General features: G+C 39.9%; 94 protein-coding genes (1 of these 94 running past the window's edge). 41 read left to right on the top strand and 53 right to left on the bottom strand.

Features of this window, described 5'->3' with window-relative positions; all coding sequences use genetic code 11:
- The 5 genes from BVC88_RS09235 to BVC88_RS09215 all read right to left on the bottom strand — a co-directional run.
- Positions 1 to 237: the 5' end (the start) of a glycoside hydrolase family 3 protein gene (locus BVC88_RS09235; protein ID WP_075350395.1), read on the bottom strand. It extends 1272 nt beyond the left edge of the window; the window shows 237 of its 1509 coding nt (coding positions 1-237); the start codon lies at positions 235 to 237; its stop codon lies off the left edge, out of view.
- A gap of 147 nt (positions 238 to 384) precedes the next feature.
- Positions 385 to 1668 carry an MFS transporter gene (locus tag BVC88_RS09230; protein WP_075350394.1) on the bottom strand — a complete coding sequence of 428 codons (1284 nt, stop codon included), beginning with the start codon at positions 1666 to 1668 and terminating at the stop codon, positions 385 to 387.
- On the bottom strand, positions 1665 to 2144 hold the full coding sequence (locus BVC88_RS09225; RefSeq protein ID WP_075350393.1) for a GNAT family N-acetyltransferase: 480 nt from the start codon (positions 2142 to 2144) through the stop codon (positions 1665 to 1667). The genes BVC88_RS09230 and BVC88_RS09225 overlap by 4 nt, the downstream gene beginning before the upstream one ends.
- A 10-nt stretch (positions 2145 to 2154) precedes the next feature.
- Entirely contained in the window at positions 2155 to 3786 is a 1632-nt protein-coding gene (locus tag BVC88_RS09220) for a glycoside hydrolase family 10 protein (RefSeq protein WP_245803622.1), read from the bottom strand.
- Positions 3787 to 3803: 17 nt separating this feature from the next.
- On the bottom strand, positions 3804 to 4487 hold the full coding sequence (locus BVC88_RS09215) for an N-acetylmuramoyl-L-alanine amidase (protein ID WP_075350391.1): 684 nt from the start codon (positions 4485 to 4487) through the stop codon (positions 3804 to 3806).
- A 186-nt stretch (positions 4488 to 4673) separates the two neighbouring features.
- Between BVC88_RS09215 and BVC88_RS09210 the strand changes: the two genes are divergently transcribed.
- Entirely contained in the window at positions 4674 to 5423 is a 750-nt protein-coding gene (locus BVC88_RS09210) for a DeoR/GlpR family DNA-binding transcription regulator (protein ID WP_075350390.1), read from the top strand.
- 163 nt (positions 5424 to 5586) lie between these two features.
- Here BVC88_RS09210 and BVC88_RS09205 read toward each other — a convergent pair whose 3' ends face one another.
- The 6 genes from BVC88_RS09205 to BVC88_RS09180 form a co-directional block, all read right to left on the bottom strand.
- Positions 5587 to 7689 (bottom strand): acylase, encoded by a 2103-nt coding sequence (locus tag BVC88_RS09205; RefSeq protein WP_075350639.1) that lies wholly within the window; start codon positions 7687 to 7689, stop codon positions 5587 to 5589.
- A 289-nt stretch (positions 7690 to 7978) separates the two neighbouring features.
- Complete coding sequence (locus BVC88_RS09200) at positions 7979 to 8341, bottom strand: heavy-metal-associated domain-containing protein (protein WP_075350389.1); 363 nt, start codon at positions 8339 to 8341, stop codon at positions 7979 to 7981.
- Positions 8342 to 8495: 154 nt separating this feature from the next.
- Positions 8496 to 10706, bottom strand: coding sequence for a TonB-dependent receptor plug domain-containing protein (locus BVC88_RS09195; RefSeq protein WP_075350388.1), 2211 nt, complete (start codon positions 10704 to 10706; stop codon positions 8496 to 8498).
- Between the two features lie 67 nt (positions 10707 to 10773).
- Positions 10774 to 11154, bottom strand: a complete 381-nt coding sequence (locus BVC88_RS09190) for an HYC_CC_PP family protein (RefSeq protein ID WP_139316551.1) — start codon at positions 11152 to 11154, stop codon at positions 10774 to 10776.
- A gap of 171 nt (positions 11155 to 11325) precedes the next feature.
- Positions 11326 to 12996: a bifunctional metallophosphatase/5'-nucleotidase gene (locus BVC88_RS09185; protein ID WP_075350386.1), complete on the bottom strand. Its 1671-nt coding sequence runs from the start codon at positions 12994 to 12996 to the stop codon at positions 11326 to 11328.
- A 220-nt stretch (positions 12997 to 13216) separates the two neighbouring features.
- Positions 13217 to 14200: a c-type cytochrome gene (locus tag BVC88_RS09180; RefSeq protein ID WP_075350385.1), complete on the bottom strand. Its 984-nt coding sequence runs from the start codon at positions 14198 to 14200 to the stop codon at positions 13217 to 13219.
- A 195-nt stretch (positions 14201 to 14395) separates the two neighbouring features.
- Here BVC88_RS09180 and BVC88_RS09175 point away from each other — a divergent pair, with 195 nt between their 5' ends.
- The 6 genes from BVC88_RS09175 to BVC88_RS09150 all read left to right on the top strand — a co-directional run bounded on the left by BVC88_RS09175 (position 14396) and on the right by BVC88_RS09150 (position 23169).
- Positions 14396 to 15820 (top strand): amidohydrolase, encoded by a 1425-nt coding sequence (locus tag BVC88_RS09175; protein WP_075350384.1) that lies wholly within the window; start codon positions 14396 to 14398, stop codon positions 15818 to 15820.
- 5 nt (positions 15821 to 15825) lie between these two features.
- On the top strand, positions 15826 to 18174 hold the full coding sequence (locus BVC88_RS09170) for a patatin-like phospholipase family protein (RefSeq protein WP_075350383.1): 2349 nt from the start codon (positions 15826 to 15828) through the stop codon (positions 18172 to 18174).
- Positions 18175 to 18293: 119 nt separating this feature from the next.
- On the top strand, positions 18294 to 18830 hold the full coding sequence (locus BVC88_RS09165; RefSeq protein ID WP_075350382.1) for a gluconate 2-dehydrogenase subunit 3 family protein: 537 nt from the start codon (positions 18294 to 18296) through the stop codon (positions 18828 to 18830).
- Between the two features lie 4 nt (positions 18831 to 18834).
- Positions 18835 to 20532 (top strand): GMC oxidoreductase, encoded by a 1698-nt coding sequence (locus BVC88_RS09160; protein WP_075350381.1) that lies wholly within the window; start codon positions 18835 to 18837, stop codon positions 20530 to 20532.
- 145 nt (positions 20533 to 20677) lie between these two features.
- On the top strand, positions 20678 to 21544 hold the full coding sequence (locus BVC88_RS09155) for a sugar phosphate isomerase/epimerase family protein (protein WP_075350380.1): 867 nt from the start codon (positions 20678 to 20680) through the stop codon (positions 21542 to 21544).
- A gap of 362 nt (positions 21545 to 21906) precedes the next feature.
- Positions 21907 to 23169, top strand: coding sequence for an alpha/beta fold hydrolase (locus tag BVC88_RS09150; protein ID WP_075350379.1), 1263 nt, complete (start codon positions 21907 to 21909; stop codon positions 23167 to 23169).
- Positions 23170 to 23216: 47 nt separating this feature from the next.
- On the opposite strand, the gene BVC88_RS09145 is transcribed toward BVC88_RS09150, so the two are convergent.
- From BVC88_RS09145 to BVC88_RS09130, 4 genes are all read right to left on the bottom strand, one after another.
- Positions 23217 to 25382, bottom strand: coding sequence for an alpha-galactosidase (locus tag BVC88_RS09145; protein ID WP_075350378.1), 2166 nt, complete (start codon positions 25380 to 25382; stop codon positions 23217 to 23219).
- Between the two features lie 344 nt (positions 25383 to 25726).
- Entirely contained in the window at positions 25727 to 27037 is a 1311-nt protein-coding gene (locus BVC88_RS09140; RefSeq protein ID WP_075350377.1) for an ATP-binding protein, read from the bottom strand.
- A gap of 262 nt (positions 27038 to 27299) precedes the next feature.
- On the bottom strand, positions 27300 to 27980 hold the full coding sequence (locus BVC88_RS09135) for a response regulator transcription factor (RefSeq protein WP_075350376.1): 681 nt from the start codon (positions 27978 to 27980) through the stop codon (positions 27300 to 27302).
- Positions 27977 to 29545 (bottom strand): sensor histidine kinase, encoded by a 1569-nt coding sequence (locus BVC88_RS09130; protein WP_083639060.1) that lies wholly within the window; start codon positions 29543 to 29545, stop codon positions 27977 to 27979. Before BVC88_RS09130 ends, BVC88_RS09135 begins: the two co-directional genes overlap by 4 nt.
- A 112-nt stretch (positions 29546 to 29657) precedes the next feature.
- Here BVC88_RS09130 and BVC88_RS09125 point away from each other — a divergent pair, with 112 nt between their 5' ends.
- Positions 29658 to 30494, top strand: a complete 837-nt coding sequence (locus BVC88_RS09125; protein WP_075350375.1) for a GLPGLI family protein — start codon at positions 29658 to 29660, stop codon at positions 30492 to 30494.
- A 363-nt stretch (positions 30495 to 30857) separates the two neighbouring features.
- Entirely contained in the window at positions 30858 to 33539 is a 2682-nt protein-coding gene (locus BVC88_RS09120) for a carboxypeptidase-like regulatory domain-containing protein (protein ID WP_075350374.1), read from the top strand.
- Between the two features lie 150 nt (positions 33540 to 33689).
- On the opposite strand, the gene BVC88_RS09115 is transcribed toward BVC88_RS09120, so the two are convergent.
- Positions 33690 to 34193 carry a hypothetical protein gene (locus BVC88_RS09115; protein WP_075350373.1) on the bottom strand — a complete coding sequence of 168 codons (504 nt, stop codon included), beginning with the start codon at positions 34191 to 34193 and terminating at the stop codon, positions 33690 to 33692.
- Between the two features lie 607 nt (positions 34194 to 34800).
- Between BVC88_RS09115 and BVC88_RS09110 the strand changes: the two genes are divergently transcribed.
- Positions 34801 to 36168 carry a hypothetical protein gene (locus tag BVC88_RS09110; RefSeq protein WP_217694753.1) on the top strand — a complete coding sequence of 456 codons (1368 nt, stop codon included), beginning with the start codon at positions 34801 to 34803 and terminating at the stop codon, positions 36166 to 36168.
- Between the two features lie 429 nt (positions 36169 to 36597).
- On the opposite strand, the gene BVC88_RS09105 is transcribed toward BVC88_RS09110, so the two are convergent.
- From BVC88_RS09105 to BVC88_RS09085, 5 genes are all read right to left on the bottom strand, one after another.
- On the bottom strand, positions 36598 to 37419 hold the full coding sequence (locus BVC88_RS09105; protein ID WP_075350371.1) for a DUF3658 domain-containing protein: 822 nt from the start codon (positions 37417 to 37419) through the stop codon (positions 36598 to 36600).
- Between the two features lie 127 nt (positions 37420 to 37546).
- The gene (locus tag BVC88_RS09100) at positions 37547 to 38131 is read right to left on the bottom strand and encodes a YceI family protein (RefSeq protein ID WP_075350370.1); all 585 of its coding nucleotides are present in this window, start codon (positions 38129 to 38131) and stop codon (positions 37547 to 37549) included.
- 199 nt (positions 38132 to 38330) lie between these two features.
- On the bottom strand, positions 38331 to 39752 hold the full coding sequence (locus BVC88_RS09095; RefSeq protein WP_075350369.1) for a DUF1501 domain-containing protein: 1422 nt from the start codon (positions 39750 to 39752) through the stop codon (positions 38331 to 38333).
- A 3-nt stretch (positions 39753 to 39755) separates the two neighbouring features.
- On the bottom strand, positions 39756 to 42188 hold the full coding sequence (locus BVC88_RS09090; protein WP_317044970.1) for a DUF1549 domain-containing protein: 2433 nt from the start codon (positions 42186 to 42188) through the stop codon (positions 39756 to 39758).
- Between the two features lie 414 nt (positions 42189 to 42602).
- Positions 42603 to 43061, bottom strand: coding sequence for a GlcG/HbpS family heme-binding protein (locus BVC88_RS09085; protein ID WP_075350368.1), 459 nt, complete (start codon positions 43059 to 43061; stop codon positions 42603 to 42605).
- 118 nt (positions 43062 to 43179) lie between these two features.
- On the opposite strand from BVC88_RS09085, the gene BVC88_RS09080 reads away from it, so the two are divergent.
- The 3 genes from BVC88_RS09080 to BVC88_RS09070 all read left to right on the top strand — a co-directional run bounded on the left by BVC88_RS09080 (position 43180) and on the right by BVC88_RS09070 (position 45555).
- Positions 43180 to 44280 (top strand): Gfo/Idh/MocA family protein, encoded by a 1101-nt coding sequence (locus BVC88_RS09080; protein ID WP_075350367.1) that lies wholly within the window; start codon positions 43180 to 43182, stop codon positions 44278 to 44280.
- A 211-nt stretch (positions 44281 to 44491) separates the two neighbouring features.
- A complete protein-coding gene (locus BVC88_RS21310) occupies positions 44492 to 44719 on the top strand; it encodes a hypothetical protein (protein WP_175574398.1) in 228 nt (75 codons plus the stop codon).
- Positions 44720 to 45222: 503 nt separating this feature from the next.
- Complete coding sequence (locus tag BVC88_RS09070; RefSeq protein ID WP_075350365.1) at positions 45223 to 45555, top strand: cytochrome c oxidase assembly factor Coa1 family protein; 333 nt, start codon at positions 45223 to 45225, stop codon at positions 45553 to 45555.
- Between the two features lie 117 nt (positions 45556 to 45672).
- On the opposite strand, the gene BVC88_RS09065 is transcribed toward BVC88_RS09070, so the two are convergent.
- Genes BVC88_RS09065 through BVC88_RS09055 form a run of 3 tightly spaced genes read right to left on the bottom strand, consistent with a single transcriptional unit; the run spans position 45673 to position 48611 of the window.
- Entirely contained in the window at positions 45673 to 46851 is a 1179-nt protein-coding gene (locus BVC88_RS09065) for an aspartyl protease family protein (RefSeq protein ID WP_083639059.1), read from the bottom strand.
- On the bottom strand, positions 46848 to 47948 hold the full coding sequence (locus BVC88_RS09060) for a Gfo/Idh/MocA family protein (protein WP_075350363.1): 1101 nt from the start codon (positions 47946 to 47948) through the stop codon (positions 46848 to 46850). Before BVC88_RS09060 ends, BVC88_RS09065 begins: the two co-directional genes overlap by 4 nt.
- A 6-nt stretch (positions 47949 to 47954) precedes the next feature.
- Positions 47955 to 48611: a DinB family protein gene (locus tag BVC88_RS09055; protein WP_075350362.1), complete on the bottom strand. Its 657-nt coding sequence runs from the start codon at positions 48609 to 48611 to the stop codon at positions 47955 to 47957.
- Between the two features lie 174 nt (positions 48612 to 48785).
- Here BVC88_RS09055 and BVC88_RS09050 point away from each other — a divergent pair, with 174 nt between their 5' ends.
- The 5 genes from BVC88_RS09050 to BVC88_RS09030 all read left to right on the top strand — a co-directional run bounded on the left by BVC88_RS09050 (position 48786) and on the right by BVC88_RS09030 (position 54157).
- Entirely contained in the window at positions 48786 to 49073 is a 288-nt protein-coding gene (locus BVC88_RS09050) for a hypothetical protein (RefSeq protein WP_075350361.1), read from the top strand.
- Between the two features lie 102 nt (positions 49074 to 49175).
- Positions 49176 to 50021 carry a glycosyltransferase family 2 protein gene (locus tag BVC88_RS09045; protein WP_075350360.1) on the top strand — a complete coding sequence of 282 codons (846 nt, stop codon included), beginning with the start codon at positions 49176 to 49178 and terminating at the stop codon, positions 50019 to 50021.
- Between the two features lie 110 nt (positions 50022 to 50131).
- A complete protein-coding gene (locus BVC88_RS09040) occupies positions 50132 to 51022 on the top strand; it encodes an amidohydrolase family protein (protein ID WP_075350359.1) in 891 nt (296 codons plus the stop codon).
- Between the two features lie 37 nt (positions 51023 to 51059).
- Positions 51060 to 52175 (top strand): ATP-grasp domain-containing protein, encoded by a 1116-nt coding sequence (locus BVC88_RS09035; protein ID WP_075350358.1) that lies wholly within the window; start codon positions 51060 to 51062, stop codon positions 52173 to 52175.
- Positions 52176 to 52522: 347 nt separating this feature from the next.
- Positions 52523 to 54157: a M28 family metallopeptidase gene (locus tag BVC88_RS09030; RefSeq protein WP_075350357.1), complete on the top strand. Its 1635-nt coding sequence runs from the start codon at positions 52523 to 52525 to the stop codon at positions 54155 to 54157.
- A 141-nt stretch (positions 54158 to 54298) separates the two neighbouring features.
- Here the strand turns inward: BVC88_RS09030 and BVC88_RS09025 are convergent, their stop codons facing one another.
- The 7 genes from BVC88_RS09025 to BVC88_RS08995 all read right to left on the bottom strand — a co-directional run bounded on the left by BVC88_RS09025 (position 54299) and on the right by BVC88_RS08995 (position 61888).
- The gene (locus BVC88_RS09025) at positions 54299 to 54982 is read right to left on the bottom strand and encodes a TlpA family protein disulfide reductase (RefSeq protein WP_075350356.1); all 684 of its coding nucleotides are present in this window, start codon (positions 54980 to 54982) and stop codon (positions 54299 to 54301) included.
- Positions 54983 to 55058: 76 nt separating this feature from the next.
- A complete protein-coding gene (locus BVC88_RS09020) occupies positions 55059 to 56492 on the bottom strand; it encodes an ADP-ribosylglycohydrolase family protein (RefSeq protein WP_075350355.1) in 1434 nt (477 codons plus the stop codon).
- Between the two features lie 206 nt (positions 56493 to 56698).
- Complete coding sequence (locus BVC88_RS09015) at positions 56699 to 57535, bottom strand: prohibitin family protein (RefSeq protein WP_075350354.1); 837 nt, start codon at positions 57533 to 57535, stop codon at positions 56699 to 56701.
- Positions 57536 to 57660: 125 nt separating this feature from the next.
- Complete coding sequence (gene ggt / locus BVC88_RS09010) at positions 57661 to 59358, bottom strand: gamma-glutamyltransferase (protein ID WP_075350353.1); 1698 nt, start codon at positions 59356 to 59358, stop codon at positions 57661 to 57663.
- A 94-nt stretch (positions 59359 to 59452) separates the two neighbouring features.
- Complete coding sequence (locus BVC88_RS09005; protein ID WP_075350352.1) at positions 59453 to 59839, bottom strand: hypothetical protein; 387 nt, start codon at positions 59837 to 59839, stop codon at positions 59453 to 59455.
- The gene (locus BVC88_RS09000) at positions 59836 to 60333 is read right to left on the bottom strand and encodes a helix-hairpin-helix domain-containing protein (protein ID WP_075350351.1); all 498 of its coding nucleotides are present in this window, start codon (positions 60331 to 60333) and stop codon (positions 59836 to 59838) included. The genes BVC88_RS09005 and BVC88_RS09000 overlap by 4 nt, the downstream gene beginning before the upstream one ends.
- A gap of 85 nt (positions 60334 to 60418) precedes the next feature.
- Positions 60419 to 61888 (bottom strand): Gfo/Idh/MocA family protein, encoded by a 1470-nt coding sequence (locus tag BVC88_RS08995; protein WP_075350350.1) that lies wholly within the window; start codon positions 61886 to 61888, stop codon positions 60419 to 60421.
- A gap of 267 nt (positions 61889 to 62155) precedes the next feature.
- Here BVC88_RS08995 and BVC88_RS08990 point away from each other — a divergent pair, with 267 nt between their 5' ends.
- From BVC88_RS08990 to BVC88_RS08965, 6 genes are all read left to right on the top strand, one after another.
- Entirely contained in the window at positions 62156 to 62656 is a 501-nt protein-coding gene (locus tag BVC88_RS08990; RefSeq protein ID WP_075350349.1) for a nicotinate-nucleotide adenylyltransferase, read from the top strand.
- A gap of 208 nt (positions 62657 to 62864) precedes the next feature.
- Positions 62865 to 63989, top strand: a complete 1125-nt coding sequence (locus tag BVC88_RS08985) for a Re/Si-specific NAD(P)(+) transhydrogenase subunit alpha (protein ID WP_075350348.1) — start codon at positions 62865 to 62867, stop codon at positions 63987 to 63989.
- An 11-nt stretch (positions 63990 to 64000) separates the two neighbouring features.
- Positions 64001 to 64288: an NAD(P) transhydrogenase subunit alpha gene (locus BVC88_RS08980; RefSeq protein ID WP_075350347.1), complete on the top strand. Its 288-nt coding sequence runs from the start codon at positions 64001 to 64003 to the stop codon at positions 64286 to 64288.
- The gene (locus BVC88_RS08975) at positions 64285 to 65670 is read left to right on the top strand and encodes an NAD(P)(+) transhydrogenase (Re/Si-specific) subunit beta (RefSeq protein ID WP_075350346.1); all 1386 of its coding nucleotides are present in this window, start codon (positions 64285 to 64287) and stop codon (positions 65668 to 65670) included. The genes BVC88_RS08980 and BVC88_RS08975 overlap by 4 nt, the downstream gene beginning before the upstream one ends.
- Before the next feature lie 426 nt (positions 65671 to 66096).
- Positions 66097 to 68427 carry a S8 family serine peptidase gene (locus BVC88_RS08970; protein WP_075350345.1) on the top strand — a complete coding sequence of 777 codons (2331 nt, stop codon included), beginning with the start codon at positions 66097 to 66099 and terminating at the stop codon, positions 68425 to 68427.
- Positions 68428 to 68452: 25 nt separating this feature from the next.
- Positions 68453 to 68932, top strand: a complete 480-nt coding sequence (locus BVC88_RS08965) for a hypothetical protein (protein ID WP_075350344.1) — start codon at positions 68453 to 68455, stop codon at positions 68930 to 68932.
- A gap of 391 nt (positions 68933 to 69323) precedes the next feature.
- Here the strand turns inward: BVC88_RS08965 and BVC88_RS08960 are convergent, their stop codons facing one another.
- The gene (locus BVC88_RS08960) at positions 69324 to 70385 is read right to left on the bottom strand and encodes a hypothetical protein (RefSeq protein ID WP_075350343.1); all 1062 of its coding nucleotides are present in this window, start codon (positions 70383 to 70385) and stop codon (positions 69324 to 69326) included.
- Positions 70378 to 71010, bottom strand: a complete 633-nt coding sequence (locus tag BVC88_RS08955; protein WP_075350342.1) for an ABC transporter ATP-binding protein — start codon at positions 71008 to 71010, stop codon at positions 70378 to 70380. Before BVC88_RS08955 ends, BVC88_RS08960 begins: the two co-directional genes overlap by 8 nt.
- A gap of 843 nt (positions 71011 to 71853) precedes the next feature.
- Here BVC88_RS08955 and BVC88_RS08950 point away from each other — a divergent pair.
- From BVC88_RS08950 to BVC88_RS08940, 3 genes are read left to right on the top strand one after another with little or no spacing between them, the layout of a single operon-like run.
- On the top strand, positions 71854 to 72969 hold the full coding sequence (locus BVC88_RS08950; RefSeq protein ID WP_075350341.1) for a DUF6973 domain-containing protein: 1116 nt from the start codon (positions 71854 to 71856) through the stop codon (positions 72967 to 72969).
- A gap of 16 nt (positions 72970 to 72985) precedes the next feature.
- Positions 72986 to 73309: a hypothetical protein gene (locus BVC88_RS08945; RefSeq protein ID WP_075350340.1), complete on the top strand. Its 324-nt coding sequence runs from the start codon at positions 72986 to 72988 to the stop codon at positions 73307 to 73309.
- Between the two features lie 50 nt (positions 73310 to 73359).
- Positions 73360 to 73701 carry a hypothetical protein gene (locus BVC88_RS08940; protein ID WP_139316550.1) on the top strand — a complete coding sequence of 114 codons (342 nt, stop codon included), beginning with the start codon at positions 73360 to 73362 and terminating at the stop codon, positions 73699 to 73701.
- 277 nt (positions 73702 to 73978) lie between these two features.
- Here BVC88_RS08940 and BVC88_RS08935 read toward each other — a convergent pair whose 3' ends face one another.
- The 5 genes from BVC88_RS08935 to BVC88_RS08915 all read right to left on the bottom strand — a co-directional run bounded on the left by BVC88_RS08935 (position 73979) and on the right by BVC88_RS08915 (position 80316).
- Positions 73979 to 75463, bottom strand: coding sequence for a sodium:solute symporter (locus tag BVC88_RS08935; protein WP_075350338.1), 1485 nt, complete (start codon positions 75461 to 75463; stop codon positions 73979 to 73981).
- A gap of 27 nt (positions 75464 to 75490) precedes the next feature.
- Positions 75491 to 76423: a dihydrodipicolinate synthase family protein gene (locus BVC88_RS08930; RefSeq protein WP_075350337.1), complete on the bottom strand. Its 933-nt coding sequence runs from the start codon at positions 76421 to 76423 to the stop codon at positions 75491 to 75493.
- Between the two features lie 11 nt (positions 76424 to 76434).
- Complete coding sequence (locus BVC88_RS08925; RefSeq protein ID WP_075350336.1) at positions 76435 to 77439, bottom strand: sialidase family protein; 1005 nt, start codon at positions 77437 to 77439, stop codon at positions 76435 to 76437.
- 65 nt (positions 77440 to 77504) lie between these two features.
- Positions 77505 to 78692, bottom strand: coding sequence for a glucuronyl esterase domain-containing protein (locus BVC88_RS08920; protein WP_075350335.1), 1188 nt, complete (start codon positions 78690 to 78692; stop codon positions 77505 to 77507).
- Between the two features lie 184 nt (positions 78693 to 78876).
- Positions 78877 to 80316, bottom strand: coding sequence for a PhoPQ-activated pathogenicity-related family protein (locus BVC88_RS08915; protein ID WP_083639058.1), 1440 nt, complete (start codon positions 80314 to 80316; stop codon positions 78877 to 78879).
- A gap of 170 nt (positions 80317 to 80486) precedes the next feature.
- Between BVC88_RS08915 and BVC88_RS08910 the strand changes: the two genes are divergently transcribed.
- Positions 80487 to 81518, top strand: a complete 1032-nt coding sequence (locus BVC88_RS08910) for an LLM class flavin-dependent oxidoreductase (protein ID WP_075350334.1) — start codon at positions 80487 to 80489, stop codon at positions 81516 to 81518.
- Positions 81519 to 81622: 104 nt separating this feature from the next.
- Here BVC88_RS08910 and BVC88_RS08905 read toward each other — a convergent pair whose 3' ends face one another.
- From BVC88_RS08905 to BVC88_RS08885, 5 genes are all read right to left on the bottom strand, one after another.
- Complete coding sequence (locus tag BVC88_RS08905; protein WP_075350635.1) at positions 81623 to 82048, bottom strand: hypothetical protein; 426 nt, start codon at positions 82046 to 82048, stop codon at positions 81623 to 81625.
- An 84-nt stretch (positions 82049 to 82132) separates the two neighbouring features.
- On the bottom strand, positions 82133 to 83914 hold the full coding sequence (locus BVC88_RS08900; RefSeq protein ID WP_075350333.1) for a BamA/TamA family outer membrane protein: 1782 nt from the start codon (positions 83912 to 83914) through the stop codon (positions 82133 to 82135).
- A gap of 112 nt (positions 83915 to 84026) precedes the next feature.
- A complete protein-coding gene (locus BVC88_RS08895; RefSeq protein WP_075350332.1) occupies positions 84027 to 85187 on the bottom strand; it encodes a sialidase family protein in 1161 nt (386 codons plus the stop codon).
- 216 nt (positions 85188 to 85403) lie between these two features.
- Positions 85404 to 85598 carry a hypothetical protein gene (locus tag BVC88_RS08890; RefSeq protein WP_075350331.1) on the bottom strand — a complete coding sequence of 65 codons (195 nt, stop codon included), beginning with the start codon at positions 85596 to 85598 and terminating at the stop codon, positions 85404 to 85406.
- Positions 85599 to 85743: 145 nt separating this feature from the next.
- Positions 85744 to 87207, bottom strand: coding sequence for a sulfatase-like hydrolase/transferase (locus tag BVC88_RS08885; RefSeq protein ID WP_075350330.1), 1464 nt, complete (start codon positions 87205 to 87207; stop codon positions 85744 to 85746).
- A 175-nt stretch (positions 87208 to 87382) separates the two neighbouring features.
- On the opposite strand from BVC88_RS08885, the gene BVC88_RS08880 reads away from it, so the two are divergent.
- The gene (locus BVC88_RS08880; protein ID WP_075350329.1) at positions 87383 to 89809 is read left to right on the top strand and encodes a TonB-dependent receptor; all 2427 of its coding nucleotides are present in this window, start codon (positions 87383 to 87385) and stop codon (positions 89807 to 89809) included.
- A 70-nt stretch (positions 89810 to 89879) separates the two neighbouring features.
- On the opposite strand, the gene BVC88_RS08875 is transcribed toward BVC88_RS08880, so the two are convergent.
- The 5 genes from BVC88_RS08875 to BVC88_RS08855 form a co-directional block, all read right to left on the bottom strand.
- Positions 89880 to 90074 (bottom strand): helix-turn-helix transcriptional regulator, encoded by a 195-nt coding sequence (locus BVC88_RS08875; RefSeq protein ID WP_075350328.1) that lies wholly within the window; start codon positions 90072 to 90074, stop codon positions 89880 to 89882.
- On the bottom strand, positions 90071 to 90472 hold the full coding sequence (locus tag BVC88_RS08870; RefSeq protein WP_075350327.1) for a hypothetical protein: 402 nt from the start codon (positions 90470 to 90472) through the stop codon (positions 90071 to 90073). Before BVC88_RS08870 ends, BVC88_RS08875 begins: the two co-directional genes overlap by 4 nt.
- Positions 90473 to 90587: 115 nt before the next feature.
- A complete protein-coding gene (locus BVC88_RS08865; RefSeq protein ID WP_075350326.1) occupies positions 90588 to 91433 on the bottom strand; it encodes an N-acetylmuramoyl-L-alanine amidase-like domain-containing protein in 846 nt (281 codons plus the stop codon).
- 85 nt (positions 91434 to 91518) lie between these two features.
- Positions 91519 to 93228 (bottom strand): DMP19 family protein, encoded by a 1710-nt coding sequence (locus tag BVC88_RS08860; protein ID WP_075350325.1) that lies wholly within the window; start codon positions 93226 to 93228, stop codon positions 91519 to 91521.
- A 213-nt stretch (positions 93229 to 93441) separates the two neighbouring features.
- On the bottom strand, positions 93442 to 94020 hold the full coding sequence (locus BVC88_RS08855; RefSeq protein WP_083639056.1) for a hypothetical protein: 579 nt from the start codon (positions 94018 to 94020) through the stop codon (positions 93442 to 93444).
- A 454-nt stretch (positions 94021 to 94474) separates the two neighbouring features.
- Between BVC88_RS08855 and BVC88_RS08850 the strand changes: the two genes are divergently transcribed.
- The gene (locus tag BVC88_RS08850) at positions 94475 to 96226 is read left to right on the top strand and encodes an adenosylcobalamin-dependent ribonucleoside-diphosphate reductase (protein ID WP_075350324.1); all 1752 of its coding nucleotides are present in this window, start codon (positions 94475 to 94477) and stop codon (positions 96224 to 96226) included.
- A 45-nt stretch (positions 96227 to 96271) separates the two neighbouring features.
- On the opposite strand, the gene BVC88_RS08845 is transcribed toward BVC88_RS08850, so the two are convergent.
- Positions 96272 to 96697 carry a hypothetical protein gene (locus BVC88_RS08845; protein ID WP_075350323.1) on the bottom strand — a complete coding sequence of 142 codons (426 nt, stop codon included), beginning with the start codon at positions 96695 to 96697 and terminating at the stop codon, positions 96272 to 96274.
- Between the two features lie 64 nt (positions 96698 to 96761).
- Positions 96762 to 97427 carry a dienelactone hydrolase family protein gene (locus BVC88_RS08840; RefSeq protein WP_075350322.1) on the bottom strand — a complete coding sequence of 222 codons (666 nt, stop codon included), beginning with the start codon at positions 97425 to 97427 and terminating at the stop codon, positions 96762 to 96764.
- A 495-nt stretch (positions 97428 to 97922) separates the two neighbouring features.
- On the opposite strand from BVC88_RS08840, the gene BVC88_RS08835 reads away from it, so the two are divergent.
- The 9 genes from BVC88_RS08835 to BVC88_RS08790 all read left to right on the top strand — a co-directional run bounded on the left by BVC88_RS08835 (position 97923) and on the right by BVC88_RS08790 (position 111757).
- On the top strand, positions 97923 to 98798 hold the full coding sequence (locus BVC88_RS08835; protein WP_075350321.1) for a universal stress protein: 876 nt from the start codon (positions 97923 to 97925) through the stop codon (positions 98796 to 98798).
- A 413-nt stretch (positions 98799 to 99211) separates the two neighbouring features.
- Positions 99212 to 99424 carry a hypothetical protein gene (locus BVC88_RS08825; protein ID WP_075350319.1) on the top strand — a complete coding sequence of 71 codons (213 nt, stop codon included), beginning with the start codon at positions 99212 to 99214 and terminating at the stop codon, positions 99422 to 99424.
- 166 nt (positions 99425 to 99590) lie between these two features.
- Positions 99591 to 100409, top strand: a complete 819-nt coding sequence (locus BVC88_RS08820) for a ZIP family metal transporter (RefSeq protein ID WP_089153069.1) — start codon at positions 99591 to 99593, stop codon at positions 100407 to 100409.
- A gap of 423 nt (positions 100410 to 100832) precedes the next feature.
- Positions 100833 to 101864 (top strand): WD40/YVTN/BNR-like repeat-containing protein, encoded by a 1032-nt coding sequence (locus BVC88_RS08815; RefSeq protein WP_075350318.1) that lies wholly within the window; start codon positions 100833 to 100835, stop codon positions 101862 to 101864.
- Positions 101865 to 102049: 185 nt separating this feature from the next.
- Complete coding sequence (gene hsdR / locus BVC88_RS08810) at positions 102050 to 105283, top strand: type I restriction-modification system endonuclease (protein ID WP_075350317.1); 3234 nt, start codon at positions 102050 to 102052, stop codon at positions 105281 to 105283.
- A 6-nt stretch (positions 105284 to 105289) separates the two neighbouring features.
- Entirely contained in the window at positions 105290 to 106753 is a 1464-nt protein-coding gene (locus BVC88_RS08805; RefSeq protein WP_075350316.1) for a class I SAM-dependent DNA methyltransferase, read from the top strand.
- A complete protein-coding gene (locus tag BVC88_RS08800) occupies positions 106750 to 108270 on the top strand; it encodes a restriction endonuclease subunit S (protein WP_075350315.1) in 1521 nt (506 codons plus the stop codon). The genes BVC88_RS08805 and BVC88_RS08800 overlap by 4 nt, the downstream gene beginning before the upstream one ends.
- A gap of 44 nt (positions 108271 to 108314) precedes the next feature.
- Entirely contained in the window at positions 108315 to 109589 is a 1275-nt protein-coding gene (locus tag BVC88_RS08795; RefSeq protein WP_075350314.1) for a hypothetical protein, read from the top strand.
- Complete coding sequence (locus BVC88_RS08790) at positions 109586 to 111757, top strand: hypothetical protein (RefSeq protein ID WP_075350313.1); 2172 nt, start codon at positions 109586 to 109588, stop codon at positions 111755 to 111757. Before BVC88_RS08795 ends, BVC88_RS08790 begins: the two co-directional genes overlap by 4 nt.
- 64 nt (positions 111758 to 111821) lie before the next feature.
- On the opposite strand, the gene BVC88_RS08785 is transcribed toward BVC88_RS08790, so the two are convergent.
- Genes BVC88_RS08785 through BVC88_RS08775 form a run of 3 tightly spaced genes read right to left on the bottom strand, consistent with a single transcriptional unit; the run spans position 111822 to position 113410 of the window.
- Positions 111822 to 112358, bottom strand: a complete 537-nt coding sequence (locus tag BVC88_RS08785) for a hypothetical protein (protein WP_075350312.1) — start codon at positions 112356 to 112358, stop codon at positions 111822 to 111824.
- Positions 112339 to 113073, bottom strand: a complete 735-nt coding sequence (locus tag BVC88_RS08780) for an ImmA/IrrE family metallo-endopeptidase (RefSeq protein ID WP_075350311.1) — start codon at positions 113071 to 113073, stop codon at positions 112339 to 112341. Before BVC88_RS08780 ends, BVC88_RS08785 begins: the two co-directional genes overlap by 20 nt.
- Positions 113054 to 113410 carry a helix-turn-helix domain-containing protein gene (locus tag BVC88_RS08775; RefSeq protein ID WP_075350310.1) on the bottom strand — a complete coding sequence of 119 codons (357 nt, stop codon included), beginning with the start codon at positions 113408 to 113410 and terminating at the stop codon, positions 113054 to 113056. Before BVC88_RS08775 ends, BVC88_RS08780 begins: the two co-directional genes overlap by 20 nt.
- Positions 113411 to 113577: 167 nt before the next feature.
- Between BVC88_RS08775 and BVC88_RS08770 the strand changes: the two genes are divergently transcribed.
- Both BVC88_RS08770 and BVC88_RS08765 read left to right on the top strand, forming a co-directional pair.
- Positions 113578 to 114633 carry a helix-turn-helix domain-containing protein gene (locus BVC88_RS08770; protein WP_075350309.1) on the top strand — a complete coding sequence of 352 codons (1056 nt, stop codon included), beginning with the start codon at positions 113578 to 113580 and terminating at the stop codon, positions 114631 to 114633.
- Complete coding sequence (locus BVC88_RS08765) at positions 114633 to 115142, top strand: PIN domain-containing protein (RefSeq protein WP_075350308.1); 510 nt, start codon at positions 114633 to 114635, stop codon at positions 115140 to 115142. The genes BVC88_RS08770 and BVC88_RS08765 overlap by 1 nt, the downstream gene beginning before the upstream one ends.
- Positions 115143 to 115343 lie beyond the last annotated feature (201 nt).

Below are 115343 nucleotides of genomic sequence, written 5' to 3'. Positions count from 1 at the left end.
GTAGCGGTTGATTAGGCTGATCATTTTTTCCAATGTACCGCTCACATCCAGTACCTCTGCGCGCTTTTCAAAATTTGCAGCGGCCGAGTGTCTGCTATGAAAAAAAGTCAAGCCACCGACACCTTCTTCCCGGATTAGATTCTCCAAGGCCTTGTAATTGTCTTCCGAGTCATGGACAAAAGCCGCTGGTAGAAAGAATTGAGCTACTTTTTGGGATTTAGAGAGGGAAGGTTTCAAAAGGTATAAGGTTTAAATGTTGTAGCAGTCCGTATAGTTCGATCTTAATCACTTCATCATTCACCATTCAAGGTTTATCAATCATTATTAAATATCGAATAATGAATGAAGAATTTCGAATAAAGAAGTTTTGCTTCAGTTTAAAATTTAATCTACTTTTTTCCCAAAGTCTCTCGGGTACTTTACGCTCGCAGCTATCACTAAAGCAGGAATCATAGCAACACCTACCCAGACAAAGAAGCCGGTGTAACCCAGCCATTCCTGAATATAACCGGAAAGCATTCCCGGAAACATCATTCCCATAGCCATAAATCCGGTGGCGATGGCGTAGTGGGAAGTTTTGAAAATCCCTTCTGCCAGATAAATCAGAAATACCATGTATGCTGCAAATCCAAAACCATAGCCTAGCTGTTCTATAATTACTACGCCTCCGGCAAATAGCAAACTGTTAGGTTGGAAATAGGCCAATGCGATATAGAGTAAGTTTGGAAGATTCAGTGATAGTGCCATTGGAATCATCCACTTGCCCAGTCCATCTCTGGAAATTGCTATTCCACCAAGAATTCCACCCAAAAGCAAGGCGATAACTCCAACCGTTCCGTAAATCAAACCATAATCTGAAGTGCTGATGGCTAATCCTCCATCAGCTTTTTCATCCAAGAGAAAGGGAGAAGCCATTTTGACCAATTGGGATTCCCCAAGTCTATAGATTAATACAAAAGTCAAGGATAATGCTATGTTTTTCTTGTTAAAAAACGTTTCAAATACCTTGAAGAAATTCGCTCGCTCCTCAGCCCGGCTGAGTTTTTCAGTTGGGACCTCCTCGTTTTCTTCTACTGCTGGAGTTGTCAAATAGTTGATCGCTGTGAGGATCAACATCAATCCTGCTACGATAATCATAGTCCAGGACCAAGCTTGAGTGTTATTTCCAAGCGAAGTCTCCAGATAACCGGCAATAATGACTATCAAACCTTGACCGGTAATCATCCCGATTCGGTAAAAGGTGCCTCGCAGGCCCACAAAGAAGCTTTGCTGCTCCGGTTTCAAAGCGATCAAATACATTCCGTCTGAAGCAATGTCGTTAGTTGCGGAGGCAAAAGCTCCCATCCAGAAAAAAGCCAAAGTCAGAAAAAAGAAATTACTTGCCGGAGTAGTCAATCCAGCTCCCAGAAAGACCAAAGCCAGAATAAACTGCATGCTAAGAAACCATTTTCGTTTGGTTCCTATCAAGTCAATAATCGGACTCCAGATGGGTTTGATTACCCAGGGTAAATACAGCAAACTGGTGTAAAGGCCGATGTCCGCATTGGAGACACCGAGCTTTTTATACATTACTACGGAGACTACAATGATTAGAATATACGGAATGCCTTCGGTGAGGTAAAGCGAGGGGACCCAAAGCCAAGGGGATTTAACAGGTTTTTGGGTCATGATTTGCGGATTAGATTTTCATAAATACTTACTTCGGAGCCTTCGATGATTTTGGCATCTACTGTTTTTTCATAGAATTCTGCCGGCCCCACTCCTCCAATAATCGCATAAGCATAGCCCATTTCACGAAGAGATTGAAGCGATTTGATCAATAGGATTTTCCCAATTCCTTTTCCTCTCTCAGCTTCTAATGTACCGGTTGGCCCAAAGAAATTCCGAGCAGTAGATTCATAGCATGCAAACCCTAAGATATTATTTCCTCTTTGCGCTAGCCATACTGAAACTGGTTGCCTACTGAATGTCACTTCAACTTCTGATTTCCAATAGGCCCCAAAATGCTCCATTACCCATTCGGCAACCAAATACTTCTCAGGGGCAATTGCTCTTCGAAAAACGATTTTCTCCTTCTTGAGAAGAGTCGATTCAAGTTCTGAGCAATCTGGAAGCCCGATAAGTCGAACAAGCATGTCTTTCATGGCGTGAGATTTATGGGATTTGATAGACTTGTGTTTGTACGATTCGCCCAAAATGGTCGATCCAACGGATGGAAATAAAACGAGTATTCAAACTGGAAACTTCCAAAATCCGAGCACGGCTTCCTCCTACCCAAACGGTATGAATTTCAGCGTCTGCAAGCTGATCCAGCTCGTTTGCACCTTGGATCATACCATATCGAATGGCTGGATCCAGGGGCTTTTCGAGGTTGATTTGAGTGACTTGCTCATTTGCTTTCACCTCCAAAACCTTTGGGATATCAATGATTGAAGCGGTTTTGGGTTGGAAAGCTGGGGGTAAAGTTGGTTCATTGTAAAGCTCCGATTTCAAGAGTTGCGCGACATCCTGATTTTTCATCATCATAGATTTTGCTGAGAAAAATGCATTGCCCTGAATCTGAGGAAGTGTACGCGTGTATGATACTTGAGTATTGATCTCTTTTGGGTTTTTCCAAGCTTCGTCCGCATCCTCACGGATTTTATAAGGACCATTTCCTACATATATATTAGTTCGGTTGGCATTATTTGACCACCAATCATTCAGCTTCCTGTGTGAAGCCAGTGGAAACTCCATACTCCAATAAAGCTGTGGAATCAGGTAATCAATCCAACCGTTTTTCATCCAAAGCAAAACATCTGCATAGAGGTCATCATAGTTGGTCTGACCTGCTTTGGTGGGTGAACCTTTCGGGTCTTTATCCTGATTTCTCCATACGCCAAAAGGAGATATTCCAAATTGTACCCAAGGTTTACTGGTTTTGATGGTTTGATTCAGGGCAAAAATTAATTCATTGACATTTTGTCTCCTCCAGTCATCCTGAGATTGTCCCGGTTTCTTGAATTTATTGTAACTGGCTTTGTCAGGAAATTCCTCTTTTGGCACTTTATAGGGATAGAAATAATCATCAAAATGGATGGCGTCGATATCGTAATTATCCACAATTTCCTTAATCACAGCTAGTAAATGGGCTTTTACCTCAGGCAGCCCGGGATCGTAATACCATTTTGAACTGTATTTCAGCATCCAATTTCGATGGATATTGAAGTCATGATTTGGGCTAAGTTCTTCTGTTTTTAAATCCATGGTAGCCCGATAAGGGTTGAGCCATGCGTGAAATTCCAAACCGCGGGCATGGGACTCTTTGATCATCCAAGTGAGCGGGTTTTCATTGGTGCTGGGTGCTTTACCTTGTTTTCCAGTCAAATATTTTGACCAAGGAGCAAGGTTGCTTGGGTAGAAAGCATCACCGGCAGTTCGAACCTGTACGATTACGGCATTGAAATTCAGATCTTTGTAATAATCCAAAATATTCAGGAAATCCTTTTTTTGCTTTTCGTAGGAGTCTGTTCCTGAAATCGGCCAATCTATATTTGCAACAGTTGCAATCCAAACCCCTCTAAATTCCCGAGGCATCTCAGGCATCTGGTAAGAGAGTGGCTGAAGCGAAACAGGTACTTTCGGAAGTGGGGTTGAGGGAAGTGGCTGAGCAGGTTTAGGACTTTGACCCGAAAGTGGAGGAGATTTGGTTTGCGAACTTTGGCTATTCGGTTTTTGGGTTTTACAGGCACTGAATAGTAAAATGAAAATCAGGAAAAGAGAAAAATATGAATTTGTTTTTTTCATAAATGAGCGGTGCAGGATCATTGATTGGGCAAAGGTTGAAGTCCAAGATCAGCTAAATTTTTGCGAAGTTTTTCCATAAATTGATCTCCGGGATCCGTTTTTACAGTGCGATAATCTGGATCCGCTTCTTTCCACAGATCTGTGTTTTGGAATTTTTGATATTCATGATGACCGATCACATAATCAATCGGGTATTTTTTATTCAGGTATCTAATTAGCATTTCATTCGCTTTTAACTGGGCTTTGGTTAATGGATCGTCTGCCCCTCCAACATTTTCAATGCCAATTGCCAGGTAATTCAATCCTATCACATGTCTGGCAAAAGTAGTTTCCGGCAAAAGCCTGAAAATCGTACCATCACGATCGATTAAAAACTGAGAAGATACATTGAGGTTACTGGCATCAGTCAAGTCGGCTCGACCACCTAGAGTTGGTGGATTAAAAACATCAAAAGTCACTTCAATATTATCAATAGCTGTCCAATGAACCACCACCATCTGTGGGGAAATAATAGCTGACTTTTGATCGAGACCATGTCGGTTTTTTAAATATTGCAAGGAGAGCTGCTCTCGCTCGGCATTCCAAGTGATCGGTTTTTCAAATATCCGAAAGGTAGGTTTGGGGCTGCAGGCGAGTAGAAAAAAGAGTATCAAAATCAGCCCAGATTTAGAAATTCCTAGAAATAAGTCTTTGAAATTCATCTGTGTTGGGGTTATTTATTCAGGAGAGAACAAAAATTCTTGTTTGAATCTTCAGCTAAACTAGCTAGAAAATATCAAGTTAAGGAATGATCCGAAGCAATTTTTTGCCATTAATCTTCAACCTTTTTAGGTTTTTGCAAGTTCTTGCTGTTTTTGCTAGTTTCACTCTGTTTAATAATTCTGAAAATGTTAAAAGAGGAAAGACATAAATACATTTTAGATCAGGTTCATCTTCATCATCGAATTTTGCTGAATGATCTTTCTGATGCATTGAATGTGTCCATTGATACAGTAAGACGGGATGTGAAGGAACTCCATCAGGAGAAAAAATTGAAAAAAGTCCATGGAGGAGCCACTTCATTTGGTTTTATGACTTTCTCCAAAGATGACGGGAATATCTATCTCCAATCAAAGAAAATTCAAATTGCCGAAAAAACAGTGTCTTTGCTTTCAGAAGGTCAAGTGATCCTGATGAGTGGAGGAACCACCAATATGGAAGTGGCAAAACTGATCCCTAAAAAATTACCTCTAACAGTTTTTACACCGAGCCTTCATGTAGCAATGGCTCTTTTGGATCACAAAGACGTGGAGGTTATTTTTTTAGGGGGAAAATTACTTCACGATGCAAAATTTGCGGTTGGTGGCACGGTGGTCAATGCACTTTCACAGTTGCGGGTAGATCTTTGTATCCTTGGAACAGGCTATTTGGATGCTGTCTATGGATTGACTGAGTTTGATTGGGAGGTGATTCAAGTGAAGCAGGCAATGATCCGTGCTGCAAAAAAAACCATTATCCTGTCTGTTTCAGACAAACTTCATTCGGTACAAAAATATAAAACATGCGATTTGACAGCTGTTCATACTCTTGTCACCGAATTGGATCCCCAAGATCCCTTATTGGATGCATTTCGAGAATTTGATTTGAAGTTAGTCTAGGGGGCTTGAATAATCGATTTTCAAATTATTTCAATATTTATATTCGCCATTGCACCAGTTTAAAGGGATAGCCCTGAATTTGGTTTACATCGGTCATCGGACATCCATTTGGAAAAGCAAGGCAAATAAGGCAACTGGCAACATTCAGGATAATCAGGTATTTCTATTTCTCCTTTCCAGGATTATAAACCCGCTTTGCATTTTTCAAAACCTCCGCTTTATCCAAAGTCATCGGCTTCAACTTTTGATCCAGAAAAAGCTGCATCTGATCGTCAAAATGGGGGCTTTCCGGGTCATTGCTTGCTCCATAGACATTGATCGTTTCAATCTTTGGGAGCCCTTCTCCAAACTTTACCATCATGATGTAGGATTCCCCTTGTACGCCTTTTCGCATTCCCTTTTCCCAAGGAAGTGAGCGCATTGCCGTAATCACATCGTCAATGCCTTGCAGGGGTAGCGCTTTAGCTCCTCTTACCAGTTTCTGGTATTCTCCTAAAGTCACTAACTCTTTTCCAAAATGAGTTTCGAAATGAATCTTTGCAGCTTGGAGGCTTTCTACTGACTCCACTTCCGAAAGTGTGGTTTCCCAGCTTCGCCCGGTTTCAGCAAACTTATCCCACCAGTAAAAATAGACAAAGGCAAAAACTGCTGCACCTTCACTCTCTATTCCGGAGCTTTTATCCCAATTAGTGAGGACTTCAATTTGCTTGGCGATTTCCGGATACTTCTCTGGACTTAAGTTGAAAAGGGATTCCATATTGGTTCGAAAAGCCATTTTCTCAGGCAATTGCCCATCGTACTTGATCTCTTTAAATCGCTCATAGGAAATTCTCCCCGTGTCCAGCATCAATTCTCTAAACCGTGTTGATCGGTTATTATCCCGGAGAAGGTAATTCATCGATTTCGGAAAATTATCCGGGTCAAGATTGTCAGCAATTCCACTTGCTTTAAAAGGGGAATGGTTGGTATTGAATAAATATCCGGAACCCGGATTGTATTGTTGAGGCAAATCCTTGAAGTCATGGTAGCTTGTCCACAAAGCTTTTTTGGTATTTCCGGATACGGTTCCGGTGAAATCTATCGATGGATCTCGGACCGGGATCAATCCATTGCTCACATAATAGATGGTATCATACTTATCTGCATAGACAGTATTGAAACTTGTCAATTCCATCCGTCCCATTGCTTCACTAAACTCCTTGAAATTTTTGGCTTTATTCATTCTCCACCATTGCTCAGGCGCACCGATTCGCTCCAAAGCACCTAACCGAATTGAAAATGTCCCTTGTTCAGTGACCAATGTTGGGCCGTAGATGCTTTTCCAGATTTTCTTGGGAAAAGGAATCGTGATTAAGTCTAGAATTTTAACATCAAGCCAAACAGTCTCTTCTTCCAATTCCAACCACTCTCCATCAACCCGGTATTGATCCTCATTTTCAGGATTGATTTCCAGTTGATACGTATCCAAGAGATCAGGAAAGTTGACCGTATGAGCCCAGCCCAGATTTTCATTGACCCCGTGAAAAATCATTGCGCCTCCGGGAAAAAGTCCTCCCAGAATATTCCAACCTTCTTCAGAATGAAGATGTGCTTCGTACCAGGCAACAGGCCCATCGAGGGGCTGATGGGAATTGATCGCCAAGAAATTCTCCCCAGAGTCAGTTCTTGAAGAGTGGATAGCAATCGCATTGGAGCCTTTTGGATTAGCGTCGAAAGGAACTGTTTCTACTTTTCCCGAGACAATTTGCTGAACTGCCCGATCAGCGCCTGACATTTGTGCAAGGGAAAGAATATATGCAGCAGTCATTTCTTTGGTAGTAACAGGGAATGCTTCCGATAGTAAAACTTCCTCCGGATGAGCTAGCGCAAAGTCATTCATTCCCGCGGCATAGGCTTCCAGGATAGCTTTGAATTCTGTAGAATAAGCCGATTCATATTTTGCTTCAGCGATTTCAGTAGTCTTTAATAAATGCCCAAAAAAATCAACTGCTGCACCATCTTGCCCATACACCTGCCCAACCATTCGCTTTCCTGCGAGTAGCGTTTTCTGTATCGTTTCAAAATCATCCTCTGCATGTGCCCAGGCTAATCCGTATGCAACATCAGCATCGGTTTTCCCAAAAATATGAGGAACTCCAAATTCATCTCTGGCAATTTCCACTTTGCTGGTATCCCAACCAGACTCCGAATAAGAGGAATTGCAACTGAAAATAATGAACGGAACAAATACGAAAAGTAGGCGAAGAAGGTCTTTTAGGGTGGTCATGGCAGTGAAGATAAATCTGAATTTTTTAACTGGATAGTTTTTTTGTTTCGGTGGTGTCAAATACCAAAAACACGGTCTGTTCTACCTAGGTTTTACCAACCTTGGATAGACCCGACAACCCCTTCTGAAGAGTTGATATAAAAGCCCTTCCCTGATTAAAACTGAGATTTTCTTAATACCTATCCTATTTTAGTAAAAGGCCAAAGGCTAAAGAACTGAATCAATCAATAATTTTACTGTATATCATCATCAAAAAAGGCCAACCGTTTTATGGGTTGGCCTTCTGTTCTTAATTTCCGTCTTTTTTCTTTTTCGGAGGGTCATTGTCATGCGCCCCATCTTTACAGCATTCGTCGAGTTTGGCGTAGGCCTTCGGATCGCGTTTCAAACTATCCGCATGATAGCCTACCATAGTGACGCGCTTTCTCAATACATCCGGACTGGTCTTTGAATCCAGATAAGCGATATTAAGGACCTTGGTTTCCAAGTCTAAATTGACAGATTTTACACCTTTTTCAAAAGTCAAATCTTTTTCCAAGGTTGCTTTGCACATCTCGCAAATCGCTGATGTTTTGATTGCCACTGTTTTTACTTGCGCTTGTACCGCAAAACCTCCCAAGAGGAAGCATAGAATTAAAGTAAGTTTTTTCATCTGTTTATATTTTTTTTAGAGGCCATATGGAATTTCGCATGGATTACAATCATTTCAGTGTGTGTCGCTTGAGAAATGCTCGATTTCATAAGATTAAAATTGATTTTTAGAAGACATATGAAATCTCAGTAGTGCTGATAGTTCATGAGTTTGATTAGTTTATTTTATATCTGAAGCCAGTGTAAATGACTCTTCCCGCGATTGGTCCCCAAGTCATGGAAGCATCGAAATTTGGACCAAATGGGTTGCTGGCATCTACGATTGGATTGTCTTGTTTGAAGTTTAAAATATTTTCTCCTCCAATATAAATACTTCCCCATCTGAATCCACGAGATACTTGGGCATTAACCAGGTAGAAATCGGGCGACTCTGTTGGCAAGCGAAAGTCAATCGGGCTATCGCTAGTGTCCGGTAATCGCATGGCTCCGTTCCAGTTTATCGTCATATCCGCTTTCCATTTGTCAAAATTGGTGGCATAAGCCATATTCAAAAAGAAGCGATCTTGACTCTGGTAAGGAACCTGTTGAAGGATACCATTGGTGGTCATTAAGTTTTGATAGTTCTTGTAGGCAGCTTTCATATCAAGATTTCGAGCTACTGGATAGCTAGCCTCCAATTGAAAACTCTTGGCAAAAGATTTACCCTGAAGATTATCAATGATCAGTAACTCTGAACTGACATCTTGATCATAGACGAGTTGACTTTGGAAGTTCGTGTAGAAGTAATCAGCCACAATGGAAAGTGGCTTCTCTGCAATCGTAAAATTGCTGGCAAGACTCATTCCGCTATTCCAAGAAATCTCAGGCTGAAGGGCTGCATTAAACAGGATCTCTCTGGAAGAAACCCAAATCATGCTATTTTCCATCAATGCATTTGGGGTTCGGTAGCCTTTACCCACGGAAGCCCTTAAGGTCAAATTGGGAGAAAATGCCCATCTGGCATGAATCCTCGGCGTGAAATAGGTTCCGAATAGATTGTGAAAATCCGTTCTAGCTCCTGCGACAATTGTAATGTTTTCATTTGGAATGAAATTGTATTCGAAGAAAATGCCAGGAACTTTCTCTGTTCTCAGAAAGGTAGAATCCAAGCCATTTGGGGTGTTGGTGTCAAAGCTTTCTTCGAAATCATCATAGAGGAAACTTGCGCCAGCCTTGTATTGGTGGAAGCTACTTCCAATTATATTTTGATAAATGAAATTGGTATAGGCTGTTTTTTCGATTCCTGAATACAATCTTCTTCCAGCGCCACCTTCAAAATCTTGGTAAGAAAGAGTGTATTGCAGACCCCAGCTCTGAGTAGGTTTATTGGGATAGATCATCCCTATTTTTCCGAATACCTCGGCTTTTCGAGTGTCCAATTCATATCCAAACTGATCGCTGGAAGTGAGGTTATCCTTAAAACCAAATCCCAGTTGCCCTCCAGCATTGTCAGCTAGAAAGAGATTGATTCCTATTTGAGCCATCAAGCGATCGCCTTCATATTTGTAGCGATTCAATAAGTTGATTTGCCGGCTTTTAGGAAGGTCCATAAAACCGTCATCGTTACGGTCTATTTCCGAATTGATTTGTGAAGCATGGAAAAGTATGCCGCTACTCCATTTTTCAGAGATGGGGATCTGATGATTTGCGTTGAGTTCCAATCTTCCGAAGGAGTTGAGATAGGCATTGAGGTACCACTTGTCCATGGTCTCAGGCTTAAACAAATCCACATTGATCTGCCCTGTCATAGATTCGTATCCATTGATGACCGTTCCTGCACCTTTGCCCACGTCGATTGACTGGATCCAGGTACCGGGCACATAAGTAAGACCTTGACGGGAATTTAGCCCACGGATATTTGGTATTCCTTCTCGGCTAATGAGTACGTAGCGTCCATCTAGTCCCATCATTTGGAGCATCTTAGTGCCTGTCACTGCATCTGCGTAGGAGACATCCACTGAGGCATTGGTCTCAAAACTTTCAGAAAGATTACAGCAGGCCGCTTTTTGTAATTCTGCCTCTGTGATTAGAATGCTTAGAAAAGGGGCTTCATCTACCACACTTTCGGATCTTCCGCGAATGAGGACTTCTTTCATAGCTTCATCCCTTTCATAGAGGATGATCTTCATTTCTGAATCGAAAGCAGGCGAAATCGTATCTGTTTTATAGCCAATATAAGAGACGATGAGTAATTCATCTGCAGACACATTTTCTAATTGAAATTTTCCATCGGTACCTGTAACAGCTCCATTAGACTTTCCGGCCACTTGAATAGTTGCTCCTATTAAGGCCTCCTTGGAATTGGATTTGACGGTACCTTTGACAGTATTTTGACCCATCACGAAGAATGGGGTTACTAGTATGAGTAGTGTGAATAGGGTTTTCATAAGATTTACTTGGTGAAAAAAGGTTTTCTAACCCTCCAGTAAAATGAAGGGGGAAATCAAGCAATCTTTAAATCAAAAAAGTCTGATGGAGAAGGTAAAGGTCAGGTAATGGATGATCTTCGTAATAGATATCAAGCTGTTGCGGCTGATTATCAAAGGTCAGGGGAGATAGAAAACTCAGGGTATAAGCGAAAACGAATTCAGCCGAAAGGTGAACTTTAATTTCCGATTTACTGAAATGGTCGTCCGCATCTACCGTGGTAATTTGATCTTTGCAGCAGTCCTCAGGTACTTCTGCTGCTGATGAAGCGCCACAATCACTTTTTTCAGGTGAGAAAGTAACCTCACTGTCAATTAACTCATCTCCACAATAATGCTTCGCCCAAGACAGATTGACCTGCCCGAGTAAAAAGAATAAAAGCATTAATGTTGTAAGGATCTGCTTCATAGAGACCACAAAGGTGATAATATTAGATCGAATATAAAAACCAGCCCGATAAATGGAATTTTTATCAGGCTGGTTTTTGATTGTATCTAAGAACCTTGGTAAAGTAGGTTCAGTAAGATTATTTGATCAAGAAATTTAAGGAGAGCTTACCAAGCTTAAATCTTGCTTCTTTTATCTGAACTGATAATCTACTCCGGTCACTTGAGTGAGTAGTGTCGCCGGAGCATCTAAGGCAACGGCTGATTTTGGTGGTATTGGAGTTACCGGGGAATTAGCTCCCAAATAACTTCTCATCGCCTCATGAAGAGTAAAAGGAGTGTTTTCGGTTTCTTTTACTCCCTTGAATCTGCAAAGCATATCATCAGGATCACCATCACGCTCACACGCGCATATTTTATAAACTCGATCATGGTCGAGTGGCTGCCCGTGAACCAAGGCAGATTGTACTCGCTTACCTTCTTCTCCAAAGGCATTGAATTCAACTTCCATTCCCTTGAACTTGATTACCCATCCTCCAAATCGCTTGGAAGCATCTGCGGCAAAAACGTTGTTTAGTTCGCGCTCCAGCCATTCGCTGATTTGCTCTCCTGTTACTTGTCCCGTTCGAATTTGTGAGTTAACAGGAAGCATATCGAAAATGAACCCATTGGTGATTGGTATATTGCCGGTCTGATCAGGAGTTGATCGGGGCGGACAGAATCTGAATCCATTCGAAAGAACAATGTCCACATCAGGAATTTGCCAGCTGATGGCATCCAATATCATGGTGTCAATGGTATTTTCGATCACGAAATATCTATAAAGCGGAATAGTGCTATATCCCACCACTTTTTGGATATTTTCCAAGTAAGGACCTTCATACTGAGAGACTACTTTTGTCATGGTAGGAGAGGCAGGGTATTTCTCTGCGTCCACTTCCATCAACTCATAACTATCATTGACCACTTTTCCGTTTTCAATAGTAAGTTCAAGCTTGCCTACAAAAGAGCCAAAAGCACCCGGTTCTACAACTTTAGCATATTTAGCTTGAATCGGCTTTCTTACTCGCTCGTGGGTATCTCCTCCAAGAATATAATCTACTCCTTCACAGGCTGGAATATTGGCCAAGTGGATTTGTTGAGAAAGTCCAAGGTGGGCTACAATAGCTACGAATGCACATTTTTCCTGATTGCGAAGGACATCCACATAATGGGCTAGATTTTCTTCCGGCTTGGAATAGAGTATGCCTTTGCTATAATTTGGGGACTGGCGGATTGGCACTAAATGGTCTGTATAGCCTAAAAAGCCTATTTTTACACCATTAACTGTCCAGATATGGTAAGGAGGAAATATAAGTTCCCCTCTTTTTCCTTCACCCAGATCATGATACATATTTGCACAAACCTTAGGAGCGGTCAAAGAGCCCAAAAGATGCTGCATAGTTTTTTTGTAATAAATCACCTCCCAATTACCAGGGAGATAGAGATCGTACCCAATCGAATTTAAGATTGGAAGCATGGCTTCTCCTGTCGTTTTCACAGAAAGTTCAGATCCTTGAAACATATCTCCTGTATCAATCAAGAAGCTGTGTTCAGATTTCTTTCGCTCTTCGTCTACAAAAGTTTTCAGGTGAGAATAGCCGCCTGTTTTCCGAAATACCTTTTCGCCATTTTCCCAGAATAACTCATCATGAGCATGGATTTGGCAGTGTACATCAGTGGTTTGAAAAATCGATAGGGTGAATTTTTCTGGGTTTGATTTGGGAGTTTCAGCCTTAGCTTTAGAGGGAGTGAGTCCCAAAAGACCAGTGCTCGCGCCTAAAGCACCTAATTGGGACATAAACTTTCTTCTTGACTTCTTCATTCGGTTTGCTTTGGGTTTTTGATTAGGCAGAGCCTTTCGAGAATAAAATTCTGTACTCAGTTTACCCTAAATTCGGGTTCAAATAGCACATCTAAAATTTATATTTCAGTGACAAGCATCACATTGTAAAAAAACTTTACCTACTTCAACCAAAAAAATAAAAAAACGCCTTCACTAAACAGACTAGTGAAGGCGGACTTCTTTAGGAGTGAAATTGAATTTAATCTCCAGGGGAAGTGAATTTTATTACCTGATTTGATATAGGCTCCACTGTTTTTAAGTAAGCATATATTGCTTTAAGATCGGATTCCTTCATCCCACCATACATCGTCCACGGCATTATTGAATTAAATTCTCCCGGTTTCACATTAGGAGCGACATAACCTGAATCGGCATATTGAGTGAATCTTGCTAAAAACATTTCCTCTGTCCAGTTACCAATTCCCGTCTCAAGGTCTTGGGTAATATTCGGAGCAGTTACCACCGATCCATCTGGAAAAGGGAAACTTCTTCCGCCTGAAAATTCTTTTCCAGCTACGATTGCCCCTGCTTCAAAAGGAGTATGACATTCTGCGCAGCTAGCTGCATTTACAAGATAAGCCCCATAGGCAACTTGATCTGAAGGATCAGGTTTTGTTTGCATTGTAGGATCATGCGGCATAGTCTTGAGGATTAGATTTACAGGAAAATCAATCTCTGCATCCGGGAATTCACTTTCGATTGAAGGTAGCGATCGGATATAGGCGATGATGTCGTAGATATCTTCAGGGTCCATTTTACCATAATACATATAAGGCATCAGGGGAAACATTGCCCGCCCCTCATTCGTCACTCCAGTGGTAATAAGTCGGTAAAGCTCTCCATCTGTGTAGTCTGAGATACCAAAAGGGGTAATGTTTTTCGCATAAAAAACGCCTGGAAGACCCATACTATGGTCAAAGCGATCCCCTCCTTTTCCAATAGTACCAGGGGTAGGTGGCCCGGAGAATTTGGAAAAATCACGTGTTGAATGACAATCCATACAGACAGTCACGTGATTTGCCAAATAAGCACCTCGTTCGATTCGATCAGCGGTCAATTCGATTTTCAGATCTTCTGGCTCGGATACTTTAGGAAATGCTGTTGAGACGTAAATGGCTCCTGCTATTGCTGCAATAAGAATGAAGGAGATGAGATAGGTAAAAATTTTTAAAAGCTTTTTCATAAAAATGGTGGTTTGGTTACATGAATTTAATGTTTTTTTTCAAAAATGATTTAAAAGTTAAAAATCTTATAATCAGATCATTGATATATTTTAATTAGATATCTGATAAATTCAATTTTGAGAATTTTATTCTAAGTCTTAACTCTTTCCAATTCAGAATTCTTAATTTCCTGTTTAGAATAAACAAAATAGACTATGAAGAAAATTTACTTGCTTGCTCTGCTCATTTTTCCTTTAGTAGGATTTGCGCAGGAAGATCAGATATTAAAAAAGTTAGATGCTAAGGCGGGCTTTTATAATGATATCGCAATGAAAATATGGTCAAATCCAGAACTGGGATATTTGGAAACGCAAAGTTCGGCATTGCTTCAGCAAACTTTGAAAGATGCTGGGTTTACAGTAAAACCAGGTGTAGCAGAAGTGCCAACAGCTTTTGTTGCTGAATATGGATCTGGCAAACCTGTGATTGGTATTATGGCCGAATTCGATGCGCTTCCTGGCGTATCGCAAAAGGCTGTTCCTTTTCGGGATCCGGTAGTTGATGGTGGTTCAGGGCATGCTTGTGGGCATCACTTATTTGGAACTGCTTCTACTGCAGCAGGGATCTCTGTAATGGAGTGGATGAAAGAAAATAACATCAAAGGGACTCTTCGTGTATATGGTACTCCTGCAGAAGAAGGCGGAGGAGGAAAAGTCTACATGGCCAAAGCTGGCTTGATGGATGATGTAGATGCAATGCTTCATTGGCATCCGGGATCTGACAATGAGGCAGGGGCTACATCCTCATTGGCTAATATTTCCACCAAGTTCCGTTTCTATGGTGTGGCTTCTCATGCAGCTGCAGCTCCTGAGCGAGGAAAATCGGCTTTGGATGGGGTAGAAGCCATGAATTTCATGGTCAACCTGATGCGTGAGCACGTGCCCATGGAAACCAGAATGCACTATGTGATTACCCGTGGAGGTGAAGCTCCAAACGTAGTTCCTGCTTTTGCAGAATCCTACCATTATGTACGTCATCCAGATGCACTAGTTGTGAAAGAGATTTTTCAGCGAATGATTAAAGCAGCAGAAGGTGCCGCATTGGGAACACAGACTCGAATGGAATATGAGATTATCAATGGAGTTTACAATTTGCTTCCAAACGAGACACTTTCTCAGATCATGTTCAAAAATCTGCAGCGTGTAGGTGGAGTAAACTATACTGCCGAGGAGAAAAAATTTGCTGAAGAAATTATCAAAACTTTCCCTGAGGGAGTCATTGCCTCGCCGGATGATGCGGCCGTAATTACACCTTTTGAAGTAAATGAAAAAGGAACCGGGGGTTCTACAGATGTAGGGGACGTAAGTTGGTTGGTTCCTACTGCAGGTTTGGGAACAGCAACTTGGGTACCCGGCACTTCTGCGCACACTTGGCAAGCTGTTGCCGCAGGTGGAATGAGCATCGGACAAAAAGGAATGATGGTCGCTGCAAAAACATTGACATTGACGGCTATGGATATCTTTAAAGACCCTTCCGTGACGGTAAAAGCTAAAGCTGAACTAGACAAAAGAAGAGGAGCTAACTTCAAATATGAGGCATTGACGGGCAATCGTAAACCGCCTTTGGATTATAGAAAATAAGTTTGATGGGAAACCCACTGCTACCTAAAATCGCATTATTGCTCACTTGTATCTTGTTACAAGTGAGCTTTTCCTTTTCTCAGAATAATCCCCAAAACCCCAAGGACACCAAAATAGGATTGGTCTTGAGTGGAGGAGGAGCAAAGGGAATGGCTCATGTCGGCGTGATCCGAGCAATGGAGAAAGCAGGCTTGAAGGCCGATTATGTCGTGGGTACAAGTATGGGGTCGGTAGTCGGGGGCTTGTATGCTTTGGGTTACAATTCCGATGAACTTGAGCGAATTATTAAATCAATCGACTGGGATTTACTACTCTCGAATAAGGTGAGTTTTGAATCGATTTCTTTTGAGGAGAAGGAATATTATAATCGATATCTGCTGGAATTCCCGGTTGTGGATGGGAAAGTCTCATTTCCATCGGGTTTGATTGAAGGGCAAACCCTTTCTGATGTTCTTCATTACTATACTTGGCCCGCTATATCGTATAAGAATTTTGATGAGTTCCCAATCCCTTTTCGATGTGTAGCTACTGATATCAGTACAGGGGAGCCCATTATTTTTGATTCCGGATATCTCCACAATGCACTCCGTTCCAGTATTGCTATTCCTACCGTTTTTTCAGCCTTTGATTTAGATAGCACTTCCGTGGTGGATGGCGGTGTAGTGAATAATTTCCCTGTAGATGTGGTGAAAGAAATGGGGGCTGATTTCGTGATTGGAGTTAATGTTTCGGATGAGGATTTTGTTTCTTCCAAGGATTTGGGAAGCTTTGCGGCCATCCTTATGCAGCTGGCAATGGCTGAATCACTTCGGCGGACCAAGGATAATATTGATGCTACAGATATTTATATCAAGCCGGATCTGGGAGTTTATTCAACTGGGAGCTTCAGTTCATATGAGGAGATTCTGAAGCTTGGAGAAAAAACAGGAGCAGAATTTTATCCACTATTCCAACAGCTTGCAGACAGTCTTGGGAGAAATGATAAATCGTCTGGGATTGGTTTGAATTCCAATAAAGTTTTGATCAATAAGACTGAGATTCTGGGAAATCAGATTATTTCAAAGGATCTAATCTTGTCCAAGTTGAATATTAGCCCTGGCAAAGAAGTCAATCGGGATGAATTGGAGTATGCGATGAATATGGTTTTTGGAATCAATGCTTTTTCAAAAGTTGATTATTCGCTAAAAGAACTTCCTTCTGGGGGCTTTGATCTGATTGTAAGGGTCAAAGAAAAACCAGCTACACTTTTGTTTACGAGCTTACATTATGATAATCAGTTTTCTGCAGGTTTGATTTTCAATTTGACCAAGCGGGATTGGATAGGGAAATCTTCAAGAACCGTATTTGTGCTGAACGTCTCTGAGAATCCGAAATTTCGATTTGACTATTATAAGTATATAGGCCGGGAAAAGAAGTTTGCGATCAATCCAAGATTTAACCTGCTTCGACAAGAACTCCCTCAATATGAAAATGGAGAGGTAGAGGAAATCATAATTGAGCGGAATAATAATTTTGCCGTCAATTTCATTTCTACTTCTTCGTTGAAACAATCGTTTTTATTTGGGCCGATTTACGAGTCGAGTAGATCGCGGGGAAAAGTAACGGTTTCTGTACCTGAAAATTTGAAAAGTGCTTATCAGAGGAGCTTGGGTTTTAGATTTAGATATTATAGAAATTCCCAAAACGACCGAAACTTCCCAACTCAAGGGGCTGAAAGCTTAATCGAACCAAAATTGAATCTTAAAAACTGGGTTGGAGTAAATATCCAGAATGGAGTGGATACGGTTTTCATTGATTTCGATGGGATACCCGTTGGAATTCCAAGCGAAATTTTGGATGATTTTATTAAAGATTTAGCTCCGGATACACATTTGAGTCTCTACTCAAAATATTCTAAATTTTTTCCTCTAAGTAAAGTAATTCAGCTCAAGCCAGAATTCTCTGCCGGACTTACCTTTGGGGCTGCCGGAGTTGAAAAAATTTACGATGAGTTTTTTATTGGGGGCTATCAAAACATCAGATTTACAGACACTCGATTTTGGGGATTAAACTATGCGGAGGTTACTGCTGCCAATTTTATCAAAATGGGTCTTGATATTCAGGTGATCCCACTTAAAAAAATCTACCTCCGTGGTGGGGTGAATTGGTTGGGATTTAGTGATTATATTCCTTTGGATGATCCGGAGTTTAGGACAAAAATCTTTCAGGAAGATCGCTATTTTGGATATGGAGTTGATCTTTCTTATCAATCCTTGATCGGTCCGATCACTATTGGGGTAACTAGCAATTCCAAAGACAATCAAATCAGGGGGTACTTCTCCCTTGGCTTCTCTTTTGGATATTCAGACCGATAATTTCCCTACACATTTCCCATTGGTCAGATCATAATTCCACTGAAGTAGAAATTGACTTTCTCAGGATTTTTAGAACTCAAAAACGTATATTCAAGCAGTAAAATTCTTGAGAAAACGCGATGGACAGAAGAAAATCTTTAAAACTAATAGGAGGCTCTGTAGTAGGAGTTGCCGGTTTAGTCTTTGCCGATTGGAAATGGCAAATCATAGATCAGTTGACACATGAAGGCTTTTTTTCCTTAAAAGAAGAGCAGACGATTCGAGCAATTGCGGACACCATTATCCCGGAAGGATTACCTCCAATTTTACCCTCTGCTGATGCAAAACCAATAGGAGCATTGAGTACCGGGACACATGACTACATCAATAAGGTCATCGCTCAATGCTACGAGCCTACGGATCAAGAATTGGTCAAAAAGGAATTACAAAAATTAATCAATCAGGATTTTTTAAAATTGGATCGGCAAGCAAGAGAAAAGAGCCTGCTGAACTTAGAATCCTCTGAAATAGAATCAGAGGTAGCGTTTTTTAAAATGATGAAATCAGAAACCATCACGGGATTTACTACAGTAAAAGAGGTAATGGTTAACTACCGAAATTATCAAGTTGCGCCAGGATTTTACAACGGCTGCGTTGAAGTCACCCAAAAAGCCTAAATAAATGCTTCAAGATTCAAAGGAAAAAAGAACTTACGATGCTATCGTGATTGGCTCAGGAGCATCAGGCGGCTGGGCAGCAAAAGAACTTTGCGATGCAGGATTGAAAACCCTCGTTCTCGATAGAGGAAGAATGGTTCGTCATATCGAAGATTACCCAACTGCTTCCAAAGCTCCTTGGGAGTTTGAGTTTCGAGGAAATATCCCACTTGAAAAGCGAGCAGGATTGGCAGATTGGTCCTGGAAACGTGAAGAGACCGTACAGTGGGCCATGTCTGAGGATGAGCAGCCAGTGATTTTTGAAAAGCCCTTTCGCTGGTGGAGAAGCTATCATGTAGGAGGTAAGTCTTTACTTTGGGCTAGACAAACTCAAAGGTGGTCTGACTTCGATTTTAATGGACCTGCGAGAGATGGCTTTGCGGTGGACTGGCCTATTCGGGCAAAAGATTTGAATCCTTGGTATGCCCACGTGGAGCGATTCGCAGGAATAGCTGGAACCAAAGACGGCTTGGCCGAACTTCCGGATTCTGAAGTAATGCCGGGATTTGAGCTCAGCTGTATAGAGAATTATTATAAGGAAAAGTTGAAGGTCAATTTTGAGGGGCGGTATTTGATTCAAGGACGATGTGCTCACCTCACTGATCCGCAAGAAATCCATAAGCAACAAGGAAGAAATAAATGTCAGAATCAGGCCATGTGTAATCGTGGTTGTGTTTATGGGGGATATTTTAGCTCCAATGCATCTACTCTACCTTGGGCAGAGAAGACTGGAAATCTCACCATCAGACCAAACTCGATTGTTCACTCGGTGATTTATGATGATGCCAAAGAAAAGGCTACTGGGGTCAAAATCATTGATCGGGAGACGGGAGATGAAATGGACTTTTATGCTAAAATCGTTTTTGTAAATGCGTCGACTATTGCTTCCAATGCAATTTTGCTTAATTCTAAATCTTCCAGATTCCCTAATGGAATAGGAAATGACTCAGGCTTGATGGGCAAATTCCTTGCTTCCCATAATTATCGAGGTAAAGGCTACGCGACTTTCGAAGGATTTCTGGATAAAAAACAGGAGGGACGTCATGCTGGTCATGCCTATGTCCCTCGATTCAGAAATGTATTCAAACAGGAAACAGATTTCCTTCGGGGTTATTCTATCGGAATGTCAGGTGGACGCGGGATGAGTTCGGATACGAGTATGATTGGAGACCAACTCCGGGATAATTTGCTTAATCAAAAACTGAATAATGTTTGGGGAATGTCAGCTTGGATGCAAGGAGAGACAATGCCTGTAGAAGATAATCACGTTCGACTTAGCACAGACCAAGTAGATAAATACGGGATTCCAAAAATCATTCTTTCGGTAGAATGGAAAGAAAATGATGATAAGATGGTGGCAGACTTCATCGAGCAGCAAACCATGATGTATGAAAAAGCTGGCTTTACCAATATCAAAGTGGAAGATTCAGGTGCACTTCCAGGTTCGGATATCCACGAAATGGGTGGAGTAAGAATGGGCAAAGACCCGAAAACTTCACTCCTCAATGAATGGAACCAACTCCATCACTGCAAGAATGTATTTGTGACAGATGGAGCTTGCATGACGAGTACTTCTACTCAAAATCCAACTCTAACCTTTATGGCGATTACCGCAAGAGCAGCGAATTATGCGATCGAGGAGTTGAAGAAGTTGAATTTATAGTCAACAGTCGACCGTCCACGGACCACAGCTGGTCATTGAGAACTTCATTCATGAAACCGGGAATGGAGCACAAAGGAGAACAATTAGAATAAAACAGCTATGGACTATGGACCGTGGTCTGTTGACAAAAGCAACCTAAAAACCTATGAAAACTACACTTACCCTCCTGATTCTCGCCTTTGCTTGGATCATTACTCCACAAGTAACTTTCGCTCAGAAAAAGGGGGATCCGCTTATGCAAGCTCCGTTGGGAATTGCAGCCTACACCTTTCGGGATCAATGGAAAAATGGTATTCCAGAAACGCTCGATATCATCCAAGAGCTAGGCTTTACCGAATATGAAGGTGGCGTGCCAAAAGGATCCACTCCAGCTGAGTTTAAGCAAATGCTAAATGATCGAGGGATTACTATTCCAGCCACTGGAACTGGTTTTGAAGACTTGGAAAAAGACGCTCAAGCTGTTGCAGATCGGGTTAAAGCGCTTGGTGCGAGCTATGTCATGTGTGCTTGGATTCCGCATAAAAGAGGGCAGTTTACCAAAGCAGATGCAGATCGGGCAATCAAGGTTTTCAATGAAGGGGGCAAAGTCCTTAAAGCGAATGGAATCACTTTCAAGTACCATGTTCATGGTTATGAATTTCAGCCTTACGGCAATGGGACCCTTTTCGATTATTTGGTAGAAAACACCAATCCGGAATACGTCAAACTTCAAATGGATGTAATGTGGACGCATTTTGGAGGTGGAGATCCGGTTGCTTTGTTGAAAAAATATGGAGACCGCTGGGTTTCCCTTCATTTGAAAGACTTTCGGAAAGGAGCTCCAAAAGATATGACCGGTTTGACTGGACCAGAAAATGATGTACCACTAGGAACTGGGGAGCTGGATATTCCGGGGATCTTGCGGGAGTCCAATAAGATCGGAATCAAGCATATGTTTATCGAAGACGAAAGCGATAAGGAGCTGGAAAACCTTCCAAAAAGTATCGCTTATTTGAGGAGTTTGAAGTATTGAGGTGGTGCAGAGGTGCAGGTAATTCAAATTGGAATTACCTGCTTTTCCCCTGACTTATAAGAGAAACTAATCCTAACACCACTTAAGAAAAGCTTTTATGAACCTAACGGGACTGGTTTTTTTGAGGATGATTTTTTTAATGAGTAATTTTTATGGGTATCATAAGTATCAGGTTAAATGCTCTAAATGTGGTTTTTTTGAAAAAAAAAATCAGGTCTCTTTTAATTTTTCGACCTAGCAGAATTTTAAACCCAGCCTTTAAGGCAAAAGGTCAGAATTTAAAATTTTGTTAAATCATTGAAAGCTAGTTGTTAGAGTTAAATTGAATCATTAGCTTTTAGTTCAATTCAAACTCGCTCTTTATGAAATCTAAACTCTTTCTAATCGCATTGCTCTTAGTTGCGAGCAGCTCCTTCGTTTCGGCTCAAACTTCCGGTGAATATATCTTAGTTAATAATAAGCAAGTTTGGGTTAAAGCATCGGGTTTGGAGCATCGTAAATTTCTTCAACCATTAGTAATCCTTGAATCTGGTACTGCCGATAATTTAGAGAAGTTTGATAAAGTATTCCATCAGGTAGCGGAGTTTGCCCCTGTTTTGTCTTATGATCGATTAGGTCTAGGCAAGTCTGATCAAGCAGATAATCCAATTACAGAAACCGGCCGTGTGGAGGAATTACGTGAACTTTTAGCTACCATGCATTTAGAACCTCCCTATATTTTTGTAGGAAATGATTTGGGCGCAGTTTTTTCACGGGCTTTTGCATTAGCCTATCCTGAAGAGGTGGTAGGTCTAATTTATTTGGATCCTGTATCTCCTTCCGAAAACTTGGAAAGTCTCGCCGATCAATTGAATGAAGAAGGCAAAGATGGAGATGCACTGCTTTTAGATTATAAGGCATTACAATCGAAAATGCTTACCAACGCTAGCTCAGGGCAGAAAGAAGAAGTGGAATTTGCTTTGGGGATGTTAGCTAATGAGCAGCTGACTTGGGAGCTCGATCCAGCGCTTCAAATTCCGCTGGTTGTGATGCTGGGAAGGAAAAAAGATATTAGGACCTTTTATAATCCAATATCCTCCGATGGTAAAGTGCTAAATGAGAAACTGATCGAAAATCGAATCAATTACTTTGAGGAGTTAACTTCCCGTCAGCCCAATTCAACGCTTTTAATTTCCTCCAATTCAGCAAGGTATCTTCCGCTTCAAGCATCCACAGCAGTAAGTTTGCTAGTGCAACAGGTTACGCTAGCCGATCCGCTTCGAAGAATCTGGAGTGCTTCCCGAACATTGGATCCTTCCGATTTTAAAAGATTTATATCAGATTTAAGAACCTATATCCCCTCTTTTTTACTTTCTGAACGAGATCTGAATATGATTGGATACAGCCTAATGCGATCTGATCTTTACATGCATGCTTTGGTGCTTTTTGAAGATAATTTGAAAAATCATCCCAATTCTGCGAATGCATACGACAGCTACGGTGATGGTTTGTTTGCGGTGGGGCGGGTTCAGGAATCCTTGGAAGCCTTTCAAATGGCAGTTCAATTGGGAGAAGAGGAGAATCACCGGGATCTCGCGCTTTTTATTAAAAATCTAAAGCGAAGCGAGGAAGCACTTTCGAATTGATACAGAATTTCTCAAAAAAAGCCCAGAAGATTTGATGTCCCTATGTGCTATTTCACAGTAAGCCAGGTCAGGTAATTTGCAGGGATTTCTACTTCGAGTGTAATAGAATTACCATTTCCCATTTCATAAATCTCCGAGGGGCCATATTGGTCCGATACCTGCGCCTGATTGCTTAATCCTGTATAATAAAGTGGGATTTCGATGCTTCGTTTGATGGGTACATCCAAAGGGTTGAACAGCATGATCAAGGCTTTTTCTTCTCCCATTGGATTCACATGCATCCAGCCATCCCAATCACGACCATCGGCTCTCCGCAAGCGAATAATATCTGCATTTAGAATATTTCTGTATTCCTTATACCAGTCAATGACTTCAATTACTGTATTCTTTGTTTGCTCGGTATCGTATAGTCTTGGTCCACGGTAGCAGGCCTGAATCCCCGCTCCATAATATTGCATCATCAGCATCTTATAGTCGTCCAGATGTTCATTTAGGGGTTCCAAAACTGCATCTTCACCTCCGCCATGATAGGCTGTCAGAGGAACAAATCCCCAACCCATGGAAGGTGTCTTTTCCCAAGTCGCGTCATAGATATTTTGACGGTTGAGAATTTTTTGTTGAGCTCTTGAGAGTGAGAAATTCACCTCACGATAGCCCATAGCGATCTTATGGGAGCCATCTAAAAAATACCAATCGGGGGCATTGATATAAATTCCCCGTTCATTCATCCAGTGGTAAAGTTCTTTTTGCAGATTCAATTGAACCCATTGTGAATCTTCCAAACCGGAATGGCCCGGGTATGAAGTGGAGGCACAGACATCTCCGGGGTATGGACCATCATTCTCAAACAAATCAAAACCAGTGGTTTGGTAGAAGTTTTTGATTTTATCCAGATAGTTCAGCCCCCAATTGCTTGCCAGACAGGGGGCATTTCCAAAGAAAGCGCCTCCAGGTTTTCCGGTTTTGGGGTCAATCACATCATCTTCGGGACTGATTGTTCTCGAACTGAAAAGTGAGTATCCACCAATTTTTATTCCTTTTTCATGGGCATAGTCAGCGATCCTTTTCCAGCGCTGTAGATTTCCTGCCGTTTCATCTTCCATATTGATATGACTCCCAAAACTTAAGATCAGAGCTTCATAACCGGTATCCACACATTGATCGATAGCCGTGTAAACTTCCTCGTCATTTTTACTGACCAGATGCATGAAAATTGGATTTTGCAAAGTCCAAGGAGCCAAAGCCCGATACATTTTCCTCCGAGTCAATCCATTTCTTTCCCGATCATAGCTATCCAGAATCAGCTGATTGGATCGGATAGATTCGAGGTTTTCACCCGTTGCGAGCTTGATTCCATACCCTTTGTCTGGGAAAATTTTAGCGATTGCAGGAGTGAGCAAGTCATAATTCACCTGGGAGGTATAGCTTGAATCAGGGAGCCAATGCGTGGCTTGATCGCTGAGCTCGGCATGCATGGCATTGTTGAAGGCGAAGTTATTCTCAAAATAAATTTGATGATTCTTCTTCATTTTGGCGGTGCTTCCAACCACGGCAGATTCTTCCTCCACCAGTGCGAGTTGTTCGGAGACGATTTGATTGATGAAATAATCGGAATCTGATTGGTTCTCTATCGAGAGGTATTTAGAAACCAAGGGAAGATTATCGAAGAGTTCGTAGTGCACCGCTACCGAAAGACCTGGCAAGTCTGAATGAGTAAACCAAAAAGTGAGCTTTGTACCGGTTCCATAGCTTGCTTCATAGGGCCAAAAAACCATTTTGAAATCAAGGGGAGAGCTTATCTTTTCTTCAGTATAGCGTTCAAAACTAAAGTGATTTGAAGGAGATGTCATTTGATTTAGCCACTCGAGTTTAAAAAAAGCTTTTTCTTTCAAATCAATATTTCCTCCCACAGCATACTGCTTGCCGTTTATAGTGATTTCAGCCTCGGGCATTGGACTTCGAAGCAGCTGCTCCTCCGTCATTTGATTTTTGAAATCGTAGCAAATGAGATTTTCTCCTACATAAAAAGTACGTCTGATTAACCCATTGTCTAATCGGATTTGGGAATCTGAGTCAAAAAAGACTTTGGCAGTGCGCTGTTGATTATCCACCAACCAATCACCTTGAATTGATTGCGAAAATCCTTGAGGACCTAATAAAAATATAAGGACTCCCAAAGTCCCTAAAAACCAGAAATGAGTTTTATTTTTCATTACCAAAAAGATAGGGTTTTGAATAAGAACCTGCAAGATCCTTCAAAATCGATGAGAAAGGAATTGTCAATTTCCTGAAGGACTCAATTATTCCTGCTTTTTTTGAAAAGTTTTTATGTGCAGATAAAGCAACTTGTACGTGAAGCCGCGACTATTCTGGGTTAATCGCCTTGTCGTAGTTGAGCTTTTTCAGAGTTTGAGAATGAAAAATCAAGGACACTCTATTTCGAGCTATGCCCCGGTTAGTGTCCTCACTAACCGGAATATTTATACAGTTTAGTGTATTTTCATCCGCTTTTCCATTTCGGCGGACACTGTATTGACAAGTTTGATACCTTATTTTTTCACATATCCTCCAAAGAAAGGGCAAGGAATTCTTTGGAGTATCCTGTCAGATAGCGGTCTAGAACTTGCGATTTTTCTCTGAGTTCGGTCAGATTGATTTTGGCTTTGTTTAATTTCACTTCTGCGAAAAGGACTCGTTTTTCCATTTCATTAATGGCGACTATATCAATTTCATTTTGGTTTTTCTTATCCCAAAATGTCCCAATTTCAGAAAATTGCTTGCTCAGTTTCAGCTTTTCGATAAAGTACCTTTCGAGCATTTTTCCAGAAAATGTGGAGTAATCTCTTCTCACCAAGTCTTCCACATAGTGATAATTTCCTATTTCGATAGCACTTCTATTTTTATAGATAAATCGAAACCAAAAGCTTAAAAAGTTGTCAGTGATTTCATATTTTATTTGACGGCTACCGATTTTGGCGAAAATAGGTTTGATTTTTTTGATGATACTAAAGTCATTTTCCAATCGATCCAAATAGCCTCCGATACCCATTTCAAGGATAGATTCGATCTCCGGCCTGGAGGTTTTGGATGAGGCGATTAAAGAGAGGATTGAGAAATACGTTGCATAATCTTTCCCAAATTCATCTATCAATACATTTTTTCCTTCCTCCAGAAAAAATGAGTTTTCGCTGAAAATGCTTTTTAAGACAACTTCAAAAGTGAAGGCTTGGTTCTGCACAAAGCTTTCTACGTACTTTGCCACCCCGCCTGAAAAGGTGTAAAAATCGAGTAAATCTCTGGACGAAAATGTTGGGGAGTTATCTCCTAAGATCTCTTTTAGTGTGACTACATTAAATGGTTTTACATTGATTTTGGAGGTTGCTCTGGCAAAAAGAGGCTCTTTGGAGTTTTCAAAAATTTGATTCATCATCGAATAGATCGAGCCACAAAAGATCAGATTTATTTTGCTTTTGGCTTTTTTAGAATCCCAGATATGCTGGATTTCACTGAAAATCGAAGGATTAATAGTTTTGAATTCCTGAAATTCATCAAAGATTAACGTGAAACTTCTTGATTCTGACAGTTCCATTATCCAGGCAAAAAGGTCTTTGACTTTGGTGATCTGCCCGAAAAGGCTCACTTGGAGTTTATCCTTTATAGTTTCAACAAACTCTTCACATAGGAGTATTTCGCTTTTTCTAGCCACAAAAAGATAGATAGATAGGTTTTCTTCAGTATCCTTTTTGAGAAGACTAGTTTTACCGATTCTTCTTCTGCCTACCATTAGGGTCATCTGCGCATTTACGAGCGATTTTTCCCGTATATTTCGGAGCTCAGCAAGTTCTTGTTCTCTGTTATAGAATTTCATTTGAATTTATTGTACTGCAAATTACTGTAATATGTAGTACAATAAAAACTTTTTTCTTGAAATACGCTATTCGAGATTACAAATCTCGAATTCCTATCATAGGATTTTCAATTCGGAAAGTGTAGAAAACAATAAATCAACAGGTTACTAGGGATTAAAGCTATTGCTTAGCAGCTCTTGTAATCAGTTAAAAGATTGCTTCGGGATCGGATGACTGTAAAATGATTGAATCTTAAGGTTGATCCCCTGCAATGACGTCCTGTCAACACACCAACTTATACCCAAAGCCTCGAATATTTAGCAATTGGATTTGTGGGTCTTCCTGAAGCTTTTTTCGAAGCTTGGTGATAAAGACATCCATACTTCGGGCGTTGAAAAAATCATCCGAACCCCAAATCTGAGTTAAGATCAAACTTCGATCTGCCACCTCATTCGCATGCTCTACCAAGATCTGAAGCAGCGCAGCCTCCCGGGCGGTAAGTAGAGTTTCTTCCTTCCCGAATTTTAGAATTTGCTTGGTTGGATGAAATGAATACGTGCCGATAGCAAACCAATCTGATTGATTTTGACGAACGCGCAGCCGATCCAATTGGGCTTTAATCCGGACAATCAGTTCCTCCATGCTGAAAGGTTTGCGTACATAATCATTGGCTCCAAGCCCAAAGCCTTTCACTACATCCTCGGTTTGGCTTTTGGAAGTCAGAAAAATAATCGGAGTGTAGGGGTCTGTTTTTCGGATTTGCTCTGCAAGCGAAAAACCATCCTTCTTCGGCATCATCACATCCAGAACCAATACATCGGGTTTGGCGCGCTGGTATTCTTCCCAGGCTTTTTGTCCGTCAGTGCATAGATTGACTTTGAAATCACGGCTGTCCAGACTTTCCTGGATGATCATTCCCAAAGCGATTTCATCTTCCGCTAGTAGAACCTTGATTTTGCTCATGGCCAGATCGTGATAAATGAAGTGCTGTTTTTTCTTGATTCCAAGGTGATTTTTCCACCGTGTTTTTCGATAATCTTCTTCACGTAGTAGAGCCCGATTCCAAAACCTTTCACATCGTGCAGATTACCTTTGGGGACTCGATAAAACTGTTCAAATACGCGATCTTGATCGGTAGGGGAAATGTTTCCTCCACTATCCCAAACCCGGATTTTGTTGATTCCATTTTGTTCCAAAGAAACCTGAATTTCATTACCCCCATATTTCTCCGCATTATCCAAGAGATTGGAAATGACATTTTCAAAGTGAAATGGATCCACATGGAGCATTTTAATACTACTCGGCAGAATGAGTTCGATGGTCTTTTCCGGATTGATGGTTTGGTATTTTTGAACCAAGCTGCGCAAAATCGGAACCGGTTCAACATCCTCAGGCTTCAATCCCAGTTGCTCTGAATCCAAAGTGGCTGTCTCCAAAAGTTTCTCCACCATCTGATTCAGTTTGAGTAGCTGCATTTTGGAAATCCCTAGGTAGCGCTTCGTCTTTTCGGGGTCATTACCGGGGTTAAAAAGTTCAATTCCTTCTATGGCAGAAAGCGTGGTGGCAATTGGAGTTTTGAACTCATGGGTGATATTTCCAATTAAATCCGCTTTGATATCAGCGAGTTCCTTTTGGTTTTTGATCGTCTGATAGAGGTAATAAAATGCAAAGGCAATCACAGCCAAGAAAAGAATTGAGGTCAGAATTTCTACCAAACCCCTTTTCAAAATAGTCAAGGCTGTGTTTTCAAAATACATTTCCAGTTTTTGATCCCTAGGGAGAAAAGTGGACCTTGAAACCACCTGAAAAGGCATTTCTTCAGTTCGAAATACAGTCGAAGAATCAGGTTTTGATTTTTCATCCAAATGCACAACTTGATAGTCAATTTCGATTCTTCTGCGGTCAAGTTCGGACTTTAGGTTTTCTTTGATTTTGTCCACTTCAATAGAATCTCGAGTGATCGAGATGATGATTCGGTTGGTCAGATACTTGATTTGAGTCAAACTGTCCGCTGCTTTTTGTCCCCAAAATACATTTAGGTTATTAATCTGATCAACCCCTGTCCCTTTCGCCGAGTCGATAAATGTGAATGTTTTCAGGCTATCATTTCTTACTTCAGACCAAAAAATGGAATCTGGACTGCCATTTTCTGCACCCTCGATAGCACGAAAGATCATTTTGCTTTTCCCTACCCGCTCGATAAAAGGTTTAGAAAGTTCATTAAATAATACCGTGTCGGATTTGAAGAATTTTTCTGGGTCAAACCCAGGCGGGAGGGAATCTACCGAAAAAGGCAAACCTTCTGCTTGTTGGATTTCAAGATTATCTGTCAGTGTAATGACATTAGTTTTCGCCAGATCCGCATAATAGCTTTCCACAGCGTTGTCCAGACTTTCCTGAATATCACTGATGAGTTGGCTTTGTATGATTTCGAACTGGGAGTACATTCTCCAAGACTGCACTCCGATGCTAATCAGCAAGGTCACACCGATTAAAAATCCTATTCGTTTGAATTGTAGCTGTTTCACATTGCTAAATTACTTGCTTCATTTGGTTTCATTTCCGAAGGTTAACACTCGTTAACAGTGCTTAACTTAGGCTTTGATTTCTTTTGACTTGGTTTGTATCAAATAAAAAATTATGAAAAAAATCTTATTCTTTTTCGCAATCGCAATTTCCTTCTTGGGTATGCATTCTACCGCAACAGCCCAAGGCCTAACAGGAAGAGTAAATTATAAAACTTCCGCGGCTTTCAAATTCTCCATGGATAGCACCACCATGGCTCCGGAAGTCATCGCCGACCTTCAAAAGCAATTGAAGAAACAAATGGAACGCGAGTATACGCTTTCTTTTACTCAAGCTGAATCCAACTGGAAACAAATAGAAAGCTTAGGCGCAGGCCCTGCGACAGCTTCAGCTGGTGGAGCTCAGATTGTGATTCAAACTGGGAATGAAAATCGACTTCTTTATAAAAATATCGGCGAGCAATCTTTTCTGGAAGAGGAAGATTTGATGGGAAAGCAATTTTTGGTTTACGATAGTCTTCCGGTTTACGATTGGGAATTGACCGGAAATACCAAGAAAATCGGGGAGTATGAAGTGCAGGAAGCGAAGTATTCAAAAATTGTGGACAGCAAGCGCTTTTCGATGGGAATGGAAGAAATGGAAATCAGTAAGGATACCATCAATGTCACCGCTTGGTTTGCACCACAGATTCCGGTAAGTCATGGTCCGGCTGATTTTTGGGGATTGCCGGGTTTGATTTTGGAGTTGCAGAATGAGGGCATGACTTATATCGCGGATCGAATCGTACTAAATCCATCTGATCCGGTCGCAATAGAAGTTCCTAAAAAAGGTGAGAAAATCAACAGTGAGGCTTATCGAGCTTTGGCAGATGAGAAAATGAAGGATATGATGAAGCGCTATAATGGCAAGCCGGGCGAAGGAAATCGAATGGAAATTCGGATAAGTAATTAGGAGATGTCGGATGTCGGGTGTCAGATGTCGGATGCAGGAAGACGGTAGACAGGAGATGGAAGACCGATGTCAGGTGTCGGAAGTTGGATGAACGATGTCGGTTGTCTGGCGAGGGATGAAATGCGAAGTAACCAAGCTTGAGATGCATTTAATCCCTGGCGGCATATACACTTTTATATATCCACACCGCGATGCCTTCGAACAGATTAATTATTTAGAAAATAAGGTTAAACCCTGAATTTGGCTCGCATCGGTCATCCGTCACCGGTCATCCATCTGGACAAGCAGAGGAGATAAGCTTCTAGCATTATTCAGACATTCCGTTTCACTAGTTGTTAATTCCTAAAAACTAAACCAACTCAAATGCCTTTTTTAAAGAAAATACTTGGAATCAGCCTTTTTTTGCTGATTTCTATCCCCACTTTTGCCCAAAATAAATTGCTGATCGGTCAGGTTCTGGACTCGTTGGATCATCCAATTCCCTATGCCAACGTAGTTGCGATCAATCAGACTACCCAGAAAATAGGAGGCTTCGGGATTTCGGATGCCTCGGGAAGATTTAAGATTTCGCTGTCTCCTGGTTCCGAATATTTACTTCGTGTTTCTTTCGTGGGTTTCAAAAAGTTTGAACGCGTGATCAAGGACTGGTCTCCAGATGAGCAGCTGCAAATCATCTTGTCCCAAGATGAAACCATGCTGGATCAAGTCGAAGTAGTGACTGAGCTCCCAATCACCATGAAAGGGGATACTCTGACTTATAAGACGGATGCTTTTACCACAGGCACCGAGCGGAAATTGGAGGATGTCCTGGATAAGCTTCCAGGGTTTGAAGTGGATGACAATGGAGAGGTGAAAGTTCAGGGGAAAAAGGTGGATAAGGTCATGGTCGATGGGAAAGCCTTCTTCGATGGAGATACCAAGCTGGCTACCAAAAATCTTCCTGCAAATGCGGTGGATCGTGTACAAGTCTTGAAAAATTTCAATGAAGTTGCTCCCACGCGAGGATTGGATAACAATGAGACGCTGGCCTTGAATATCCAATTGAAGGAGGGAAAAAAGAATCTGGTATTTGGAGACCTTTCAGCTGGTGCAGGACCGAAAGAACGCTACTTGGGTCATGCCAATGCGTTTTATTATGCCCCCAAATTAAATTTGAATCTGATCGCTGATGCCAATAATGTGGGAGAATTGGCTTTTACACTTCAGGATTACTTTCGCTTTAGTGGAGGTTTATCCGGTTTAGGTGGCCGAACAGGTTCTACCGTAAGCATCAGTGGGGATGATCTGGGAATTCCCATGGCGCAGCGAAACAATGCTCGGGATCTGGTGACTAATCTGGCGGCATTGAACTTGAATTATTCTCCAAACGCAAAATGGAGACATGCCGGATTTGCCATTGGTTCTACTTCTAAAAATCAGCTCGGAAGCTCTTCCCAGCGAACTTATCTGAGTTCTGAAACGGATAATCAGGAATTACTTACTTCAGCTAATCGAGTGGAAAATGCTTCGGGAATGTTGAAGTATGCTGCTACCTACACTCCGAAAGAAGAAACTTATGTCAAGTACAGCGTCTTTGGAAAGGTGGCGGATATCTCTACCAATAGTCTGCTCAACTCCAACTTTGCGCAGCAAAACCGGCAAATCGGAACGATTCAGGAACGAACTCCTTACAGCATCCAACAGAAAGGGGAGTGGTATCATGCGCCTTCTGATAAGCGAGTATATTCTGTGGAGGTCAACTGGGAAAAGAAATTTATCGATCCGCTCTATGATTTGACTAGTAATCAGAATCCTTTTCAAGGTTTAATCCCGGTTTTTGATCAAGACAGGTATCGATTTTTACAAAATCAGGAAATCAACACAGGCGTCTTCGAAGGAGCTTTCAACTACTACCAAATTTTAAATCCGACCAATCATCTGAATTGGAGTTTGGGTTTTCAGCGAACCAATCAAGAGATGACTTCCGAGGTGGAATTGGAATCGGATCTGCCTGCGGAAGGTTTGGAAGCCTTTAAAAATGACAATCGCTTTGGATTTCAGGATCTCTATCTCGGGATGACTTACAAAACAAAATGGAAATCGCTCATCATCAGTCCATCGGTTTATGCGCATAGATATACTTGGCAAGACACTCAATTTGGCCAAGAGCAAAGTCAATCTAAATTCTTGCTGCTGCCGAATCTGTATTCCAAGTGGGCGATCACGACTAATCGCTCCTTGACCTACCGATTCAGTAGCTCGGTGAACTTTATGGATATTCAAAAGCTCGCGCAAGGATTGATTATTCAGGATTACAATTCCATTTTTCAGGGGAATCGACTACTTGAAAACGGTTTGTATTTCAGCCATAATCTGGATTACAATCACTTCGATTTCTTTTCAGCATTCAACCTTTCCGGCGGTTTGAATTGGACCCGAAAGCGAGATGATTTGGTGAATACCACCAATTTCCAAGGGATCAATCGCTTGGTGAGTATTCAGAATATTGAGCCAGTCAATGAAACCTTGACGGGAAGAGTGGAGGCCGACAAGCGATTTGAAAAGTTCAAGGTAAGCGCCGGAGGGAATTGGAATACCTTTTCTACCAATACGCTTCTTGATGACCGATTGAATGAAAACAGTCAATTCTCCCATACCTATGACTTTCGCATTACGACGACTTTTTTCAAAAAACTGGAAGTGGACTTGAAGTATGAATGGAACCAGAACTTCTACCAGTCCGCCAATATCAAAAACACCTTCAATACCCATAGCCCGAGTATTGAAATCGATCTTGATATCTGGAAAGGTCTGAAGTTGAATACGGATTACACCTACAATGCCTACTTTAATCAGCAGGCAGGCACAAAAAGTGAATTTGAATTTTTAAATGCTTTTCTAAGCTACCAAGGCAAATCCAGTCCTTGGGAATTCCGATTGACCGTTTGGAATATCTTGGATACGCGATCAATTCAAAGAGATAGCTTTTCCGAAAACCTGATCAGCACCTATGCCTATTTGGTGCAGCCGAGGTATGGTTTGTTTACCGTGAAGTGGGATATTTAGAGGGGGATGGTTATTGGTGACAGTCAAGATTGTTGCAGTTGCGGAATTAATTGCACTGAATTTCAAACCAGCCCAAAATGTAAAAGAAAGAACTAGAATAACATAAACCACAGACTCCGTAATTTGAACAGAGCCTGTATTATGCCCAGTTTATTTTTTTATATAAGATTCGTAGTCTTGATTTATATAAGTCATGTCTGCTTTTACAGGCTTTGCCTTGCCATAGAACAATAATATTCCCCAATACAAAGAGTTCATATCAATTTTGAAGATGACTCCTTTAGCAGTTTTAAAAGAAATTGAACCTTCCGAATCCCTTTCAATTCTCTTGACCTTAACCGAGTCTAAGTATTCGGCTGAAGTCGCCATATAATATTCATTATCATCAACAATTGTATTATAGTCGTCTTCAGTATTTTCATTTTTTAGTTTTTCTATTTTTCGAGAATTAGGTCGTATAAGAACGGCACATGAATAATTGATAATATCGAGCTTTTCTGTTAGTGCGCCACTTGAAGGTTTTCGATTAACTGCCTTTTTTGATTCATGGCTCTCATCACAATTTCCGTCTTTATAGTCCCATCGTCCGCCTTGGTCTAGGCAAGAATCAATGGCAAAAAAAGTAACCACATTAGGATAAGCTAAGAAAGTCAATATTACAAGTAAAACGCTTATTTTGAGGATTATAGTGGGTTTAGCAGTAATTCTTTAATTAGGTATAACATTTCGCTAACCCTTATAATGGTGGATATTTCCCAAGTAGCTAAACTTAATCTCTTTTAGTTATATATCCAATCGACTCTCCGTACATAATCTGGGTTTAATTCCCTTTCTTTTACGCTTCCAAAAAAAAACCAGAAAGTAGCAAGGCATTGTTTTTTTTGTTCAGTCTGTGGGGTTGAATAGATGCATTACCGCTCGAATGCCCTAAGAAACCGCTGATGCCTATATTCATTGTTAGCAAAGTAGTTTGTTGATACATTTATGCCATTCCAAATACAAATACGTCCCCAAACTTTGTATGTGCTTCAAATCTTTAGATTCATATGATTTCATAAAAAGGGAAGTTTTAATGCCCGATTTAAGAAAATGAGAAGCAAAGGATACAATTTTAACTTCCTGAATTCCTTCATGGTAAATGAATTCTCATTTTCAAAAATTAATGAGGAAAATTTGGTATTTGGGTTAAAAACTGGAATTCAATTTAGATCGCCATGAAACGATCGATATGAAACGATCAACATGAATTAAACCTAATTAAATGAATAGAATACCACTTTTATTGATTCTGATCTTCTTTTCCTTGACTATCCCGTCAGTTAGTCAAACATTAGTTGATAATAACAACCGTCTCAATAAACTCAGAGTTTTTATTGACGGTTGTGATCGGAGAGATGGAGGCTGTGATATGGATTTTATCAGAACTGAAATTACTGCGGTTGACTTCTACCTGGATAATCAAACGGCTGATGTCTTTCTGCTGATTAACGATAATAGATCTGGTGGAGGCGGAAGACAATATCAACTGCTATTTATAGGCCAACAAAATATCCATGCGGGAAGAAGCGACACCCTCTATGTAAATACCAAACAGACGGATACCGACTTTGAAGTGCGGGAAAGACTTACCAGGTTTATCAAATTAGGTTTAGCTCCGTATGTTGCGAAGACACTAGCTGGAGAAAATATCGAAATCAATATGAAGACAGGGGCTGGTATCTTTGATGATGAAGTCAAGGAAAGCATTGATCCTTGGAATTATTGGGTTTTTAATGTGGGGGGTGATGCGAACATTGAAGTAGAGGAATTGAGCAGGGACATCAATCTTGGTGGAGAATTCAATATTAACCGTATCACGGATGAATGGAAAATATCCCTATCCGGGAGAATAGACGAAAGGCTGAGAAGAACGATTCAAAAAGTACCAAGAGTTGATGGAAATGGCAATCCGATTCTTGATGAAAACGGTAACCAGTTCATTGATGAAATTGAGAATAGTTTTGATGTATCCGAGTTTGGGTTTAGTCACCAGCTCGTAAAGTCTATTTCACCCCAATGGTCATATGGATATGATATGGCAGGTCGTCAGAATACCCGCTTAAATTATCAATTTCAGACCAGCATTAGACCAGCTATAGAGTATAATTTTTTTCCAGAATCAGTGCAGAATTCCAGATTTCTAAGAGCGAACTATGGGATTGAAGTCAGGAATAATAGCTATGTCGAAGAAACGATTTCCGGTGTTTTTAAAGAAACTAGGGTCCTCCATAGTTTGAGAGTCAGTCTGGGATTAAATCAACGCTGGGGTAATCTGGAAGTGGGATACCGTGTGAGAAATTATCTAGATGATTTTAGCTCTTGGTCCACAGGTTTGAATATTAGTGCAGAAGTCCGTGTTACTGGGAATTTTTCTTTCTTTGTGAGGGCAGAAGGTAACTACGTCAAGGATCAAATTTACCTTGCAGCAGGAGATTTCACCGAACAGGATATTTTGAGCGGAAGGGTGACTCTACCTTCATCCTATACCGTAGACACCAGATTTGGGTTTAATTATCGGTTTGGGTCTAATCTAAATAACTTCGTGAATCGAAGATTTTTTGGAAGGGCCAATTTTGTTGGGAATGATTAATGAATCTTTTTAGGATTAAAGGACTAAACGAAATTGAATGCTTTATGAAATTATGATTGGAACATATTCATTTCGAATCCCTTTGCAGAGCAGTACTATTTCCAACTCAATGTTTTTTGGATAGAAAAGAACTGAGGAGTCACCATTACTTCTGCTTGGGATTGAATTTTCTTCAATTATTTCGAATTGTGGTAAGCATTCCGCTATCGCCTAGAATGGGATATACTTTTTGATTAGCTAAACTTATTCTCTTTTGTTATTTGTCTAATCGACTCCTAGCGTAGACTTTTAGCTTGCGATGGCTTTTAAGTTCTTTGGGTACGGATTCTCCGCAATCCATAGCAATTATTTGACTGCGTCAGTCTAGAGATGGCTAGTTCATTGCGTTAGGAATTATCATATCAACAGTGTCGCTAAACTTTGTTTGAATTAGGTTTTGGTGTCTAGTGTTTTCACCATGTATTCTCTCATACAGTTAAGCCTGCCTGTAAAATTCAATCTTTTGCTTTCTGCCAAATGCACCAATCGCCAATTGAGAGTCGAGTCACTAGCTTCAAATTGAATATCGAATAATGTTTTGCCTATGACTCTTGCAGCATTTAAAAATTGATTGGTACAATTTGATAGGAGCGTAGTATCAAAATAAGATTCTTCTACAGATTCTATCAAGCTATCTGTCGATGATATTCTTAAAGCTTTGTTTTCGCTCATGAGTCTAGTCCATAATTTCACCCAAGACTTACAATCTTGCTCACTCAAACTCCTGAAATACTTTTCAATCAGATGTACTTCTTCTGGATTCATAACACCCAAACATTCCGGGATGTAGTCATGACCAAATTTCGACCTTATTTTAATTTCTGGAATATCTGTGATGACAAGACTTTCGAAATGATTTTCCAATTCAAAGACCAACCTAGCAGTCCCCAATAGATCAAGCGTCCTTCTGCCACACCAAATGTATATTTTCTTGTCCTTCTTCAGTTCGGCTCTTAAGTCCTGAATCTTTTGGATGTCCATACTTACATTGGAACAAAAATATTCTCTTTCAATCAGACAGGGATTATTTTGAGTCAACCAAGATTGTCTATCAATTATGCTATTTGACTGGGATAAATTGACGGTGGGACCCACTCGGAGGTCATCATTAAGACTAATCACTGAATCCACATGAGGAGCCATTTCTTGACTGGAAAGAAGAGTTAGCCTGGCAGAATCTCCAAATACAACATGTATAGAACCTGAATTCATTTTTAATAATACCTAATATTTCAATTGAATTCTGCAAAATAGACCTAATAATTAAATTTGATTTAGTAAAACAAAAAAAGGCTGAGAAAATTAATTCTCAGCCTTCTTATTTGATTGTTTTTTAAACTCAAGGAGTAGCTACCAGCTTCACATCTAGTTTCACTTCATCGTAGATTAACTTATCCGCCAAATCCTCGAAATAAGAACCTGAACGATATTTGATATCGTAGTGTGTTCGGTCAAATTTGATCTCTGCAGTGGTAGTTATGGTGCCATTGCTTGCAATTACTGTTGCAGGAAAAGTAACTGGTTTCGTGATTCCTTTGATGGTAAGATCACCGGTAATTTCGTAGTTATTTCCTCCTGTACTTTTTACGTTTTTGATCTTTAAAGTAGATTTCCCAAACTTCTCCACGGAAAAGAAATCATCAGACTTCAGGTGACCAGTTAGTTTTTGGTTTGAGCCAGCGTCGGTGATATCTTCTACAGTTAGATTTTTCATATCCATCTCGAAAGTTCCGCCTGTGATTTTACCATCAGCATAATCAAGATTTGCAGAAGAAATAGGGACTTTTCCGTAGTGGGAACCTGTTACTTTGGATGCATGCCAGGTTACTGTACTTTCAGCAATGTTTACTTTAACTGGGGCGGGATTTTCAGAAAGGGAAAATAACGTTCCCAAAGCGAAAATAAGAGTGGTAATAAGTTTCATTTTTATGTAATTTGATTTTAGGGTTAATTTGAAAGTGCGAAATAGGTTCTTATTTCAATACAATTACTCAAAACACGAAAAGAAGGTTTTCTGTTTTTGATGGTCGGAAAAAAACCTGTTTTAAGACTTAAATCCTGAAGATGTTGTAGAAATTTTGGTATTTGAAATGAAGGATTTGAATTTCTTTGGGAAAAATCACTTAAGCCAATAGATCTAGTACTGCTTTCCCTTTGCCGTCAGGAGTAGTGTAAAATGGGCGCTGCTCTATTTCATAATTGAGTTCCTGTGGGATACCAAGAGCATGGTAAATCGTCTGATGGATTCCATCGATTTTGATAGGATTTTCAATGGTTTTGCAAGGGCGCTCGTCAGCAGTTTTGCCAAATACATGCCCACGCTTGATACCACCACCAAACATCAGGATCGAACAGCCATCCGTAAAATGCCGATGCATTCCATAGTTTTTCAGGTCTTCGATGATATCCGGGACAGTTACTTGATCTTTTACTTTTAAGTCAGGTCTACCTTCGGTAAGCATGTCCCGACTGAATTCACTTGCTAAAATCACCATCGTTCGATCGAGTTTTCCGCTTTGATCCAGATCCTTGATCAATTGTGCCACAGGGCTATCAATCATTTTTTTCATGTCTTTGAGCCGAGTATGACCATTATCATGGGTATCCCATCCAAAGAATGGTTCGTATTCCGTGGTCACGGTGATGTATCGAGCTCCTTGGTCAACCAATCGTTTGGCCAAGAGGCATCCTAAACCAAACTTTCCTGTATTGTATTTATCGTAGCTTTCCTTGGGTTCCTGACTGAGATCAAAGGCTTTTGCCTCAGGTGAATTCAGTAGGATATACGCCTGTTCCATGGAGCGCTTGAGGGACTCTTTTTGATAATCCGAGCCAAAATCACTCATGGGACCGGCGGCCATCAACTCTTCATAGAGTTTGTTGCGACTTTCAAATCGCTTGGTGTCCATTCCTACCGGCGGGCGAACAGCATCCAAACCAGCAGTTGGGTCAGGAATCAGAAATGGACCATATTCCGAACCCAAAAATCCTGCGCTGTGGAAAGCTTTCAATTCTTCTCCTTCTCCCACAGTGAATCGTTGGCCTATGTTGATGAAAGGCGGAATGACCGGATTTAGCGCTCCTTTTTCTTTTGCAATCCAACTTCCTAGATGTGGGACGACCACTGATTGCGGAGGTTCATAGCAGGTATGGAAATGGTATTGGTGTCGGGTGTGTAGAATATGTCCCAAGTCAGCAGCTTGATAGGATCGGATCAGGGTGCCTTTGTCCATTACTGAAGCGATATTTTCCAATCCTTCGGAGAAAAAGATATCATCCAGCTTAGTCGGGATTCTTGGGAAGGTGCTCAAAACCTCCTTTGCCTCCATCCCTTTTCGGAAAGGGGTATAATCTTTGGGATCAAAAGTCTCCGTATGAGCCATGCCGCCAGCCATAAATAGCAAAATCACCGAATCAGCAGAAGTGGGGATTTTGCTCTCACAAGAAGTTAATAATCCCGCCAATGGGCTGCCCATCCCCAATGTGGCTAATGTGGCTGCACTGGTTTTTTTTAGGAAATCTCTACGACTGTTGGATGAATTCATAGTTTAATAAATCATTTGGAACTCCGGTAATAAAAAAACAGACCAAAGTAAATCTTGGGTTTTTGCCACATCTGTCTTTCCACCAAAGAGGCGATCTGCTAATTCTAATTCTTGCTTTGTTGGGGCTCTGAGCAAAGCCTGAGCGAATAATTTTGAAGTCAGCTCTTTGGGGTCTGAATAATTTCTAGCCCATCGAGCGCCTCCTTTAGCTAAAGCATCATTCAACTTTATGCCGTTGGTGAGCTCCAAAGCCTGAAGCAAACTCGCCTGAGAATCCCTGCTTGTGGATACGATCTCCCGATTTGGTCTTCCCAATGCAGTGAGAAAAGGATTGTTTGCCACCAAAGAAGCTCTGGCATATTCAGGCTGATTGCCTAATTCAGTAATCAATTCATTAGGTCTGAATTTTACTTCTGCTGAATCAAAAAGCGGCGAAGCTAAATGACTTACTGCATCGGAAAATTGCTCAGCCGTCATCCGTCTTTGGATTACTCCCTGAAATTTAAATTCGCTGGCCAGAAGCAATTCCGGAGAAGGGATCAAGATGGATTCACTTTGGTATATTTTGGAGGAGGTGATTTGAAAAACCAGGCGCTTGATATCATAGCCGTTTTCGACAAAATCTACAGCTAGCCAATCCAATAAATCCTGACTCCAAGGCATATTATCCATCTCATCGACCGGCTCCACAATTCCCCTCCCCATAAGCTGCTTCCAAATTCGATTGACAAAGGTTCGGTACATTCTTCCGTTGGCAGGCTGCACCAGCTGATCTGCCAATTGGCGAAGCTTTTCTGCTTTGGAAGCCGCACTATCAATTGTTCCCAGTTCTTCCCAGAGAATTTTGGTTTTGGCAAATTTCCCGGTTGGAATCTCACATCGACTGATTTCCAAAGTCGAGTCAGCAAAAACATTGGCAAAAGCATAGGCTTCTTCCAACTTCCAGTCACTGATGAAACTATCATGGCATGAGGCACATTTGAGATTTAATCCGAGGATGACTTGCCCCACATTTTGAGCAGCCTGCATTTCTGTCCGCTGACTGGCATTGACTGTTCCCCTCCAGCGAATACCCTCTATAAAGCCTTTCGACTTTTCAGTTGGATTAAGGAGTTCCTTGACGAATTGATCATAGGGTTTATTAGTGCTTATTGAGCTATAAAGCCAATCAGTGATTGCAAAGCGACCATTGGTAATGTAACCCGTTCCGGTATAGTCGTTTCGCAGAATATCATTCCAGAAAGTGAGCCAGTGCTGGGTGTATTCCTCATTTCGATCTAAAAGTTGCTGGGAAATGACTTGCCTTTTTTGTGGATTCGGATCCTTTTTGAAGCTATCCAATTCTGCTGGACTTGGCAAAATCCCTATCACATCGAGATAGATCCTTTTTAAAAAAGTCCGATCATCGACTGGCTGAGTCCAGTTGATTTCATGTGCTTGGAAATACTGATCCACCAACCGATCAATTGGATTTTCAAGACCTGGTTTACTAGCTGGGAGAATAGGTTTCCGAGGTGCCAAATCAGCTTTTCGATAAATAGATTGCTGCGGAACTCCTTCTGGCCATGGGGCACCTTTTTCTATCCAGAGCGTAAGCAATTGAATTTCCTCCTTGGAGAGAAGATTGCCTTTGGAAGGCATTACGTCTTTGTGATTTTTGGAAAGGGAAACCCGCCGGATCAATTCGCTTTGGGAAGGGTTTCCGGGTAAGATGACAGCCCCGTTTTCTCCTCCTTCGAAGACATATTCTTTTTCATCCAATCGGAGTTCACCTTCGATCTTGGAGCCTGAGTGGCATTTGTAGCAATTATGAGCCAATACAGATCGGACATTGGTAACCAGAAGCATTTCCTGATCTGAGGAGAGATCGGAAGTGAACTGGGCAAGGTTGATCGTCAATGATTCTGGTGCGACGTAATCGTCATTCCAAGGAATTTTCTCAGTCAGAAAATCATCTCCATAAACCAAGGCTCCTCCAAAATGACCTGTAAGTCCTACTCCGAACCCAACCAAAAAAAGTAAAAAGCGATAGATTCGAATGAACTGTGATTTCGATTCGGATTCGCTTTTCTGAAGAAAATAAAGTAGAAGAACACTTAAAACTGAAGTAGCGATTCCTAGTTTTTTGTGTAGGTCAAGCGTACTTCCAGTTATGCCTTCATTTTCTGCCAAGAGCCAGCCCAAACCAGCTGAAATAATCGCTGAACAAGCCCCAAAAATGACCATCAATCGAATGGCTTGGCGCATGGGGTGTTGGAATCCTTTAAGAGTAAAAAGTTCTAGGAATCCCGCAAAAATCAATAGGGCAATAGGGAAGTGGGTAAGAATGGGATGAAATCTTCCCAAGATTTCCAAAGGCCAGAATGTAATTTCGGTCCCTGAATTTTCAGCCCCAAAAGCAGGAAATGAAACCATAATTCCAAAAGCAGTAAGCAAAAGGGGATTTTGAAGGTATCGACTTAAGTTTTTGAAGAGCCTGGAAAGCATCAAAGTAAAGAAAGGAAATAGGGTCAGAAAACTTGAAAAATATAAGAATTCTGGCTTTAGAAACCATCCTTAACTTAAATGCTTTTGATGAATGGGATAGGTTTAACCTTTTTCCGAATCTTCATTTCGACGTAAAAAGGAAATTAATTCTTCCAAATTTCAATAGAAGGTTATTTTGAAATTTCCCTTTCAAATTTTAAAATATCATATCCTTAATTATAAAGAAGGACTCCGAAAATTAAGTTAGGAAACATTTCCGCTCGCAGCGCCGCTGCGACCCTGCGAGAAAAAAAATGTTTATTGAAAGCATTAATCATCAAACTCCGAGAAAACTACAGGTAATATCATTAACAATGATATTATTTAATACGCCGCTATTCCGGCAGCAGCAATGATTCCATCTTGTGCTGAGGTTACTCCTGAAACACCGATACTCCCGACTATGATTCCATCTTTAAAAATCGGAAGACCGCCTTCCACTCCCACCGCATTTGGAAGTGTTGCTATTCTTGCCCCACCTTCGGCTTTCATGGCGTCTTCAAAAACTTTGGTAGGTCGCTTGAAGAAAACAGCTGATTTTGCTTTGGCCTGAGCCACTTCAATACTGCCTACTTGCACACCATCCATACGTTGGAGGGAAATTAGATTTCCGCCATCATCAAGAATCACGATAACTACATTCCAGCCTTCTGCCACTGCCTTTTCAGTTGCTGCTGCATTGATTCGTTGTGCATCTGATAGCGATAAGTAGGGTTTGGTCTGGGCTTCTGTAAGAGTTAAACCTGCAAAGAGAAGCAAGAGGGAAAGAATAATTTTCTTCATGGTATTTTGAGTTAGGTAAAATCTAATTTACGCCTTTTCGGTGGAAAAGTGGTTTTGCTCTAATTGGCATTCAATATCAAAATGTCTATCTTAATCGATGTTATCTAACCCGATTCTTATGAAATCCCTCTCCAGACGTGACACGATCAAATCGCTAACCCTGATTACCGGGGCTAGTTTGTTTTCTCCACTGACTTTAATTGGAAGTAATTTTCCTAAAAAAGAAAAACTAGGTGTCGCGTTGGTCGGCTTGGGTTATTACAGCACGGATTTGTTAGCACCGGCTTTACAGCAAACCAAACACTGTTATTTGGCAGGAATTGTGACTGGAACTCCGGCAAAAGAAGGGATTTGGAAGGCTAAATATCAAATTCCTGAGGGAAATGTTTACAACTACAAAAACTTTGATGATATCAGGGATAATCCGGATATTGATGTTATTTATATCGTGTTGCCTCCATCTATGCATATGGAATATGTTGTAAGAGCGGCAAAAACAGGGAAGCAAGTATGGTGTGAAAAGCCAATGGCTATGACTGTCAAAGAATGTCAAACGATGATCGATGCTTGTAAGGAAGCAGGAGTTTCCCTTTCAATCGGATATCGCTGCCAGCATGAACCAAATACACAGGCTTTTCAAAAAATAATCAAAGAGAAAAGTTTGGGAACTGTTCAGAGATTGGATTGTGCTGCAGGCTACCGAGATAATCGAACCGACCATTGGAAGCAAAAAGCAGAGATGGGTGGGGGAGTGATCTATGATATGGGAGTATATTCGATTCAGGGAGCTCGATTAGGAACTGGAATGGAGCCTATTGCGGTACGGACTGCGAAAGCTTGGACAGATCGACCTGAAATTTATAAAAAAGGCTTGGCAGATAATGTGACCGCCGAGCTGGAGTTTCCAGGAAATGTAATTGCTACTATTAAAACCTCATTTGCAGAGCAAACCAACTTTTTGAATATCAACTGTGAAAAAGGGCAGATTGCGATGGAGCCGTTTTCTTCTTATGCTGGAAATAAAGGATCTAGTCCGCTCGGAGAGATTAATTTTCCATATGATGTTCCTTGGCAGCAAGCCAACCAAATGGACCAAGATTCTTTGGCGATACTTGGTGGGAAACCAATGGCTGTCCCAGGAGAGGAAGGTCTTCGGGATATCCGGATAGTAGAGGCGATTTTGGAATCTGCGAAAACCGGGAATAGGGTGATGATTTAGAAAATTACAATCGATTTTTAGTTGAATCGCAAATAGATTTTACATGGTCATCGTCTCCTAAAAATTATTTGAAACTTGGATAAAAAGCTTATAGCCTTCATTTAATGGAATTATGATTTTTATTGGGCTAAGAATCATTTTTCAACACAGCGATTTCAAAAAGTATAGTCTGATTGTAGCTCTAAAATATTCCAGTTTAAATCACGATGGAATGGTCAAACTAATACAGGCCTATTCTTCGTTCTTTTGGCTTGGCCCAAAAGAACCAAAAACCCAAGACATGGAAATGCTTCTCCCCGCATGCCACCGCCGGCCCGCTTCCATGTCCACCCACCGCACCTTAAAGATGAAACATTGCAGAAACCTTCGGTTGAGACCTTCTATGAAATATTCCGCTCCAAAGGTGAATGTTGATTGCAGCTCTAAAGTATATGGTTGAGAATGACCGCGAAGTGGTCCAACCATTCATAGCCCCGGGTGAGGCACGAAACCCGGGGTGGAGAGTATTAGGCTGATTGCACTCCCGCGCAGGATCTACCTTTGGAAAATGAAGTTGCGTGCGGGAGGATGGAAAGGGATTTTTCACTTAGGAAGAATATAAAGGTTTTCTATATCTATTATTTTCTCAACAGAGTGGTCCTAGGATACTTCAAAGCAAGAATTTGATGTAGTGCATTCTTAAAATGTTCCAAAGAATATTTTTCAGCTTATTTAACCAAAAATCTCTACGCCGACTTCATTAAATTCGTGGTAGTACAAGTAAAAATTCTAAGCTCATATGAAAATGGTTGTCAAAATACTTGTGTTCTCAATCTTTTTGGTTTTAGGGTTGAAGATCTTATTTCAAATTAATAAATGGCCATCCATATTTAATTTTAGTTTGATCTTGGGAGTTTTAATCCTTCTAATTATAAGTTTACTGTTGATTGTCAAGTTAAGAAAATGAAAAAACTCATTTCTTCAATAATTGGAGCATTTTTCCTTATAGTCTTACTCGTTACTGTATATTTCGTAAATAGTATCAGTAATGATTTCAAAAATTCTGATGCCTTTGCTTCTGTCATAGAACTTATAGAAAAAAATCAAACCATAATACCTGTCATTAATAAGCAATTTGAAGTGAGTTACTTTATAGGTGGAGATTTAAATTCTGAAGTAGCCCATTTTAACTTTAGAGTATATTCCCAAAAGAGAAAATTTGTGGTTTACGTAGATTTGGAAAGGAATCAATCAGATTTGTGGGAGATAGTAGATTTTGAAGCGATAGAGAAATAGCTCATCATGGTCTTACTTTGGAATCAGCGAAGACAGGAAAAAGGGTTGTGATTTAAATTAGTTGATTGATTAATCCATTAACTCTAAAAAAAGGAATCCATAAATTGAAAAAGGATACTAAAAGCTATTAAGCAACGAAATTGGTTCAAAACTAAGATTCTTCCCACTTTTTGTAATGATGGATATTTTATCTTCCGAGAAGCGATAATACCAATTGACAAAAGCACATTCATCACTAAAATCGCTCATGGGAATACCATTTACGGAGATTACCTCTTCTCCGATTTCTATTTCCTGATGGGAAGAAATCTGCTCTAGGGATTTTCCGCTCACCAGTACTTTTCCTTCACTATATCTAAGGTTGAAAAACTTGGTGTCGAGAAATTTTGGACTTTCATTTTTAAGATCAAGATAGTAGGTAGATTCTGAGTTATTTATGATCGTTTTTTTACTTAAGGTGCTAAAAAAGGCCAAACCTAGTTTACTGTGATTGGTTTCCATAAACTCAGTAGGTATCCCGTAAACCGCCCCATTACCGAGGGCTAGGGTGTCCAAGAGAATATTAATTGTTTCCTCAGTTTTTTGGCTTATAGCTCCGGTACTATGGTTGAGAGAAGCATGAGTAAAGCCTTGATTATCTTTGTTCTGGATATATTTTCTGATCAATTCAGAAGATGAGTCAAGATCTAAAACTTTGGTATACCCAAAATCAATTAGAATGTTTGACAGGTTTATTCCTTGAAAAGAAAGTTCGGTGTAAGGCCGCGTATTTTTATAAGACACAGGTAAAGCCAAATAGCTGTCTTTTATGGGAAAAGGTTTTTGAGATACCCGAACAATCATTTTTTCGAAATCAATTTCCCAATTGAGCAATTTGATAACATTTGAACCCAAAAGGTAAAAATCCTGGCAACTCAAATAAGACATGTCATAAATCAGGCTTTTTACATTTGAGATTTTAAACTCACCAATTTTAATTTCATCGGTATAGGCTGTACGTACCTTTTTTGTTTCACTATTCGAGTCCCGAATAGTCATCCGCTTTCCTTTTATTTTGACTCTTTTTGTATTGCTGAAATTTTTCCCTGCAAGCCCCAAAGCAGCTCCTGTGTCGAAGGCAAAATTAGTCGCTTGGCCATTCATCTCTCCGCTGAAGACAAGTAGTCTAGACTCTAGGTGAAAGGGGAAGCTGTAAACGGAATCACTTTCTTGTCCAAAGCTGCTCCAGCTTAGCGATAACGAGAGCCCGAAAAATATCAAGCGTTTTATAAATACTGAGAGACCGATTTTATTCATTTCAGATAAATTGTTTTCCCTTCCTTAGCACTTTTAATAGCCGCTTCAAGGATTTCAACTACAATCAGATTGTTTTCCAAAGAGCTCAAATCATAAGGTTTCATCTGGATATCACCTCGAATCACAGCAATTAAGAATGAAAAGGGATCATCGAAAGGTGCATCCCTTTTTTCTATTCTGATTTTTTCTTCGTCAAAGCCATCGTAGCCTTCTGCTATTCGGACCCGGAGATCTTTCCCATTATCGGCATAGATCGCTCCCGTCAGGCCATAGATTTCCATGTCTTTTCGGCCAATCGGCCAATTCCAAGAGGGTTCAAGGATGGCTTGAGAATTCTTATACGTTAAGATAATCGTGGCATCATCTTCTACTTTCGGATTGTTTTCAGGTTGAAATTGCTGGGCAACGGCAGTCACTGAAGTTGGTCTTTGACCTGAGTTGAGCCAGGTTGCAATATTTGCACCATAGCATCCAAAATCGATAATTGCTCCGGCACCATTCAGGACAGGGTCGGTGAGCCATTCCAAGAATTCAGCACTCACTCCAATTTTCTTTGGGCCCCGATGTCCATCTCGGACGATCAGTTTTCGCATTTCACCAACTTGACCCGATTCTAACAATTCCCCTGCTCGCTCCACGGAAGGATACCAAGTCGTTTCATAATTGGTGAGCAGGTGAATGTTGTGTTTTATTGCAAGTGCTTCCATTTTCGAGGCATGCTCCATCGATACTGCGAGAGGCTTTTCTGCCATCACATGAATCCCTTTTGGGGCACAAGCTTCCACGACGGCAAGATGATCGAAAATATTCCCGAATGCCGTGACAGCCTCAGGTTTGGTGGCCTCTAGCATTTCTTCCAATGAATCAAAAACCAAGTCCATTGGGATTCCATAATTTTTGCAGAGTCTTTCTGCAAGTTCACGATTGGGTTCGGCAATCCCCACGATCTCCAGATCGCTGCGTTTATTGGCATCTAATATCCAACCCACATGTCCATGTGTGAGCCCCGCCACGCCAACTTTGAGCGGTTTTTGGGCAAAGCTGTATTTTGAAAAAGCCAGTAAAAAAACTAGGCTAAGGATAAATTTAAAATTCATGTCTAATTAAAATTTGGAAGGTGCTCGATCCCGGATGATTCGCATTTGACCGCCATGGTTGGATTCGTGCTCCATCACGTGAAACCATTTCCAATAGGTATTTACTTCATTCCCGGGACTGGACCAGCCTTTATCAACTTCCATCAACCACTTATCGTCTTTTTCCTTTAGTTTTTCGAGTGTCTCAGCCCGGACTTCCCCAATCATTTTCAGGTAGTATGCTGCGGTATTTCCTTTGATTTTCTCTCGTCCTTCCGCACCCAATCGCATGGCCGCTCCCCAGATTTCATCTTCTTCGGCAGTAAATTCTTCCCGTCCTTCGAAGGTGTTGATTTGATAAAACTTATCAGTGGCACCCAGATGCATGATCATTGCACCGATAGAGTTGGCATTTTCATCAAAAAGGTAATCCAAGTCTTCAACGCTAAGATTTTTCACAGTATCAATAATTGTTTGTCTCATATAGGCCATCATGGATACCAGCGCACCAATCTGAGGGGAATATCCCTTTCTCGGACCGATGAACATTAAGTCTTCGCTTGCGAAATCCGGATTTGTGCTGGCAGCTTTTGCGATCTGACTTATCCCTGCTATTCCAGCGGAAACTGCGATCCCTTGCTTCAAAAAAGCTCTTCTGTTGGTAGGTTTTAATTGATTTTTCATCTGCAAAAGTTTAAGTGAATAAAAAACTACGGATTAAAAGTTGCGCAAAATCTGGCACTTATTCAATCTGTTTAACGATTATTTACCTGTTCAAATTGGAAATGCATTTACTGGTTAGAGTAACACAAACATTCAAAATTTCTTAAATTGAAGTATTCATCAAACCCATTTGCTATGACCACTCAATTGAAGTCCCTGTTCACCTTCTTGGTGATTTTGATTTTATTTTCTTCCTGTGCTGAAGTCACCAATATTGAAGACTGTGTCACTGATGAGCCTTATGGCTTTTTCTTTGGCGTCTGGCACGGAATTATCGCTCCGATTAGTTTTGTGCTCTCTGTTTTTTTTGATGATATCGCCATGTATGCCGTGAATAATACCGGAGGATGGTACGACTTCGGGTTTGTATTGGGAGCGGGGATTCTTTTTGGAGGTGGAGGAAAAGCAAGTAATTCCAGATAAAGCCCAATTTCTCTAGATGAATAAATATTCTGATCTTTCGAGGTGATTTTTAGGATTTGATTGGGGAGGAAAATTTTAGGGAGTTTCAGCTAATTACAAATTATGGAGTATCTGGGAGAGTCTAAGCCTGTCAATTTGATTGATCCTTTGGTGTCTGTCTGTATACCTGCATTTCAGCATGAAAAATATATTGCACAATGCATTGAGAGTGTCCTATCACAGGAGACTAGTTTTCCTTTTGAGATTCTAATAGGAGAGGATGATAGCACGGATCGCACTCGTGATATCTGCATAAAATACGCAAAAGAAAACCAAGATCGAATTCGGTTATTTTTAAGAAAGTCGGAGGATAAAATGATCCGAAACGGAAGAAAAGTTGGTCGTTTGAATCATTTGGGATTATATGGTAGTGCTCGAGGGGAGTTTATATGCATCTGTGATGGCGATGATTATTGGGTTGAAAACACTAAGATTCAGCATCAAGTAGATCTTCTGAAGCAATATCCTAATGCATCTATTTGTATTACAAATACCATATTAGATGGAGAGAATCCTCCAATAACAACAGATATACCTGATAAAATAACTTTTAGAAAAACATCGGAACTTAAAAAAAAATTTTATCAGGGTCATGTTTCGAACTGGATGATGAGGAATAAAATGGATAGTTTTTTAAAAAATCCTGCTGCTTATAAGTCTCCTGGTTTGGATAATCTGATTTATAATTTTTATAAAAATCAAGGTGATGTAATTTATACACCCAAAGTAACCTCATTCTATAGGAAAAATTTACTTGGTTCGTATAAGAAGCTTTCTAATCGTGAGACACATAAGAAAAGACTAATAACTAATTGGTATTTGTTTATTTATATTCATAAGGATCCCTTACTTTTCTTAAGGGTACTCGGATTCATGGCCAAAAGATATTATGTGAATTTTATTAAGTGACCGCAGATTTATTGTTTTTATAATTTTCGTTCTTTTTAGAAAAGCCTTGTTTATGTTTTTCTTATATCTTCGATAAGTTTTTCTTTTATTATTCCTTTGAACTTGAAAGTATGATTATTGATGTGCGCTGTAGATTTACTGGGGGTAAATCAGCAGATTATTATAGAACCCAACTTCAAAAAAGCGGTAGACTTCCCCTAATCGAATCACTCAAAGAAGGTACTGAAGAGTCCTTTTTCAAAGAAATTGAAGATGCTGGAGTTACTACAGCAGTCTCAGCATCCGGGTTTAATCCAGGAGCAAAATTGGGGAAATATAACTTTGCAGACCGAACCACATCAAACGACGACCTATCAGCAATTCAACACCGAAACTCGAGAAGGTTTATAGCTTGTGGAGGTTTAGATGTGAGTAATACATTTCATGATTGCCTCTCGGAAATCAGTCGCTGTTATTATGAATTAGGTATAAAAGTCTTTCAGATTGAGCCTGGAAGAGCGCCGGGTTGTTTGCCCTCAGATAATAGATTGGATGAGGTCTATAGACTCTTGCAAGAATTAGATTGTACGGTTATTATTCAGACCTCCGGGCTTAAAGGTGGACAATATTTAGATTACGCTAATCCACATCATATTGAAAAGATTGCTGAAAAATTTCCTTATCTAAGAATAATATGTGCTCATGGATGCTATCCTTATGTAAGGGAAGCGATAGTTACTGCCATGCGGAGAGATACAATTTGGTTAAGCCCTGAGGGATATCTTTGGCATCTTGGTCACGAGGATTGGCTTAGAGCCATTAATAAAAATTTTGAAGGATTCTCCAGCAAATTTTTATTCGGGACTGCCTATCCTCTGACTCCTATTAAGGCTTTTGTAGCTAATTTTATGAGTCTTCCTTTTAAAGAAGAGTTCTTGCCAAAACTACTTTACAAAAATGCATTAGATGCTTTGAATCTGAAAGAAGACCCGATTTTTAAAGCTTATTATCTTCCAGAATAAAATAAATCATATCTATCGAAAATTCCTTTGAATTAAAATGAAGAATAAAATCAAACTCTTGTTTCTGTCTGGAGGAAGTTTGGTGGGTCGAAATCTACTAGATGTATTATCGGAAAGAAGGGAGGATTTGGAGTTGATTACATTCAATTCTATCCCAAATGTGCCCTCTCTTTTTGAATATGATAAGGTGCTTATTTCACCTTCTTTAGTGGAGGATGCGGAGGATTTTCGGAAATTCTTTTTGGAGAAAGTACAAATTGAAAAACCAAATTTAATCATTCCTTGTAGAGATGAAGACGTTGAGTTTTTATCAAAAATCAAATCTGAAAATTTACTTGTTGAATCCCCAATCCTGACAGGATCTTTTGAAATAGCGTCTGCTTTTCTTGATAAATGGAAGAGTTTTGAGTTCTCTATAAAACATGATCTTCCTTTTGCAAAGACTATTTGCGCAGATTCTTCACAAGAAATCCTAAACCAATTTCTATCAGGGGTAGCATTTCCCATCATTGCTAAACCTAAGAAAGGGTTTGCCTCAAAAGGAGTGATTCTCCTTTGCACCAATGAGCAATTAGAGGCTTTAAGGGGTAGAAAAGATTATATTTTTCAAGAGTATTTAGGTGATTCTAAAAAAATCGAGGAATATCGTAATCAAATTAAGACCTCCGGCATACCCCTCTTTCATTCATTTGAGGAATTAAAGATCTCTTGTCAAGCGATGGTTGGTCCAAACGGAGAGCTTGGAGGACTTTTAGTAACTGAGCATCTTATGAAGCAGGGTGTAAGTGCCACAGTGAGCATTTGTAAAGATGAAACAGCGAACAAGCTAGCTAGAGATTGGGTTAAAAAAATAATTTTAGCAGGCTGGGTGGGGCCTATTAATATTCAATTTCAGAAAAAATTAACTGGAGAATATTTTATCTATGAGTACAATGGGAGGTTTACAGGTGCAACTTCTGCTAGGTATCATTTAGGATTTGATGGATTGGGAATGCAGTTGAAACTTTGGTTGAATGAAGCTTTGCCTTCCGCAAATTCTTCGGGCGTATGTGATTCTGTTCTTCGTATTCCTAAGAGTAAACCTTTAAATATTTCTCAAATAAATAAACTCAGCGAACAAAAAGTATGGGAGGCAAATAGCACTGTGAATTGAGAATATTATATATTAAGATTCTCACTATTGTACAAATTACTTTTATCCAAGATTATATCAGTTGTATTCTTAAAAATTTCACCTGCCTCTCGGCAAGCAGGTATGACCTATAAAATCAAATAATAATTATATGAAATCGAGCATGACGATAACGTCACACAGTAGGATGTCCCGATGGCTATCTGGATCGAAATGCGAGATTCCCCCGAAACAAGTTCGGGGCAGGCTATGTGGCCAAATAGAAAAATGATAAACACATGAAATCGAGCATGACTAAAAAGTCACACACCGGGATGATTATAATCTGCGAGATTCCATATGGCCTTTAAAAAACAAATTATGATCATATGAAAAAGCACTTAATAATTTATGCCCTAGGAATAGCAATTTTTTCCTGCTCTGAGCCTAAAAAAGAGCCGTATTTCTTTCAGGTTTCCGACCTTGAACCTTATATCATCACCTTAGCGTCAGATGAGTTTGAAGGCCGAATGCCTTTTTCCGAAGGGGAAACAAAGACGATCAACTACCTTGAGTCAGAATTCAAAACCATGGGTTTAGAGCCTGGAAATGGCAATTCCTACTTTCAGGATGTACCGATGGTCTCGATCAATAGTACGGCTGCTTCGGAAATGACGATCAAGTCTGCAAATGAATCCGTCACGTTTGAAGGTCTGAAAGACTATGTGATCTGGACGCAGAGAACCGATTCCTTGGTGAGTTTTGAAGATACTGAAATCGTCTTTGCAGGCTTTGGAATTGTTGCTCCAGAGTATGGTTGGGATGATTACAAAAATATCGATGTTACTGGTAAGATCGTGATGGTGCTAGTCAATGATCCAGGTTTTGGGACAGAAGACGAGGCCTTTTTCAAAGGGAATACCATGACTTATTACGGTCGCTGGACTTATAAATATGAGGAGGCTATTCGTCATGGCGCAATGGGAGTCCTGATTGTGCACAATACCATTCCGGCTGGATATGGGTTTAATGTGGTTCAGAATCGCTGGAATGCAGCACAACTTTACCTGGATGACCGAGGACAAGACAATTACAAATTGGGTTTTGAAGGCTGGGTGACTTTGCCTACAGCGAATAAGCTTTTTGAAATGGCAGGAATGAATGAGCGGGAAATGTTGGCAAAAGCTCGAAAAGCTGATTTTCAAGCTGTAGCGATGAATTTGAAAGCGAGTTCCTCTTTGGCAGTGGAAGCCAACTATGACGTTTCGAAAAATGTGATTGCTAAAGTGACCGGCTCCACCAAACCGGAAGAATATATCATCTATTCTGCACATTGGGATCATTTGGGAATCGGAAAACCGGATGAGACGGGAGACTCGATCTACAACGGGGCCTTGGATAATGCCACCGGTACCGCAGCTTTGCTTGCTTTGGCAAAAGCCTTTAGTACTGACGAGAAACCAGAACGTACCGTTATTTTTCTAGCGGTAACGGCCGAGGAGCAAGGACTTTGGGGTTCGCTTTATTATGCTTTGAATCCGATTTACCCTAAGGAAAAAACTGTTGCTAATATCAACATGGACGGGATCAATCCTTATGGCAAGATGAAGGATGTCTCTATCATAGGTGTAGGGCAGAGTGATATGGAGGATTTACTCAATGTAGAATTGGAAAAAGTAGGTCGCTATTCTGCTCCTGATCCTACGCCAACTGCTGGTTATTATTTCCGCTCTGATCATTTCAGCTTTGCCAAAGTGGGCATTCCTGCCTTGTATATCGGAACGGGAATAGATCACTTTGAGAAGGGGAAAGAATACGGAAAGCAACTGGAGGATGATTATGTGCAGAAGTATTACCATAAGCCTTCTGACGAATATGATACCAGCCGTTGGAATCTAGACGGAGCAGTGGATGACGTTCAGTTGCTGTATTCAGTAGGTAGAAATCTGGCAAATTCTGACACTTGGCCAAGGTGGAAGGCTAGTTCAGAGTTTCGAGCGATTCGAGAGGCGTATATGAAGTAAGTAATTAGGGAGTTAAAAAGTAAAAGGCTGATGGAGTCAATTTCTCCATCAGCTTTTTTTAACCACAAAGTACGCTATGGCTGACGCTGAGAGCACAAAGGCAGAAGTGGAAACCAACTCACCAATTCTATTTTTTCAATATTATTTTAGAAAAGGAAGGAAATCGATTGGGTCATTTCCGTAAAAATATGTTACTAAAACCCCTGAAGGATCTATTAATACAGTCGTCGGAATTTGTATAATATGATATCTTGAAAAAAAGCCATTGCCATTATTTACTAATTTGATATCTGGTTGAAATTCCTCAACTAATGCACCTAAGTCATCGTCATAGGAAAATACACCGATACATTCAATTTCATATTCTTTTCGTGACTTTCTCAAATCAGAAACCAAATTTGTCCACTGATTTTTATCCATGAAATCAGGAAATGGATTAAATTGAATTAAAACCCATTTACCAATTAGTTCTTCACTTACGAATTCATCACCGTCAACAGAATTAAATGAAAATTCTGGAAATGTTTCGCTTCTTTTAGGTTGCTTTTCTGGGTCTCTATTGTAATGTTTGAAAGGGTTTGAAGGATCATAAATTGATTTTTCCAATTCACCATACCTATCAAAGAATAATTCCATTTTTAATCCCGGTTTTTCCTTTAGAAGCTCCATTAGCTGCATATTGGTAATTACTTCCCCAGTAAGTTTATTAAAAACCTTACCCTCTAAGTCACCACTTCTAGTAGTTCTAGTCAACGTTTTTTTTTCTTGAGCATTTGAAATAAAAGTCAAAAAGAAAATCAATATAAAAATTGGGATGGTTTTCATTATTCAAATTTTTCTTCAAAATAGACTCTAAAAATTAGTTTTCAAAATTCGAGATAGAAAAGTTGTTTTTTCTTCTTTAATTCTGAAGAGGCACCTTTTCAATTTTCACCGGTTTGACAGGAATATGCCACTCGTCTTTTTCCGGGTCCACTCCTCCGCCCATTTTTTCTTGGACCATTCGATCCACTACAAAAACTCCGGTTTTCGCTATGTTTTCAAAGTTGTCTATTCCATCATTTGGAAATCCTCCTCGAGTTCGATGGATATTGAATTTGTCGGCGAATTTCCTTCCGAAAGCAGCCTCGACCCCTTCTTTTCCAATCATAAATCCGATAAGACCTCCCCAAGTAGCGGTAGGATTATCTGAATCCCAGCCTGCTAATGTGCCAATTTTGATAGTTTCTTTGAAATCACCTTCCCCATAAAATAAACTGACCATACTTGCTCCGAAATTAATTCCTCCCGCAAAGCATCCGTTGCAGACCACGTCTTTGGTATACCAATCATAGCCCGCTTCTTGATTGATTTGATATTTGATATGAAGGCTGTCTCGGGTAGTTTCCCATGGGATTTGTGCCTCATAGCTCTCTTTGATGAAGTCGTACATACCAGCAACCGCTGAATTTTCAGGAAGTCGAGTTCGAGCTTGATCAGCCATCCAGAATAATTGATCTTTTATTGGTTTGTTTTGATCTGCCGATAAAGCCAAAGAATACATGATCACATAAAACTCTGCGGCCCACTGCGCATTAGATCTAGCCGTAGTGAGAATTGGTAGACTTACGATTTCCAGTGCGATATCCGGTCTAGTGGGAGCGAAAAATCCAAAAATCTCAGTGGTCAGTTGCGCGTCAATCATTTCATAATCCTTGTTGTTTGCCGGATCGCCAGTAGCTGGAGGGAGGATTCCTTGACGCATGAGATCGTGCGCAGTTTGATTTGAAACCCAAAGGTAATTTTCTTTGGAAACACCGTCTTTTCCAATGAAAGGAGTGTTTTCATCCGAGTAAATATGCTTGAGCCAACCATCACGAATCTGCTCCGGACTAAGTGAGGTTGTTTGATTTTCGTACATCAGGGATTGGTAGATGTACTCGATATCGGTATCGTCATCCGCTCCCCATATCCCACCTTCCTTTTCCAGGACAAAATCAATATTCCTCCCCATATCCATTCCTTTTTCCTCCCAAATTGCAGGTTCGTCAGGGCCACCCCAATTCGCTCTAGTATAGAAACCAGCTCCTTTTCCATCTTTTCCTTCTCCTCCGATTTTATCCATTTCGGTGATTAGTCCCGTCCAATTGGCGATGCATTGGCCTAGCCAAAAGCCATACAATCGATCGGCATATTCCGTTCTGGAAATCACAAGATCTGTTGAGTTCGGGACATAGGTCTTGTATTCCAGATTAGGATCTATTAGTTCTGATTGCTTTACCACCTCCTGTTGACAAGCAGAAAATGACAGAAATAGGATGAAAAGTACAAGGGGTGTAAGTAGTTTTTTCTTCATGGGGGAATGGGGAGGATAACTCCCAAGGTAGAAAAATCCTAGCCTGCTTGGAAATCAAATTTCAAAAAGTAAAGCATGACTTGGTTATATTTTCGTTGGGCTACAGCTTCTCTTTTCCACTCATGAATTTAAAGGATAAAGAAAAAAGCGTGCTTAGAATTTAAATTCAAAGACACGCTTTTTCAATTGCAATAGACTTAAAAAACTTAGTCGTTTTTTGTTCCACCTACTCCAATAAACGGAATAGCTCCTGCTCCCGTCACTTCAGGAAGGATTCCATTCCACTTTTCAATGGCTTTCAGGTTGGCTTCGATTTTTCGTAGCTCGATCAAATCAGGAGAAATATTCATTTTCTGAAGTCTCAATGCCTCAGCTTCTGCTGTTGCAGCAGCGATGGTCTGCTCGGCTTCCACTCGAATACGATCCAAATCCCGCTTTGCTTTCAGGGCATTTTGTTCAGCAGTCTGCTTCGCTTCAATGGCGTCAGTGAAGGTTTGAGAAAAGCTAAAGGATACAATAGAAAATGCATCCACGGCGATATTTGACTCCAATAATCTCGATGACAAAGCATCCTTCATCTCTGTACTCACCGCTGGTCTTTTGGTGATTAATTCCTCTGCGGTATATCGAGCAGTTACCGCTTTCATTACCTCCTGAATCGCCGGATCAATGATTCTTGCTTTAAATTCTACACCGATCGATTGGTACACCACATTAGCCTTGTCGGGAATGACGTGGTAATTCAAGGCCACAGATAAGGCCACATCCTGTAGGTCAGAAGAGGCCGAAGCCGCGTCGGTAATTGCCTTTTGGATCTTTACATCCATCAGGACTACTGTCTGCACAATTGGTATTTTGAAGTGAATTCCTTCACCCAAAACTGTATTTTCAACTGCTCCAAAATTAAGTACAATTCCTCGCTCACCAGCTCCCACCTGAGCCCATGGCTTAAAGGCAAATAGTAGGAAAATTAGAATTCCTACAATAATTATAGGCTTCCAAGAGCCTTTTTTCATTTCATATTTTACGTCTTCGAAATCCATTTTTCATTAGTTTTTACCTGTACAAGGTAATCTTTTCCTGACGGAAACTCCCGGTTTAGCCCAAAGCCTTAAGGTCTTTTAGGAATGGATTGAAGATTTAAACACGAAATTTGATTTGTTTTTGCTTAATACCCGGCTGCCTGTCCGTCTTTTCTGGATTCCGAAGCACCTGAGTAAACTCTATTTTCCAGATCCACGCCGATAGCTTGATATCCTCCGTAAATCCCAACAGCGAAGGAGATTTGGTGTCCCATTTTTCGAAGTTCTCTAAAAACCTCTGGGGTAAATCCGCTTTCCAAATTGAGTGTACCACCGTCAGTCATAACAGATCCAGTTGGTTGTGAACTTCCGGAATGTCTCATTCTAGGCGCATCTCCAGCTTCCTGAAGATTCATGCCAAAGTCCACTACATTCACGACAATCTGGGCGTGACCCTGCGGCTGAACTGATCCTCCCATCAAGCCAAAACTCACAAATGGCTTACCGTCTTTCGTGATAAAAGCTGGGATAATCGTATGAAAAGGGCGCTTGCCGGGAGCTATCGCATTGGCATGATTGCGATCCTGAACGTTGAACTGCGCACCTCGATTTTGGAGCACAAAACCTAAGCCATCAGGAACCATTCCAGAGGCGAATTCAGAATAAATACTTTGGATCAAGGAAACCATATTCCCATCCTTGTCGGCTACAGTGAGGTAGGTGGTATTTCCCAATTCGATTTCTAAATCTCCAGCCGGATAGCTTCTGGCAGCTTGATTGGGATTGATTAAAGCCCTTCTTTCGGCAGCATAGCTTTTGGAAATAAGCTCTTCTACAGGGATTTTATTGAATGCGGGATCTGCATAGAATTTAGCACGATCTTCATACGCTAGTTTTTTAGCCTCAGTCAAGACATGAAGATATTCCGCACTTCCAAATCCCATGGATTTGATATCATATCCTTCTAAGATATTCAACATTTGAAGCACGGCAGTTCCCTGTCCGTTTGGAGGAAGTTCCCAGACATCATAGCCCCGATAATTCGTACTGATGGGTTCTACCCAGTTTGAAGTATGGTCGGCAAGATCTTCGTAGCTGAGAAATCCCCCATGCTTTTTCATGTAAGAACCAATGGTGCGAGCGATATCGCCTTTATAAAAAGCATCCCGACCGCCTTTTGCGATTTTTTCATAGGTATCAGAAAGATTTGGGTTTTTGAAAACCTCGCCTTTTCGTGGAGTATGGCCATTCGGCATGTAAGTCTCTGCGAAACCTGGTAAATCCACCATCCCGGAATAATTACTCTCCATTTCATAGGCGATCACTTCAGAAACTGGGAAGCCCTCTCTTCCATAATCAATCGCAGGCTGAAGTAGCGTGCCCATTGGTAGTTTTCCGAATTTCTCATGAAGCGCAAACCAGCCGTCTACTGCGCCTGGAACGGTAACAGGAAGCGGGCCTAGATCCGGAACATATTTTATCCCTTTGTCAATAAAGTAGTCAATGTTAAGCGATTTTGGGGCTCGACCGCTCCCGTTAAATCCATAGAGTTTTTGGGTTTTTGCATCCCAAACAATTGCGAAAAGATCTCCACCTATTCCACAACTCGCAGGCTCGACTAAACCTAATACTGCATTCGCCGCAATAGCTGCATCCATTGCTGAGCCACCTTTTCTCAAGATATCCAAGGCCGCTTGTGTAGCCAATGGCTGACTGGTTGCTGCCATGCCATTGCGAGCAAGTACTTCGGATCGTGTGGTAAAAGTCTGTCCCGTAAGTCTGTCTTGGGCTGCAAGTTGACCGCAAAAAACAGCGAAAATTAGGGTGAAAATTAGCTTATTCATGGGTAAAGATTAAGTTAGTCTTCAAATAAACAAAAAAAGAGAGTGCCTGATTTTATCAATTTTGAGATCAGTAAAATAAGTACTTGAATGGTGTTTAGACCACCGAATAAATCACCGCTGTCCCAAATGCGAAGGCTAATGGTGCAATCCATCTCACGTAATTGGGTTTGAGAATTGAAGCCCATTTCACCGAATAGGCATGATGATAGCGCTTTGGAACAAAGTATAAAACAAGCGAAGTGGCGATCATAAATCCTCCGAATAATTTCAAAATATCCGGAAATCTGGAATAAGGTGCGTAAATCCCCAATGCGATGGCAGGAATCAAGCGAATGGTGATTTCCCCATAATTAATCAAATTGGTACTGCCTGCTTTTCGAAGTGTAGCGAGTGCTTTTTCAGGAAAAAACAACATCAAAAGCCCCACAGAAAAGATGAAGCCTCCGAATAAGATAATGATGAATTGAGCGATAAAAATCATTTTTTGGGTTTCCACTTAATAGGGATGATTTCATGCCAAGCAGTCTTTGGGCGGTCTGGAGGATAGCCGTTTTCTGCACGGTATTTCTTTCGTTCTTCCGTGTAATCCCACCAATTTTTAGTAGTTGAGTGGTTTCTGGCAAAATCTACTATTAATCGAAATTGGTCTTCCACACAGGGATCCGTCCAATGACCTTTCTTTCGCTCATATTCTTCAAGCAATTTCGCCCCATCTTTTTCCTTGAGTTCAGCCAAGGAATAATAACCCATAAAAATCAAATCCTCGGCAAACTTGATTCCGATGGATGGTACAGTTTGGAATTCCGCTAGCGCAAAAATCGTTTTCACCCGATCTGAACTTGCTTCTAAAATCAATTCCAATTCATCAGGGGCATAATCCAAGAGCTCCGAAATCTTGATTTTGGCTTTTCGAAGATTTTTACGCTCTTCTGGAGTAAGATTGAGTTTTGGCGCAGATTTCTTAATCGTGCTCATGCTTGTTAATTCTATCTGCTAGTTAAAAACAAACCCAACCAAAATCAATCGGTTGGGCTTGAAATGATACTTTCAATCATGAGAATCAACCCATACCAAAACCATCACGATAGGTTCTAGTCACAAACTGATTGGCTTCTTCCAGGTTTGTAATTCTAAGGTTTTCTCCGTCCCAAAGGAGTTTCTTTCTGCCAAAGAATTCAGCTTGTCCTTTGCTGTTTTCCCTTCGAAGCATATAGCTTCGGATGGCTAGATTTCCCATCAAAACGGTTTCGGTCATTGGACCGGCATAGTCAAAAGAGGAAGTCAAACCTTTGTGCTCGGTACTTCCAAATCCAGCTTTACAAGCATCTACCCAAAGACGCTGATGCCCATATTCAGACTCCATATTTTCTTCAGTCTGAGGTCCAAATTCAGTCGTTCCGTCATTCAAATAAAGTTTAGGCATTAATGGAGAAGAATCATTGATATTGGTAGAAATAATTCCTTTATCCCCTATGATCAATACGCCATTGGCAGATCCGGTACCTCCGATATCGTCATCAGCCGGGATAATATCCGGATGTGAAGGCTTAATTCCACCATCACTCCAAGTCATTTCGATCGGTGATTTACTTTTCGCAGTAGCGGCAAAATGCAAGGTGATAAATGAGGATGCTGGGCATCCTTCAGGATTGTAATCTGGAGTCCACATTTTAGAGAAGACAGTTCCAACACTGCACTCTGCATCGGTTGGATATTTCAAACCAAGTGTACGGAATGGAATATCGATCAAATGACATCCTACATCACCGAGTGCGCCTGTTCCATAATCCCACCAACCTCTCCAGTTGAATGGATGTAGATTTGGGGTGAAAGGAATTTCCGGTGCTGGGCCTAGCCAAAGATCCCATTGCAGGGCATCTGGTTTGGTGCCTGGATTTGCAGCAGGAAAAGGTCCTCCTTGCGGCCAAACCGGACGGTTGGTCCAAACTTGAACTTTGGAGATTTTTCCGATTTTATCCTCATCAATCCATTTTTGAACTATATCCAGGTATGGGTTTGATCCACCTTGGTTTCCCATTTGGGTTACTACTTTCTGAGTGCGAGCCAACTCTGTGAGTATTCTCGCTTCAGAAATATTATGTGTCATCGGCTTTTGGACATAGACATGCTTGCCGCGATCCATGGCGTATTTTGCAGCTGGTCCATGCACGTGATCAGGAGTTGAAATGGTTACTGCATCAATGTCCTTTTCAGTATCGAGCATTTTGCGGTAATCGGCATAGAGCTTGGCATTTGGAAAACTCTCCACTGATCTCTTGGCTGAACCTGAAAAGTCTACATCACAAAGTGCAACGATCCGCTCTCGGCCTTTCACAGAAGCAAGCATGATGTCGCTAGCTCCTTTGCCGCCAGCTCCGATTGCGGCGATATTCAATTGGTCAGAAGGAGAGGTGAATCCTACTCCTCCAAGTACATGCCGCGGAACGATGAAAAAAGACGAGGCAATCGCTGTGTTTTTGATAAAGTCACGGCGCGATTGATCCGATGCTACTTTTTTGGGTTGTTTCATGAGATTTGTTAATTGGATTTTTGGGAAGCTTAAAATAATGATTAATCTCTTTTATTGCATACTGCCGTTGATTTTTTGTGAACCAACTCCCAGTTAGCTTATAGTTTTTTTTGATTTGATTTTTTGAATAAAAAGTTTGAAAAAGAAGTCAAAATTGATTTAGATCAGTGTTTGGGCTTTTCGGTTTGGGTAAATTTATACATGCTAAAACATGCCTTTGCATGATTAAGAGCGGAAATTCATTTTAAACTAAAATTACTCAAAGCCATGAAAAAGATCATTCTTGCTTTATTCGCTTTCGGGATTTCTATTCCGTTGTTTGCCCAGGTAGTCACTTTGCCGGAGGTTGAAGTGTCAGCAAAAAATTACAAATATTTGGATGATGTTAATAATAGCTCTGCTGCTCAAACAGTACAGCTTCTCGAGCGGTATGCGACTTCCTATGACGTTAGGGATTCGGAATATTATGAAGATGAATATGACAAATATTTTATCTCATTTTTTATTCCAAAAGGGAAAATCCTCGCAGCCTATGACGATGATGGTAATTTGTTGCGCACGATTGAGAAATACGAAAATGTTAAGCTTCCCTTAGCCGTTTCCAAAGCAGCAGCGAAAGAATACCCTGGTTGGAAAATCACCCATGATGCTTATTTGGTCAATTACCATAGCAAACTGGGAGTTACCAAGAAAGAATATAAACTTGTTTTGGAGAAGGGAAATAATAGGATTAGGATTAAAACTGATGAAAACGGAAATATTCTTTAACCTTTTTAAAATTTAATTTTTAAGGAGTTGCTGATTAGGCAGCTCCTTTTTTTTGTCAAAAAAGTATAAAATGACTGAGATCGAAATCGATATCGCAAATAATGATGTAACTTTTTCAGCACAGGATGGTAAAATGCTACTTAAAAAATTACTTTAGGTATTAATCAAGAATGGTAAATTTTAAAATACACTGTTCAAACGTTGAAAAATGAAAATCGGAGTACTAAAAGAAACCAAGGAATTTGAGCGAAGAGTAGCGTTGAGTCCAGATGGTGTGAAGTTATTGATCAAGAAAGAATACCAAGTTTGGGTTGAATCTGGAGCAGGAGCTGATTCTTATTTTTCAGATCAGGAGTTTTTAGATGCAGGTGCTCAAATCCGTTCAAAGGCGGAAGTATTGGCTTCGGATGTCATTTTGAAGGTGAATCCGATGACCTTGGAAGAGGTGGCTGGGGCAAAAGAAGGCGCAACCTGCATTTCGTTTTTATATGCCTACACCCATCCTGATTTGGTCAAAGCTTTTCTCCAAAAGAAGATCACAGCCATTTCCATGGATGCTGTTCCGCGAATCTCTAGAGCTCAGAAAATGGATGCATTAAGTTCCCAAGCGAATCTCGCTGGTTATAAAGCTGTGATTTTGGGAGCGAACTATCTTGGAAAAATCTTTCCACTGCTCATGACTGCCTCAGGCACGATCACTCCTGCCAAGGTTTTGATTTTTGGAGCAGGCGTGGCAGGATTGCAAGCGATCGCTACGGCAAAGCGTCTGGGTGCGATCGTCGAAGTAACGGATGTGCGACCCGAAACCAAAGAGCAAGTGGAATCGCTAGGCGGAAGATTTTTGATCGTGGAGGGAGCGGAACAAGTAAAAGTTGAAGGAGGATATGCAGCCGAGGTTTCGTCAGAATTTTTGGCGAAGCAGAAAAAACTAATCGAAGATAAAATCAAAGATGCTGACTTAGTCATTACTACCGCTTTGGTGATGGGGAAAAAATCTCCGATTCTAGTCACTGAAGAAATGGTGAAAAGTATGAAAGCCGGTTCGGTGATCGTGGATATGGCGGTAGAGTCAGGAGGAAACTGTGAAATCTCAGAAATCAATAAAACGGTCGTTAAACATGGAGTTACGCTGGTAGGAGAGTCTAACCTGCCTTCACTGCTTCCTGTCAATGCCAGTCAATTGTACAGTACCAATATCAGCACGCTTTTACTTCACCTGAGTACCAAAGACGGTTTGAATATTGACTTAGACGAAGAAATCACCCGAGGTTCGGTAATCACCCATGATGGTGTTTTGATCCATGAATTCACTCAAAAAATCCTGAATCTCTAAATCCAATAGCTATGAATGCAGATTCACTTATTATACTCCTCTACATATTGGTCTTAGCGAGTTACCTCGGCTTTGAACTGATCACTAAAGTGCCGCCAACGCTTCATACCCCATTGATGTCCGGTTCGAACGCGATCTCTGGAATCACCATTGTCGGAGCCTTGATCGCCTGCAATGAAATGGGCTATGGAACTTTGAGCAAATGGCTGGGAATGCTCGCCTTAATCTTAGCCACCATCAATGTGGTCGGCGGTTACGCAGTGACTGATCGCATGCTTAAAATGTTTAAGAAGAAATGAGCATCCTGATCCAAGTAGCCTATCTGATCTCCTCGATTTTGTTTATCCTCGGGATCAAAAAATTGGGTAAAACCAAAAGTGCACGAGAAGGAAATGTGTATTCCGCTGTTGGGATGCTGATTGCCATCGCGGCGACTTTGTACACAGTGAATATCCTTTCATTTGTGGAGATTTTTGTCTGCATTTTGATTGGAGGAGCGATTGGACTCTATGTCTCTAAGAAAGTGGAGATGACCAAAATCCCTGAAATGGTCGCTTTGTTCAATGGTTTTGGAGGTTTAGCTTCTTTTGCAGTAGCGCTTTCAGATTATTTCCTGAAAACCCAAGCCATGGAGACCTATCCTGATTCGGTGAATTCGATCAGTATTATCGTTTCGGTTTTGATCGGTGGCGTGACTTTTACAGGTTCTATGATCGCTTATCTAAAATTGGATGGGAAAATTTCCGGTTCACCGATCACCTTCAAAGGACAACATCCGATAAATTTGATTCTGCTGATTGCCTTTATTATTGCCGGAGTCTTGGCTTATTTGAATCCAGGTAATCCGGTTTTCATGATTGCATTGATTGTGATTTCCTTGCTTTTGGGTGTCCTGACTGTGATTCCGATCGGTGGAGCAGATATGCCTGTTGTGATTTCGCTTTTGAATTCCTACTCGGGAATGGCAGCCTGTGCTACTGGTTTTATTTTGAATAATAATGTGCTCATCGTCGCAGGTTCGCTGGTGGGGGCTTCGGGAATTATCCTGACTCAGATCATGTGCAAAGCCATGAACCGATCATTGACCAATGTCTTGTTGGGAGGTTTTGGCCAGACTGTTTCCGGACCGGCAGCTGATGGTCCACAGATCGTCGTCAAAGAAATCGGAGTCGAAGAGACCGCGATGTTATTTGATTCGGCTTCATCTGTTTTGGTAGTGCCAGGATATGGAATGGCTGTCGCGCAAGCTCAGCATGTGATTCGAGAGTTGATGGAGCAGTGCGAAAAGCGAAATATCGATTTCAAGTTCGCGATTCATCCTGTCGCGGGAAGGATGCCAGGACATATGAATGTCTTGCTGGCGGAGGCGAATATTTCCTATGACAAATTGATCGAAATGGAAGCGATCAATGATGAGTTTCCAAATACGGACTTGGTCTTCGTAGTTGGAGCAAATGATGTGGTGAATCCAGCTGCTCGAACTAATCCTCAGAGTCCAATCTTTGGGATGCCGATCTTAAATGCGGATAAAGCCAAAACAGTCATCGTAAGTAAGCGAAGTATGGGAAAAGGCTATGCAGGAATCGAAAATGAGCTTTTCGGCTATCCAAACTGCCTGATGCTTTTCGGAGATGCAAAGCAGACCATTACCAAAGTGGTGAGTGAGATGAAGGAAATGTGAGGGGATATATGATTTAAGATTTGAGATTTCCGATTTGTCTCTGCCAAGGCCGCGGTTCGTGTCTTCACGAACTGTAATAAATTATTTTCAACCGCCAAGGTCGCAGAGGTTAGCACGGAGGATACGAAGGTTTTTTAACCACAAAAACCGCAAAGGTCAAAATGAAAGGCTTAAAGGATTTTATTTTGATATCGCCGCAGGTAACTTTTTTGAAATAACTTATTTTTCGGCGTAACCATGTTTATAGACAAGCCGTTAAGGAAATCAAACTAAACACGATAAAGAAAAAATTCAAAAAAAAGACTGTATATCTGTTGCCCCCGACACTTAATTTTAAATGGAATAAAAGGAATATTTCAAACCAGTTAATTTTTAATTTTATAGACTAAGATATTAATAAATTGTAATTTTAAAATCATTATTCTTATGAGAGCTATTTTAATAAGTTCGATTGCAATTCTAATTTTTAGAATTTTTTACGCTTCTTTTCTTGATAAAGAGCAAGATCGGTATTACTGGGACGGAGAAACTAAAATTGATTACGAAATTGATTCATCTTATTTTTTAATTGAGTTGAACAATAAGGATATCAGTCGAGATAATCCAATCAGTCAAATTTCTGAATCTCAAGCCTTTCGATTGGAAAATGACTCTATTGTGCAGCTAATAGTGAGATCAGAGGCAAAGATGCTCCAAGAATTTACAAAAACTGTTTCGAAAATTAGTGCAATTAGAATTCCCGGTAAAAGTGGAACTTCTTTCATTACTGACGAAATATCAATAAAATTTAAAAATCAGGAAGATCTGAAACTTATCTCAGAAAAATACGACTTGAAATTTGTTCTTGAAACGAATTACGGGGCACATCTTTTTAAAGTAAAGAATGCAGAGGAAACTGTGAATATTGCCAATGAAATCAAAGAAAATGAAAATGTAGAATGGAGTACTCCAAATTTTATTCACTTAATTGTGAAGTCAAACGATCCCTTGTATCCAAATCAATACTATTTAAATAATACTGGTCAAGCTGGAGGCACAACTAATATTGACATAAACGCACCTGAGGCGTGGGCAATTACCCTTGGTTGTAATAATATAAGAGTTGCAGTCATTGATGATGGAGTTGAAAATCATGAGGATTTTGATGGAAGAGTATTAGCTGGATTTACACCAGGTGTCAATAACACCAACGGTTTACCTGTACAAGCTTATAGGGCGCATGGAATGGCCTGTGCTGGTATCATCGCAGCCACTCACAATAATCCTTACGGGATAAAAGGGATTGCTCCAAATTCCCAGATAATTCCGATAAATATTTTTCCTTACAACTCCGATTCTAATAATCCTTCTGGGGCTGCCTCTAGTGTAGAAATTGCTTCGGCCATTACCCATGCTTGGCGTCCAGAATTTGGAAATGCGCACATTTTGAGTAATTCTTGGAATGGTGGTATTTCGAATCCAGATATAAATAATACAATTAATGCTGCAATGACCCTAGGAAGAGCGGGTTTAGGTGCCGTGGTAATATTTTCATCCGGAAATTCCAATGGGATTTTTTCGGGAGTTGTGTATCCAGCAGATTTAAATGGAGTAATTACTATAGGTGCCATAAATAAAAATGGGAATATCTGGAACTATAGTAGCAGAGGCTCTCAAATGGATTTGGTGGCTCCGAGTGGAAATCTTGATGGTAATGGAGACGTAGTCACAACTGACCGAATGGGGGTTGCTGGTTACGATCCTGGGAATTACACTAATACTTTTGGTGGAACTTCTGCCGCTGCTCCACAAGTATCAGGGGTAGCGGCTTTGATGCTATCTCGAAATCCAAATTTAACATTACAACTACTCAGATCAATCCTTCAAAATACTGCTACCGATATGGGACCAAGTGGGTTTGATAATACATTTGGTTTCGGAAGACTTAATGCGCAGGCTGCTGTTCAAGCAAGTTTACCAATAGTTGGAACTGATCTACTCTGTTCCTCAAATTCTTTCAGTTTACAAAACCTACCGCCGAGCAGCTCTGTCACTTGGTCTGTCAGTCCTTCAAGTCTTTTTACAGGGAGTACTTCTGGAACTGGAAGCAGTGCTACATTAAACCCGTCATCTTTTTCTTCTGGTCAGGCTACTTTGACTTTCACCGTGGCAGGTGCCTGTGGAAATATTGCGGTTCAGAGAACGTTCTGGGTAGGTACTCCGCAGATCACCAATATGCGTGTCAATAATATGTCCTATTTCACAGGGATGAACATGCAGGTATGTCCAGGAAATAATTGGCTGAATGTGACCCCTGTCGGTGGCAATGTAGGGAATGCCAGCTGGACGGTTCCATCAGGTATTGCACATTGGGTAGGTACCAACACTTTGGATTTTACTTACCCGCAAAATTATTCCAATTCGCTCACTATTTCGGTTCGTGCATCAAACAGTTGTGGACAAGGGCCAAACTATAACTTCTTTTTGAGCAAAAAAACTTTCGGATGTAATAGCTCATTTGGTCTTATTATTTATCCAAATCCTCCCCAGGATCAATTCAGTGTTGAACTAAAAGCAATGAGTCCAGATGCTTCAAAAGAAATTGCGCCGTTGATAGAATCTGCCATACTTTTAAACAACGAAGGAAAAGAAGTAGCCATTGGCTCTCGCAACGGAGCAAGATTTGAATTCAATGTAAGTCAACTACGCAAAGGTATTTACTTTGTACATGTGATGATAGAAGGAGAATTGACCAGAGAGCAAATACTTATCGAATAGCCTAAAACATTAAAAAGCACAAACTATGAAAAATTTAAATTTAACATGCCTTAATCTTCTCTTTAGAAGTGTTTTATTAGGATTACTTATTTTCGGGCTGATCAGTTGTGATAAGAAAGAGGTGAATTGCTTGCCTTATGAAGGGTTCGTTGTACCATATAAGGAGGTAGGATCAGAGCTATATGGTATCTCATGCCTTGGAGGAGTCATCGTGAAAGTGACCAACACGTCAGTCGATTCATATTTTGATATTAACGGGAAGCGCGAATCTAATGTAATAGGCCTGAGAATTCCTAAGGAAAGCGAATTCTGGACTTACTTTGATTTTCCTTTGGATAAGGACAATGAGCTATTTAAGCAAAGATTTTACTTCGATTTCAGAGATTTGGTGCCTGATGATGAAGGGGATGGGAGAGTTTGTACTGCAAATACCGGAGCACCTTCTCGTGTGGTAGTGCTGACCAGTTTTTCAATAAGTAGATGCGAGCAGCCTACGGAGATTTGACTTGAATAACAATTACGAAAAGGAATTAGATTTTTCAGCTTGTGGTTATGATGCTTACCGGGGATGCCAAGCAGACGATTACCAAAGTGGTGGGAGAGTTGAAGGAGATGTGAGGGGATTTTAGATTTGGGATATTAGATTTATGATTTGTCTCCGCCGCGGTTCGTGTCTCACGAAACGCAGTAAATTATTTTCAACCACCAAGGTCGCAGAGGAAAACACGGCGGACACGAAGGTTTTTTAACCAGTAAGACAGCAAAGGTCAAAATGAAAGGCTTAAAGAATTTTATTTTGCTATCGCCACGGGTTGTTTTTTAGGGACCTTAATTGTTTAAGCTGCTTAAGCTGTTTTTTTGATATGCGTGAGTAAAGGCACTCACTTGGCTCCAACTTAAATCCGATAGGGATTTTTTACCGCTAAAATGAAAGCTGCCAATCCAAAAAATGCAATCAAATAAAAAGGTACGCTGAATAGGATCATTAAGAATATCAGAAAGAACGCTCCAATGATTGCTTTGGTCCAATCGATGTGTTGGGATTGAAATACGACTAGGCCGAGCAAGCCGAGATTCATCGAGACAAAGAAGAAACTTAGGTTTAGTACGATAAGCCCAAGTTCTTCTCCATTGAATTTGATTCCAATCAGGATCAACTCCGGTAAGATAAAGAGCACTATGCTGGTGAGCTGATGGCGGATTTTTAAGAATAGGAATCGGGGAAGATTTAAGAAATAGCTCAATTCTTCTGCATCAAATCTTACCTTTTCCAACCAAACTGGAAAGTGAATAAACGCAGCGCATAGCAAGCCAAAGGCAATCCATCTCAGATCGTATCCTCCGGACTCATAGGAGAAAAAGAAGCCATTCAATAAGATCAATGAAACGAGTTTGACCGCAATAATCAGCATTGGTCTATTAGTTGCTAAATGTTTCAGAAACCAAAAGCCGAATGGAATCCTTGGAAATAGGATAGCTTTTGAAATCACCTTATCGGGAAAAGGACGCCTGAGTTTGAAATAGAACAGGCTAAAATCCAGACTAAAAACTCCAAGAACAAAGAACCAGAGTAGAATAGGCTTTAGCAGACTTTGAGATTGTAAACCGATATAACTTAGAAATACTGCATAAATCAAGAGTAATGCATGTGTTTTGGTCCAAATACTGAGCTGTATTTTCAATAATTTCGGAATAGAAAAGAAGGCTAGTGAATGAAAAACTCGATAGCGCAAATCATTCATCTGATTGAGTTGGTAGCGCTCTTGGAAGATTTCAAAAGTCAAAAAAGCCCCGAGAACCCCGAGGAAAAATTGATCATTTTCTAGGACCCGCTCTGCAAGCAAGACATGCTGTTTGAACTCCATGAAAACTGTGGAGATTAAAATAACTAGAATGAAAAAGCCAAGAAAGGCTTTATAAAATGGGATTACGAAAGATTTGGTATAGAAATCATCCATAAACCTTGCTCAGTTTTCCATCCGCGATTTCCAGAATGGAGCGGTATTCAAAAAGTTTTTCAAAGTCTGCCAAATGGGAAGTGATCAAAAAGCTTTTGCCATCGACAACATAAGAAAGTACCAATTTTTTAAGGCGATCCTGAGTTTCCACGTCAATGGTGGTAAATGGCTCATCCAAAATGATCAGTTGAGGATTTCCAAGAAATGCCAAAATCAATCCTGCTTTCTTGAGCATTCCGGAGGAGTAGGAGGCAAGGGGATTTTTAGCATAATCGCCAATTCCCAATTCTGTTTTCAAGTGTCTGATTTGAGCAACATCAGCTCCTTTGGTATCCGCCACAAAAGCAATCAATTCATCCAGATTCAAGAAGTCAGGAAACATGGGCTCAGCATCTGAGTAGTTGACCATTTTCCGAAACCGTATGGGTTCTAATTTAAGGGAAATTCCATTGAGACTTATCTCGCCCTCAAAAGAATGAATCCCTGATATTGCTTTGAGCAAAGTGGACTTCCCGCTTCCATTCTCCCCCTTAATTAGATGGATTCCCTTTGGTAGCTGAAGCGAGTCGAATTTCAGTTCGAATCCAGTAGAATAAGCCTTTTTGAAGTGGGAGATTTCAAGCATCGGGTTTTTAAGACGTCGGTTTCCAAGAGTTAAAGTAGGAAATTGAAGGAATAGCTCTGAATTAAAAAATGTGAAAGGAGGGAAATATTAGGCATCGCTACTGTTTGTGTCTTCACGAACAGCGAAAGATCTCGTATAAATTATTCCTTGATATTTTCTAATTCTTCCTGTTCTTTTTTCTTGGCAAAAAAGAACCAATCCCGATTGCTATCGGGACAAGACGCAATAAAGCTTCTGCCGCACAGCCCAGCGCCGGCCCGCTATTGCGCCCTCCCCACGCGCCTTAAAAAGCTATTATCCGTATAGAAGAAAGATTTTGGCTTTATCACCGCCGCCGTGGTTCGTGTCATCACGAACCGGATTCAAAGAATTGGTTAAGCTGCTGAAGCTGTTCTTTGATAACAAGTTTTTAAAGTAATTGCATTTCAAGTTTAATTTCCTGAATATCAAACTACAAAAATTAAAAGTGTAAGGAAATCAGAATTTTAGTCAAACTTAATTTGCAATAGTTGAAAACTATTTTTTAATTGTAAAAATTTAATTTTTAAATATGATAACCAAAAACAACCAAAAACAACCAAAAACAACCTTTTATTAGCTGTTTTTGCTTTTTGTAGCATAGCGTACCTCTTCACCTCATGTATTGAGGATGAAACAGATAATTATGAAATCCCAATCTCATCCGAAGTCTTAGCTGCAAAGACTTGGTTTGAGTCCAATGAAACCTCCTTTTGGGATCAAGGCTCTGCAAATGCAAGAATCAATGCCAAGGAAATTCGAAAAAAAGTAAACTGGGATAGAGCCAAAACTTACATTCAAGCTGATGGTAAAAAGGTAATCGAAGTGCAATTGGACTATGAGGATTTAATAGTGCCGGAGCATTTGATCGGGCCTTCCTTTTCTGAAGAGACCATTCTTCACACTTTGATATTATTCCCAAAAGCAAATGGAAATTATGTTCCTTATATCCTAAAAATCTATCCGGATGATGCAGAAAGGAAATTTAAACTGGCAGATTTTCTGGCTGGAGGATATCAAAAAATACCTGCTGACTTTTCAGGAAAGTATTTGTTTTACAAATGGAATGAAAAACTTATTGGAGGCTGGAGAATCAAGGCTGGTGAAAAGGTCAAAAGAATCAAGCCTGTAAAAAAAGACAATCAAAAGACCAGTCAAGAAAATTCAAAAGTATTACTAGAGTCTGTTTGTTATGAAGTAACTTATACTGAGTATCAGGTTACTTGCCAAGAGGGGTTTGGTTGTAGCGATCGACAAGTTTTGGATAGGTATGTTACCATGGAATGCGAATATTATGAAACGACTCCACCAGTCCTCGACGATGAAGGATGGGGTGGCGGAGGAGGAACAACTCCACCTGAAGCTGATCCTTGCGAAGTTCCTGATGGGAATATCATTGATTTGCCAGTGGATTGTGAGGAGGAGGAAGATAAGGCAATTGCGTATTTAGAAAACGTATTTCGAACAATAAATGATTGTGAGAAAGAGGTTGTTGTTTCTAATTTGCACAGATTTAATTCTATAATTCAAATCTTTAACAATAGTGTTTGGGCTGAAGAGCATACCAAAGGGTTATTTAGTCCAATCATATTGGATACCTGGAATAATTGTGGTGATGCATTCAGGCATGCCTATTGGAATGCTTTAAATGTAATAACTGTTCCTTTGGACCTTGCAATATTGCTTGCAACTGCACATGAATGTTCTGGGTATAATGACCTAGAAAAAAATATGGATCTTCACAATAATTCGATTGGAAGAGAAATAGGTAGTAAAAATTTAAATTTGTCTATTAATAATTTTAACGACAATCAAATTTTGATTGAAGAGATTCTTTCAAGTTTAAGAAATGGAGGATTAAAAATTATATTCCCACGAAGGGAAGATAACGGTATCACAAGAAATTCTGAAATAATTAGTTCTTATGGCTTTTGTAATTAAACTATCGACCTTGTCTATGTTATTTTTATTTGGGCTAGTCTTATCAGCTTGCACAGGCAAAGTCTGTGAAAGACACGTAAGTAGTTTTGACCTGAATAACAATTACAAAGAAGAATTAGATTTTTCGGCTTGTGGTTTAAAACAGGTGACTTACCACAGCATTCGTATTTCAGGCGAGGTGTATGGAGATTTTCTTGTTGGAGAGTCTTTCAAAGTTGAAGGGAAAGGTCATTATGATACCTTAATTACAGCTGAGTACTATTCGGATCGTTTTAACTTCTATTACAGACCTTTGGGAGAAGTAAAAGGGGAATTGACCTTTAAGGTGATTTTGGAATGATTGAGGATAACAGGTTTCGTTTTACTAGGTCCAAATTTAATTTTTCAATAATGCGGAAAGTTCTACTACTAATTTTGTGCGCTTGCTATTCATTCATTGGATGCTCTCCCAGAGAAGAATGCCAGTACGAAGTAGCTCAATTTGATTTGAATGCCCCCTATGATGAAAAAATTGACTTTACGGATTGTGGGGATTATATCAATTACTATAAATTGGATATTGAAGGAGAATTGGAGGGGGAAATAATTATCAATAATATCTACAAATTCAAAGCTCAAGGAAAGATCGATACATTAATCCGAGGTGAATACTATTCCAATAAATTTTATTTTAAATACGAACCAAGAGGGCCTGTGGAAGGGAAATTGAAGTTCAAGATAACTTTGATTTAAGGTGATATCTTTCCTATTTCAAATTTTGAAAGGTTCAAGTTTATCGACTTGGACCTTTTTCCATTGCCCTGATTCTCGCTTCATCGCCACCGCCAAGGTTCCAGTCTCACCAACAGCTTTGAAAAAGTATTCAGACTGATGAATCAATTTTTGACAAACGCGAGTGAAGACAATGCTTGGGCTAGTTCTGAATCTCTAATCTCTAAATTTTCAGTCTCAATTTTCGAAATATCGAATGATGAATAACGAATAGTGAAATTTGGGAAATTTTGGAGAATCACTTTGAGTTGGATTTTGAAAATGAACTCAATACGAATCCAATCACAAAAATTGTCAGCGTACCCATCACGATCGTCATATTGGAATGAAGCGGCTGACTCCAGGAGAAATCAGTTCCGGCAAGCTTGAGAATCGCAGGTAAACTCATCCAACCAATCACCAAAACTCCTCCAAGAACTGCGAGTCCCGCTTGGCGACTGGTAGTTTTCCTCAGGATAAATCCCAAAAGGAATAATCCCAAAACTCCCCCGCTAAAGATCGAGGCCAAAGCCCACCAGGTTTCCAGTGCGCTTTCCACTCCGTTAAATGCCCAGCCGATCAAAATACTGGACAAGCCCATTACCAAGGAAGCTATTCGAAGTACTCGTAAGGATGTTTTTTCTGAAGGATTTGGATGGATGTATTTTTTAAAGTGATCGGAAAGAATCAAAGTTGCCGAACTGTTAATACTGGTCGAAACCGTGCTCATCCCTGCTGCGAAAATGGCTGCAATCAATAATCCGGTCAGTCCCGCAGGTAATTGGTTTACGATGAAATACGGGAATACCTGATCGGCTTTAGATGCAATTTCTATGGATAATAATTCTGGTTGAACTTGATAGAAAACCCAAAGCGAAGTGCCAATCAGGAAAAACAAAAAGGAAACTGGAACATAAAGCAAAGCGCCCAGCCAAGTGGATTTGATGGCATCTTTTTCTGTTTTGGCGGAAATGTAGCGCTGCACATAGCTTTGGTCCACTCCGAAATTTTGGAGATTGATAAAAAGTCCATAGACTAAAATCATCCAAAATGTGGAGTTCGAAAAGTTAAAATCAAAACTTCCCAAACTGAATTTGTCCGCTTCCAATGCGGTAATTAAACTTGCAGAAACTCCTCCTGGAATAGTCCAGAAAATCACTCCCAGACAAGCCAAGGCTCCTGTGATCAATACGATTCCCTGTATCGCATCTGTCCATACGACGGCTTCTAGTCCTCCAAACATGGAATAAACGATCACACTCAAGCCTGTGCAAGCAATGATAATCGGGATGCTCCAGCCAAAAAGCGCCTGCATTGGAAGGGCTAACAAATAGAGTATCGCGCCCATTCGAGCCAGTTGCGTAAGCAGGTAGAAAACAGAAGCGTAGATTCTAGCCCAAGTTCCAAATCGCTCCTCGAGGTAAAAATAGGCAGATTCAGAGTTGAATCGCCGATATAGTGGCACAAAGAATTTCACAGCAATCCAAGCCGCTATCGGAATTGAAAGGCTGAAGACAAAGCTGTTCCAATTGCCACCAAAAGCATTTCCAGGCAAAGCCAAAAAACTGATACTGCTCACGAAAGTCGCAAAAATCGACATCCCTAATGCCCAAGCTGGAAGTCGACCTCCTCCGGTGCTGAAGTCATTTGCAGTTCTTTTCCGGAAAGAAAAGGAAATCCCAAAAACCACAATCGCCACCATGTAAACCAAAAAAATCGCTAAATCAAGAATAGGTAGATTCATAAGTCTTGGAAAACTTTTGTCTTAATTTTAGGTAGCTAGGACTTTTGTAACAGCCTTTTTTACGGCTTTATATTTTTCCTTCAGTTCTTCTTTTTCCGACTGATTAAATGCCACAAGAGGTAAGGCCAAAATCCCTTGACATAAGCCTTCAAAACTCATCGCTGCTTTCAAGCCCTTGAGGTAGCTGGAGGAATACCTTTCGTTTTGATAAAGCTGCTTACTCAAATAAAGAATTACCGTCTGTAATTCTTGAACTCGATCTTTTTCGCCTTTTTCAAAAGCCTCAAAAAGTGCCACATAGAGTTTTGGGAAAAGATTTGCTCCGCCAGTGACGCCTCCATTTCCTCCCATAGCAAGTGTATCCGCGAGGATTTCCTCCGGTCCAACCAAAACTGAAAACTCAGGAAACGACTTTAACGCTTCTAGATAGGCTTGGAATGTATAGGGATCACCCGAACTGTCCTTGATCCCGATGATATTGGGATGTGTTGCAAGTTTGGCTGCTGTATCCGCTGAAATATGCTTATGCGTATTGCCCGGCATATTGTATAAGAATAGGGGCAAATCAATCGAATTCGCAAGTTTCTCATAATAATTCACTAACTCTTCCTGACCAATATTCATGTAAAATGGCGTGGTAGCAACCACCGAATCTGCTCCGAAATCTTTGGCGATTTTGGCCAAGTTCAAACTCTCTTCAAAGGCGCAGTCAGTAATTCCCACTAAGACTGGAATTCTGCCTGCCACGAGTTTCGTCGTCTCTTCAATTAATTCCACCTTAGTTTCCCTCCTTAAACTGGCAAATTCACCCGTCGTACCTAGGATGAAAACCCCATGAACTCCTCCTTCAATTACATGCTCTATGACCTTTGCTAGACTTTCGTAATCAAGCGAAAAGTCTGGATTCAATGGTGTGATCAATGGTGGAATAATTCCCTTAAATGGCTTAGTGAGCAACATAATTTGAAAAATTAAAGGGAGAGCGAGACGTATTTGATTTTCTTCCGATTGTAGGTGTATGTCAAGTGAACAGTCCCGTCTTTGGCTTGAATAATTGCCGGATAGCTGAATTCTCCTGAGGCCTGATTTTCCAAAACCAATAATTCCTTCCAATTTATTCCATCTTCAGATCCCATCAGAGACAGTTTATTGCGTCCCTTTGTCAAAGGATTACAAAGCAAAAGCTGATAGCCTGATTTCAAAGTGACCCCGTCGATTCCTGAGTTATTGTTAATCAGCGAACTTCCTTGCACGCGAGTCCAAGTTTCGCCCTGATCTTCCGACCAATTCACTCCGACTTTACCTTCTTGGGTTCTTGATAAAAGTTGAATTTTCCCTCCTGGATGAAAAAGTACCGTGGGTTGAATGGCATTGAAGCTTCCATTGGCGATCTCAATTTTTCTCCAATTTTCAAGATTCGCATCGCTTTTCTCTACATGAATCGTCCAAACCTTATCCGTTTCGAAACTCGAAGGATGGAGCAGATCGCCATTGGGTAGGAATACTGATTTGTTCTTGATCGGACCTAGAAAACCATCTTCCAATTTTACTTCTGAAGACCAGGTTTTCCCTTGGTCTGAAGAGGTTTTATAGGCTCCCCACCATTCCCGGGGACTTGGACCAACTTTATAAAATAGGGTGAGTTGATCCGGTTTATTCTGAACTAAAACTGGATTCCAGGTTGGATAGCGTAGCTTTTCATCGACTACCCCGTCCGCAACCAATTCTGGTGCAGTCCATTTTCCATTCGAAAGTCGGGCAGTGTAAATGCTGACATCCGGATTTCTTTCTCGCGTCCCTCCAAACCATGCTGCCAAAATCCCATCATTCGTTTCAATCAAAGTGGAGGCATGGCATTCGGGAAAAGGGGCTGATTCGTAAATAAATTCTGAGCGCAGGATTTTTACTTCTATAGGTTTTTCAGCTTGAAAAAAATATCCGAGAGAAAAGAGCAAGAGTAATAGAATAGATTTCATTTAGCTGTGGTTTTGGGATTTTAGGTTAATTTTTAAAAGAAACTGGTCTGTACTCACCTGTTTCTTCAAAGATTCTTCTGTACAAATTCCAGAAAAATCTCCCAATCACCCCAAGTCAAATCGTGTTTACCTTCCCGTCTGTGGTAACCGACTGATTCTTGGTGAATGGGTGAATTCAGACTTTCAAACTCATCCGGAAATTCAACTTTCTTCCCGTAAATCTCCGAATACACTCGACTTCCCAATTTGATTCCCAAGAATTCACCTTTTGGATCTGCCCATTGGTCACCTTTGGCACTGGAATAATAGATCGCTCGCGGCGCAATCAAACCCGGAAGCATGTGTTGATCAATTGGAAGTGTTTCTTCTTTTCCATTGTATTTTTTGAAATTATCCGCAAACCAATAGGGAAATCTGGTATTGATAGCTTCGACTGTTTCGCCATACTTCCTTCTGGAAATTGCTGCCCCACCACAGCCTGATTCATTGGCATAAGTGATTGCCCAACGAGGGTCGTTTGCTGAAGTCCAAAGGGCTGCTTTTCCGGTACGGGAATGGCCAACGAGAACCGATTTTTCTGAATTGATTTTAGGATGTTGAGAAAAATAATCCATGGCGCGCATCGCCCCCCATCCCCAAGCTCCGTAAGCTTTCATGCCATTTGCTTTGCCGATTTGCTCAGGGTAAAGGGTCGAAATGATTCCATCTAGAAAAGTTTCGTTCAGGTCAGGAGCCACTGTTTCGGCGTGGAAGGAAGCAGTTGCAAAACCTCTTTTGATGAGTTCAGGAACTGGCCAGAAAGCCTCATCTACCAACTTTCCCTCTGGATAAGCGGGTAAATAATTAATGAGCAAAACGATAGGGGTTGGAGTTTTTTTATCCTTGGGAAGGAAAAGGTTAATCCGCATGGTATGGGATTTTCCATTTCTCGTGACTATGATATTTACTTCCTCCAACTCAGCTATATCCGGATAAGGGTTTGATTTTTCTGAGACTACCTCAAATGATATTTTATCAAAATCCTTGGGAAGTATGCCATAGACTTCGCTTTCAAATAAGTCGAAAATCTCCGGCCTTCTGACCTTTTCCCAGTCATCTTGACTTTTAATAAGGAACCCTTTCTCACTAACAAAAGGATCAGGAAGTATCAAAGCAGGTACTTTGCTTTCATCGTAATTGGCTTCATTTTGGGCGAATAATTTCATTGGGATTTGGGCAAGAAGAAAGGCAACTGAAAAGAGAAGTGGTTTCATCTGTTTATAATTTGATTTTCAATTGTCATATGGAATCTCGCATGGATTACAATCATCCCAGTGTGTATCGCTTGAGACATGCTCGATTTCATCTGTTTATAATTTGTTTTTTAGCGGTCATATGGAATGCCCTACATAATCCTTCCTCTGTGTGAGAATTATTCTCATGGGCATTTCATAAGAATTAATTATTGGATGCGCTCATCACTTCTTTTGGTTCATAGGCCGAAAAAGGATAAGTCCTTGGCATCACTTCGACACCGCTTGTGATTTTCAAAGGTGTTTTTCCTGCGAAAGTCACTTCTATAAAATAGCCTTTAAATCCTTTTTCCGGATTTTCTAAAGCTAATTCGTAAGTTCCTGATTCATTGATTTTAACTTCGGAAGATTTCCAGTTTGGACCAAATTCATCCACTCGGAAATCCCTAGCATTTTCATTTTCTGCTGTCCAAGTTTTTACGGAAATAGGTTTGTCAGCCGGATCTAAAGTCAAGATTATTTTATCATCACCTACTTTCCACTCGTATTTCGGTCGAGGGCTTTGATTCAAAACAGAGGCATAAAAGGAAATCATATTGGGTAGTGCGTCCGATTCAGAGAGGTCATGTCCAAAATTTGGAACGTACTGCATGTGCTTTTCGCCAATCAAATCATTCCAATAAAACTCCCAGCTATCCGGCTGAAAAAACTGATCTCCCGCGGCATTGATCAGGAGTTTGGGCATATCATAAGCTGCTCGGAAGGAATATGGCTCCGTAAGCTCCATTAATCGATCAAACTCCGGTGTGCCCATCCAATCCATGATGCCTTCCCGAACATAATCATCCACTGCCGGGGCCCAAAAGCCGTAATTTTTCCAATGATGATCAAAAGAGGCTTCCAGATTGAGCATGTCTATGACTACGGGAATGATCGCCACCACACGATCATCTGTGGCAGCAGTAGTCCAAGTGGTCCAGCCTCGCTTAGAAGCTCCTCCCACAACAAAGGAGTTGAGTTTCTTTTGATAGTTTTTTTCTACCACTTCGGTTACCGCATCCATTCCCAGTTTCACAGCTTTGGTCATCGGGAATCTTGCCAGCCAGATCGCATCTTCATCTTTGGCCCCTCCTTCCAGAAATTTCCGCCAACCATAGGTAATGATCGCATCCTCATAGCGCTCTCCGAAGCTGTCATTAGCAAATGTTAAGGGTTGGAAAGGGATATTATGAATCTCAGCCACGATGGAATTGGTCTGCATCGCTGCCGCCAAAATCAACTCATTTGGCTTTTCGGGCATTTTGGAATCGGTACTTCCTCCTCCGATCCACATCAAACTGGTGTCAAATGGACTGTCTTTGGGTACAACAATCGATACCCAATGCCACCATTCCGTTTTGTCCACCAAATCAGGCGTTAGCCAGTTTTGAGAAACCATTCGAAGGACATGAAAGTCGTATTTTTCTCCGGGAACCGAATGAACGATCTCATAGGAGAAGTCTGGACTAGCACCATTGATATAATCCTTAAGCAAGTTTTCAGCTTTGGGAGTTGGAATTTCCTCCGTTTTCCTTTCTGCTGTCGCACAGGCAAAAACAAAGCAACTGAAAATAATTAGTGTGGCAAGAGAAGTGATTTTTTTCATAGCAAGAAGTTAAATGGGTAATCTTTTAAAAGATAGGGATTTAGCTTTTGCATGCCAAGTCCATTTTGATGAGAATTGACGAAATCGATTTTTTATTGTAATGCAACAGCATAAATGGAATTGAAAAAGCTTGTCGTAGGTTTAGAGAAAATTAAACCCCAGCAAAACCCATGGAAATAGGAATAGATAGCTTTGCTGCAGCAGCTCCTGCCGGCACGGATAGCCAGACTGAAAACAGAAGAAAATCACTTTCAGAATTGATAGACCGAATCGTTCATGCAGATGAAATGGGTTTGGATGTTTTTGGGATTGGTGAGCATCACCGCAAAGAATTCTTGGATTCAGCCACCGCGATTATTTTAGCAGCTGCCGCTTCCCGGACTAAACGAATCAAGCTGACTTCAGCCGTGACCGTATTGAGCGCAGCGGATCCTGTTCGGGTTTTTCAGGAGTTTGCTACGCTTGATTTGATTTCCAATGGCCGGGCTGAAATCGTTGCAGGAAGGGGTTCTTTCACAGAAGCTTTTCCACTTTTTGGTTTGAATTTGAGGGATTACGATGACTTGTTTTCGGAGAAATTAGAATTGCTTTTGAAGATTCGCGATGAGGAAATCGTCACTTGGAAAGGGAGATTTCGCCCCTCATTAAATCAGCAGGCCATATATCCTAGACCGCTCCAAGATTCTTTGCCGATTTGGCAAGGAGTGGGAGGTACGCCAGCTTCCTTTGCGCGTGCTGGGATGTTGGGTTTACCCTTGATGGTGGCTGTAATTGGCGGAGAGACGCATCGATTTCGTCCCCTTGTGGATCTCTATCGGCAGGCTGGGGCAAAAGCTGGCCATTCACCTGAGAGGCTGAAAGTAGGTTTGCATTCCTTGGGCTATGTGGCTGAAACTACTGAAAAGGCAATTGAAACCTATTATCCGGGCTACGCAGAAACTTTTACAAGAATCGGAAAAGAGCGAGGCTGGCCTCCAGTGACTCGAGCTCACTTCAATGCGCAAACAGGGTCTTTGGGAGCTTTAGTCGTCGGTGGACCGGAAGAAGTAGCTGCAAAAATCCTTCGTCACAGCGAAGCCCTTGGAGGGATTGACCGATTCAGTTTTCAAATGGATAATGCCAATCTGAGTCATGATCAATTAAAGAATGCGATTGAATTGATTGGTAAAGAAGTGATTCCTCAAGTCAGAAAGGCAAAGTGAGAAATTTGAAAATGTAAGATGTTCTGCCACGGTTTGTTTCTTCACTAACCATCAATTCAACCGCAAGTGAAGACACTCATGGGAGCGAAGACATAATCAGAAGCTTATTTGGTAATTAAATTAAGGTTGATGGAAAGTGTTGATTTCCATTCCTTCCAAATAAACATCCCCAGAGAAATCAGCGCAAAATTCTTGATGATGTATTGTCCCACCAAGGTCGGAGTGAACCAAGTTTGCCAGGTGGCATCAGGTAATATTAGGACAGGTAGGAATGTGGTGACCATATGAAAAATAAGTAAGTAAAAAGCATATTTCGTCAGCTTTGGGAAAAGCCAAATTGCTCCAATCAAGCATTCAAATAGCCCAAAACCTAGGCAGAATATTTTGAAGTCTATCAAACTTCCAAATGTCTCTGAAAAGAGATTTTGAACCAGTGCCTCAGCGGGAGAAATCCCGATAACTTTCAAAAAACCAAACCAGAAATAGATGATAAATAAAGAGATTCGGCCAAATAGGTTTGTGTTTTTCATGGGTGTATTGTTTAGAGTATCGAAACCTAAACTTTCCCAAAGAGTCAAACAATGATAAAAATCAGCTTATGGATTTTTCCAAGATTAATTATTGTACCTATTCAGGGAAGGAGCCGTAACAAACACTTCTGTTTTTCTAAATCTTAGATTTTGGCGAAAGCTAAATGAGAACTTGGAGTCACCAGATTCATCATTTGGAATATAAGTAGCTTTTAATTCCATGGTTCCAAAAATCAAGTTTTCATTTCTGATTCGCATGCCGGCACTAATTCCTGTGTAAATGTTATTTTTTTCTTCACAAGTACGACACTTCATCATAGCCCAATTAACCGCAGTAAAGGGAGCAATTCGGAATCCAATGATTGACCAGGGGGTAAAAACTATTGTTTGTAGTCCTAAAGAATTTCGCTTTGAAGCATCTAATTCTCTAATTCTTAAGCCTGGGATAATTGATGAATCAATTTGTAGCCAGTCATTTGCAAAAACATTAAAAAGCTGAGTATAGTTAAGCATTGCCGAATTCCTAATCTTGAATCTTCCAATGGTGAATACTTTTGTGGCGTATGAAATATTGGAAGTAAACACTGCATCTTCCAGAATCGAATTTCTGAAGTAGCTTGAGACATTGAATTCAAGGTCATAAAAACTTCCTGAGCTGAAGGCTGCGTTATACTCAAGTTTAATTGCCGCATAAGGCCTTTGAGTTCTTAATTGTCTGACCAACCCAAAAGTTGGAGTAATGGAATAACCATAGGGGACATCCTCAGTTCTACCAAAACCAAAAACATACTGCGTTTTGAAAAAGTCTCTTTTATAAAAGGTCATGGCAGCCAAAACACCGCTTGCGTTATTATAAATTTTATTCCGTATTAATCCTTCTAAATCTGGTTGTCTGGAATAATATCCATCAAAAACCCTGAGAGCCAAAAAAGCTCTGTTTCGATCCTGAATTTTTTTCTTAGCTCCAAAGTTATATCCAGCCCAAAGGTCCACTAAGTTGTAAGAATAATCGAGGAAGGCTGAGTCTGGTCTTGAGTAGACGTTTCTTGACCAATTTTTGCTCAGTTGGAGTCCTCCTGCCATTCTGGAATAGGGAGAAACTAATTGCCTGTCTATTATAATTCCTGTGGCATATTCTGTCTCATCTCCATAGCTAAATCCGGAATTTAACTGTGTGTAAAAGAACTCCAGATCGGCAAAACTTCCCAAAAAACTACTCTTTTTGAAGGATGCTCCGAAGCCGGTTTTGGGTTTTCTGTCTTGGTCAAAAAGGAAATTGAATTCAATTCTTTGTCCTCTTCCATCTAAATTGGCATCGTAAAGATTGAATTTTGGAGCTGAAGGAAAACTTCCACCAGCAGATAAACCTATACTAAAAACATCTCTGGTAACAATTGTGACATCCACAGAATCCGAATTGTCTACAGTGATGACGACAAATCTTGATTCCAAAATAAAATCCTTATTCCTTAAGAATCTTTCATTGTCTCCAAGTTTGTATGGATTTAGGAGATCATTTGGACGAATGAACAGATGCTGTCGGATAGTTTTTTCACGTGTATTGGTATGAAGTTTATTTGCAGTCCGTCCAATTTTCTGTGTAATAGGCTTCTCATTGCCATAAATTGATTTTTCGAACCCAATACTTTCTATATAAATATTACGGATAATTTTCCCTTCATAGGGCAGGAATCTATCTTCACTATTTTCTACTAAAACACTATCACCTCCAGTTCTTGTGATTAATTTAAGTCCTTCTCCCAGCGCTTTTTGGGTAATAGAAATCTTAGTACTATCCTTTTGGTTTTGGGAATAGCATTGGAGGGAAAAAAGAATAGAAACAATAAATAATATGTGCTTCCTCACCGAATTTCAGTTCTATAAGGGTTGAATTCTCGACTTTCAAATATTCAGAAAAGTAAGGCTGATATGAGACTATAGTTTTTTGAAATTTGAATAAACTGTTTTGCTTATGGTTTTAAAATGAAATTTGAATAACCTTGAATACTATTTCAGTGTAATTATTTTTCTCATAAAGTATCCCAATCGTATTGTCTTTCAGGACAACCAAATCACTGTAGGCGGTATATGCGGATTTGCCTGGGTTTTCGATTCCGTCTATTAAGATGGTTTCTGGCCAGGTCTCACCTTGATCAAAACTTAACTTGATGCTGAGGTTATTCCTGTTTTGTTCGTCAGCATTATTGGAATGAGCGAGGATAAATTGCCCTTTTGAATCCGTAAAGGAAATTATAGATCCCTGACAAACCGGATCAATTAAACTTGGCTCGAAGTATTGTTTGTCCCAAGTCGCTCCACCATCACTGGAAAAGGCCAAAATACGTTGTCGAATATCTCCACGCTGGTTGCGAATACTCATGATCATTTGGCTGTTTGGAAGTTCGGCAGCGATGGCCTCATTCGATCCCGGAAATTGGATTGATTCGGAAATTTTAAATGTTTTGCCATGGTCATCCGAATAGAATCCATGGGCTTGATACTCCATAAAATCATCCCTGGGATCGCCTTGGGAGTGATTGGCTGCTACATAGATTCTGCCTTGGTATTTTCCTTTTTGAAACTGAAATGCATGACCTGGCGTGTTGGCATAATGCCTCCAATCTTCTGGATTTTTGTAGGTGGGATTGAACGAAGGATGGTTCGGACGGTGGACTTGTGAAGTGATGTTGACAGGTGCTTCCCAACTTTCTCCCAAATCAACAGACCGAATCATCCAGACTTCCCGAACTCCCCGATTCATGCGAATATCGTACTCGTGATTATTCCCGGAATTATAAAAAAGATAAATCACTCCTTTCGGATATTCCGGGTCAAATAAATCCACGACTGGCGCCGGATTTCCCGCTTGCAGGGAATCGTAATCAACCAGAGTTTTCAAAGCAGACCAAGTTTTGCCTTGATCCATACTTCTTCTCATGACCAAATTGATATCTCCAAAATCGTCATATCCATTGACTCTGCCTTCGGCAAAAGCCAATAGCTCATGGCTTGGCAAAGAGATGATTGCTGGAATTCTATAGATCGCGTGGCCTTCTTTTCCTCCCTCGAAAACCATGCTTTCTTGGGCAAAAAGTGAAAAGGGGATTAGAAAAAGGAGAACTGAAACTAGATTTCGCATTTTTAGCGGATTAGGTTTTCTAAAAATGCTGAAATGATCCGAAGGATGCAATTTTCAAATTAGGCAAATCTGCTTTTATGTAAATGGAAAATGCACCTTTTTAAAATAAGGTAGGACCTAAATTTGGTTGGTATAGGTCTTCTGTCATCGGTCTCCCATCCAGAAAATCAAAGAAAATAAGGTTTCTGGCATTATTGGGAATAACCATAGTTATAATTATCCTTTTACTCCAACCAGTCGAAAAGGAAGCATAAACAGATTGCGAACCAAATCGAAGGATAGATCAATTGCAAAACCCAGTAAGCGGAAAGGTAAAAGCAATAGCCATACGATAGGATAAAGGATCAGTGCGATCAAAGCGATCGGCCAACAGATAATAAAAAGGATGATCCAAAGTAAGAAGGTCAGCATAGGAATTTGGTTTCTTTCAGAGTTTCAATTTTTGTTCCAATTCGAAAAACAGAGCAAATAGCCCTTTTTGATAGATCTGCTTTCCAAAGGTGTTTGATAATGAACACTTTTTTCAGGCTTTCGGACATTCCAGCGGCGATTAGATTCAGTCGTAGGTGTTGAAATACTTTTTCAAAGTATACCCCGGCTGCCATTGATCAGGACTCCGCTCGATTTTGGTATGATCGTATTCCAAGGGTAAAATCGTTTCAGCCGTCCAAAGAACTGTGTCTCCTGCCAGTTTTTGTTCGCGCTCCAGAATCGCTTTCAACTTATTGAGCTGTTGATAAGATGCTGGATTTTCAGCCAAATTATTCAACTCAAAAGGATCATTTTCCAAATCAAAAAGTTGGGTAAAATCCCGCTCCGGATAGCGGATCAATTTCCAATTTCCTTCCCGAATTGATCTAACCGTGTGTCTGTAGGCTGTAAAAAGTGAATTCCGAATTTCCTTTTTTTCTCCATTGAGGACCGGGACCAAACTTTGCCCGTCGATACTTTCTGGGCTTGGAATGCTGGCAAGTTCAGCCAAAGTGGGAAACAAATCATAGAGATAGACGAAAGCATCCGAAAGCTGATCTTTAGGGATTCCAGGTCCGGAAATGATCATCGGAACTTTGGTGCTATGTTCGTATAGATTCTGCTTTCCAAGCAAGCCATGTGAGCCAATAGCCAAGCCATTATCTGCAGCATAGACGATAATCGTATTTTCATAAAGTCCTTTTTCCTTAAGTGTGGAGATCAATTTCCCGACTTGATCATCCAGATGCGTAATCAGGCTGTAGTAATCCGAAAGGATTTCTTTGACTAGTTCTGGCTTCCTAGGCCAGGCGATAAGATTTTCATCCCGCACATTTAATTGATCAAATGCAAAGGGGTGAAGCCCCATGAAATTTTCAGGAAGTAGAATTTTAGCCGTATGGTAACGGTTGATATAATCAGCCTTTGGGGAATAAGGATCGTGGGGAACGGTAAAAGAAACGTAGGCAAAAAACGGATTTTCCTGGGCAGAATTGGCATAATCTTCCAAAAATTCTTTGGCTACATCTACAAATAAATCTGTAGAATAACCCTTTTTCTCAGGCTCGGATAGTTTGCCATCAGCTGGTAAATCCCTCACTGAAATACTAAAATGATCCGCCATTCCACCCAGAAAAACATTTTTGCCTTTTTGAAAACTAGCCTCAAACATCTCCTTTTCATTATGCCATTTACCGGTACCGAAGGTTTCATAGCCTTGCTTCGCAAAGTGCATCGGCATGGTCTCCTGTCCTTCAAGTTTGTCCAAAACGTGAAAAAGGCTTTTGCCTGAAAGCATCATCGCTCGGCTTGCTGCGCAGATGGCGCCGTGATTTCCACCCATGACATAAGCGTTGGTAAATCGAGTACCGGTTCTCGCCAATTCATCAATATTGGGAGTCTTCAAAACATTGTTTCCGGCGATTCCTAAGGCATCAGACCGCTGATCATCTGCAAAAATGAAGAGAATATTTGGTCGAGTTTTAGGCTTTTCAGCACAACTCAAACACAAAGCAGAAATCAGAAAGATCAGGATAAAGGAATTCTTCATAGTGCAAGTTATTGATTTTTAAAAGGTAACAATTCTCCTTAAAATGGAAGTAAATCTGGCTTTTTGGAAAGCTTAATTTTATTAAGATTTTTTCTAAATAAGACTTGTTTAGAATGATTCTAAGAATTAGGTTTGCATCGTTATTTGAAAACAGTCTAAATAAAAACGAATCAAAATGAGAGTAGTCTTTTCCATCTTTCTCGCCTATTTCTTGTCTTTAAGTTTTGCATTTGCGCAGCGAAATGCGGTTCAGGGTAAAGTCCTTGATCAATACCAAAAACCTGTTGAGGGCGTCTCGATCGTCTTAGAGGGCACGGTAAGAGGAGTTCAGTCTGATCAAAATGGTGATTTCCTGCTGAAAGATTTGCCGGCAGGAAGCTATGAGCTGAAGGCAAGTATGATAGGGTTTAAAGCTCAGACGATCACTTTTTCGATTGGAAAAGAGGAAGTGAAAGAGCTTGACTTTGCGCTTATAGATGATGATATCTGGTTGGAATCATTTGAATTGATGGCAAGCAGAGGAATGAATGGCCAAGGCCGACTTCCTGAGGTGGAGGATTTTCGAATCAATGCCGGAAGAAAAAATGAAGTCATTCGCTTAGGTGAGATTGATGCAAATCTTGCGATGAATAACAGCCGGCAAATTTTTGGTCGGACGCCTGGTATTTCGATCTGGGAAAATGACGGCTCAGGAATTCAGCTCGGTGTTGCCTCTAGAGGTTTGAGTCCGAATAGATCTTGGGAGTTTAATGTGCGAATGAATGGCTATGACATCACGCCCGATCCAATGGGCTACCCAGAAGCATATTTCACTCCTCCAATGGAAGTAGTGGAAAATATCGAAATCATACGTGGAGCATCTTCACTTCAATACGGGCCACAGTTTGGAGGGCTTATGAATTTTGTATTGAGAAAACCCGATCCATCTACTCGATTTACCGCAGAGTCGATTAATACGGTTGGGAGTAATGGACTTTTTAGCACCTTCAATTACATCGGTGGTACAGAAGGCAAATGGGATTATACAGCTTATTACCAAAAAAGAAGAGGGAATGGCTGGCGAGAGAATGGGTTTTTCAATACAGACCATGCGCATCTCGAAGTTAATTATGCAGTGAGTAACCGTTTGAAAATCGGGACTGAGATGACTTATATGACTACCGAAAGTCAGCAGCCGGGAGGTTTGACGGATGCACAATTTGCAGAAGATCCAAGTCAAAGCTCCCGTTCGAGAAACTGGTTTAATACTCCTTGGTTCATCCCATCTCTAAATGCCGATTATATTGTAAGCCCAAAAACGAAGTTGAATTTCAAGGCTTTCGGAACCATTGCTCAACGGAATAGTGTGGGTTTTGTATCAGCAATCACCACTGAGGATGATTTGGGAAATCGACAAGTAGATCGGGATATCTACCACACTTTTGGTACTGAATTGAGATTAAGCACTGCTTATTCGCTTTTTGGAAAAGAGCACAACCTTGTAGCAGGATACCGATATTACAAGGGGAATATCGATCGAAATCAGCGTGGAGTAGGGGATACTGGAACAGATATGAATTTTGATTTGGTGGAGGAGCGCTATCCCCGTGATCTGGATTTTGACAATGTGAATCACGCGGCTTTTGTAGAAAATATGTTCAATGTTACAGATAAGCTTTTGCTTACTGCGGGTCTTAGATTAGAACATATTTCTTCGAATATGGAAGGGATTCTGAATACCGTGAATGGAGTTCCTCAGCTTTTAACGCCAGAAACGCGAACCAGAACTTTTGCCTTGCTTGGTTTTGGAGGAGAATATCACCTGACTAAAACAACTGAGCTCTATTCCAATTTCTCTCAGGCATATCGGCCGGTTTTGATTTCGGATTTGACTCCTCCGGCCACTACGGATGTGATTGATCCCAATCTTCAGGATGCCAGTGGCTTTAATTTTGATTTTGGATACAGAGGAAATATTGGTTCGTTCCTGAATTTTGATGCGAGCTTCTTCTACCTGAATTATGCTGATCGAATCGGGACGATCACCCAAACTGCAGCGGACGGAACTCGCTTCCAATTCCGAACTAATCTTGGAACTTCTGTCAGCCAAGGAGTAGAAGCGTTCGTAGAGTTTGATCCGATCACTGCTTTTGTAGGAAACTCAAGCATCGGATACATCCATCTCTTTGCTTCCCTGGCTTATGTGAATGCCGAGTATCAGGATTTTGAGCGAACAAGCGTAGTGAATGGAGAAATCGTCACCAACAATCTTGCAGGAAATCGGGTGGAAAATGCTCCCAGAAAAATCAATCGCTATGGAGCAACTTATCGCTTCAAGGATTTTTCCATGACTTGGCAACTGAGTGATATTGGAATGGCTTTCTCTGATGCAACTAATTCTATCGAGCCAAATGCAGCTGCCACTTCAGGTTTGATTCCGGCCTATCGTGTACAGGATCTTTCCGCGGGATATACTTACAAGAAGAAATACAGTTTGAAGTCAGGCGTGAATAATTTGACCGATGCGAGCTACTTCACCAGAAGAGCCGGAGGCTATCCAGGACCGGGAATTATGCCGGCAGACGGAAGAACTTTCTATTTGACCTTTGGGGTGAAATTCTAAACCCAGCGGATCAAAGAAAAAAAGCAAGGATCTCTCCTTGCTTTTTTTATGAAATAAGTTTCGATGAAGATTATCCTTCAAATTGGAAAAGTTCCTCAATCGTCATTTCAAATAGCTTAGCCATCTTAAATGCAGTCGGCAAACTGGGGTCAAATTTCTCTTTTTCGATCGCATTGATCGTTTGCCTGGATACCCCGATGATTTCTGCTAAATCCTCCTGAGTCATCCCCTTTGCGGTGCGTAAATCTCTAAGTCGATTTTTCATTTGTAGCGTCTTGTATTGATGAGCATGGCTACCAAGTAGGTGATTCCAATAAACATGACTAGAAAACCGATATCAGCATCAAAAGGGATTAAATCCCTTTGGTCAAGAAGGGAGAATGTAAGCCCTACTACGACAGCAAGTCCAAGGGAAATGGCCATACTTTCCAAGTGAATTTTCTTTTCTAATTCATCGAAATGATTAAATAAATCTCGGTTGGCCAGGATCATTAAGATCCCATTGGCAAGATTTACTACAATTGCAAAAATGGTCAGGAAGGCATGATCATCCCAAATGTAGATGGGACCAAAGGTTGCAATCGCCATAGTTGCTACCCAAGACCAAGTCCAGACCGCTAATTTTTTTACTCGTTTGTTTCGTTCCAATTTCATCGTTTCCATATTGTTTTTGTAAAGTTAACTTTACAAATGTAAATAAGACTTTACAAAAGTCAAGTTTTATTTACATTTTTTTCCAATTTTTTTTTTTTCAAATCGTTTTTGGAAGGGAGGAGAATTAGTGGCCTATCAACCGAGCGACCATAATACCCGATTGAGATTTATTAGCAGCTAGGTAGTCTGCTAATGGTTTTTCTGAAATTTCCACCTCCATATTTTTAGAACTCGCGTGAAGGAGGTGAATCCTGCCATTTTTCTTAATGGCAAATCCGGTGTGGACGATGTCAAGATTTGCCATGGAGGTGGTGATGGCTATCAGATCGCCGGATTGGATATTCTTTTCCAATTGACTGATTTCGGCTTTTGGTATGTAGAAGTAGCCCCGTTCTTTTATAGCAGTTTCTGTTATTTTGATTTCAGCGAGGTTTCCTTGATCAGCTAATTGTCTATAGAACTTTGGATTTTCCGACATAAAAGAAGGAGCATTAGGGTAAGGTGATCCACCGATTTCTTTGGTAATATCCTTCAAAATACCCTTTTGCTCATTTTCATAAATCCAGTCGGAAAAGTAATGGAGCCGAGAAGGATAGCCTTCGTTTTTGCCAGATCGATATCTTAGATTTTCTAATTCTTTTTCAAAATCCTCAAAAGTGAATGTGCCATTTTCTGTAAGTCTGGTCATTGTCACCACTGTTTCTACAAAAGTGGTACAGTCAAGGCCGGTTAGATTGATGACCAATTTCTCGGAACCTGGGAGTTCCAGTGTTTTTTCTATGTAGGGTGTTTCGAGGAACCATTGCCCGATTTCTATATTAAGCTGATTTGCAGACTTGCTAGAATAGTTATCTTCAGCAAGTTTGGTTAGAAAGGCTTCCAGTTTTTCGCGGCTTTCAAGCGTGCAGACGGTTTGGGCTTGGATCTGTACGGTAATCAAAAAGAAAATTAGAGACAAGAGACATTTCATACCTCCAAGAAGATAAATTTCTAAAAATAAAAAAAGCTCTTAGGGGTTAGAGTTTGGTTGCTGGAACTTTGATAATAGACAAATCCTAATCCTCCGACTCAATCAGCCATAATTTCACTTTGAAAAATAAGTAGGAAGGCACTGGTTTGCCATTTTTTAGGCCGGGTTCAAATTTGAGCAAAGGGAAGATTGACTCTATAGCTCTTGCTTCCGCACCATTTCTAGCAACAAAAAAATCGTGATTTACTACCTCTCCGTTCTCGTTGATATGGAGTATATAGGAAGCGAACATTTCTTGATCCCAATTATAGTTTTCAAACAATTCAATTGGAATAGAAATAAGGTTTTTCGCATCTTCCTCATTCTGGAGCTTAGGGTAAACATCGGAAAGTGGATATTCTCTAAGAATTAAGGTTTCCTCATCTAGGCTAGTTTCTATGGCAACATTTAATTTTGGATTATCAAAAAGGGGTTTTGTTTGCTGAGAAATTACTTCTCCGTCTTTGATTAGATATTCTTCTTTGAGTTTTCCATTAGGATAGTACTTTCGATAATAACCTTCCAGTTTACCATCTTTCATTTCCTGATAAGACTGTAATATTCCCTTGGTAAATTCCTTTTGAACTCCATTCTTCAGAAAATTTTTGAATTGGTATTCATGCCTGTATAAAATATCTCCAATTTGGTATTCATCGTAATACATACCCGTTCCATTATTCAATAGCTGGTTTCCTTTGTCGTCCCAAAAATTAATGTATTTAACCTCTAAGCTTCTTCTATCGACTTCCGCTTTCTTTTTCCCATTTGGATAATATTCGAAATAGGGTCCAGTATGATTTCCTTTATTATCAAGGGTATATTTCCAATTCAAAACCCCATTTTCGTACCATTTGCTGTACTCTCCAACTGGGGTTCTTAATGAGTCTTCAGTTAAACTGACTTCAATTTGTCCATTTGGATAAAAATAGGAGATCTCCGTTTTTCGAGGTCGGAATTGAATAACTTCTGTTTTAAATAATCGACCTTCATTATCATATTCCTCCTGGGTTCCTAATTGGACTCCGTTCTCATAGTTCAATTCTTTGGAGATAATTCCTTCGGGGGAAAAGATCTTCATAGCTCCTTGAAGTTGATTGTCTTTTACCTCAAATTCCTTTCGCTCATTTGTGATTGGATCTACTGAGTAAATTTTTCCTGAAAAATTTTCAGGGAAGAAATCCCCTTCTTCATCAGTAATAAATAATTCCGAGTGAGTTCGGATATAGGTCTCTATCAATTGATTTGACTGATCCGAATGTGCGGAATATGCGTCGTTTAAAGACTGTTGATTAAAATCAAAAAACACCTCTTCTGATTGATTTTCAACATTCCATTTTTCAACCTTTTTAAGAATTTCCACGCTCTTGTGGTCACCAATACGCTGATAGAAATTAATGATCTCAGGAATCATATAGCCGAATCCATTTTCGAAAAACTGGGAAAAACCACCGTTGGGAACTTGGCCGGCTAAATACGACCAAAAATAAAGTTCCTGGATTTCTGGTCTAAGTTTTTCGAGAAGTTCGGCCCGCTGGGATTCTTTGTACCAATAAGGTAGTCCGTCTAAAACCGAGCTGTTAAAAAATTCCCCTGAAAGAGAATAATAATCCCCTTTGGTCATTTTTGGTAATGACTGGCTTTGAAAATCTTTCAATAATGGCCTAAAATCATTTTTGGATTGACCAAAAGAATTCCAACTGGAAAGAAGAAATAGAATTGGAAAAAAGAGCTTTTCTTTTGAAAAGAATGAAAGCATCGTTTAGAAGATTATCGTGGTTTTTTGCTAAATAACTAAAGAAAAAGTGATAAAAAAAGCCTCAACTCATAAGAATTGAGGCTTTGAGAACTTCTCTAGTTTTCTGATAATTAGTATGATTTCGTAAGACTAACTTCAAAATTAAAATATCCCTTAAAGATAAATATCCCTTTAGTCTAGAAACCTGTTTATTTCATTGCCAAATCAGTCAAATTATTTGTTAGGAAATGCAAATGATGCGGATAAGCCGACTGAACTTGCAGAAAAATTTTCTTCTGTTGGAGTTTTATAATTGATTGAGGTATAGGTTAACGCTACCCACTTGTATCCAAACTCAACTCTTGGACCTAGAGAACTTTTGAAATCAATATCAGATACAAACCCATCTCCTTTAAATTTTACACCTTGATGCGATGTGATTCCAACCCCAAATCGAAAATCCTCATTTATTTTCCAATAGGGTATTAGGGTTAAAGGAATTCTAGTCAATCTAATGTTGGCATTATCTGCTGCTGTTGTATTGTATTTGAAGCCGATTGTAGTGCGAATCATGAGTTTTTCAACTTCTGTAAATTCAAATTGGCCTCCTATAGCAATATAGCCTCCTTGGCCGGCTCTCATTGTTTGGTCCTCTCCATTGGTGAATGTTATTTTTAATATTTCATCACCCCCATATTCAATACCGCCTTCTATTAGAAATTTTGCAATTATGGGTGGAGTAGATTGCTGTGAAAAAGTATTAAATGAAATCAAAAGAAAGCCCAATAGCCAGGAGGTAATTAATTTTTTCATTTTAGATTTTTTTAAGTTGTTATTTGATGGGCGGTTAGAAATTTGTTAGTGTAATTAGCTTTAAATCAGGGTTTTATTATGCGGTATATATTAGTTTAGTACCCAACTTCAAGCATCTAATAGGTGTAAAAATTAGAATTTTATACAACTAAAATGGGCTTGCGAATTAGGATAAAATTCCGAATTCCTACAATAGGTTTGAAAAGTATTTTTTGATTCGAATCTCCTTTTTTTTCAGAGATGGAATCCTGTTATTTTATTGATTTCAGATGAGTTTGTTGATTGAAAAAATGATAGATTTTTTACTCAGTCAGATGCGATGACAGTTCTCTATTTTGAATAAAAGTGGAGGGAACACTTTAATTATTTTGATAAATGAATTGAGCGATTGTTTTTAGTAAATTGATAGTTCGAGTTTAAGAAATACTTTTTCAAATTAGAAGGTCTAGCGATCATGGAGCCATTAAGCAATAATGCCCTGAAAATTTTACAGCAAAGGTATCTGATTAGAGATGCTCAAGGAGTTCCAAAGGAGACCCCGGAGGAATTATTCATGCGAGTGGCAAATGCTGTAGCGCAGGCTGAAGAACGCTATGGAGGAAAGGAGAAAGTGGAAATCTGGAGGCAAAGGTTTTTCTCTATGATGGCTGATCTGGACTTTCTGCCCAATTCCACTACACTAATGAATGCTGGTACCGGTTATGGACAACTTAGTTCCTGTTTTGTGCTTCCGGTAAAAGATAGTTTAAGTGAGATTTTTAAAACACTGCGATTGGCTGTATTGGTACAGCAGAAGGGAGGAGGGACTGGCTTTAATTTTTCAGGTTTGAGACCTGCAGGAGATTGGATCAGTCGCAGTGACGGTGAATCCACAGGACCAGTTTCGTTCATTAAAATTTTTGATTTGGTAGCGGAGCATGTCAAACAGGGAGGTAAGCGAAGGGGAGCTAATATGGGTATTTTAAACATCGATCACCCGGATATTTTCGATTTCATCCAACTGAGGTCTGATGGACAAAGGCTTAAAAACTTTAACCTTTCAGTTGGTGTTTCAGACGCCTTTATGGAGGTCTTGGAAGCAAATGGAGACTGGAGTCTTATTAATCCCCGAACTAAGAAGACTATCCATACTGTAAATTCCAGAAAGATTTGGGAAATGCTCTGCGAGCATGCTTGGGAGTCCGGAAATCCGGGAGTGATTTTTTTGGATACCATCAATGCTGCTAATCCGGTGGCTACGATGGGTGAAATAGACGCAACCAACCCCTGTGGAGAGGTTCCACTTCTGCCATATGAATCTTGTAATTTGGGTTCTATTAATTTAACCCGGTTTGTAAAAAGCGCAAAGGGAGCAAATTTTGAATTGGATTGGGATAGACTAGGGGAAACAGTCGAATGGGCAATCCAATTTCTGGATGACGTTTTAGAGATCAATAAATTCCCATCTAGAACCATCCAGAAAGCATCCTTGGCTAATCGTAAAATAGGACTTGGGGTGATGGGATGGGCAGAGCTTTTGATCCGACTCAAAATCCCATATGCTTCTAAAGAGGCGGTGACTCTTGCTGAAAAATTGATGGGGTTCATCCAGAATAAGAGCTTCGACGCCTCAGCCCAGTTAGGAAGGGAGCGGGGGAATTTTCCGAATTGGGAGAAAAGTATTTTCTACCCGGATCAACCCATGCGGAATGCTACCCGAACAAGCATTGCACCAACGGGGACGATTTCCATTTTGGCAGACACTTCTTCTTCCATCGAACCACTTTTTGCCTTAGCATTCCAACGGAAAAATGTATTGAATGGGGAAACGCTTCAGTCAGTAAATCCATTTTTTCTTGAGTTTCTTCGGTCTGAAAATCTGATAGAAGAGAAAATTTTGAAAGAGGTTATTTCCTCAGGAACTTGTGCTCAGGTAAAAGAGCTTCCTGAAAAAATTCGGGAATTGTTCAAAACGGCACTGGAGATTTCTCCAGATTGGCATCTTCGACATCAAATCGCTTTTCAAAAATTCACGGATAATGCAGTTTCCAAAACAGTCAATTTACCTTTAGAATCTACCCCAGAGCAGGTTGATCAGTTATACCGAAATGCCTGGAAGTTTGGCGCCAAAGGGATTACCGTTTATCGAAACGACTCAGGAGATGAGCAACTGCTTTACCGGGGAGTAAAATCCACCGGTCCAGAATTTATCAGTTGCATCCGTTAGGTTTGAGGTAGCGGGATGATCGTTTGGACTTCAAGCTTTTTCAGATTATGAAAAGTGATTTTTAACGAAAGTCAAGAGTTGATTGGAGGTCATTTTGTCGGCATCCAAAGTGTTGACTTTTACGCTACTGAACCCTTTGTCGGTAGAGATATGCTTGAGAAATTGGTTTTTGAAAACACCAGGTCCAAAAATGAGAATTTCATCATACCCATCAAGTTTGCCTTTAAGAATAGAAATGTATTTTTTCAATTGTTCTTGTTGGATATTATGGGTTTTGTACTCGTTGTTGGAGGCAGCATAGTTGCTTTTCATTTTAGTTTTAGAATCTGTTTCTCCGGGATATCGGACCATACTTTCGATGGGTGATTCAATTTTTTCTTTTAAAGAGGCCTGTTTGTTTTCGCAGGTTACTAGAAAAGCTTGCCTTTGATCCATCCACACGCCTATTTTTTTATTCTCTTTCGTTTCCATGATATAGCTTTATTAATGGTTGTTGTTTCGTATGACTTTCCGAATCTTAAACTTTATGACAGTTTTATAAACTCACTCTGCTTTTTTTTACTCTTTCAGAATTTTTCAGATGAATTTTAAACCAAGCTTCTGTTTCAAGAGCAATTGATTCCAAAACGCCGGCCTCTTCATATAAATCGCTTGCATTTGGGATGATTTTTAATGCCTTGTGAGCATTGATTAGATGCAAACTCTTCCGGTTTAAATCCTCGGTGGAGGGATCGTTTTCACCGACTAGTAGCAGGGTCGGCGTCTGTATCAGATTAAGCACATCCTCAGTCAGATCTGTTCTTCCTCCTTTACTCACCACTGCTTGCACCCGCTTTTTCAGGTAAGAAGCAGCTAAAAGTGCCACTGCTGCGCCTGTATTGGATCCATAAAACCCAAAGGGTAGTTTGGATAAATTAGCCATGGATTTCAACCTGACTGTGACCTCTCTGAGTCGATTTGCTAGAATTTCAGGGTTAAATTCCTTAGGATGCAATTCAGGGTCTTGGCGGGCATACAAATCTAATAGAAGGGTTAAGTAGCCTTGTTTATTCAAGTATTGGGCTATAAAATTATATCTGGGATTATACCGACCACTTCCATTTCCTTGGGCAAAAACTATTAAGCCTTTTGGGTTTGAAACCAAGGTGAATTCACCTTCTAATGTCACTTTACTTAAGTCGATTTTAAATGTCTCTTTCATGATGTTTCGGGATTGAAAATTCAAAACCATTACTTGGAGACTTCTTCTTCAGCTGCTTTTGGGTCAGTGTAGTGATTCAATAGAAACTCCATTTAAATCTTGAGATCAGGAACTCCTTTTCCTAATCTTCTGCTTAAAGGAAGCAATTAAAAAAAAAGTAAAAAATGATATTTATCACATGATTGGAAATTATAAACTGCCCAATAAAAAGGCGGATGATGGTGAATAAACCTTTGAGATTTAATCCGAAAATGCTTGAGATTTATACAAGATTGTTTGCTGCGAAATAAGCATGTGATTGGTGTAATTCTCGAAAAAATTTAAGTCGAGTGTAATGAAAAAGTAATTCAAGAAAGATTTTTTAATACTTAACATAATACTAATTAGCTTATTAGCAAGGAAATTTGAGGGACTCTTATCATCTCAAGAAGTGATTTTTGTCAAAAGATTCCTTTGTGATTCTATTTACCTTTTGTATGATAAAAAGATCACGCCATGAAAAAAATCTTATTTGCAACGGATTTCTCCAAGAATGCGGAAAGGGCGTTTGAATATGCGTTAAATCTTGCCCGAAACCACGGTTCAAAAATTACGATGCTTCACATTTTTGATATCCCGACTTCCTGGGATTTTCCTCTTACCGAAGATCCTTTGGAAATGAAAAAGCAGGAAATAATAGCGTCAGAAAAAAAGCTTGCCGATTTAGTTCAAAAGTATATTGGGTCCGATGAGATCCTGACTTTTGACTACTTGGTTTTAGAAAATATGTCCGTGATAAACGGAATTCTTGAAGGGATCAAAAAAAGTGATGCTGAAATTTTGGTGCTTGGAAACAAAGGTGCCAGTAAAGTAAAAGAAATTCTGGTAGGGAGCACCACCAAAGCATTATTGGAAAAGTCTCCTATTCCGGTTTTTGCAGTTCCAGAAGATATCAGGCATTTCCAGCTAAAGAAGGTCCTCTTCGCTTCAGATTTTCAAAAAGGAGACCTTCGGGCATTAAAACTTTGTATTCAACTTTTAAAGCCTTTTCATCCTGAAATCCATGTCATTCACGTGAGCCATAGCGAAGAAGTTGGGAGTGAGGACTTTATCCAATACTTCAAGAGTCAGGTCGATGATTTGATACAGTATCCGTCTATTCAGTTTGAAATTCTTTATTCTGATAATTCAGCTAAAAGCCTGATTCATTTTATCCAACAGAACAGCATTGACCTACTTGTGATGTTGGAAAAAAGGCGTCGGGGTCTAGGCGAGTTTTTGTTTCATTATGATTTGGTGAAAAAGATGGAATTCCAAAGTCATATTCCAGTCCTAAGTTATAGTGAAGCATATCTTCAAAATCTAAAAACGCGAGAACAGGCAAAACTTTAAAAACCAATTCGAAATGATAGCCAGAAGAATTTATTGGACAATTTTGATTTTATCTATCCTAATAGGTGTTTATTTTTATTTTCTATCACCTGAGAAATTTACTCCTCAATTCTTAAGGAACTTTTCGGTAGTTCCCTTTTTCATGTTGATTGTTGGGATTCATGGAATAATGGCTCACTCAATCACCCCTGAAACTAAACACAAAATGGTAGTCTATCCTTTGGTGATGGGGGCCATCTATGTGATTTTATTCTTCCTGCATCTTTTTGTGATAGTGCCCCAGATTTGTCCTTAGTCCTTACCGAAGATAAGATGTTAACGGTTTTCTAGTTCTAGTATCTCCCGAATCGAAATCCCAAACCTTTAAATATCATTTTCCCATTTTGTGATCCTACCATTTAAACATCCTAGCAATGAGAAATCTGCAGAGCCTTTTAAGAGAAATTCTCCAGTTGACAACAAATATTGAAAATAACTTTCCTGAGTTATATCGCAAACTAGATGAGAATCCAATCACTATTCCGTCTGAATCCTCTCCTAAAATCGATAAAAAAATCCTCCAAGACTACCTCGAAAGTCTCAAAAAACTACTTCGGGATCAATTGGAAGAGCATCGTATGAAATAAGCTTACCAAAAGTAGAGGTTGGGGCAAGCATTTCCTTTTAGAATAAAATATAGATCCGGCCTAAGACAGTCATCATCTTGCTAGATGGAATAGCTGTTTTTTAGCTATTCAAAAATAGCCGGTATTGGACTGCTTTAAACTATAGATTATTATAAATCAATGGAATATGGATATTGATTGGCTCCAAATAGAAAACCCTATTCTACTTGCGCTATTGGCGACACTTTTTACTTGGTTTGTGACGATGGCTGGAGCTTCTTTGGTATTTTTCTTCAAAGACATCCATAGCCGAGTGATGAATCTGATGCTTGGATTTACGGCAGGAGTGATGATTGCTGCAAGTTTTTGGTCTTTGCTTTCCCCAGCCATAGAATTGGCTGCTAAAGATGATCCAAACACTGCTTGGTTTCCCGCAACGGTTGGTTTCTTGTCTGGTGGTGCATTCTTGCTTTTGATCGATAAAGTATTGCCTCACCTTCATCCGCGACTGCCAATGGAAAAAGCGGAAGGGATTAGGACTTCTTGGGAACGAAGTGTCTTGCTTATTTTAGCCATTACTCTTCACAATATTCCTGAGGGGCTTGCAGTGGGAGTAGCTTTTGGAGCTTATGGTGTCAGTCAGGATCCGGAAATTCTAACTGGCGCGATACTTCTTGCAATTGGGATCGGCTTACAGAATTTCCCAGAGGGCACTGCAGTGTCTGTTCCTTTGCGAAGAGAAGGCTTCTCTAGAAGGAAAGCTTTTTTCTACGGTCAGCTGTCGGGAATTGTGGAACCTATTGCAGGAGTTTTAGGGGCCTTTCTCGTAATGAGTATTTCTCAAATTCTACCTTACGCGCTGTCTTTTGCTGCCGGGGCCATGATTTTTGTGGTCATCGAAGAATTGATACCAGAGTCCCAACAGGGGAATGAAACGGATCTTTCTACTATTGGAGCTATGATAGGTTTTGCTGTGATGATGAGTTTGGATGTAGCCTTAGGCTGATTAAATTTTTGGCGACTCCTTTTTTTATGAATTTAATTCCCCAAGAAAACAAAGTGTTCAAGATCTATTCTTTCTGAATTAAAAACTGATTTAAACCACTAAGAACTAATAGAGAACAATCCTACAATCCATTGTTTAAAAAAATGAAAAAAAGGTTTCTCATATACCATGTTTCTTTTGTTTTTGATTATCTACTCGATCCTATGGTTTTTCATTCGATAATTGACTCGATAAAATCTACTCAATTAAGCTTGTACTTTTATTAGTACCTGAGAAGAATGGGAGTCTGAAAATAGGAGAAATTATTTTTCCTTAGGTCTCCATCCAATTACAAAAAAGACCTAATGATTTTAATCTAAAGAGTATTTTTATTCTAATAAAGAATTAGGTAAATTTTTTTGAAGATTCTTTTGAAGGAGCAATATGAAATGGAGATTTATTTGGGCAGTTTTTTTTCTTTGTTCGGCTTGTGGTGAAGACGGACCTCCTCCTAGGGAAACCAGTCTGCTTGAAAGTTGGGAAGTGAAGGAAGTGCTGACCTCCTGGAGTTTCTTCCCCGGTTCAGAGATACAGTTTATCAACGAATGGGTTGGGTTTCGTCTGGATAAATCACTCCAAAAACTTTATAAAACCACGGATGCAGGAAGGACTTATACTCCTGTTTTTCAATTGCCCAATTCGTCTAATCCGCCATCTCTTTATGCTTTGGATGAAAAGCATCTTTGGCTCACTACCGTAAGAAATGATGAAGAGCTACAGAAAAGTTTTGCCCAGATCTATCGAAGTATTGATGGAGGAAATACTTGGGAGATTTCTGAACGGGAAAGCACATTTTTTAAAATGATCTCTTTTGTAAGCCCTTCCCGGGGCTTTGCCTATGCAATCGAATATACAGGGGAGTATGGTGATTACTTTCGACTATTTCAAACAGAAGACGGAGGAGCTACTTGGAGCCTAAGCGATGTGGATATGAGTAAAGTCAATCTTAAACGAATTCTTTGGAAGACCTCAGAATTAGGTTTTTTGGAAGGATGGAATGGTGCGGAATTCCGAACCTTGAATGGTGGGCGGACTTGGGAGCCATTCCGACCTAATAGCTCTCAGACTCCCTCTACTTTTTATCCAATTGATGCGGATCAGTATTACGATATGAGGTTCACGGAAACTCTAAAAGGCAACTGGTCCAGCGAGATTCAAACTAAATTGGAACAGCCGATCTATATTTTATCCCAATCTGGACAAGATATCATTGGAATACTTATGGAGGAAAATTATTTGCCAAATGCTCCTTGCAAGAATTATTTGATGAGCTCTACAGACGGTGGAAAAATATGGAAAAAGCATTTCGGGTTACCTCTTGAAGAAATTTTCTATCTAGATCAGGAGATCCAGCCAGGTTTAGTGGTCATACCAGATAGGTATTCTGCTAAGTTGATTCTGATACAGAAAAAATAGTCTATTATTTTGGAGTGGCTTCTGGTGCTATTATTATCGAAAGTTGTAATTGAAGTCTTAATTTCTTAAGAAAAAACTCCTCAAATCTTGATGACTTAAGCCAGTAAAATCAAATAACTTTTAATTTTCCTTTTTTCTCTATTATTTAAGGAATTAATTCCTAGTCTTGAGTTATTACCTGATTAATGACCTTTTCAAACTTTCACTTTTTAGAACCAGAGTTCCCCATACTCTTCAATATTGGACAATCTGCAGAATTTAATCTGCATCAGGATCCTGTGACTTGCCTATTCAAACTTCGGCAGTTTGGGGAGAAAGTGACGGAATATCTTTTTGAGGAGCATCATCTGGATTTTCCTTATGATAATACCTTTAATAACCGAATCAAAAATTTAGAGCTGGAAGGTGTGATTCCATCCCAAGTAAGGGATTTACTTAACTCCATTAAGCATAAAGGGAATATTGCCGTTCACCAAAACAAAGGAAACCTAAGAGAAGCAGAAGAATTACTTTTTTCCACATTCAAAGTTGCCCGCTGGTTCTATCAGGCTTACTCAGAGGAAAATGCCAGTCTTGCAGCTGTCAAATTTAATCTGCCTCCAAAACTAGACTCAAGGCATGCACTTCATCAGCTGGAAAAGGAATTCGCGGACTTGCAGGGAAGCTTTAACAAACTGCTGGAAGAGCGTGATAGATCTTCTTTACCTGTAGAAAAACAAGAGGAGATCAGAGTTCGCTCCCAAAAAGCTGCCAGTAAAATCGAAATGTCTGAATCAGAAACGAGAACGCTGATAGATGAGCAATTGAAATTAGCTGGATGGGAAGTAGATACCAATACACTCAACTTCAAAAAGAATAAGACTTTACCTCAGCGAGGAAAAAATCTGGCAATCGCCGAATGGCCATGCGGAGAAAAATGGGCAGATTATGCTTTGTTTGTTGGGTTTGAGCTTTATGGAATAGTGGAAGCCAAGCGCTATGCTTCTGATATTTCTACAGACTTGCATCAATCCAAGATTTATGCAGAGAAACTAAGTAATAAACATGAAGCGATTCTTTTAGGAAAATGGGGAGATTATTATGCTCCATTCATTTTCTCTACCAATGGGAGACCTTATTTAGAGCAGATTAAAACCAAATCAGGTGTCTGGTTTTTGGATGTGAGAAATCCGTTCTCTAGAGCTAGGGTTCTTCAAGGATGGTATAGTCCAGAAGGATTAGTCAAGCTTTTTGAAAAAGACAGCGCAGCATCTGAAGCCAAGTTACAATCTGAAGCCATAAATTATCTGGAAGCAGAAACAGGTTTAGGTCTTCGGAAATATCAGATTGACGCCATTCAGGCGGTTGAAAAGAAATTGATTGCAAATCCTGAGGATCGGCGAATTCTGATCACGATGGCTACTGGAACGGGAAAAACCAGGACAATCATAGGCCTTTGCTACAGACTGATCCAATCGAATCGATTCCAACGAATACTTTTTTTGGTAGATAGGAGATTACTTGCCCTTCAGGCTATCAATGCTTTCAAAGACAATAAGATTATCGGACTGAATACCTTTGCGGAAATCTACGATGTCAAAGAACTCAAGCATCTAGGGCCTGAGTTGGATACCCGTTTGCACTTTGCTACGGTTCAGGGAATGGTCAAAAGATTATTCTATAATGAGGGTGAGGATATTCCTGCTGTTGATCAATACGATTGCATCATTGTAGATGAGGCGCACCGGGGCTATTTACTGGATCGGGAACTGGATGAAGATGACTTGGAATTCCGGGATCAGCGCGACTATGTCAGCAAATACCGTATGGTGTTGGATTATTTTGACTCCCATGCAATTGGTATGACAGCCACTCCGGCTTTGCATACCACCGAGATTTTTGGGTCTGCTGTATTTACATATTCCTACAGAGAAGCGGTCATCGATGGCTTCCTGATTGATCATGAACCTCCGATTTTGATCAAAACCCAACTAGGGGAGGAAGGAATCAAATGGGATAAAGGGGAAAAACCTAAGGTATATGACAAGGAATCCAATTCCATTATTGAATTGGAGCAGTTGGAGGACGAACTTAAAATAGACATTGCTGGATTCAATAAACAAGTGATTACTGAGAACTTCAACCGCACCGTGATCCAGCATTTAGTCACAGAGTTGGACCCTGACGGGGACGAAAAGACTTTGATTTTCGCTGCGACTGATGAACATGCCGATCGGGTGGTTCAGTATCTCAAAGAGGAATTTGAAGCCATAGGGGTGGAAGTTCCCGATAATTCCATTCAGAAAATTACCGGAGAATCCTACGATCCAGAAGAGCAGGTGGCTCGGTTTAAAAATGAAAAATACCCCAATATCGTCGTCACGGTAGATCTCTTGACTACGGGGGTGGATGTTCCTTCGATTTGTAATTTGGTTTTCCTCCGAAGAATCAAATCCAGAATTTTGTATGAACAAATGCTTGGAAGAGCAACCCGAAGATGCGACGAGATCGGTAAGGAGGTTTTTCAGATTTACGATGCAGTTCGCATCTACGAGACATTGGAGGATTTTACCCAGATGAAACCTATCGTGGCCAATCCAAAAGCGAGTTTTACACAATTGGTAGAAGAACTGGAACATATTGAAAAGGAGGATCGGCTAAAGCTACAGATTGAGCAGCTGATAGCCAAGATCCAACGAAAAAAGAAATACATCCAAAATGGAAAGGAGGACGGATTTCAATATAATGCCCAAGGTGAGAACCCGGAAGAATTGATAAAAAATCTGAAATCCAGCAAACCTCAGGAGGCGGTTTCTAAAATCAAATCCATGCCTGGTCTTTGGAAATTTTTGGATGAGCTAAGGCCTTCGCCAGCTGGGACTTTGGTTTCAGAACATGAGGATAGGATGTTGGGAATCGAGCGTGGCTATGGGAAAGCCCAAAAACCCGCAGATTATTTGGATAACTTTGCCCGATTCATTCAGGAAAATCAAAACCGAATAGTAGCCCTGAAGATCGTTACGAGCCGTCCTGCCGAACTGGATAGGAAGTCGCTAAAGGAATTGCTTTTGGCTTTGGATCAGGAAGGGTATAATATTCCTAAATTGAAATCTGCCTGGAAGGAAACCAAAAATGAGGACATTGCTGCGGACATCATTTCTTTTATCCGCACTCTTTCATTAGGAAGCTCCCTAATCAGTCATGAGGATCGAATTAAACGAGCAGTGGAATCTATCCGTGCGATGAAAACTTGGAATAAAATCCAGATGAAATGGATAGATCGATTCGAATTGCAATTGTTGAAAGAGACAATCCTTAGAAAAGAAGATCTGGATCAGCCACCGTTTAGCGAGAAAGGTGGATTTGAAAGATTGAATAAATTATTTGAGGACCAATTGGAGCAGGTGATAGCCCAATTGAACCAAAATCTATATGCCTAAAATACTATGAGTGCGGAGCAGATTGCTAAGAAGCTGTGGGAACTGTGCAATGTCCTTCGGGATGATGGGGTGACCTATCACCAGTATCTGAATGAACTGACCTATATTTTGTTTTTGAGATTATCCGAAGTCAAGAAGTTTGATCAGGATATTCCGGAGAACTACCGCTGGTCTAAACTGAAAGAGATTAAGGATAATAAGGAGCTTTTTGATACCTATCGAGACCTCTTGGCCAATCTTGGTACGTTGTCCACCAATGAGTCTATTACCGAGATTTATACCAATGCCTCGACTACGTTGCGTAAGCCAGTCAACCTGCGGACCCTGATCACCAATATTGATCAGATCGATTGGTTCGAAGATGAGGAGCAGGATAAAATTGCGAGTATCTATGAGGAACTTTTGGAGCGCAACGCCGGGGAGAAGAAAAGCGGTGCCGGGCAATATTTTACGCCACGTCCTCTCATCAATGTAATGGTGGAGCTTCTGGCTCCAAAGATTGGGGAGCGATGGAATGACCCGGCAGCGGGAACCTTCGGTTTTATGATCGCAGCGGATGAATACCTGAAGCGGAAAACCGATGATTACTATGCATTAGGTACCAAAGAAAAGTCCTTTCAGGTAAATGAGGCTTTTTCAGGTTGCGAGCTTGTGCAGGATGCCCATAGATTGGCGCTGATGAATGCCAAGCTGCATGGCTTGGAAAGTAGAATCGTGATGGGCGATACGCTCACTGAACTGGGAAAGGAATTCAAAAACTATGATGGAGTCCTTGCAAATCCGCCATTTGGTACCAAACAGGGTGGAGAGCGACCAACGAGGGATGATTTTACGATAAAGACTTCCAATAAGCAGCTGAACTTTCTGATGCATATCTACCGCTCCCTGAGACGGGATACCGGAACTGCCAGAGCAGCGGTGGTGCTACCGGATAATGTACTCTTTGAAGACGGGGACGGGCAGAAAATCCGCCGTGACTTAATGGATAAGTGCGACTTGCATACCGTGCTGCGACTACCTACTGGAATTTTCTATGCTGCTGGAGTAAAAACCAATGTACTCTTTTTCACTCGTGGTAAAAAGGAAACGGGAAATACAAAACGAGTTTGGTTTTACGATATGCGAACCAATGCACCAAGCTATGGAAAGCGTACTCCCTTTATGAGAGAAGCCTTTGCGGGCTTTGTCAAAGCCTATACAGGTGGAATCAAAATCGATGATGTGAAGGATGACTATGAAGGAGAGATCGATGAGGAAAAGCGCAAAGCCATTCAAGATTCAAGATGGCAGGTCTTTACGCGGGAGCAGCTTGCTGCCAAAAACGATTCCCTGGATATCGGACTGATCGAGGATGAGAATGTCACCAAGAACGCAGACTTGGGAGATCCCATTGATATCGCTAAAGGCGCTTCCTTGGAATTGGAAGCAATTAAAAAGGAATTAGATCAGATAATCGGACTATTGGGATGAGCGAGGTGAAATTACCGAGGGGGTGGGAAACGGTTACTTTAGATAAAATCTCCAAGTTCGTTATTGGTGGCGATTGGGGAAAAGATCCAGATAAGTTTTGGGGCGAAGACTTTGTGGAAGTAGCTTGTATCCGAGGGAGTGAGATAAAAAACTGGGGTAAGGAAAAAGGGAAAACAGCTTCAATTAGACTGATTAAAGAAAGCAGTCTTGAAAAGCGAGAACTAATTGTAGGTGATTTGCTGATTGAAATTAGTGGTGGAGGACCAGACCAACCAGTTGGGAGAGTGGTTAGAATTGATGAAGAAGCACTATCTCATCACCCTAAACTACCTAAAGTAGGAACAAATTTTTTGAGATTACTTCGCATAGTTGATGATGTTGATAACTCATATGTCAATTATTATTTGCAATACTTCTATCATTCAGGCGAAGTTGTTAAATACCAAGGAGGAAGTAATAACCTAAGAAACCTCAAATACAAAGAATATTCTAAAATAGATATTCCTCTAGCTCCCCTCCCCGAACAACAACATATCGTAGCCCGCTTGGATGCGGTATTTGGGCATTTGGATGTATTGAAAGAGAAGCTGGATCGGATTCCAGTCTTGCTAAAAAACTTCCGTCAGCAGGTGCTTACCCAGGCGGTGACAGGGGAGTTGACAAAGGAGTGGAGAGAATATTCTTCATTTAAAGGGGAGAAAAACTCAGAGGCCGAAGAAATTATTGAAAGATTAAATAAGAAAAGGGAATCATTAGTCAAGCTAAAAAAGATCCGAAAAGTAATTCTAAAAGAAACTGATAAAAATGACAATCTTGGTGATTTACCAAATTCTTGGGTAAAGGTTTCACTCATTGAAGTAGCTAATATCATTGACCCTAATCCTTCTCACAGGATGCCTGAATATGTGAATGATGGCATACCTTTTATTTCCACCGAAAATATTAAGGGCAGCCAACTTGACTTTCAGAAGGGGAAAAAAGTAACCCAAAGAACCCTAGATGAGCAAATCAAAAGATTTGATATTAAAGAAGGAGATTTTCTATTTACTAGAATTGGGACAATAGGGAAATCTTGCTATCTGCCTACAATGAGAGAATATGCACTATCCCATGCTGTTTGTATTATTAGTTCTTATTTGCCTGATCAATTGCATCCCTCTTTCCTTAAAATTATCTTGTCTTCCAAAGTAATTTTAGATCAGAGTCAAGATGGAATTCAAAGTGTAGGAGTTCCTGATTTAGGCATGGGTAAAGTTAGGGCTTTCCAAATACCACTTACTTCTGTTGAAGAACAACAAGAAGTCGTCAATATAGTTGAAGCCCTCGGCTCTCTCGCCGACAAAATCGAATCTCAATACCATAGCCTAAAATCCAAGATTGATCAATTGCCTCAGGCGGTCTTGGCGAAGGCATTTCGGGGGGAGTTGGTGGAGCAGAAAATGAAGGAATATGTGAGAGGGGCTAGGGAATTGGGGATGGTAGCGGAGAAGATGGTAGAGTACACCAACAATAAATAAAAATACAGTTTGGATAAACAGTGTGATATCAAAATTTTGATCAAATGATAATCTCGGAAAATATTACTGCCAGAACTTTAGAAATGAATACTGGAACATCTTACTTAACATTTAAACACTTTAAAACAAATAGTCTAGGTCCAGGATTAATATATTCAATCTTCCAGTTTATAACAACAAAGATTAGACTCCAGAAAAAAATAAAAGTAACATTAGACTATTCAGAAGAAGAATTAAAGGAGCTTGAAAAAAATCCACAAGATTATCTTCATATCACTTTATTAATACTCTACTTTAATGATAGAAAAATAATAGAAAATATCTCAGAAATTGAGAAAATTAAAGAAAGACTCTACTTATTTTTCGAAAATCAAAACAATTATTACTCAACAAATTTATTATTAAAATTTGGGCAAAAACTTGAGAAAAAAACTACTACAAGAAAAAAGGATAATAATATATTCGCACAAAACTCAAAAAATAAAAAAATCGAGGGATTTAATTTTATAACCGGTTCATTCGATCACATAGAAGAAAAAAATATCAATAACCCTGTCTTTCTATATTCTGACAGCTTTGTAAAAATAGCTTCAAACATGCAACTTTGGGTTGAAAGATTATTTAATTTCAATAACATAAATTTAGATCCATCAGGTTTTCACAAAAATGGCCTTAAACAAATCTCAAACTTAATCTACGAACTCTATCAAAATACAGAAGACTGGGCAAAGACAACATACAATTTTGAGAAGTTCTATAAAGATAATTATCGAGGTATAAATTTAAATCTTTTACTAGAATCAAGGTTAAAACATATTGGAGGTCAAAGTCATGATGAAATAGGGAAATACTTGAAAGAATTGTACCAAAAACCGAAAGATCAAATTCAAATTGAATATAATCAACAAAGTGAATTATTTGAAAAAGACTACAAACTTTCAGTCTTAGAAATTTCTGTTATAGATTTTGGGCCTGGAATGGCAAGGAGATGGCTCTCCAAAGATTACACGGAAATTGAGTTGGAGGAAGAAAAAGAAGCTGTAAGAAAATGCTTTACAAAAAATTTCACAACCGACTTTTCATCCAAAAATGCTCTCAGGGGACAGGGTTTGGCAAATGTATTAGAAATAATAAGAGACATTGGATTTATAAAAATACATTCAGGTAGTGTTATCATGCATAGGAATTTTCTTTCAGATCCATTAAGAAAAGACATGCTAGCTACACCAAGTGAAATCCAGTTTACATTTACCCCTTCAGTTGGGAAAGTAGAAGGAACTTTAATAACCATTCTTTATCCTATTCTTTACACTGTATGATTTACTATTTATTGAACTCAGACTCTATAGATCTACCATCTACAATAATTTTTGATTTCAATCTTGAATTTGACTCAAAGGAAATACGTGAAAAAATACTAGAATTTTACGAACACAACGAACAAAGAAATAATGTTATATATTTATATCCAGAAAACCAAGAGTTAAATCACAACCAAAAAAATGATCTCATAAATATTTTTAAAATAGATGAAATAAATTTGTACAAATTCAACCTAAAAGGAATTTTAGAAATTGATAATAATAAAAACATTGAAAAATCACTCCAAAAAGGTGTTGTTAATCTAATTAAGAAAAACGGAGTGATTTTGCAAGCTAATGAAAACTTTCACTTTGTTAATCCATCTAAGAAACATTCAACATACTTTTTAAGAACTGGCAATCTTGTAAAATCAAGTAAAGAAATGTTCTTTATTGCACTTTGCATTTTAGACAAATTAAAAGGGATTGATTTTAAACACATCGTTTGCGATTCATCTTCAATAAATCAAATAGCAACATCACTAATCTTACTTAAAAAAATACTAGGATACAAAAAAGCAATTACTATTGAAACATTTGAATCATATTCTGGTTTAAGTAATTTCACATTCCTTCCAAGTACTCTAGTGTTAATATCAGCAAGCAATTCAGGTAATTTGCAAAAACAAATAATAGGAAAAACAAAAGAATTAGACCTCTATTTTTTTACAATTATTTACAACAATAAAAAAGACAATAATATTTTTTCTTTAATAAATATAAATCCATTTTTCCAAGATCTGCTCCTCATAAAAAGTATCGAACAATATAATAGCCAAGAAGAATGTAAACTTTGTGATAAAGGGTCAATCCCAATAGAAATTCGTGGCGAACAATTTATTCAAGCCGAAACTCAACTTAATATAGTAATTCCAAGAAGACCATTTGTTCCAAGTTTTTTGAAAAATGAATTTAAATTTCTAATATTCTGTAATTCAATCGAAATCCATAAACGTGAAAATTTAGCATCGCCGATTAGAGAATTATTTATTAATTTTTTATCTTTAAATAAGAATGAAACTTTTAAAAACAGATTCAATAAAACAATATTAAATCACATTCCCTTTTCAATTGATTTAATTATTCATTTAAATGACGAATCATCTAAACTTGCTTCTTTAGAAATTTACCAACAATTAAATAAGTTTAATTCAGATTTACGAAAGCCCATATCAGAGAATCACTTTGATTTCTTAAATGTTGAAGACCAAGAAAAACTTAAAACAATCTTAATTGTATCATTTTGTATAAGGTCTGGAAATAAACTTAATAATATTTCCAAGAAACTACGAGCATTTTCTAAATCAAATCTTCATTATTTAAACATTATTGAACTTTTTGGATCTTTTGAAGACTTGAAAATTTTTAAAAGTAATCTTGAATATAGGCAAGGAGAGCATTTTTGTGAAAACAAAGTTTCATCAATTCTTTCTTTCTATCTTCCTAATAAGAACTCTAATAGATTTAATAGCTATAATAAATCGATTTGGAGCCTTGAACAAAAATTATATCAAAATAATGAAAAAAACCTACCTGTTTATTTTAGAAATCGGTTTGAAAGAATTAAGGAATCTCGAGGATTAATCGACAATGAATTATTTTTCTATAATCCACTTAGCAAATCAGCTCTTGTTTTGAGAGAAAATTTTGCATTATTTGATTTACAAAAAGAAACGAGTTTAAGTCAAGCAGAATTATTCTTTTTCTTTTCTTCCTTTTTTCACTCCCTAAGGACCTCCAATTCCTTTAAGGAAGTGAATGAAAATTTACTTATTCAAAGTGATCAAATAAAGTCAATATTAGATCCTGAAACTTTTTCAAGGTTTAACGATGGGATTATTCATGCTTGCATTCTCAGATGTGCAAATCCAATCGAATTGAATTATTCAGATGAGAAATCAAGCTCAAAAATCCAAAGCATTCTAAAAGCAATATTTAGAGATAATTCTTCAGAAGATGAAATGGAATCCATCCTTGAAATTCTTTTTGCTATAGCTATTGAAAGACTTACCTTCCGTCCTGAGCATATACAAGATTTTATTAATTCATTACCTTCAAGACTAAAAGAAGCAGAAGAAGTTAATTTTTTAATTACAATTATAGAAAAGTCAGGGCCTAGGAAATAATTCAGTCCTATTCAACTATCACTAGCCTTAATTTGAACCTTTAAATTCCCAGGAATTGAAACTTTTAAATGATTATATCCCTACACCCATACTCTCCCCACTTCTTCACCGGTAATCTACTCCCTGCTTTAAGCACCCGTTGGATAAATTCATCACAGTCTGATTCGGATAGCTGCCCGTTCTTTACCGCTTCACAGAGAAAATCCATCGTAGTCAGATAGTTGATCTGATGCATTTTGCAATAGCTAGCGGTATCTTTTAGGTTGCTACTGGCCAAGATATTTTGAGTATATCGAACTACTGCCAAACAAGCGGATTCCCCATCGCCTTTAAAAAGTTTGTTTTTGATGTAATGGTACTCCTTTTTGATTTCGACTTGATCCTCAGGAAAAGGTATTTGCTCAATCAGATTAAAATTCAAAAGATTGTCTACTTCGGTTTTCTTTCCAGGCATTCGGGCAATCTCTGCGTATACTTTGTCAAGTACTTGGATTGGGTAGGGAAAGATTTTGGGGAGCAAAAGGATCTGCCCTCCTGAGATAAAGTGAGAAAGAACATCAGCATCGATCAGGATAATTTTGTCAGTCTTCTTCGTTCCCATTGTTTCCTAAATCTGAAAAATCCAATCCTATATCCTCTAAAAGTCCGTAATAGTGAGTTTCAGAAATTCTATCCTGCTCGTATAATTTCCTTGCTAGGTTTCCGTAATCGCTAATGACTTCGCTCTGCTCATCTTTTTCATAAAGTTTGAGCGAATACCCGTGCTTCATGGCACTCGTTCTCACGTTTTCTTTGTATTCCTCTATCTGACTAGCGTCTATCAGTTTGAGCTCGGATAAGCGGTTTAACAATGCTCTTCTGGAGCAAGAAAAGTATTGCTCTATTTTTAAGATGGTGGCCAAAGTGACTTTTGACTTTGATAACTCCCAGTCTGGAACCAAGGAAAGAATACCTTCCTCTGGGATTAAAAATTTGGAAGCAAAAATATCTGCATTGTATTCCTCTTTGTCCTTTTTGTCAAATATGCCTACATGACAGACATGGTAAGAGAAATTCTTTTGAATGAAAAGGTGATATAACTCATGGCAAATTGTGAAGTGCTGATGGCCAGTAGTTCGGCTGGTGTTCACCATCATAAACCGGTTATTTTCCCCAACTTTGATAGCCATCCCCGAAATATCCATTTCCAAGGGTCTGAAAACAGCCAGTACGCCTAGCTTATGCAGCAAACTTTTTAGATGAATACTTTCTGTATTGCTGTATCCCAAATCTGCCCGAAACTGCGCAGCGTATTTTTCAAGAATGAGCTGATTCATTTTCCAATGCCGATTTCATGCTGAGGTAATTCCTTACGATTTTTTTGAATTTGGCTATCTGCTCCAGATCAGAAGATTTGATGCTGTCTGCTCTAAAAGCCAAAGCAAGGTTTACGCTTGCTAGGTCAAGGTCTTCCTCATAAAAGTCATATTCATCTACTCCATACAAATTCGCCAATGGAGACATTAAGTTAGTAGGCATTGTCCTGCTTCCAGTCTCGTAATAGCTTAATTCCACACGGGTGATCCGCAAATACTCGGCTACCTGTTCTTGTGTAAACCCTAGTTTTTGCCTTAGGGCTTGGAGATTCTTTCCGATAAGTTGATCCTGATTCATAGACGATTTGGTTAAAAAATTATGTTACAAAGTTACAAGGTTACAGATATATAAAAAGAAATGTAACATTTTTTAATAAACAACATTAATCTACATAATTGACAAATTAGGTATATTTATAGTCTTTTGTCAACTACTTTAATTTTATCCTTAAAAGAATACAGTCCATGAACTACTTCGCCGAACGCCTCAAATCAGCCCGCCTGATGAATGGACTTTCCCTTCAGGGCTTGGCTGACAAAATCAATAATCGCATCACCAAGCAATCCCTCAGCAAATACGAGTTGGGGCAGGTCATTCCTGATAGTGAAATGATCGGAATTTTATCCGAGGCACTGGTAGTTAGTCCGGATTACTTTTTCTCCAATCAGGTGCTGGAATTTGGAACTATCGAATTTCCCAAATTGGAAAACTACCCTGCAAAGGAGCGAACTCGAATCGTGGAAATTGCCAAAGACGAATTAGGAAGATATCTGGAGCTGGAGCAGATTCTGGGGATTGAGACCCGATTTGAAAACCCGGTGATCGATATCAAAATTCAATCTTTTGAAGACATAGAGAAAGCTGCAAGAAAGCTACGAGATCATTGGAATTTGGGAACTGGTCCGCTTTCTAATGTGATTGAGCTCTTGGAAGATCATCATGTGAAAGTTTTGGAGATTGAATCCACTGAAGAATTTGACGGATTTTCCACTTGGGTCAATGGAAAAAATATTCCCCTGATCGTTCTCAATAAAGGCAAGTTAAATGAAGCTCCCGACCGTAAACGATTCACTGCCTTGCATGAATTGGCTCATTTGATTTTGGAGGTAAATCACCTTCCCGAAAAAGAGAAAGAGAAATTTTGTCACTCCTTTGCGACCGCAATGCTGATTCCCGATGAACGGCTTAGAGTCGAGCTTGGGGGCAAAAGGAGTAAGCTTTCTTTCCATGAATTGGCAGCAATCAAGCAGCAATATGGTATATCCATGCAGGCTTTAGTATATCGCGCCAAGAATGTCGGCCTGATCTCGGATAACTACTTCAGGCAGTTTTATGCCATCTTCAACCAACTCGGCTACAGAAAAAACGAGCCAGTAGCTTATGAAGGGGCTGAGCATTCCAACCGTTTTTCCCAACTGCTTTTCAGGGCATTGGCTGAGGACTTTATCACTATGAGTAAAGCCGCGTCATTGAAGAATCAAAAACTTGCTGAATTCAGAAAGGAAAACATGGTGATTTGATGCGAGTAGCGGTAACGGATGCCTGTATTTTTATAGATCTGATTGAGTTGAATCTGATTTCTGTGTTTTTCCAGTTGGATGTGGAGATGCATACTTCAGTTTCTGTGATGAATGAATTGTATCAAGATCAAAAGCAAATTTTAGAAGCTTATCAAGACGTTGGGAAACTCAGAGTCCATAACCTTCAGGAGGTGGACTTTTTAGAAATGGGCAAGATCTCCTTTCCTCGAGGCCTTTCCATACAGGATAGGACTGTTATTTATTTAGCAAAAAAACTTGGAGGTGCTATGGTGATCAGCAGTGATAAGTTGGTCAGAGATTTTGCAGGTTCCCAAGGTTTACCATTTCACGGGATCTTTTGGATATTAGACCAAGTGATAGACGGATCACTTTTATCCAAATCAAAAGCACTGAATATTTTGTCCAAGATGCCAAAGGTAAATTCCTTGTATCAAGGATTATTTATGAAGAGAGAAATTGAAAAAAGAGAAAGGATGTGGGGAGAGTAAATACTCCAGTCACTCAATCAAATCTAACTGCTCTAGTATTTTCGATCAAAAAAAAACCTGCTAGAAATAAATCTAACAGGTTTTTGTAGCTCCTCCTCTAGGACTTGCCCCGATAGCTACCTTAGGTTTGTTTGATTGAAAAAGGGAAGATTTTAGAGTATAATTGAAGCCCTGTCAGCGACCCAGCGATAGTTTTAGATG

It is taken from the genome of Algoriphagus marinus (genome assembly GCF_001936475.1).
Taxonomy (GTDB): Bacteria; Bacteroidota; Bacteroidia; order Cytophagales; family Cyclobacteriaceae; genus Algoriphagus; species Algoriphagus marinus.
This window is presented reverse-complemented; position numbering and strand designations above follow the sequence as displayed.

Excerpts from the sequence above, each read along its gene's own strand:
- BVC88_RS08875 (WP_075350328.1), bottom strand. The coding sequence starts at position 90,074 with ATGAAAAATCGACTTAGAGATTTACGCACCGCAAAGGGGATGACTCAG.
- BVC88_RS09165 (WP_075350382.1), top strand. The coding sequence starts at position 18,294 with ATGGACAGAAGAAAATCTTTAAAACTAATAGGAGGCTCTGTAGTAGGA.
- BVC88_RS09055 (WP_075350362.1), bottom strand. The coding sequence starts at position 48,611 with ATGAAAAATCAATTAAAACCTACCAACAGAAGAGCTTTTTTGAAGCAA.
- ggt (WP_075350353.1), bottom strand. The coding sequence starts at position 59,358 with ATGAATAAGCTAATTTTCACCCTAATTTTCGCTGTTTTTTGCGGTCAA.
- BVC88_RS09015 (WP_075350354.1), bottom strand. The coding sequence starts at position 57,535 with ATGGATTTCGAAGACGTAAAATATGAAATGAAAAAAGGCTCTTGGAAG.
- BVC88_RS08960 (WP_075350343.1), bottom strand. The coding sequence starts at position 70,385 with ATGGATGATTTCTATACCAAATCTTTCGTAATCCCATTTTATAAAGCC.
- BVC88_RS09045 (WP_075350360.1), top strand. The coding sequence starts at position 49,176 with ATGGAGTATCTGGGAGAGTCTAAGCCTGTCAATTTGATTGATCCTTTG.
- BVC88_RS08910 (WP_075350334.1), top strand. The coding sequence starts at position 80,487 with ATGGAAATAGGAATAGATAGCTTTGCTGCAGCAGCTCCTGCCGGCACG.
- BVC88_RS08805 (WP_075350316.1), top strand. The coding sequence starts at position 105,290 with ATGAGTGCGGAGCAGATTGCTAAGAAGCTGTGGGAACTGTGCAATGTC.
- BVC88_RS09190 (WP_139316551.1), bottom strand. The coding sequence starts at position 11,154 with ATGAAGCAGATCCTTACAACATTAATGCTTTTATTCTTTTTACTCGGG.
- BVC88_RS08865 (WP_075350326.1), bottom strand. The coding sequence starts at position 91,433 with ATGAAATGTCTCTTGTCTCTAATTTTCTTTTTGATTACCGTACAGATC.
- BVC88_RS09185 (WP_075350386.1), bottom strand. The coding sequence starts at position 12,996 with ATGAAGAAGTCAAGAAGAAAGTTTATGTCCCAATTAGGTGCTTTAGGC.
- BVC88_RS08995 (WP_075350350.1), bottom strand. The coding sequence starts at position 61,888 with ATGAAACAACCCAAAAAAGTAGCATCGGATCAATCGCGCCGTGACTTT.
- BVC88_RS21310 (WP_175574398.1), top strand. The coding sequence starts at position 44,492 with ATGGTCAAACTAATACAGGCCTATTCTTCGTTCTTTTGGCTTGGCCCA.
- BVC88_RS08970 (WP_075350345.1), top strand. The coding sequence starts at position 66,097 with ATGAGAGCTATTTTAATAAGTTCGATTGCAATTCTAATTTTTAGAATT.
- BVC88_RS09160 (WP_075350381.1), top strand. The coding sequence starts at position 18,835 with ATGCTTCAAGATTCAAAGGAAAAAAGAACTTACGATGCTATCGTGATT.
- BVC88_RS08880 (WP_075350329.1), top strand. The coding sequence starts at position 87,383 with ATGAGAGTAGTCTTTTCCATCTTTCTCGCCTATTTCTTGTCTTTAAGT.
- BVC88_RS08825 (WP_075350319.1), top strand. The coding sequence starts at position 99,212 with ATGAGAAATCTGCAGAGCCTTTTAAGAGAAATTCTCCAGTTGACAACA.
- BVC88_RS08990 (WP_075350349.1), top strand. The coding sequence starts at position 62,156 with ATGAAAAAGATCATTCTTGCTTTATTCGCTTTCGGGATTTCTATTCCG.
- BVC88_RS08870 (WP_075350327.1), bottom strand. The coding sequence starts at position 90,472 with ATGGAAACGATGAAATTGGAACGAAACAAACGAGTAAAAAAATTAGCG.
- BVC88_RS08975 (WP_075350346.1), top strand. The coding sequence starts at position 64,285 with ATGAGCATCCTGATCCAAGTAGCCTATCTGATCTCCTCGATTTTGTTT.
- BVC88_RS09120 (WP_075350374.1), top strand. The coding sequence starts at position 30,858 with ATGCCTTTTTTAAAGAAAATACTTGGAATCAGCCTTTTTTTGCTGATT.
- BVC88_RS09110 (WP_217694753.1), top strand. The coding sequence starts at position 34,801 with ATGAATAGAATACCACTTTTATTGATTCTGATCTTCTTTTCCTTGACT.
- BVC88_RS08855 (WP_083639056.1), bottom strand. The coding sequence starts at position 94,020 with ATGAAAAAATTAATTACCTCCTGGCTATTGGGCTTTCTTTTGATTTCA.
- BVC88_RS09155 (WP_075350380.1), top strand. The coding sequence starts at position 20,678 with ATGAAAACTACACTTACCCTCCTGATTCTCGCCTTTGCTTGGATCATT.
- BVC88_RS08945 (WP_075350340.1), top strand. The coding sequence starts at position 72,986 with ATGTTATTTTTATTTGGGCTAGTCTTATCAGCTTGCACAGGCAAAGTC.
- BVC88_RS09225 (WP_075350393.1), bottom strand. The coding sequence starts at position 2,144 with ATGAAAGACATGCTTGTTCGACTTATCGGGCTTCCAGATTGCTCAGAA.
- BVC88_RS08795 (WP_075350314.1), top strand. The coding sequence starts at position 108,315 with ATGATAATCTCGGAAAATATTACTGCCAGAACTTTAGAAATGAATACT.
- BVC88_RS09005 (WP_075350352.1), bottom strand. The coding sequence starts at position 59,839 with ATGATTTTTATCGCTCAATTCATCATTATCTTATTCGGAGGCTTCATC.
- BVC88_RS09025 (WP_075350356.1), bottom strand. The coding sequence starts at position 54,982 with ATGAAAACCATCCCAATTTTTATATTGATTTTCTTTTTGACTTTTATT.
- BVC88_RS09150 (WP_075350379.1), top strand. The coding sequence starts at position 21,907 with ATGAAATCTAAACTCTTTCTAATCGCATTGCTCTTAGTTGCGAGCAGC.
- BVC88_RS09085 (WP_075350368.1), bottom strand. The coding sequence starts at position 43,061 with ATGAAGAAAATTATTCTTTCCCTCTTGCTTCTCTTTGCAGGTTTAACT.
- BVC88_RS09125 (WP_075350375.1), top strand. The coding sequence starts at position 29,658 with ATGAAAAAAATCTTATTCTTTTTCGCAATCGCAATTTCCTTCTTGGGT.
- BVC88_RS09175 (WP_075350384.1), top strand. The coding sequence starts at position 14,396 with ATGAAGAAAATTTACTTGCTTGCTCTGCTCATTTTTCCTTTAGTAGGA.
- BVC88_RS08885 (WP_075350330.1), bottom strand. The coding sequence starts at position 87,207 with ATGAAGAATTCCTTTATCCTGATCTTTCTGATTTCTGCTTTGTGTTTG.
- BVC88_RS08785 (WP_075350312.1), bottom strand. The coding sequence starts at position 112,358 with ATGGGAACGAAGAAGACTGACAAAATTATCCTGATCGATGCTGATGTT.
- BVC88_RS09195 (WP_075350388.1), bottom strand. The coding sequence starts at position 10,706 with ATGAAAACCCTATTCACACTACTCATACTAGTAACCCCATTCTTCGTG.
- BVC88_RS09210 (WP_075350390.1), top strand. The coding sequence starts at position 4,674 with ATGTTAAAAGAGGAAAGACATAAATACATTTTAGATCAGGTTCATCTT.
- BVC88_RS08920 (WP_075350335.1), bottom strand. The coding sequence starts at position 78,692 with ATGAAACCACTTCTCTTTTCAGTTGCCTTTCTTCTTGCCCAAATCCCA.
- BVC88_RS09060 (WP_075350363.1), bottom strand. The coding sequence starts at position 47,948 with ATGAATTTTAAATTTATCCTTAGCCTAGTTTTTTTACTGGCTTTTTCA.
- BVC88_RS08840 (WP_075350322.1), bottom strand. The coding sequence starts at position 97,427 with ATGAAAGAGACATTTAAAATCGACTTAAGTAAAGTGACATTAGAAGGT.
- BVC88_RS08925 (WP_075350336.1), bottom strand. The coding sequence starts at position 77,439 with ATGAAATCTATTCTATTACTCTTGCTCTTTTCTCTCGGATATTTTTTT.
- BVC88_RS09080 (WP_075350367.1), top strand. The coding sequence starts at position 43,180 with ATGAAATCCCTCTCCAGACGTGACACGATCAAATCGCTAACCCTGATT.
- BVC88_RS08790 (WP_075350313.1), top strand. The coding sequence starts at position 109,586 with ATGATTTACTATTTATTGAACTCAGACTCTATAGATCTACCATCTACA.
- BVC88_RS09140 (WP_075350377.1), bottom strand. The coding sequence starts at position 27,037 with ATGAAATTCTATAACAGAGAACAAGAACTTGCTGAGCTCCGAAATATA.
- BVC88_RS09030 (WP_075350357.1), top strand. The coding sequence starts at position 52,523 with ATGAAAAAGCACTTAATAATTTATGCCCTAGGAATAGCAATTTTTTCC.
- BVC88_RS09205 (WP_075350639.1), bottom strand. The coding sequence starts at position 7,689 with ATGACCACCCTAAAAGACCTTCTTCGCCTACTTTTCGTATTTGTTCCG.
- BVC88_RS09200 (WP_075350389.1), bottom strand. The coding sequence starts at position 8,341 with ATGAAAAAACTTACTTTAATTCTATGCTTCCTCTTGGGAGGTTTTGCG.
- BVC88_RS09040 (WP_075350359.1), top strand. The coding sequence starts at position 50,132 with ATGATTATTGATGTGCGCTGTAGATTTACTGGGGGTAAATCAGCAGAT.
- BVC88_RS09135 (WP_075350376.1), bottom strand. The coding sequence starts at position 27,980 with ATGAGCAAAATCAAGGTTCTACTAGCGGAAGATGAAATCGCTTTGGGA.
- BVC88_RS09105 (WP_075350371.1), bottom strand. The coding sequence starts at position 37,419 with ATGAATTCAGGTTCTATACATGTTGTATTTGGAGATTCTGCCAGGCTA.
- BVC88_RS08770 (WP_075350309.1), top strand. The coding sequence starts at position 113,578 with ATGAACTACTTCGCCGAACGCCTCAAATCAGCCCGCCTGATGAATGGA.
- BVC88_RS09215 (WP_075350391.1), bottom strand. The coding sequence starts at position 4,487 with ATGAATTTCAAAGACTTATTTCTAGGAATTTCTAAATCTGGGCTGATT.
- BVC88_RS09180 (WP_075350385.1), bottom strand. The coding sequence starts at position 14,200 with ATGAAAAAGCTTTTAAAAATTTTTACCTATCTCATCTCCTTCATTCTT.
- BVC88_RS08845 (WP_075350323.1), bottom strand. The coding sequence starts at position 96,697 with ATGGAAACGAAAGAGAATAAAAAAATAGGCGTGTGGATGGATCAAAGG.
- BVC88_RS08965 (WP_075350344.1), top strand. The coding sequence starts at position 68,453 with ATGAAAAATTTAAATTTAACATGCCTTAATCTTCTCTTTAGAAGTGTT.
- BVC88_RS08955 (WP_075350342.1), bottom strand. The coding sequence starts at position 71,010 with ATGCTTGAAATCTCCCACTTCAAAAAGGCTTATTCTACTGGATTCGAA.
- BVC88_RS08980 (WP_075350347.1), top strand. The coding sequence starts at position 64,001 with ATGAATGCAGATTCACTTATTATACTCCTCTACATATTGGTCTTAGCG.
- BVC88_RS09065 (WP_083639059.1), bottom strand. The coding sequence starts at position 46,851 with ATGAATAAAATCGGTCTCTCAGTATTTATAAAACGCTTGATATTTTTC.
- BVC88_RS08775 (WP_075350310.1), bottom strand. The coding sequence starts at position 113,410 with ATGAATCAGGATCAACTTATCGGAAAGAATCTCCAAGCCCTAAGGCAA.
- BVC88_RS09170 (WP_075350383.1), top strand. The coding sequence starts at position 15,826 with ATGGGAAACCCACTGCTACCTAAAATCGCATTATTGCTCACTTGTATC.
- BVC88_RS08915 (WP_083639058.1), bottom strand. The coding sequence starts at position 80,316 with ATGAAAAAAATCACTTCTCTTGCCACACTAATTATTTTCAGTTGCTTT.
- BVC88_RS09095 (WP_075350369.1), bottom strand. The coding sequence starts at position 39,752 with ATGAATTCATCCAACAGTCGTAGAGATTTCCTAAAAAAAACCAGTGCA.
- BVC88_RS08815 (WP_075350318.1), top strand. The coding sequence starts at position 100,833 with ATGAAATGGAGATTTATTTGGGCAGTTTTTTTTCTTTGTTCGGCTTGT.
- BVC88_RS09230 (WP_075350394.1), bottom strand. The coding sequence starts at position 1,668 with ATGACCCAAAAACCTGTTAAATCCCCTTGGCTTTGGGTCCCCTCGCTT.
- BVC88_RS09145 (WP_075350378.1), bottom strand. The coding sequence starts at position 25,382 with ATGAAAAATAAAACTCATTTCTGGTTTTTAGGGACTTTGGGAGTCCTT.
- BVC88_RS09020 (WP_075350355.1), bottom strand. The coding sequence starts at position 56,492 with ATGAAGAAAAAACTACTTACACCCCTTGTACTTTTCATCCTATTTCTG.
- BVC88_RS08850 (WP_075350324.1), top strand. The coding sequence starts at position 94,475 with ATGGAGCCATTAAGCAATAATGCCCTGAAAATTTTACAGCAAAGGTAT.
- BVC88_RS09220 (WP_245803622.1), bottom strand. The coding sequence starts at position 3,786 with ATGAAAAAAACAAATTCATATTTTTCTCTTTTCCTGATTTTCATTTTA.
- BVC88_RS09100 (WP_075350370.1), bottom strand. The coding sequence starts at position 38,131 with ATGAAACTTATTACCACTCTTATTTTCGCTTTGGGAACGTTATTTTCC.
- BVC88_RS09000 (WP_075350351.1), bottom strand. The coding sequence starts at position 60,333 with ATGAGCACGATTAAGAAATCTGCGCCAAAACTCAATCTTACTCCAGAA.
- BVC88_RS08935 (WP_075350338.1), bottom strand. The coding sequence starts at position 75,463 with ATGAATCTACCTATTCTTGATTTAGCGATTTTTTTGGTTTACATGGTG.
- BVC88_RS08860 (WP_075350325.1), bottom strand. The coding sequence starts at position 93,228 with ATGCTTTCATTCTTTTCAAAAGAAAAGCTCTTTTTTCCAATTCTATTT.
- BVC88_RS08800 (WP_075350315.1), top strand. The coding sequence starts at position 106,750 with ATGAGCGAGGTGAAATTACCGAGGGGGTGGGAAACGGTTACTTTAGAT.
- BVC88_RS08985 (WP_075350348.1), top strand. The coding sequence starts at position 62,865 with ATGAAAATCGGAGTACTAAAAGAAACCAAGGAATTTGAGCGAAGAGTA.
- BVC88_RS08890 (WP_075350331.1), bottom strand. The coding sequence starts at position 85,598 with ATGCTGACCTTCTTACTTTGGATCATCCTTTTTATTATCTGTTGGCCG.
- BVC88_RS09050 (WP_075350361.1), top strand. The coding sequence starts at position 48,786 with ATGACCACTCAATTGAAGTCCCTGTTCACCTTCTTGGTGATTTTGATT.
- hsdR (WP_075350317.1), top strand. The coding sequence starts at position 102,050 with ATGACCTTTTCAAACTTTCACTTTTTAGAACCAGAGTTCCCCATACTC.
- BVC88_RS08765 (WP_075350308.1), top strand. The coding sequence starts at position 114,633 with ATGCGAGTAGCGGTAACGGATGCCTGTATTTTTATAGATCTGATTGAG.
- BVC88_RS08905 (WP_075350635.1), bottom strand. The coding sequence starts at position 82,048 with ATGAAAAACACAAACCTATTTGGCCGAATCTCTTTATTTATCATCTAT.
- BVC88_RS09070 (WP_075350365.1), top strand. The coding sequence starts at position 45,223 with ATGAAAAAACTCATTTCTTCAATAATTGGAGCATTTTTCCTTATAGTC.
- BVC88_RS08895 (WP_075350332.1), bottom strand. The coding sequence starts at position 85,187 with ATGCGAAATCTAGTTTCAGTTCTCCTTTTTCTAATCCCCTTTTCACTT.
- BVC88_RS08780 (WP_075350311.1), bottom strand. The coding sequence starts at position 113,073 with ATGAATCAGCTCATTCTTGAAAAATACGCTGCGCAGTTTCGGGCAGAT.
- BVC88_RS08835 (WP_075350321.1), top strand. The coding sequence starts at position 97,923 with ATGAAAAAAATCTTATTTGCAACGGATTTCTCCAAGAATGCGGAAAGG.
- BVC88_RS08930 (WP_075350337.1), bottom strand. The coding sequence starts at position 76,423 with ATGTTGCTCACTAAGCCATTTAAGGGAATTATTCCACCATTGATCACA.
- BVC88_RS08940 (WP_139316550.1), top strand. The coding sequence starts at position 73,360 with ATGCGGAAAGTTCTACTACTAATTTTGTGCGCTTGCTATTCATTCATT.
- BVC88_RS09035 (WP_075350358.1), top strand. The coding sequence starts at position 51,060 with ATGAAGAATAAAATCAAACTCTTGTTTCTGTCTGGAGGAAGTTTGGTG.
- BVC88_RS08820 (WP_089153069.1), top strand. The coding sequence starts at position 99,591 with ATGGATATTGATTGGCTCCAAATAGAAAACCCTATTCTACTTGCGCTA.